Origin of the sequence: Dysgonomonas sp. UBA7710 (assembly GCF_002482385.1) — a bacterium.
In the GTDB taxonomy this organism is placed as follows: domain Bacteria; phylum Bacteroidota; class Bacteroidia; order Bacteroidales; family Dysgonomonadaceae; genus Dysgonomonas.
On sequence record NZ_DLFW01000049.1, the window covers coordinates 1 to 115,343 of the forward strand.

91 protein-coding genes (1 of these 91 running past the window's edge) are annotated in these 115,343 nt (G+C 40.3%); 42 read left to right on the forward strand and 49 right to left on the reverse strand.

What is annotated here, in order from left to right; all coding sequences use genetic code 11:
* The first annotated feature begins 160 nt into the window (after window positions 1–160).
* The gene (locus tag B3317_RS17450; RefSeq protein ID WP_291114202.1) at window positions 161–613 is read left to right on the forward strand and encodes an RpiB/LacA/LacB family sugar-phosphate isomerase; all 453 of its coding nucleotides are present in this window, start codon (window positions 161–163) and stop codon (window positions 611–613) included.
* A gap of 329 nt (window positions 614–942) precedes the next feature.
* Here the strand turns inward: B3317_RS17450 and B3317_RS17455 are convergent, their stop codons facing one another.
* Window positions 943–2,277, reverse strand: coding sequence for a deoxyguanosinetriphosphate triphosphohydrolase (locus B3317_RS17455; RefSeq protein WP_291114205.1), 1,335 nt, complete (start codon window positions 2,275–2,277; stop codon window positions 943–945).
* Window positions 2,278–3,292: 1,015 nt separating this feature from the next.
* Between B3317_RS17455 and B3317_RS17460 the strand changes: the two genes are divergently transcribed.
* Together B3317_RS17460 and B3317_RS17465 are read left to right on the forward strand one after the other, a co-directional pair.
* A complete protein-coding gene (locus B3317_RS17460) occupies window positions 3,293–3,766 on the forward strand; it encodes a hypothetical protein (RefSeq protein ID WP_291114208.1) in 474 nt (157 codons plus the stop codon).
* A gap of 63 nt (window positions 3,767–3,829) precedes the next feature.
* Complete coding sequence (locus tag B3317_RS17465) at window positions 3,830–5,245, forward strand: DHA2 family efflux MFS transporter permease subunit (protein WP_291114211.1); 1,416 nt, start codon at window positions 3,830–3,832, stop codon at window positions 5,243–5,245.
* Between the two features lie 30 nt (window positions 5,246–5,275).
* On the opposite strand, the gene B3317_RS17470 is transcribed toward B3317_RS17465, so the two are convergent.
* Window positions 5,276–6,436 carry a tetratricopeptide repeat protein gene (locus tag B3317_RS17470; RefSeq protein ID WP_291114214.1) on the reverse strand — a complete coding sequence of 387 codons (1,161 nt, stop codon included), beginning with the start codon at window positions 6,434–6,436 and terminating at the stop codon, window positions 5,276–5,278.
* Between the two features lie 81 nt (window positions 6,437–6,517).
* Window positions 6,518–7,594 carry a magnesium and cobalt transport protein CorA gene (locus tag B3317_RS17475; RefSeq protein WP_291114217.1) on the reverse strand — a complete coding sequence of 359 codons (1,077 nt, stop codon included), beginning with the start codon at window positions 7,592–7,594 and terminating at the stop codon, window positions 6,518–6,520.
* 225 nt (window positions 7,595–7,819) lie between these two features.
* On the opposite strand from B3317_RS17475, the gene B3317_RS17480 reads away from it, so the two are divergent.
* Window positions 7,820–9,466: a sulfatase-like hydrolase/transferase gene (locus tag B3317_RS17480; protein WP_291114220.1), complete on the forward strand. Its 1,647-nt coding sequence runs from the start codon at window positions 7,820–7,822 to the stop codon at window positions 9,464–9,466.
* Between the two features lie 59 nt (window positions 9,467–9,525).
* Here B3317_RS17480 and B3317_RS17485 read toward each other — a convergent pair whose 3' ends face one another.
* Entirely contained in the window at window positions 9,526–10,728 is a 1,203-nt protein-coding gene (locus B3317_RS17485) for an FprA family A-type flavoprotein (RefSeq protein ID WP_291114223.1), read from the reverse strand.
* Between the two features lie 99 nt (window positions 10,729–10,827).
* Complete coding sequence (gene lgt, locus B3317_RS17490; RefSeq protein WP_414647522.1) at window positions 10,828–11,892, reverse strand: prolipoprotein diacylglyceryl transferase; 1,065 nt, start codon at window positions 11,890–11,892, stop codon at window positions 10,828–10,830.
* Between the two features lie 456 nt (window positions 11,893–12,348).
* Here lgt and B3317_RS17495 point away from each other — a divergent pair, with 456 nt between their 5' ends.
* The 4 genes from B3317_RS17495 (at window position 12,349) to B3317_RS17510 (ending at window position 17,547) form a co-directional block, all read left to right on the forward strand.
* Complete coding sequence (locus B3317_RS17495; protein WP_291114229.1) at window positions 12,349–14,316, forward strand: glycogen debranching enzyme N-terminal domain-containing protein; 1,968 nt, start codon at window positions 12,349–12,351, stop codon at window positions 14,314–14,316.
* Between the two features lie 94 nt (window positions 14,317–14,410).
* Window positions 14,411–15,670: a glycosyltransferase family 4 protein gene (locus B3317_RS17500; protein WP_291114232.1), complete on the forward strand. Its 1,260-nt coding sequence runs from the start codon at window positions 14,411–14,413 to the stop codon at window positions 15,668–15,670.
* Between the two features lie 16 nt (window positions 15,671–15,686).
* Entirely contained in the window at window positions 15,687–17,252 is a 1,566-nt protein-coding gene (locus tag B3317_RS17505; RefSeq protein ID WP_291114236.1) for a polysaccharide deacetylase family protein, read from the forward strand.
* Window positions 17,253–17,346: 94 nt separating this feature from the next.
* Window positions 17,347–17,547, forward strand: a complete 201-nt coding sequence (locus tag B3317_RS17510) for a hypothetical protein (RefSeq protein ID WP_291114240.1) — start codon at window positions 17,347–17,349, stop codon at window positions 17,545–17,547.
* 67 nt (window positions 17,548–17,614) lie between these two features.
* Here the strand turns inward: B3317_RS17510 and B3317_RS17515 are convergent, their stop codons facing one another.
* Entirely contained in the window at window positions 17,615–18,364 is a 750-nt protein-coding gene (locus tag B3317_RS17515) for an RDD family protein (protein ID WP_291114243.1), read from the reverse strand.
* 213 nt (window positions 18,365–18,577) lie between these two features.
* On the opposite strand from B3317_RS17515, the gene B3317_RS17520 reads away from it, so the two are divergent.
* The 6 genes from B3317_RS17520 to B3317_RS17545 are packed head-to-tail and all read left to right on the forward strand — an operon-like array spanning window position 18,578 to window position 24,847.
* Window positions 18,578–19,540 (forward strand): stage II sporulation protein M, encoded by a 963-nt coding sequence (locus B3317_RS17520; protein WP_291114246.1) that lies wholly within the window; start codon window positions 18,578–18,580, stop codon window positions 19,538–19,540.
* Window positions 19,527–20,405 carry a hypothetical protein gene (locus B3317_RS17525; RefSeq protein ID WP_291114248.1) on the forward strand — a complete coding sequence of 293 codons (879 nt, stop codon included), beginning with the start codon at window positions 19,527–19,529 and terminating at the stop codon, window positions 20,403–20,405. The genes B3317_RS17520 and B3317_RS17525 overlap by 14 nt, the downstream gene beginning before the upstream one ends.
* 10 nt (window positions 20,406–20,415) lie before the next feature.
* The gene (locus B3317_RS17530) at window positions 20,416–21,162 is read left to right on the forward strand and encodes a hypothetical protein (RefSeq protein WP_291114250.1); all 747 of its coding nucleotides are present in this window, start codon (window positions 20,416–20,418) and stop codon (window positions 21,160–21,162) included.
* Window positions 21,152–22,531 carry a DUF4350 domain-containing protein gene (locus tag B3317_RS17535; protein ID WP_291114253.1) on the forward strand — a complete coding sequence of 460 codons (1,380 nt, stop codon included), beginning with the start codon at window positions 21,152–21,154 and terminating at the stop codon, window positions 22,529–22,531. Before B3317_RS17530 ends, B3317_RS17535 begins: the two co-directional genes overlap by 11 nt.
* 10 nt (window positions 22,532–22,541) lie before the next feature.
* Window positions 22,542–23,516, forward strand: a complete 975-nt coding sequence (locus B3317_RS17540) for an AAA family ATPase (protein ID WP_291114256.1) — start codon at window positions 22,542–22,544, stop codon at window positions 23,514–23,516.
* A complete protein-coding gene (locus tag B3317_RS17545) occupies window positions 23,480–24,847 on the forward strand; it encodes a DUF58 domain-containing protein (protein WP_291114259.1) in 1,368 nt (455 codons plus the stop codon). The genes B3317_RS17540 and B3317_RS17545 overlap by 37 nt, the downstream gene beginning before the upstream one ends.
* Window positions 24,848–24,910: 63 nt before the next feature.
* On the opposite strand, the gene B3317_RS17550 is transcribed toward B3317_RS17545, so the two are convergent.
* The 5 genes from B3317_RS17550 to rfbA form a co-directional block, all read right to left on the reverse strand.
* The gene (locus tag B3317_RS17550) at window positions 24,911–27,199 is read right to left on the reverse strand and encodes an NADP-dependent malic enzyme (RefSeq protein ID WP_291114262.1); all 2,289 of its coding nucleotides are present in this window, start codon (window positions 27,197–27,199) and stop codon (window positions 24,911–24,913) included.
* A gap of 967 nt (window positions 27,200–28,166) precedes the next feature.
* A complete protein-coding gene (locus B3317_RS17555; protein WP_291114264.1) occupies window positions 28,167–29,168 on the reverse strand; it encodes a S41 family peptidase in 1,002 nt (333 codons plus the stop codon).
* Between the two features lie 132 nt (window positions 29,169–29,300).
* On the reverse strand, window positions 29,301–30,092 hold the full coding sequence (locus B3317_RS17560) for a glycoside hydrolase family 25 protein (RefSeq protein WP_291114266.1): 792 nt from the start codon (window positions 30,090–30,092) through the stop codon (window positions 29,301–29,303).
* 9 nt (window positions 30,093–30,101) lie between these two features.
* Complete coding sequence (rfbC, locus tag B3317_RS17565) at window positions 30,102–30,650, reverse strand: dTDP-4-dehydrorhamnose 3,5-epimerase (RefSeq protein ID WP_291114268.1); 549 nt, start codon at window positions 30,648–30,650, stop codon at window positions 30,102–30,104.
* Window positions 30,651–30,837: 187 nt separating this feature from the next.
* Window positions 30,838–31,713 carry a glucose-1-phosphate thymidylyltransferase RfbA gene (gene rfbA / locus B3317_RS17570; RefSeq protein WP_291114270.1) on the reverse strand — a complete coding sequence of 292 codons (876 nt, stop codon included), beginning with the start codon at window positions 31,711–31,713 and terminating at the stop codon, window positions 30,838–30,840.
* Between the two features lie 388 nt (window positions 31,714–32,101).
* On the opposite strand from rfbA, the gene B3317_RS17575 reads away from it, so the two are divergent.
* The 9 genes from B3317_RS17575 (at window position 32,102) to B3317_RS17615 (ending at window position 40,814) form a co-directional block, all read left to right on the forward strand.
* On the forward strand, window positions 32,102–33,832 hold the full coding sequence (locus B3317_RS17575) for a S41 family peptidase (RefSeq protein ID WP_291114272.1): 1,731 nt from the start codon (window positions 32,102–32,104) through the stop codon (window positions 33,830–33,832).
* Window positions 33,833–34,176: 344 nt separating this feature from the next.
* The gene (locus B3317_RS17580; protein ID WP_291114274.1) at window positions 34,177–34,788 is read left to right on the forward strand and encodes a DUF4290 domain-containing protein; all 612 of its coding nucleotides are present in this window, start codon (window positions 34,177–34,179) and stop codon (window positions 34,786–34,788) included.
* A gap of 95 nt (window positions 34,789–34,883) precedes the next feature.
* Window positions 34,884–35,402, forward strand: coding sequence for a ribosome maturation factor RimM (gene rimM, locus B3317_RS17585; protein WP_291114276.1), 519 nt, complete (start codon window positions 34,884–34,886; stop codon window positions 35,400–35,402).
* 125 nt (window positions 35,403–35,527) lie between these two features.
* A complete protein-coding gene (gene proB / locus B3317_RS17590; protein WP_291114278.1) occupies window positions 35,528–36,604 on the forward strand; it encodes a glutamate 5-kinase in 1,077 nt (358 codons plus the stop codon).
* Between the two features lie 2 nt (window positions 36,605–36,606).
* Window positions 36,607–37,857 (forward strand): glutamate-5-semialdehyde dehydrogenase, encoded by a 1,251-nt coding sequence (locus B3317_RS17595; protein ID WP_291114280.1) that lies wholly within the window; start codon window positions 36,607–36,609, stop codon window positions 37,855–37,857.
* Window positions 37,857–38,042 carry a hypothetical protein gene (locus B3317_RS17600; protein ID WP_291114282.1) on the forward strand — a complete coding sequence of 62 codons (186 nt, stop codon included), beginning with the start codon at window positions 37,857–37,859 and terminating at the stop codon, window positions 38,040–38,042. The genes B3317_RS17595 and B3317_RS17600 overlap by 1 nt, the downstream gene beginning before the upstream one ends.
* On the forward strand, window positions 38,042–38,956 hold the full coding sequence (locus tag B3317_RS17605; protein WP_291114284.1) for an acyltransferase: 915 nt from the start codon (window positions 38,042–38,044) through the stop codon (window positions 38,954–38,956). The genes B3317_RS17600 and B3317_RS17605 overlap by 1 nt, the downstream gene beginning before the upstream one ends.
* A gap of 2 nt (window positions 38,957–38,958) precedes the next feature.
* Entirely contained in the window at window positions 38,959–39,861 is a 903-nt protein-coding gene (locus B3317_RS17610) for an acyltransferase (protein ID WP_291114286.1), read from the forward strand.
* Entirely contained in the window at window positions 39,861–40,814 is a 954-nt protein-coding gene (locus B3317_RS17615; protein ID WP_291114288.1) for an N-acetylornithine carbamoyltransferase, read from the forward strand. The genes B3317_RS17610 and B3317_RS17615 overlap by 1 nt, the downstream gene beginning before the upstream one ends.
* 74 nt (window positions 40,815–40,888) lie before the next feature.
* Here B3317_RS17615 and B3317_RS17620 read toward each other — a convergent pair whose 3' ends face one another.
* A complete protein-coding gene (locus B3317_RS17620) occupies window positions 40,889–42,481 on the reverse strand; it encodes an OmpP1/FadL family transporter (protein WP_291114290.1) in 1,593 nt (530 codons plus the stop codon).
* Between the two features lie 96 nt (window positions 42,482–42,577).
* Window positions 42,578–43,972, reverse strand: a complete 1,395-nt coding sequence (locus B3317_RS17625; protein WP_291114292.1) for a hypothetical protein — start codon at window positions 43,970–43,972, stop codon at window positions 42,578–42,580.
* 431 nt (window positions 43,973–44,403) lie between these two features.
* On the opposite strand from B3317_RS17625, the gene B3317_RS17630 reads away from it, so the two are divergent.
* Together B3317_RS17630 and B3317_RS17635 are read left to right on the forward strand one after the other, a co-directional pair.
* Window positions 44,404–44,847, forward strand: a complete 444-nt coding sequence (locus B3317_RS17630) for a GTP pyrophosphokinase (RefSeq protein ID WP_291114294.1) — start codon at window positions 44,404–44,406, stop codon at window positions 44,845–44,847.
* 4 nt (window positions 44,848–44,851) lie between these two features.
* On the forward strand, window positions 44,852–46,054 hold the full coding sequence (locus B3317_RS17635) for a DUF6348 family protein (RefSeq protein WP_291114296.1): 1,203 nt from the start codon (window positions 44,852–44,854) through the stop codon (window positions 46,052–46,054).
* A gap of 73 nt (window positions 46,055–46,127) precedes the next feature.
* Here B3317_RS17635 and B3317_RS17640 read toward each other — a convergent pair whose 3' ends face one another.
* Together B3317_RS17640 and B3317_RS17645 are read right to left on the reverse strand one after the other, a co-directional pair.
* A complete protein-coding gene (locus B3317_RS17640; protein ID WP_291114298.1) occupies window positions 46,128–48,485 on the reverse strand; it encodes an ATP-dependent helicase in 2,358 nt (785 codons plus the stop codon).
* 123 nt (window positions 48,486–48,608) lie between these two features.
* Window positions 48,609–49,307, reverse strand: coding sequence for a carbonic anhydrase (locus B3317_RS17645; RefSeq protein ID WP_291114300.1), 699 nt, complete (start codon window positions 49,305–49,307; stop codon window positions 48,609–48,611).
* 190 nt (window positions 49,308–49,497) lie between these two features.
* Between B3317_RS17645 and B3317_RS17650 the strand changes: the two genes are divergently transcribed.
* Window positions 49,498–50,451: an aldo/keto reductase gene (locus tag B3317_RS17650; RefSeq protein ID WP_291114302.1), complete on the forward strand. Its 954-nt coding sequence runs from the start codon at window positions 49,498–49,500 to the stop codon at window positions 50,449–50,451.
* Window positions 50,452–50,523: 72 nt separating this feature from the next.
* On the opposite strand, the gene B3317_RS17655 is transcribed toward B3317_RS17650, so the two are convergent.
* On the reverse strand, window positions 50,524–51,114 hold the full coding sequence (locus tag B3317_RS17655; protein WP_006800418.1) for a sigma-70 family RNA polymerase sigma factor: 591 nt from the start codon (window positions 51,112–51,114) through the stop codon (window positions 50,524–50,526).
* 421 nt (window positions 51,115–51,535) lie between these two features.
* Complete coding sequence (locus B3317_RS17660; RefSeq protein WP_291114306.1) at window positions 51,536–52,201, reverse strand: MIP family channel protein; 666 nt, start codon at window positions 52,199–52,201, stop codon at window positions 51,536–51,538.
* Window positions 52,202–52,394: 193 nt separating this feature from the next.
* Here B3317_RS17660 and B3317_RS17665 point away from each other — a divergent pair, with 193 nt between their 5' ends.
* From B3317_RS17665 to aspS, 4 genes are all read left to right on the forward strand, one after another.
* Window positions 52,395–52,907, forward strand: coding sequence for a hypothetical protein (locus tag B3317_RS17665; RefSeq protein ID WP_291114308.1), 513 nt, complete (start codon window positions 52,395–52,397; stop codon window positions 52,905–52,907).
* Between the two features lie 22 nt (window positions 52,908–52,929).
* Window positions 52,930–53,346, forward strand: a complete 417-nt coding sequence (locus tag B3317_RS17670; protein WP_291114310.1) for a putative quinol monooxygenase — start codon at window positions 52,930–52,932, stop codon at window positions 53,344–53,346.
* A gap of 148 nt (window positions 53,347–53,494) precedes the next feature.
* The gene (locus tag B3317_RS17675) at window positions 53,495–53,785 is read left to right on the forward strand and encodes a putative quinol monooxygenase (protein WP_291114312.1); all 291 of its coding nucleotides are present in this window, start codon (window positions 53,495–53,497) and stop codon (window positions 53,783–53,785) included.
* Between the two features lie 104 nt (window positions 53,786–53,889).
* On the forward strand, window positions 53,890–55,644 hold the full coding sequence (gene aspS / locus B3317_RS17680) for an aspartate--tRNA ligase (protein ID WP_291114314.1): 1,755 nt from the start codon (window positions 53,890–53,892) through the stop codon (window positions 55,642–55,644).
* Between the two features lie 119 nt (window positions 55,645–55,763).
* Here the strand turns inward: aspS and B3317_RS17685 are convergent, their stop codons facing one another.
* The 9 genes from B3317_RS17685 to crcB all read right to left on the reverse strand — a co-directional run bounded on the left by B3317_RS17685 (window position 55,764) and on the right by crcB (window position 70,562).
* A complete protein-coding gene (locus B3317_RS17685) occupies window positions 55,764–56,873 on the reverse strand; it encodes a TlpA disulfide reductase family protein (RefSeq protein WP_291114316.1) in 1,110 nt (369 codons plus the stop codon).
* A gap of 542 nt (window positions 56,874–57,415) precedes the next feature.
* Window positions 57,416–58,384 carry an alpha/beta hydrolase family protein gene (locus B3317_RS17690; protein ID WP_291114318.1) on the reverse strand — a complete coding sequence of 323 codons (969 nt, stop codon included), beginning with the start codon at window positions 58,382–58,384 and terminating at the stop codon, window positions 57,416–57,418.
* A 151-nt stretch (window positions 58,385–58,535) separates the two neighbouring features.
* Complete coding sequence (carB, locus tag B3317_RS17695) at window positions 58,536–61,760, reverse strand: carbamoyl-phosphate synthase (glutamine-hydrolyzing) large subunit (RefSeq protein ID WP_414647523.1); 3,225 nt, start codon at window positions 61,758–61,760, stop codon at window positions 58,536–58,538.
* 79 nt (window positions 61,761–61,839) lie between these two features.
* Window positions 61,840–62,604: an endonuclease/exonuclease/phosphatase family protein gene (locus B3317_RS17700; RefSeq protein ID WP_291114320.1), complete on the reverse strand. Its 765-nt coding sequence runs from the start codon at window positions 62,602–62,604 to the stop codon at window positions 61,840–61,842.
* A gap of 79 nt (window positions 62,605–62,683) precedes the next feature.
* The gene (locus B3317_RS17705; protein ID WP_291114322.1) at window positions 62,684–62,818 is read right to left on the reverse strand and encodes a hypothetical protein; all 135 of its coding nucleotides are present in this window, start codon (window positions 62,816–62,818) and stop codon (window positions 62,684–62,686) included.
* 74 nt (window positions 62,819–62,892) lie between these two features.
* Entirely contained in the window at window positions 62,893–63,285 is a 393-nt protein-coding gene (locus tag B3317_RS17710) for a DUF1573 domain-containing protein (RefSeq protein ID WP_291114324.1), read from the reverse strand.
* A gap of 134 nt (window positions 63,286–63,419) precedes the next feature.
* Window positions 63,420–64,073, reverse strand: coding sequence for a murein L,D-transpeptidase catalytic domain-containing protein (locus B3317_RS17715; protein WP_291114326.1), 654 nt, complete (start codon window positions 64,071–64,073; stop codon window positions 63,420–63,422).
* 44 nt (window positions 64,074–64,117) lie between these two features.
* Window positions 64,118–70,084, reverse strand: coding sequence for an alpha-2-macroglobulin family protein (locus B3317_RS17720; protein ID WP_291114328.1), 5,967 nt, complete (start codon window positions 70,082–70,084; stop codon window positions 64,118–64,120).
* Between the two features lie 121 nt (window positions 70,085–70,205).
* Window positions 70,206–70,562 (reverse strand): fluoride efflux transporter CrcB, encoded by a 357-nt coding sequence (gene crcB / locus B3317_RS17725; protein ID WP_291114330.1) that lies wholly within the window; start codon window positions 70,560–70,562, stop codon window positions 70,206–70,208.
* A gap of 267 nt (window positions 70,563–70,829) precedes the next feature.
* Here crcB and B3317_RS17730 point away from each other — a divergent pair, with 267 nt between their 5' ends.
* The 7 genes from B3317_RS17730 to B3317_RS17760 all read left to right on the forward strand — a co-directional run bounded on the left by B3317_RS17730 (window position 70,830) and on the right by B3317_RS17760 (window position 80,284).
* On the forward strand, window positions 70,830–71,384 hold the full coding sequence (locus B3317_RS17730) for a TetR/AcrR family transcriptional regulator (protein ID WP_291114332.1): 555 nt from the start codon (window positions 70,830–70,832) through the stop codon (window positions 71,382–71,384).
* Window positions 71,385–71,417: 33 nt separating this feature from the next.
* Window positions 71,418–72,398: a ketoacyl-ACP synthase III gene (locus tag B3317_RS17735; protein WP_291114334.1), complete on the forward strand. Its 981-nt coding sequence runs from the start codon at window positions 71,418–71,420 to the stop codon at window positions 72,396–72,398.
* Window positions 72,399–72,546: 148 nt separating this feature from the next.
* Window positions 72,547–73,437, forward strand: coding sequence for a GLPGLI family protein (locus B3317_RS17740; protein WP_291114336.1), 891 nt, complete (start codon window positions 72,547–72,549; stop codon window positions 73,435–73,437).
* A 21-nt stretch (window positions 73,438–73,458) separates the two neighbouring features.
* On the forward strand, window positions 73,459–76,101 hold the full coding sequence (locus B3317_RS17745) for a hypothetical protein (protein ID WP_291114338.1): 2,643 nt from the start codon (window positions 73,459–73,461) through the stop codon (window positions 76,099–76,101).
* A gap of 1,221 nt (window positions 76,102–77,322) precedes the next feature.
* Entirely contained in the window at window positions 77,323–78,804 is a 1,482-nt protein-coding gene (locus B3317_RS17750) for a DUF3943 domain-containing protein (protein ID WP_291114340.1), read from the forward strand.
* A 4-nt stretch (window positions 78,805–78,808) separates the two neighbouring features.
* A complete protein-coding gene (locus B3317_RS17755; protein WP_291114342.1) occupies window positions 78,809–79,225 on the forward strand; it encodes a GNAT family N-acetyltransferase in 417 nt (138 codons plus the stop codon).
* 117 nt (window positions 79,226–79,342) lie between these two features.
* Entirely contained in the window at window positions 79,343–80,284 is a 942-nt protein-coding gene (locus B3317_RS17760; protein ID WP_291114344.1) for an aldo/keto reductase, read from the forward strand.
* Between the two features lie 84 nt (window positions 80,285–80,368).
* Here B3317_RS17760 and B3317_RS17765 read toward each other — a convergent pair whose 3' ends face one another.
* The 3 genes from B3317_RS17765 to B3317_RS17775 all read right to left on the reverse strand — a co-directional run bounded on the left by B3317_RS17765 (window position 80,369) and on the right by B3317_RS17775 (window position 83,270).
* Window positions 80,369–80,992 (reverse strand): FKBP-type peptidyl-prolyl cis-trans isomerase, encoded by a 624-nt coding sequence (locus B3317_RS17765; RefSeq protein WP_291114346.1) that lies wholly within the window; start codon window positions 80,990–80,992, stop codon window positions 80,369–80,371.
* A gap of 105 nt (window positions 80,993–81,097) precedes the next feature.
* Window positions 81,098–82,279, reverse strand: a complete 1,182-nt coding sequence (locus tag B3317_RS17770) for a MalY/PatB family protein (protein WP_291114348.1) — start codon at window positions 82,277–82,279, stop codon at window positions 81,098–81,100.
* A 355-nt stretch (window positions 82,280–82,634) separates the two neighbouring features.
* On the reverse strand, window positions 82,635–83,270 hold the full coding sequence (locus B3317_RS17775) for a peroxiredoxin (protein ID WP_291114349.1): 636 nt from the start codon (window positions 83,268–83,270) through the stop codon (window positions 82,635–82,637).
* 412 nt (window positions 83,271–83,682) lie between these two features.
* Between B3317_RS17775 and B3317_RS17780 the strand changes: the two genes are divergently transcribed.
* Entirely contained in the window at window positions 83,683–84,882 is a 1,200-nt protein-coding gene (locus tag B3317_RS17780; protein WP_291114351.1) for a hypothetical protein, read from the forward strand.
* Window positions 84,883–84,889: 7 nt separating this feature from the next.
* On the opposite strand, the gene B3317_RS17785 is transcribed toward B3317_RS17780, so the two are convergent.
* A complete protein-coding gene (locus B3317_RS17785; protein ID WP_291114353.1) occupies window positions 84,890–85,711 on the reverse strand; it encodes a tetratricopeptide repeat protein in 822 nt (273 codons plus the stop codon).
* A 135-nt stretch (window positions 85,712–85,846) separates the two neighbouring features.
* Entirely contained in the window at window positions 85,847–88,255 is a 2,409-nt protein-coding gene (locus tag B3317_RS17790; protein ID WP_291114355.1) for a BamA/TamA family outer membrane protein, read from the reverse strand.
* Between the two features lie 305 nt (window positions 88,256–88,560).
* Here B3317_RS17790 and B3317_RS17795 point away from each other — a divergent pair, with 305 nt between their 5' ends.
* Complete coding sequence (locus B3317_RS17795) at window positions 88,561–89,313, forward strand: RNA methyltransferase (RefSeq protein ID WP_291114357.1); 753 nt, start codon at window positions 88,561–88,563, stop codon at window positions 89,311–89,313.
* Window positions 89,314–89,334: 21 nt separating this feature from the next.
* Here B3317_RS17795 and B3317_RS17800 read toward each other — a convergent pair whose 3' ends face one another.
* From B3317_RS17800 to B3317_RS17840, 9 genes are all read right to left on the reverse strand, one after another.
* Window positions 89,335–90,234, reverse strand: a complete 900-nt coding sequence (locus B3317_RS17800) for a DUF4835 family protein (RefSeq protein ID WP_291114360.1) — start codon at window positions 90,232–90,234, stop codon at window positions 89,335–89,337.
* Window positions 90,235–92,220 (reverse strand): OmpA family protein, encoded by a 1,986-nt coding sequence (locus tag B3317_RS17805; protein ID WP_291114363.1) that lies wholly within the window; start codon window positions 92,218–92,220, stop codon window positions 90,235–90,237.
* A 166-nt stretch (window positions 92,221–92,386) separates the two neighbouring features.
* Window positions 92,387–93,022, reverse strand: coding sequence for a trimeric intracellular cation channel family protein (locus B3317_RS17810; protein WP_291114366.1), 636 nt, complete (start codon window positions 93,020–93,022; stop codon window positions 92,387–92,389).
* 125 nt (window positions 93,023–93,147) lie between these two features.
* On the reverse strand, window positions 93,148–94,224 hold the full coding sequence (gene mnmA / locus B3317_RS17815) for a tRNA 2-thiouridine(34) synthase MnmA (protein ID WP_291114369.1): 1,077 nt from the start codon (window positions 94,222–94,224) through the stop codon (window positions 93,148–93,150).
* Window positions 94,225–94,259: 35 nt separating this feature from the next.
* Complete coding sequence (locus B3317_RS17820) at window positions 94,260–94,769, reverse strand: hypothetical protein (protein ID WP_291114372.1); 510 nt, start codon at window positions 94,767–94,769, stop codon at window positions 94,260–94,262.
* Window positions 94,770–94,919: 150 nt separating this feature from the next.
* A complete protein-coding gene (locus tag B3317_RS17825) occupies window positions 94,920–95,858 on the reverse strand; it encodes a DMT family transporter (RefSeq protein WP_291114375.1) in 939 nt (312 codons plus the stop codon).
* 30 nt (window positions 95,859–95,888) lie between these two features.
* Window positions 95,889–96,509 carry a DUF2238 domain-containing protein gene (locus B3317_RS17830; RefSeq protein WP_291114378.1) on the reverse strand — a complete coding sequence of 207 codons (621 nt, stop codon included), beginning with the start codon at window positions 96,507–96,509 and terminating at the stop codon, window positions 95,889–95,891.
* Between the two features lie 17 nt (window positions 96,510–96,526).
* Entirely contained in the window at window positions 96,527–97,081 is a 555-nt protein-coding gene (locus B3317_RS17835; RefSeq protein WP_291114381.1) for a nitroreductase family protein, read from the reverse strand.
* A 1-nt stretch (window position 97,082) separates the two neighbouring features.
* A complete protein-coding gene (locus tag B3317_RS17840; RefSeq protein ID WP_291114384.1) occupies window positions 97,083–97,682 on the reverse strand; it encodes a riboflavin synthase in 600 nt (199 codons plus the stop codon).
* An 821-nt stretch (window positions 97,683–98,503) separates the two neighbouring features.
* On the opposite strand from B3317_RS17840, the gene B3317_RS17845 reads away from it, so the two are divergent.
* From B3317_RS17845 to B3317_RS17855, 3 genes are all read left to right on the forward strand, one after another.
* The gene (locus tag B3317_RS17845; RefSeq protein WP_291114387.1) at window positions 98,504–99,214 is read left to right on the forward strand and encodes a phBC6A51 family helix-turn-helix protein; all 711 of its coding nucleotides are present in this window, start codon (window positions 98,504–98,506) and stop codon (window positions 99,212–99,214) included.
* A 269-nt stretch (window positions 99,215–99,483) separates the two neighbouring features.
* Complete coding sequence (locus tag B3317_RS17850) at window positions 99,484–100,920, forward strand: PDZ domain-containing protein (protein ID WP_291114389.1); 1,437 nt, start codon at window positions 99,484–99,486, stop codon at window positions 100,918–100,920.
* Window positions 100,921–101,207: 287 nt separating this feature from the next.
* Complete coding sequence (locus B3317_RS17855; RefSeq protein WP_194222830.1) at window positions 101,208–102,821, forward strand: ABC-F family ATP-binding cassette domain-containing protein; 1,614 nt, start codon at window positions 101,208–101,210, stop codon at window positions 102,819–102,821.
* Window positions 102,822–102,897: 76 nt separating this feature from the next.
* On the opposite strand, the gene serB is transcribed toward B3317_RS17855, so the two are convergent.
* The 9 genes from serB to feoB form a co-directional block, all read right to left on the reverse strand.
* A complete protein-coding gene (serB, locus tag B3317_RS17860) occupies window positions 102,898–104,118 on the reverse strand; it encodes a phosphoserine phosphatase SerB (protein ID WP_291114394.1) in 1,221 nt (406 codons plus the stop codon).
* 32 nt (window positions 104,119–104,150) lie between these two features.
* Window positions 104,151–105,491 carry an argininosuccinate lyase gene (gene argH / locus B3317_RS17865; protein ID WP_291114397.1) on the reverse strand — a complete coding sequence of 447 codons (1,341 nt, stop codon included), beginning with the start codon at window positions 105,489–105,491 and terminating at the stop codon, window positions 104,151–104,153.
* Window positions 105,492–105,494: 3 nt separating this feature from the next.
* Complete coding sequence (locus B3317_RS17870) at window positions 105,495–105,935, reverse strand: SRPBCC family protein (RefSeq protein WP_291114399.1); 441 nt, start codon at window positions 105,933–105,935, stop codon at window positions 105,495–105,497.
* A 14-nt stretch (window positions 105,936–105,949) separates the two neighbouring features.
* The gene (pyrE, locus tag B3317_RS17875; protein WP_291114402.1) at window positions 105,950–106,579 is read right to left on the reverse strand and encodes an orotate phosphoribosyltransferase; all 630 of its coding nucleotides are present in this window, start codon (window positions 106,577–106,579) and stop codon (window positions 105,950–105,952) included.
* An 831-nt stretch (window positions 106,580–107,410) separates the two neighbouring features.
* Window positions 107,411–108,118 (reverse strand): lipid-binding protein, encoded by a 708-nt coding sequence (locus B3317_RS17880; RefSeq protein WP_291114405.1) that lies wholly within the window; start codon window positions 108,116–108,118, stop codon window positions 107,411–107,413.
* A 14-nt stretch (window positions 108,119–108,132) separates the two neighbouring features.
* Window positions 108,133–108,846 carry a BT_2262 family domain-containing protein gene (locus B3317_RS17885; RefSeq protein WP_291114408.1) on the reverse strand — a complete coding sequence of 238 codons (714 nt, stop codon included), beginning with the start codon at window positions 108,844–108,846 and terminating at the stop codon, window positions 108,133–108,135.
* An 18-nt stretch (window positions 108,847–108,864) separates the two neighbouring features.
* Entirely contained in the window at window positions 108,865–110,370 is a 1,506-nt protein-coding gene (locus B3317_RS17890) for a SusD/RagB family nutrient-binding outer membrane lipoprotein (RefSeq protein ID WP_291114411.1), read from the reverse strand.
* Between the two features lie 22 nt (window positions 110,371–110,392).
* Entirely contained in the window at window positions 110,393–113,590 is a 3,198-nt protein-coding gene (locus B3317_RS17895) for a SusC/RagA family TonB-linked outer membrane protein (RefSeq protein WP_291114414.1), read from the reverse strand.
* Between the two features lie 487 nt (window positions 113,591–114,077).
* Window positions 114,078–115,343, reverse strand: partial view of a ferrous iron transport protein B gene (feoB, locus tag B3317_RS17900; protein WP_291114417.1) — the 3' portion only. Its footprint extends 1,224 nt past the window's final position; the window shows 1,266 of its 2,490 coding nt (coding positions 1,225–2,490); the start codon falls outside the window, past its right edge; its stop codon occupies window positions 114,078–114,080.

Below are 115,343 nucleotides of genomic sequence, written 5' to 3' on the forward strand. Positions count from 1 at the left end.
GAGAATGTATATAACCAGGTGAAACAGTTAACAGTTAACAGTTAACAGTTAACAGTAAACAGTAAACAGTCAAGAATAAACAAAGAACAAACGGTTGCAGGTTGTGGAGTGAAAGCAGCCTGCAACTTATCAATTATAACTCATAACTCATAACTATCACATGAGCTTATTTCCCATCCCCTCAAAACCCATCGGACTGGCCAGTGACCATGCCGGCTACCCGGTGAAAGAATATATCATCAGCCTGTTCAGGGAACAGGGCATTCCTTATACCGACTTTGGTACCTATGGTACACAGAGTGTCGATTACCCCGACTTCGGCCATAGGCTGGGAGAGGCCATCGACAGCGGCGAGTGTGACAAGGGCATCGCCATCTGCGGGACGGGCAACGGTATCAACATGGCTTTGAACCATCATAAGCATGTAAGAAGCGCCCTTTGCTGGAATACGGAGATCGCAAGGCTGGTCAGGATGCATAACGATGCCAATGTGCTGACTCTGCCCGGCAGGTTTGTATCTCAGAAAGAGGCCTATGATATGATCGAAGTATTCTTCAATACCGACTTCGAAGGTGGAAGGCATCAGGGCAGGATTGATAAGATTAATGGCTGAATAAAGAAATGGGGCTGTCTCAAAAGTAATATTGCGTCAGCAAAGTATTACTTCCTATTGTCATATTGAACGGAGTGAAACATCTCGTTTCTTAGGATCGGGATTCTTCACTCCGTTCAACATGACAAAATGATATAAAAAAAATACTTTTTGGACAGCCTCATTCCTACAATCCTATTATCAGAAGTTGATTTTCCTCCTATTTATCAATTATATCGAAGAACACTGTAGTTTTTATTTGCATATTCAAAGCAATTCGGTAATCCTGCATATTCATAGATAATTGAGTTTAGAAGAAAGCGGATTTATAATATTTCCTTAAAAATAAGTTATACTGTAGGTAGACTCATCCCCGTCAGCTTGCGATAGAGATCGAGCGCGTATATATCGGTCATTCCTGAAATAAAATCCAGTATAGCCAGAATACGTCCATAGAGAGTAGGGGCATCCGTTTCGAACTGTTCCGACACACGGCTCAATACTAATTCTGAATACTTACCTTTGGGAGCATCATCAGTAGCAGCCGTAATGAACGTATCGAGCAGAAACCCGATGATACGGTGTCCGGCAAGTTCTATATCCACTACATCCTTAGCTTTATATATCTTTCTGTAACTAATTTCGTTAGCCTCTTTATTCGCTTTATTTGGCAAGGCAGATATATGATCGATCAAAGCCCCTTCGAATTTTCCTTCAAGGATTAAGTCTTCATTATTCAAAAACACAGTTGTACACTCATCAACCAGTAATCCTATCAGGCTTGAGCGTAAATAGGCGATCTGCTCGTTAGTATCGCTTACCCGCTGCATTGTATAGAGCATCTTTTTCTGTCTTTCTTCAGAAAAGAAGTCCATGAAAAGACTCTTTGTCTGTTCGGTAGAAAGCAGACCCAACTTGTGAGCATCCTCAATATCCATAGTCCTGTAGCAGATGTCATCGGCAGCTTCGACAAGATATACAAGCGGATGCCGCGCATACTTCAACGGAGATTCCTGCAAGCGGAGCATTCCCAATCCGTCGGCAATCTTCCTAAAATCTTCTTCCTCGGCCTGAAAAAAGCCGAATTTACCCTTTTTCCCGGCTGCCAGCGCAGAATAGGGATACTTGGCAATGGATGCCAATGTAGAATATGTCATTACAAACCCGCCGGGACGACGTCCTTTGAACTGATGTATCAGCATTCTAATTGAATTGGCATTCCCTTCAAAGTTGGTGAAATCCTCCCATCGTCCGTTTTCCTCGCGCACTTTCTGTTCGAGATGCCTGCCGTTCCCTTCTCTGAAATAGCTGGTAATAGCCCTTTCTCCGGAATGTCCGAACGGGGGGTTCCCCAAATCGTGCGCCAGACACGCAGCAGCCACGATGGAACTTATCTCTTCGAAATGAGCCGGAGAATCAGGATATTTTTTTCTCAGTTCCCTGCCTATTATTTCTCCTAACGAACGCCCCACACACGATACCTCGATACTATGTGTCAGGCGGTTGTGTACGAAAACGCTGCCCGGAAGGGGAAAAACCTGCGTCTTATTTTGTAAGCGGCGAAACGGTGACGAGAATATAAGCCTATCGTAATCACGCTGAAAATCAGTACGGTCATGATGCTTCTCATCATGATATTTTTCCATTCCAAAACGTTTTGCGGAAAGAAGTTGTTGCCAGTTCATAGAGTTTCCTTTTTTATCGTAGTCAAAGATAACGAATTTAGGCTGGATAACATATTCGGGTTATGTCAATTATGCATATTATCTGCCAGGCTGCTCTCCTGTTTTTTATTTATTAACCTTATATTGTTAAAATGTAAGGAAAACCGGAAGTTAGTTAAGAATGCGAATCAGTAGTTGGAACTATTAATTCACATTATCAAAAACCGAATCATTTATCTATATATTTAGCTGATAGCCTTTAGCTGTTAGCTGATAGCTCTTTGAAATGATGAACGAGCCCCCTCAATCCGCCAGAGAGGACTTACACAGAGAAAAAATAGTGGAAAATGTGTCAAGTTTGTCAAGTTTTGTACATAAGCTATTGGTTAGCAGCTATCAGCTAATAGCTAAAAAGGTGTTACTTTTGTTACTTTTTTGCTCCTTAGCGTCTTTGCAGAGTTTTTTAACCACGAAGTAAAAGAAGTAACAAGGAGTTTTTTTTGTTAACGGGATGCTTCGCTCAGCATAACAACGTACAGCACTGCTAACTGATGACTGCTAACTGTTCACTGATTTCTTGTTACCTTTGTTACCTTTTACCCCCCGCTGGCGCGGACTTCCAGTCCGTGTCTTGTTGACAGGGCAAAATGTTTGCTACGCAACACACAGACGCGACGTCTGCGCGAGCGAGGGGCACCCTATTTTGTTTCACGTAAAGACACAAAGGTGCAAAGTTTTTACATCTTACGAGTTGTTGACTGCTAACTGATGACTGATGACTGTTTACTGATACACCTGTTACCTTTTAACTATACATAGTTAATATATGTAAATAACATATTATATAAACAGTAAAAAATGTGTCAGATGTGTCAGATTTTAACACCGTATAGTTAATAAAAACAAAAAAAGGTTTCCCATTGATTAGAACTGATAATTTCCATGCATTTATCCTGTCCTTTAAGCCTCCGTATAGAAAAAGAAACTATCTTTAATAAGTCATTTGTATTTTATCCAAACTAAAAACCCAGGAATAATGAAATCACTAAAGACTCTCTTTTTCATAAGCTTACTGCTTATAATCTGCACATCCTGCAACAAATATGCATCTATAGAAGGATTGATTTATTACCCCAGCGACTACGTGCCTGCAATGAATGTCTGCCTGAAAAACATCGAAACAGGTAGTACAATAACCTTATTGACAGGCGAATCAGAAGAGGGAGAAACGGTAAAATACAAGTTTGACAATGTACTTCCCGGCAAATATATTGTATATGCTATACCGCAAGACGATATTGACGGTGAATCGGCAGGAGGTTATACATATGCTGTTCCCTGCGGGCTGGATATTACATGTACCGACCATAGTTTCATACAATTAGATATAAAAGGTGGCGCGGCACTTACAGGAATAGACATAGCCGACTGGTATGATGAAGATATCAGGTACAATGCCGAAAATTTAGGAAAATATAACAACAGGAACTTGTTTAATGTTGAGGTTTAACCAAGGCTTTCTGCCTGAAAAGTAGTACCTTTGCACCCGAATTTTAAGGTTCGGTATTCACAAATGAAGATTTTAAACAAGTCCTACACAGTTTCCCTGATTGTTGCTATCGCTTTCTTTATGCAAGGGCTTGACACCACGGCTGTGAATACGGCTGTGCCTGCCATGGCCAAGTCGTTTGGGACGGATGTTGTGCATCTGAGTGCCGGAGTAACATCTTACCTGATCGCATTGGCCATATTCATCCCTGTCAGCGGATGGATTGCCGACCGTTTCGGAACACGCAAGGTATTCTGCTTGTCTATTATTCTTTTTATACTGGCCTCTACCCTTTGCGGTACATCGCAAAATCTGACCCAGTTCGTTATCTTTCGCATATTTCAGGGAATGGCAGGTGCTATGATGACGCCCGTAGGCCGTTTGGCTGTACTGAAAACAACACCCAAGGAGAATCTGGTGACCGCTATGGCTTATATCACATGGCCTGCACTGGTTGCTCCTATACTTGGACCATTGGTGGGCGGTTACCTCACTACATACTGGCACTGGCACTGGATATTCTATCTGAATATACCGATCAGCATTGTCTGTGTCGTCCTTGCATGGCATCATATACCCGAAGAGAAAGACGACACTCCGGTAAAACGGCATTTCGACTTTGTGGGGTTCATTCTCAGCGGCCTTGCTCTTGCCGGATTTATGTATGGAGTGGAATTGCTCAGCCGTACCGAAGTACCATACTATGTTTCAGGGATAGTCGTTTTGTTCAGTATTGGTCTACTGGCTTTTAATATCCGGTATTCGCGGCATATATCCAACCCATTGATAGACTATTCGGTAATCAGGATACCAACATACAGGGTTACGATATTCACGGGATCAATATCACGCATGGTAATCGGAGTAGCACCTTACCTTGTTCCTCTGATGTTTCAGGAAGGTTTCGGCTTAAGCCCTTTCGAATCGGGAACACTGTTTCTTGCCACCATGGCCGGAAACCTTGTTATGAAACCTGCTACGATATGGATCATGCGCCATTATAATTTCCGCACAGTACTTATCAGCAACGGATTTATGGTTGCCGTATTTACATTCTTCACGGCACTCCTGCTACCGGCTACGCCAGTCGTATTAATCGTGGTGGTTATGTTCTTGTCGGGCATGTTCCGTTCCATGCAGTTCAGCGCCATTACCACACTTGCTTTCGCAGACATACCACAACCACGGATGACAGCCGCCAATACGCTATACAGTACCGTGCAGCAGATGTCGACCGGTATGGGTATAGCTATGGGCGCAGTATTCCTCCGGTTCTCAAATATGATAAACGGCAGTACCGACCATTATTCGGTTGCGGATTTCCGTCTGGCATTTATCTTTGTTGCCATATTAGGCATAGTCTCCCTATATGGATATACAAAACTGACCCCTGACGCGGGAGATGTGGTAAGAGTAAAGAAAAGGGACAGGAATCAGTAAACAGTCAGTTGTATCTGGTCTATTCGTAATTTACTTCACATAAGGTTTCGGATCAACTTTACCATCTATAATATCCTTTACAACCGATTGCAGTGTAGTATAAGCCAGATTGCCGTCATATACGACATTAAAGCCGTATTTATCCGTTCCTTTCTGCATCACAGGATCGAAACGGCCGGCCTTACCTTCCTCTTCGGCAGGAGTGAATTCCAGAGTGATAGTGGAATCGATACGGCCGTCTTTATCCGCCACATAGAATATATATTTGGTAATCGTACGGCATGGCGATACTTCGAAACGCTCATATGCGGAAACGTCTTTATTCCCTACTGCAAAATGGTCGATGCAAAACATGTCCGCAATGCTGGTATTCCAAAGTTCTCCCTGCCGGTATGCAGTATATAGTTTCGCCTTCGATACATCTGCGCGGCTGTAATAACCTAAAACGTTGTAACACTCGACCAGTTTTTCGATAGAATAATAATCATCGGGAAAATATTCGGTCAGTTCCCGGTATGCTTCAGATGCATTCTTGTAATTTTTATTGTCAAACTCAATCTTTCCGATATTATTCAACACGGTAACGTATAATTCTTTGTCTTTCTCTATTTTCGACTTAGCCACATAGAAAGTATCCAATGCCTGTTTTATATTGTCCTGATTAGCATACACAGCACCTATCATATAAAAGGCTTTCTCCGACGGATTGGGCAGGCTTACCGCCTTTCTGTAATTAGCCAAGGCTTTTGTATAATCATCTTGTGCAAAATAAATATCGCCAAGGCCGGTATAATATTCGGCCTGTTTCGGAGCCAGATTTATAGCCTTTTGTATATCGGCAATACCTTGTGTATGATTTCCATTTGCACTACTGATAGAGCCTTTTACGTAGAGTGCCCGTGCAGATCTTGCATCTTTTTGTATAGCCATATCAGCGTATCTGGAAGCATTCGCGAAATCATTCAGTCGTATATATGATTCTGCGACGTACGACAATTCCTCAGCCGATGATGTACGCGGTGTATTTCCATATTCTTCTATAATTTCGGTATAAAGTCCTTTCTCAAACATTTTCTTAATATCGTCTTTTGGTTTTACAACCTGATTTTCGTGCGAAGATAAAGTACTACCGGAAGGGCAAAAAGGAAGGATAAATACTAAAGTTAATAATATACAAGCTGTTTTTTTCATCGTTATTTATATATTAGTTACGAGTTTTTAGTTTACGAATATTTTACTGCTAACTGCTTACTGATCATTGTTAACTGGCTCTTAAAACCATTTTTGTTTCCTCATCCACAGATAAGTAAACAACGCAACTAAAGCCAAAATTATCCAGGAAAAGAAATAACCGTATTCCCACTCTATCTCGGGCATGAACTTAAAATTCATCCCCCATACGCCGACCATAAAGGTGAGAGGAATAAAGATTGTGGATACAACCGTCAGACGTTTTATTATTTCATTCATCTTCAGATTATTATTGTTATAATATAAATCCAGCAACGAGGTCAGGGATTCATGGAATGAAGCCAGATCGCCCAATGTCGTACGCATACGGTCGTCAAAGTCATTGAAGTAGACGATATTCTCTTCTTTTATCAACTTATTGGTATTATGCAGCAGATTGCTATATTCTTCCCTGAGTGCTATCACCGTACGCTTGATATGCATATAATTGACCCTACACCGGTGCATAAACTGGAGGATATCGACAGAATCTTTCCTCATTATCAGCTGGTCTTCAATATCGGCCAACTTATCTTCTACAGTCATCAGTGTGTTGATATTGGACAAGTTTACGGCATTCAGAAGGATATAAAGCAAAAAGTCTGTACTCTTCTGCCGTATCATACCATTATTTTCTTCAATATCTTGTTTTACCTCTTCGAAGATAGGGACAAGAGCCTCCTGAAAACTAATGATAAAATTTTCACCAAAAATAAATGCGATCTGCATATCATCTATATTGGAGGTATCGCTTTCGAGATAAAAGGACGACATCAGTATAAAGGTTACCTTATCATAAGCGACGATTTTTACAACCCTCTGGTCGGCCAGTAAATCTTTCACATCGAATCCATGGAGGTCAAATTCGCGGCAAATACGGTTTACTTCTGTCGCATCCGAAATACCCTGAACTCTGAACCAGTTCACTTTCGAGTTATCGACACTGCTTTTCAGAGAAGTTTGCAGGGGTATATTCTTTACTTCCATCCGCATAGTATCGTATTGCATCAGCTCTACCGACATAGGAATATCTTTATCTCCCAGGTATGCAGGTTTTGTTAACAGGTAGTTATTCCGGGGTAGTTTATTTTTGAGTCTTTTTGGTGTTCGTTTACTCATATTTATATATATGATATTACCAATTTTTAGCTGTATCAAAAGTAAGAATAAAATACTATATTTGTACTCTTTGAAGAAGTATTTAAGGTCGTAAGCATACTTATTGTATATACAAGTATAACAACGACTGAATGTTATAACTTCCAAATACACATAAATGCCTTTTTCATTTATGGAACTATAACTAACTATTAAAAGATTTAAACCTAATAAACTATACAATTAATGAGAGAGGTATTTAATATACTGATAAAAAAGAAGATACAATTCTTTTTCTTGTTCTACATCTTGCTTCTGGTGCCAATATTATGCCCTCTTGCTCAAAATTTCACCTTCATAGACAAAGTTGCTGTATTCGTGGTTTGCGGACTGCTATTTGCCGCTATATGGGTATTATCTCTCTTTTTAAGCTCCAAATCCGAAAAGATTATATATTCGGTAATGCTGGCTATATCGGTCATTCCGGGTTCTATCTTTCTAGCCTATCTGCTTTTTGCCCGGGTGATGCTGGAGCAAAACAGCGTAACCAGCCTGTTCGAAACAAATCCCGAAGAAAGCAAAGAATTCGTCGCTCATTATTTAAGTATATGGGTCATTGTTGGAGTATTGATTTATGCTGCCATCCCGATTATAATGATATGCACGATGAAATCGTTCAAAAAGTTAAAAATAGGAGATAATAAACTGCTTTTCTCTTTAAGCATTGTCATTATCTTATGCATTGTCGGAATCAACAGGGTTTCCCGTTCGGTCTACTTTGTCAACTTCTATAAAACATTTGTCAGCTACAAACTAAGGACCAGCTATGAAATAAAAACAATAAAAGAAAGGCAGAAAGAGGATTATATAGTAGAAACCATACGGCAGGATACAGTACCGCTTACAATTGTGGTTGTCATAGGCGAGTCACTGAACAAACATCATATGTCGTTATATGGCTATCCACGCGAGACTAATCCGTTGCTATCCCAACTTGGTGACAGTCTCATCGTATATCAGGACGTTGTTGCGCCACAAGTACACACTATCCCGGTCATGCGTTCCGTTCTGTCTATGTCGGAGCTGAAGCATCCGGAATACTTTACGGAAAAGCCATCTCTTTACGAGTTGTTTAACCGCGGCGGATACGATACCTATCTGGTAAGCAATCAGGAATTCAGCGAAGACTGTAAATCCAGCTACGATATTCTGCTAACTCTGGCGAAAAAGAAATACAATGTAGCTGTATATAAGCAACATGACGACATTGTTTTGCCTGTATTGGACAAAATATTCGAAGAAAGTGTTAACAACAAGAATAACAAGCTGATAATCATACATCTGATAGGAAACCATATGGCCTACGAATTCAGATATCCGAAAGAGTATATTGTTTATAATAACAGGAAGGATAATCTGGTTGCGGATGCTCCTTTCAGAGACGACAAAGCGAAAAAGACAATTGACAAGTTCGACAATTCCGTTCTATATAACGATTATATAATAAGCAGCATCATAAATACACTGAAAGGCTGCCAGAAAGAAGATGCCGTTATGGTATACTTCTCCGACCACGGAGAAGAACTATACGACTATCGCGAATTTGCCGGGCACGCATATGAGAAAGTATCACCCACAATGAGTGAAATACCTTTTATGATATGGATGTCACCTTCGTACAGAAAGAAACATACCGATCTTGTCTTCGACAATAAACGCCCTTATTCTACCGAAGACTTTATATATTCCCTTTCAGATCTGGCCGGCTTAAACTATAAGGACTATAACGATTCCAAAAGTTTATTCTCCAAAGAATTTAAAGCCAAAGAACGCTTTGTCGGTGAAAAGAGATATGAAGAGATAAAGGAGAAATTTAAAGAGTATAAAGAATAAAAAATGAGTTACGAGTCCGAGACTCATAACTCATCATTTATAACTTTTAATCTAAAGACTTATCTGTCTTGTTTCAGCCTGTCGGCCATTGCTTTCCCTAACGAAATACAGGCATCATATGTATCGTGGCGCATAGCCTGACGCATTTCCACCGGTTCGCCAATTACTTCAAACTTAGTATCCAAAGCAAATTGTGCAAGACGCTTTACTGCAGCCCCGGCCCATGTGAATGAACCGAAATATCCGAAATAACGGTGCTTCATATCACGTCCTTCTATTTTCGACAACAGGTATTCCACTTCAGGAAACAGCTTGTTGTTATATGTAGGTGAACCTACAATCAGCCCCTTATACTTAAAGATATCACGGATAATATAAGAATGTGAACGTTTGGATACATTGTGCAGGATAATTTCCTTTATCCCTTGCTGAGCCAGTTCATAAGCGACTGTTTCAGCCATTTGTTCGGTGTTTCCGTACATACTACCATAAGCTATCACGACTCCTTCATCTCCATCGTAGCGGCTGAGCTTATCATAAATAGAGATTACTTTTTTGATCTGCTCATCGATAGTCCATACAGGCCCGTGAGTAGAACAAATCATTTTTATATCCAGTGATCCCAGTTTTTCCAATGCTTTTTGTACCGGAGAACCAAACTTACCTACCACATTGGAATAATAACGTATCATTTCGTCATAGTAGCGCTCAGGGTGCAATTGTGTATCGGTGATACCGCCATCCAGCGTACCAAATGTCCCGAATGCATCTCCTGAGAAGATAATCTTGTCGGTAGTATCGTATGTCATCATTGTTTCCGGCCAATGCACCATCGGGGTGAGATTAAACACCAGGTTATGTTTACCCAAAGACAGCTGGTCCCCATCGTCAATCACCATCACGCCGTCAGTTATACCGTAAAAGCCCTGCACCATGTCGGCCGTACGCTTATTACCTACAACCTTTACATTGGGATATCTGTTTCTCAGCAAACCGAGAGAGCCGGAGTGGTCCGGTTCCATATGATTGATAATCACATAGTCGAGTGGCTTTCCGTTCAAAGCTATTTCCAGTTTATGAAAGAAAATATCGGAATAGCAAATATCAACAGTATCGAACAATGCTGTTTTTTCATCCGAAATAAGGTAAGAGTTGTAAGATACTCCTTTAGGCAGTGGCCACAGATTTTCAAAAAGATGCTTTGTCCGGTCATTTACACCGATATAGAATAAGTCATCTTTTATTGGAATTGGTTTTAACATACTATCTTGATTAAGTAGTGTAGTGTATTATAATTAAACTATTTTTCTAGTAAATATCTGTTGTTTCGGAACATCAAAAAATTCCGGGGTCCCTGCATACTATTTCTTCTTTACATTACTGTTTTTGTGTATAGCGTCTACCTCCTGTTCTTTCTTTGTCAGAGCATTATACAATAGCCATATCCCCCAGATTACAAACGGAATACTGAGCAACTGCCCCATATTAATACCGAATGTATTTATCATTTCTATCTCGAATGGTTCCTGTACATTTTTAATAAATTCTATGCAAAACCTTGAAAAGAAAATACCAATAAGCGATATTCCCAGAATTAGTCCGGTCTTGTTCCGGGCACTGGTCTTATAATACAGATACAAGCCTAAACCAAATAAAAATAAATAGAAAAGAGCTTCGTATATTTGTGTAGGATGACAAGGCAACTCACCCGACCCTCCCATATTGAGAGGCTGATGCCATTTAGTATCCCTGATAAAATTGAACCCCCATGGCAAAGTCGTAGGGCCTCCGTATATTTCAGAATTCATCAGATTACCCAGACGTATCGATGTCGCCCCTATAGCTACCCCAACCACAAGACGGTCCAGCGTTTTCACGGTCATTTCTCTTGTTGTATACACCATAGAAACACAAATTCCGATAAGGAAGCCCATAAAAGCGGACTCACCAAAACCAAGGGATGGAGAAGAACTGACAGTCAGTCCATAAATATATTGGCATAGACCACCTAAAACCAGACCGATGAGAGCAAATATACCCAGATGTTTCCAGTTCATCTTTTGTCCGGTTATCTTGAGTGAATACAGGCATACACCAATAGTCATACCTATCGCCCCGCCATGACTTGCCAGTCCGCCTTCCCACACCATCAATATCTTAAGGGGATTGGACAGGTAATACACTGGGTCATAGAACAGGCAATGTCCCAGACGCGCACCTATAACAAGGCCTGTAAGCACATACAAGAACAGTGAATCGAACCATTTCTCGGGAAGTTTTTCCGCCTTATACATCCTCTGCACAACTATCGTAGTGCAAAGAACCCCCGCTGCCCATAAAATGCCATACCAACGAATTTCCCTTCCAAAGAGAGAAAAAGCTTCAGGGTTTACATCCCACGTTATAAATGAAAGCATGTCCAGCATAAAAATTATATTAGGATTCTATATAAATACAAGAGAATATACTTAATGATACATTATTTCAATTCAGCGACCTGTTATATACGAACTTAGCAAAGCAACAATCAGTTCCGCAACTTCAAGCCGCTTTGTTTTTCGGATTACAAAGATATAAAAATACTATTCATTTAAAACCTGTTTAAATAATAAGTTGCACTAAACACCTTCATTCTGCTATATTAAAAAACTGAAACTTAATATCTTTTGTTATAAATAAAAATACGCATCTAATATAAAATAATTCTAAATAAGTACAATTATATAACGCACATTTTCCTATTTGTTTTTATGTTAATAAACATTATGCGCAATTTGGAATATTTATTAACATTTTTGCTATCTTTAAAATCAGAAATAGGTTCTGGATAAAGTATCCTGACTTATTCAATTATGTATAAACAGTATAACTGTTAAGAAACTATGGACTATAATAAGACAAATACTTATCTCAAATTTGACAAGTCCCGGATGGTCAACCTTGAATACTCTCTGCGCAGGGAAATACTCAGGACAAACCGTCGTGGAGCTTATCATTGTACTACCCTGGTAGAATGCAACACACGCAAACAACACGGATTACTCGTTATGCCTGTGCCCAAACTGGACAATTCGAATCATGTACTGCTCTCCTCTTTTGATGAAACAGTTATACAACATGGAGCTGACTTCAATCTGGGAATACATAAATACGATGGAGACAACTACAGTCCGATGGGACACAAATATATCCGTGAATTTAGTTGCGACTCATTGCCGCGCACTATATACAGGGTCGGAGGAGTAATTCTGTCGAAAGAGAAAATGTTTTCGCTCGAAGACAATACTATTTTTATCCGGTACACACTCCTGGATGCACATTCTCCGACAACCATCCGCTTCAAACCGTTCCTTGCATTCCGCGAAATCAATACGCTGACCATAGAAAATACGGTGGCTGAGCATGGTTACAAAGAAGTAGAAAACGGAATCAGTATGTGTATGTATAGCGGTTATCCCGAATTGTACATGCAATTTAACAAAGAAGTAAACTTTGTTTTCGATCCCAACTGGTATAAAGGTATAGAATACGACAGGGACAAGGAGGAAGGCCTGCCGTATAAAGAAGATTTATACGTTCCGGGCTATTTCGAGCTACCTATAACAAAAGGTGAATCCATCATTTTTTCAGCGAGTGACGTCCATGCCGATACCAGCAAATTATCAGCATTATTCGAAGAGGGTGTAAAAAAGCGTACTCCACGTTCTTCTTTCTACAATTGCCTCAAGAATTCCGGCCACCAGTTCTATTTCCGTCCGTCTAAAGACGAATTATATCTGCTGAATGGCTATCCTTGGGGTAATGTTACTGCACGAGAGCAGTTTATGGCTCTACCTGGTCTTACTCTAGGCCTAGGCAAGCCCGACGCCTTCGAAGAAGTAATGGATACTGCCATACCTACCATAGAGGCTTTTATGCAAGGGAAACCCCTAACAGGTTTTCTCAAAGGTATAGATAATGCAGATGTACTGCTTTGGGTGCTTTGGGGATTGAAACGGTTTTCTGATACGGAAAAAGAGCGTTTTTATACCAAATACGCATCTTTAGTCAGTAAAATCGTAGCTTTTATACAAGAAGGAAAACATCCTAATCTCACCCCGTTGACAAACGGATTACTGAGCGTAGACAATCGCGTAGGATTCCCCAGCTGGATGAACAATGCTGCTGGTGCAGGCAACTATGCCCTACCCCGCACCGGATGCCTGGTAGAAATCAATGCTTTCTGGTATAATGCTTTAATGTTTAATCAAGATATTGCCCGTCATCTGGAAGACGCCAAACTGGAAAAGAGAATGGGCTTATTAGCCGAAATAGCGAAAACTTCATTTGTGGAAGTCTTTTATAACGATGGCGGCTATCTGTACGACTATGTAGTAGGTAATTACGTAGACTGGAGTGTAAGGCCGAATATGCTTCTGGCTATATCACAGGACTATCCTCTTCTGGATAAACGGCAAAGCAAGTCCGTCATAGACATTATTACCAAAGAGTTACTCACAGCCAAAGGAATACGCTCCCTTAGCCCTAAAAGCATCGGATTCCGCCCACGCTGTGAAGGCTCTATCACCGATAAAATTCATAGCGCATATAACGGAGCCTCTTGGCCGTGGTTGCTAGGCCCGTATATGGAAGCATACCTGAAAATATTTCAACGGAGTGGCTATTCATTCCTCGACCGCCTGCTCATAGGAATAGAGGACGAGATGTCGAACGACTGTATCGCCTCACTCTCGGCTCTCTACGATGGTAGTATTCCGTATTTCGGACATGGACCTATATCGTATTCCATCAGCGTGGCAGGAGTTATCAGGGCACTAAACCTACAAAAAGCGTTTGCAGATGAATATTAAGAAAAGTATTAACCGTATAAAAAATATTAATGAGAGACGGAAAATTGACACTTGCTATTTTCTCTGTTTCATTAATGCTTAATTTTGAAACGATATGAAAGCATTAATGTTTGGATGGGAGTTTCCTCCTCATATATTAGGAGGGCTCGGAACTGCGAGCTATGGCCTGACTAAAGGCATGGCTATGCAGCCTGATATGGATATTACATTCGTAATACCTAAACCAAGGGGAGATGAAGACCAGAGTTTTCTGAAAATCATCGGGGCATGCAATACCCCTGTTGTATGGAGAGATGTTTATTGGGATTATGTAAGCGAAAGGCTTTCAAAATATATGGACCCTCAGGAATATTATAATATGCGGGATCATATTTATGCTGATTTTAGTTACATGCATACCAATGATCTGGGTTGTATCGAATTCTCGGGACGTTATCCTGACAATCTCCTCGAAGAGATAAATAACTATTCGATAATGGCCGGAGTAATAGCCCGGACCCACGATTACGACATTATCCATTCACACGACTGGTTAACATACCCTGCAGGCATACATGCCAAAAATATATTGGGCAAGCCTCTTGTAATACATGTACACGCTACCGACTTCGACCGTAGTCGGGGGAATGTAAATCCACAGGTATATCAGATGGAGAAAAACGGCATGGACCATGCCGACCATATCATTTGTGTAAGTAATCTTACCCGTCAGACGGTAATCGAGAAATACTATCAGGACCCGGCCAAAGTAACTACAGTACACAATGCCGTAGAACCATTGAGCCCTGAAATACTTGCAATCAATACAGAGAAAGGAATAAAGGACAAAGTGGTCACTTTCCTCGGGCGCATAACCATGCAGAAAGGCCCGGAGTACTTTGTGGAAGCAGCAGCCCGTGTACTGGAAAGAGCCAAGCATATACAGTTTGTTATGGCAGGCAGTGGCGACATGATGGAACGCATGCTGTATCTGGCTGCTGAAAAGGGTATATCGGACCGGTTCCATTTTACAGGATTTCTAAAAGGAAAACAAGTATATGAAATGCTGAAGCGCAGCGATGTATATGTAATGCCATCGGTATCCGAGCCTTTCGGCATTTCTCCACTGGAAGCCATGCAGTGTAGCATTCCTACCATAATATCCAAGCAATCGGGATGTGCTGAAATTCTGGATAAAGCTGTAAAAGTAGACTACTGGGATGTAGACGCCATGGCTGATGCCATATATTCTATTTGTACATACGACGCTATGGCCGATTTCCTCAGCAAAGAGGGGAAGGCCGAAGTAGATAATATCAAATGGGAATATGCGGGACAGAAAGTAAGGGATATATATAATAACTTGTGTAAATAAAACAACTATATAAATTATGAAAAATATTTGTTTCTACTTCCAGATACATCAGCCGCACCGCTTGAAAAGGTACAGGTTTTTCAATATCGGAGGCGACCACTATTATTATGATGACTTCGCAAATGAAGATTTCATTCAACGGGTCGCTGAAGTTTCCTTTGTTCCGGCCAACAGATTGATGTTGGAAATGATAAAGGAATATAACGGTAAGTTTAAGGCTGCATTCTCGATTTCGGGAGTGGCACTAGACCAAATGGAAATATATGCGCCGGAAGTAATCGACGGATTCAAAGAACTGGCCGATACAGGATGTGTCGAATTCTTATCCGAAACACAAGGACATTCACTGGCTTCCCTTATCGACCCCGAAGGCTTTAAAAAGCAGGTAAAAGAACACGATGATAAAATTGAAAGCCTGTTCGGCCAACGTCCAAGAATATTCCGCAATACGGAACTGATTTACTCGGACGATATCGCTGAACTTGTTTATGATATGGGATTCGCAGGTATGATTACTCCCGGAGCAAAAAGGACATTGGGTTGGAAAAGTCCTAATTATGTATATAAATCGGCAGTACAACCGAAACTGAAACTGTTGATGCGCAATCCACGATTCAGCGACGATATCGCAACCCGCTTCTCTAACTACAGTTGGAGCGAATACCCGCTTACAGCCGATAAATTTATCAACTGGATAGCCGCCACCCCTAAGGAAGAACAGGTGATTAACCTGTTTATGAATTACGAGGCACTGGGTAACTTCCAGAAGAAAAGCTCGGGAATATTCGATTTCATGAGAGCATTGCCTCGATTCGCAGCAGAAAAGAATATCGGATTTGCCACCCCTTCAGAAGTTCTGAATATGCTGAAACCGGTAGACAGCATCTCATCTATGCACCCGATATCATGGGTGGGTGAAGAAAGGGATATATCAGCATGGTTGGGTAATACATTGCAACAGGAAGCTTTTCACAAGCTATACGAAGTAGCTGAACGTGTGGGCATGAGCCAATCCAGAAGGCTTCTACAAGACTGGAATTACTTGCAATCGAGCGATCACTTCTATTATATGGGAACAAAACATGATTTGCCGTTCAGCCCTTATAGCTCTCCATACGAAGCATTTAACACCTATATGAATGTACTGAGTGACTTCAAGGAAAGGGTCGATGCTGAATTCCCTAGTTCGATCGAAAACGAAGAATTGAACGCCCTGCTGACAACTATCCACAATCAGGCAGATGAAATAGACCGCTTGGAAGATAAAATAAAGAAACTGGAAGCAAAGACAAAAGTTTCCGCACCCAAGGCTACAGATGAGCATGCTATAACCCCTGCAACTATAAAAGAGAAGAAGTCTGCACCTGCAAAAAAAGAATCGAAAGCAAAAGATGTTGCAACAGTCAAAGCAGAAGATAAAGTAGAGCCGGTAACTAAGGTGAAGACTGAACCTGATAAAGCTATACCTATGGCTAAAAAAGCAACGGCAAAACCAGCAATAAAGGCAAAAACGGAATCTAAGCCAAAAGCTACAGAAAAAAAACCTGCTCCTGCGACTAAAGTGAAAACGAAAAATAAATAAATAATATTTTATACCCTTGCAACTTTTGGGAATCAGAATGCATCTTTATAAATAGGAACGTATTAGTAGTAATAATAACAAACTATTTCAGCCTATGAAAACAAAGATGCATTCTGTTTATTCAATGGTACGCTTTTCGGTACTATCTCTAGCCGACGAATTTTCAGGCTCAACCATCAACTCGGAAGAAAAAGGTTGGATGAAAAGGGTTGTTTCAGGATTAAAGCCTGAAGAACATATAGTAAAGAATATCAATGTGATAATAACAAAGATCCCAAAGATAGACGCTTTATAAACAAATAAACCGAGAAATGTAGTATAGGCAACTTACCCCCCTCTTATACCACGAATAGCCTTATCATTTACATTTCCTGCACTGCCAGATAATTGTAATCACTTACCACTTTACGAAGAAACACCCTGTCGGGACCATTATAAGTATATCCGGTAATGGACTTTATGCGTTCGGCCAACCGTTGGTTGAAGTAATCGCTGTCGCGCATGCGCTGATCTTCTATTATAGAGCTGATAGTCTGAATATCCTTATCCGATAATCTATCCAGAACATCTATATAAGTCACTTTATAATCTTCATGGAAATCAAGATCCGTAATAGATAATTCTCTGTTACGGCTATTCAATTTGAGATCTATAACCGTAGTTCCGGCCAGGAGATCGCCCAATCGTTGCGATTTTTTGGTCACAGCCACCATGATTACCGCCAGAAAACCTTCTGTCATGGAAAAGTCTATTAAACGAAAAAGCCATCTTATGAGGAACGAACTCGAAGTAGGAGCTGTACCGTCAACATTGACAACCCTTATTTTCATGACCATTTTACCGGGGCTCTGCCCGTTATTTAAAGTTTCGAAAAGTAAATGATAGAAGATTACAGGAAAAAAAATGATAATAACGAGAAAGATTGCAAAGATATCCCCGCTGAAAGCCTGATTTATTCCAAAAGACGCCACCGTCCCCAAAATCCAAAACCAGCCGATAACCCACACAATAATAGCAATAAGATCGAGTAGATATGCAAGTATACGCTGTCCTACGCCTGCAGTTTCGTAATCTATAGTTACATTTTGTGTTGTTTGAACTTCAATAATCATCTCGAGAAATAAAATAAAGCGTCAAGCTCTTTTGGTACCTGTATCTATTTTGTGTTCTATTTATAACAGCCAGAAATCACAACTCTGGATATTCTATATTACTTATAATTGGCAAATTTAATTTTTTTGTATGATTATTACCACATTTCTTTCTTTCTTTTTAGGCAAAGGATTATATTTGTGATAATAATTCAATATACGAACTACAAACGAATGAGAGAAGCGGCCTTTATTAAGGAAAATAGGAATAAGTGGCAGCAGATAGACAGTCAGACCAAAGATAAAGATATTCCGGCTGAAACACTCGCTGACAACTTCATAGAACTTACAGACGATCTCTCGTATGCACGTACATTTTACCCCAAATCCCAAACCGTAAGATATCTTAATCAGCTCGCCGGCAGGTATTTCATTAATATATACCAATACCGTAAAAAAGAGAACGGCCGTTTTCTTCGTTTCTGGAAAACCGAATTGCCGCTTATCATGTACCGGTATAGAAGAAATATGCTCCATGCATTCCTGTTCATGTTTGCAGGCGTACTGTTAGGTATATTTTCCCTGCAACAGGAGTCTAACTTTGCAGGCGTAGTACTCGGGCAGGAATACGTGAACATGACTCTTGAAAACATAGAAAACGGTGATCCGATGGCGGTATATAAAGATGATGCTAAAGGGTGGATGTTTTTTGGCATAGGAACCAATAACATCAGGGTAGCATTCTATGCTTTCATTTTCGGCATACTCTGCTCGGTTGGAACAGTTTATATACTCTTTTCTAATGGAGTAATGCTGGGTGTATTCCAATATTTTTTCTACCAATACGGGTTACTCGGTGAATCGGCGTCCATCATATGGCTGCATGGCACGCTGGAAATATCGGCTATTATCATCGCCGGAGGTGCAGGTATGGTTTTGGGAAACAGTATTCTGTTCCCCGGAACTTACAAACGGATAGATGCCGTGCAGAAAGCCGTAAAAGATGCTGTAAAAATAGTTGTAGGTTTAGTTCCTGTCTTTGTAGTAGCGGCCTTTATAGAAAGTTATATTACCCGCCTGACAGATATGCCTGTATATCTTAAACTGACAATAATAGGCCTGTCGGCTTTATTTATTATATGGTATTTTATTTATTATCCTTACCTCGTAAACAAAAAAGTGAATGGAGACACGTGAAAAAATCAGATTGAACGGAAACCGCGATTTTAGCGGCAATTTCGATATGGCGATAAAATTTATCAAACAGAATTTTGCTCCTGTTGCGCGGGGTGTTTCTTATCTGATACCTCTATTGCTGATAGCTGCATTCTTTATGCCGAACCTGTTTAAACTATACTATCAGATAGGCTCGGGGCATAATAATCCGGATACAATCTTCGATGATTTCTCATATCTAAGTATTATTGGAGGGATAGCAGCTTATTTATTACTGATACTTACCTTGTTTTTAATGGCATTATTTACCATCTCATACATGGCATTATATGTAAAGTCGAAAGATGGTATAGTAGATAATTCGGAGGTATGGAAAAAAGTACCTAAAATCGCATTACCTGCCCTTGGCGGAGGGATTCTCTTCGGATTGGCAGTTATGATAGGTAGTCTTTTGTGTTATATACCGGGCATTGTTGCAGCTGTCTATCTGGGCTTTTATTTATATGCTTATGTTAATGAGGACCTGGGTGTCATCGACAGCTTCCAATATAGTATAAAACTTGTTCAGAATAATTTCTGGGTGACTTTAGGTTATGCAATAACCTTTTCTTTCATAATAGGGATGGTCAGTATGGTATTTATCGTTCCGTTCTATGTGGGGCTGATAGCGAGTATGCTTCAGGTCGAGTTTTTCACCAGTGAAATATTCTTTATTTTGTCCACTATGATTCTTTTTGTTGGATATATTTTTACCTATACAGCCATGTATATGGCTATGGGTGTGATGTATTACAGCCATCGCAACAAGATAGAAGGCAACGACCTGGAATCTGAGATAGACAGTATAGGAAACCAGAACGATACTCCTCCAAGCATCCCATATTAATCCGGTTTCTGTGTTGAATAATAAGATAGATATAACATTTATAAAGAGTATATTATTTATATTCTTCATATGTTTATTCTCATATCTTCCGGCACAGACAGACTCTGTACAAGCCATTACAACACCCACTGTACCGGAGACTGTAGACTTCAGAATCCCCGATGAAGCGAAAATAAAAGAATACCAGAACGATAATCGCTTCCAGTACAAAAGAGTAGAAAAAGCCCCATCATGGTGGGATAAAGTTAAAAATTGGTTCTTCAATCTCTTTGCTGATATATTCTCTGCTGTAACAAGATCAGGCTTTCCGGGAGTTATAGTCCTGATAGCGCTTATTGTTATTATATGTCTGATTGTACTGAAATTTGCCGGGGTAGACCTCAGGACTGTGTTCGGCAAAAAAAAGATGGATACACCCGAAATCGATATTTATACCGAGAATGTACACAACATGGATTTTGATTCACTGATAGCGAATGCGTTGAAAAATAAAGATTACCGCCTTGTTATACGCTTCCTTTATCTAAAAAACCTGAAACTTTTAACGGATAAGGAATTTATAGAGTGGAAGCCAAATAAGACCAACTACAGTTACCAGTACGAGATAGAAAATCAGACCGTACGTTCCAAATTTATGGAAACGACGCATATTTTTGATTATATATGGTATGGTGAATTCATGCCCGATGAAACTAACTTCCCTGTTATATATAACCGGATGGAGTCTTTCTCTAAAATGATAGCCAATGAAAGATAAGAAGATGATAGCACTCATAGTGGTGATAGTCCTCTTATTGTTCGGACTCTCATTCGCAAGATCTAAGGCGCCAAAACCTGTGGACTGGTCACCTACTTTTATTAATTCTAAAACCGGACCTTACGGAACCTATATTACATACCAGTTACTGAGTGATATCTTCGATAAAAAGAATATACGCATCACCCGTATGCCTGTCTATAATAACCTGAAGAAAAATGTGGGAGAATATCTTACTTATGATGATTCATACTCATACGAAGACAAGGATTATTACGATACATATGAGGAATCTACAGTCACTGATTATCCGGATTATGAAACCGACTCGGCAACAGGTTATATAGAAAAACAAATAGAAATCAGCAGTATCCCTGCGGAAGAATATGATCCCACTTCATGGTATGCCGATCTGGATAATATATCAGATACTACCTCATATATATTTATAAACACAAGTTTTACGCTCGATAAGCTTGATATGGAGTATATGCTGGACTTTGTAGGATTGGGTAATAATGTCTTTATTTCTGCCGAAACGATAGACAGAAAGCTTTTGGATACATTAAATATAAAGACGGATACAAAATTTTTCCAGACAGATACAGTTTATAACCTTACTGACCACCCTGCAAGAAAATACAGTTTCGGTAGTATTCAGGGACAAGTAAAATTTAATACGGATAGTTGTAAACTCTCTGTCAGATCTTTGGCCTTTAACAATAAGAAAGATACCGTATTTATCGATGTTAAGTATGGCAAAGGCCATATTTACCTGCATTCCGTACCATCAGCTTTTGCAAATGTGAACATGCTTCAAACCGGGAAATACGATTTCGGATTCCGGTGTTTATCATACCTGCCCAAAAACAGCAAGATAATTTGGGACGAATATCAGAAGCAGGGTCCATTGGGCGAAGGAAGCGATTTTAAGGTAATGTTGAATAATCCGCCCTTACGTGTAGCATTATATGCTATCCTCATCGGGTTTCTGCTGTTCATGCTATTCCGTTCGAAGCGTATCCAACGGGCTATTCCAATCATCAAGCCTCCGGTGAATTCATCATTAGAATTTTTGGGAACGATAAGTAACCTTTATTACCGTAAGAACGATTTCATGACCATATTAATAAAACGGCATGCATATTTCCTCGATTACATCAGGAAGCATTATTATATGTCCACCGAAAACATCGACAATGAATTTGTAAATGTATTGAGTGCGAAATCGGGAATGGATAAAGACCGGCTCAGTGAACTGTTCCATATCTATAAAGACTTATCCACATTGGCCTTTATAGAAACCCAACCATTCCTGAGATACAATAACTTGTTGGAAGAGTTTTACAGAACCGTAAAGAACAAATAAACAGAGATATATGTCAGATTTAGAATTCCAGTCGAGAATAGATTTCTCCGAATTGAGCCAAAGTGTTCAAAACATAAAAACCGAAATCGGGCGGGTTGTTGTCGGCCAGCATCAGTTGATAGAACAAATGATTGTTGCTATTCTGGCAAATGGTCATGTGCTGGTAGAAGGCGTGCCCGGCGTTGCAAAAACGTTATCGGCAAAGCTTTTAGCTAAAACAATCGATGTCGGATTCAGCCGTATCCAGTTTACCCCCGATCTGATGCCGTCAGATGTATTAGGCACAAGTATTTTCCTGCCGGGAGCTGCTAAGTTCGAATTCAAGAAAGGGCCTATATTCTCCAATATAGTCCTGATAGACGAGATTAACCGTTCTCCAGCCAAAACTCAGGCAGCCTTGTTCGAAGTGATGGAAGAACGTCAGGTTACAAATGACGGTACCACATATAAGATGGATTATCCATTCCTCGTAATAGCCACACAAAACCCTATCGAACAGGAAGGTACTTATCGCCTGCCGGAAGCACAACTGGACCGCTTCCTCTTCAAGATAGTAGTGGATTATCCGAATATCGTCGATGAAATCGCTATTCTCGATCGCCAGAACAAAGGCGAACTCACCATAGATACAGATATAAACCCTGTATTGGATGCCGGAAAACTCAACCGTTTGCGTCAGTCTGTAGAAAAAGTGCTGGTTGAACATCATTTACTCGAATACATTGCGCAAATAGTATCTGCCACCCGCCAGAGTCCATGGATAACATTAGGCGCCTCGCCTCGTGCTTCCCTGGCCATCCTGAATGCATCGAAAGCGCTGGCAGCCATCAGAGGCCGAGATTTTATCACGCCTGACGATATAAAAGAAATGGCTGTGCCTGTGCTTCGCCACAGAGTATTATTAACACCCGAAAAAGAAATGGACGGTACATCCACCGATACAATTATATGGCAATTGATAGACAAAGCGGAAGTTCCCCGATAATACGGTTTACTAAGAGTCTCTATCTTACAAACCTCCTTTTTATTACACTGGCATTATGTGTGATAGGACTTTTTGCATGCTTTATTTTCGATGAATATTTCTATCTGATGCAGCTCGCATTGGGGGTATTCTGCGTATTCATCCTGCTGGATATATTCACGGTCTTTCGTCAGAAGAAAGGAATAACAGGAACACGTAATTGCCCCGACAGACTATCCAATGGCGATCAGAATACAATATCTATCTCTATCACAAATAAATACCCCTTCAAAGTCAGGATAAAAATAGTAGAAGAAGTTCCTTTCCAATTTCAGAAAAGGGATCTGATATTTAAAACCTCTCTGGAAGCCGGCAAATCGGAAGTCTTTTATTACGACTTGCGCCCCACCCAACGGGGAGTATATCAATTTGGCGCTTTAAATGTTTATGTGGCAGGTTTGTTCGGTTTCGTCAGCAGGCGATATATCTTCGACAACCATAAGGATGTGGCGGTATATCCATCATTTATAGAAATGCATAAATATGAATTACTGGCGGCATCGCACCGTCTGACCGATTACGGGGTAAAAAGAATCAGGCGGATAGGACATGCAACGGAATTCGATCATATAAAACATTATATATCCGGCGACGATCCCCGTACAATTAACTACAAGGCAACAGCCCGTATGAACCAACTTATGGTAAATACATACCAGGAAGAAAAGTCGCAACCTATATATTGCCTTATAGACAAAGGGCGCACAATGAAAATGCCGTTCAATGGACTGACATTGCTCGATTATGCGATCAACTCAACATTAATGGTATGCAGTACAGCACTTAACAAAGGCGATAAAGCCGGATTGATTACCTTTTCGAAAGGGATAGACGAAATACTGCCTGCCGACAAGCATCGTCGCCAACGGAACAAGATACTGGAAACTCTGTACGCTCAGCAAACCGATTTCAAGGAGGCCGACTATGAACGCCTATATGTCACTGTACGCCGTAAACTGACACAGCGAAGCCTGATAATTCTATATACCAACTTCGAAACAGTAAATGGTATGCGCCGCCAATTGAAATACCTGAGCAGTATGGCCAAAGATCACCTGATTCTGGTAGCCTTCTTCCTCAACTCGGAATTTAACGAAGTTTTGGATACCTCACCCACCAATCTGGAAGAAACTTTCCGTAAAGGGATGGCTGAAAAACTGTCGTATGACAAACTACTTATTGTGAAAGAACTGAACAGGTACGGAATTTACACAATATTGTCGAAACCCGAGAATCTGACAATCGACTCCATCAATAAATATCTGGAATTCAAATCGAGAGGCCTGATATGAGTACTAAGTATATTGAGTAATAACTTATTATTTATTACTCAATATACTTAGACCTAATACTTACTACTCTTCCAATTGTCCGCTCTGAGATGCAATCGCATCCACGACAGCAACAGTCGTAAGATTTATAATATCCCTTACAGAACTCTCAATATCAGTGAAATGAACCGGCTTGCGTAGTCCCATCTGAATAGGCCCGATACTTTCGCCGGCGATACCCAGTTCCATAAGCAGCTTACTGGATATATTCGCAGAGCTCAGATTCGGGAATATCAATGTATTCACATCCTTACCTCTTAGTGCATTGAAAGGGAAAGTCCTGTCTCTTAGCTCCTTGTTCATTGCAAAGTTCAGTTGCATTTCGCCGTCGATCTTGAATTCAGGATAATTCTCGTGGAAGTACCGTACAGCATTAGCGATACTCTTCGGACTACCGTTATCATCCGCGCCATAATTGGAAAACGACAACATTGCCATTACAGGCTCTGTTGCAAAATATTTGACCGCATCGTGTGTCAGCTTCACTATTTCTATCAGCACATCTTCCTCCGGCCAGCGGTTGATAAGCGTATCTGCCAGGAAGAAAGGCCCTTTCTTGGTATGCACAATATGCATTGCTGCAAAATGCTTGTAATTCGGCCGCAATCCGATAACTTCCAGCGCAGTACGGGCGAACTCACGATAATGGCTGTAAATTCCGGTTATCACAGCATCGGCATCCCCTGTTTCCACCATCATCATACCAAAGTAATTACGGTCGCTCATTTTCTCGAAGGCTTCCTGATAACGGATACCTTCTCTCGATTTCTTTTCACTTAATATCTTTGCGTAACGGCTACGCCTCACATCTTCCGATATATTACGATGATCTATAATCTGTATTCCATTCAGTTCAAGCCCGTTTTCACCGGCAATATTCCTGATGCGATCTTCACTTCCCAACAGGATAGGATGGCACAAACCATCTTTATGTGCAAATATCGCAGCCTTTATCATATTGATATGGTTACCCTCGCAATATACAACCCGCTTAGGATCGCTCTTTGCCAAATGTGTAAGACGGTGTATAAGCTTATTGCTGTAACCCAGCATCTCCGATAGCTTGTTCGCATATGTATCCCAATCGGTAATCTGCTTACGGGCAACGCCACTTTCAATAGCCGCTTTCGCTACTGCAACAGAAACTGTCGTCAGCAAGCGCGGATCGAGAGGTTTAGGTATAATGTATTCTTTACCGAATGACAGACGCTTCAACTCATAGGCTGTATTGATAACATCCGGAACAGGTTCCTTTGCCAGATCGGCAATAGCACGTGCCGCAGCCAGTTTCATTTCTTCATTGATACCTGTAGCCCTGACATCAAGCGCACCGCGGAATATATAGGGAAATCCCAGCACATTATTGACCTGATTAGGATAGTCTGAACGGCCTGTGGCAAAAATAATATCATCGCGGGAAGCCATTGCTTCTTCGTATGAAATCTCGGGATTAGGATTCGCCAAAGCAAATACAATAGGGTCCGGAGCCATTTTGCGAACCATCTCCTTTGTCAGTACATCAGCTTTGGACAGGCCTAAAAATACATCGGCGTCTTCTAAGGCTTCAGCCAGCGTTGTTATATCCCTATCGGTTGCAAAACATTTCTTAATATCACTCAAATCATTACGTCTCGTAGTAAGTACCCCCTTACTATCACACATAATTATATTTTCTTTCCTGACTCCGAATTTCATATACAGGTTAGTACAGGCAACAGCCGAAGCCCCTGCCCCGTTCACAACCAGTTTTATCTTCGAAATATCCTTATTTGATACATCCAGCGCGTTAAGCAATGCCGCCGCCGATATGATAGCCGTGCCATGCTGATCGTCATGCATCACCGGAATATCGAGTTCTTCCCGCAGACGTCGCTCTATTTCGAAACATTCAGGAGCTTTTATGTCTTCCAGATTGATTCCTCCGAATGTAGGGGAAATCGCTTTTACTGTCTGTATAAATTTCTCCGGATCTTTCTCATCCACCTCGATATCAAAGACGTCGATTCCTCCGTATATCTTAAAAAGTAATCCCTTACCTTCCATTACCGGCTTACCTGCCAAGGCTCCGATATCTCCCAGTCCCAAAACGGCGGTACCATTAGATATAACTGCCACCAGATTCCCCTTAGCCGTGTAATCATATGCCGTCTGAGGATATTTCTCTATTTCCAGACACGGCTCGGCTACACCGGGCGAATATGCCAAAGCTAAATCGGTTTGAGTACTGTGGGGTTTTGAGGGAACAACTTCAATTTTTCCCGGTCTGCCTGATGAGTGATACTTTAAAGCAGCTTCTCTTGTAACTTTAGGCATAATCTTAAGATTTTTATAAGTTTTACTAATTATATCAACTAGCATGAATTAGAAACAAAGTTACAAAAAAGGAATCTGATACAGGCAAAATTTAGGTTAATCGTTATGACAATAAAAACTGTTTTTCAACATAAAAATGATAGAAAACAAAGGTTATATACAATCCTTTTCAACTTCGTTAACATCATAAAGTCAAAATACAATATAATAAGATTAGATATTTAGCTTTAATACAACAATTTGACGCGGGATGATGAAAATAGTATAATAATAGGTAACATCTTAATTTCTCTACATTTTGCATTTTAACTATAAAACCATCATAAACCGAGTTCAACTTTTACAGTTAGCAGTCATCAGTTAACAGAAATACAGGTCTTTCAGCTTATTATTTAAAACTCATAATTCATTACTATATTTACGTTTATTAACTACATTTGGTTAAAACCTGACACATCTGACAGTTTTTTCATTATTTCCACTCTATTTAATTTACATCCGTTAACTATATATAGTTAAAAAGTAACAAAGGTAACACTTATAACAGTTAACAATATACTCTCGCAAAGACGCAAAGGCGCAAAAGCGCAAAAGGTAACACATGTTTCAGTTAACAGTAAACAGTTAGCAGTTAGCAGTCAGTAAGATGTAAAACCTTTGCGTCTTTGCGTCTTTGTGTGAGACAAAACAGGGCGCCAGCCAACCCGTAACTAGCCGCAGCGCGCAGAAATAACATTCGCCGAAGCGAAGGCGAGGCAAACCCGTAACTCTTAAAAAGTAACAAAGGTTACAACTTTTACTCATTTTCAATTTCTAAATCATTAAACCTTGAATCTTTAAATCCTCATATCAATATTTCAAAGAAATACTATCAGCTAACAGCTAAAGGCTATCGGCTAACTACATAGATAAAGTATTTTGCAAAAAGTGATTTTTGATTCAAGATTATTTAAATCATTGATTCACGTTATTTATTAGCCTTCAATATCTCTCTGGCTCTTTCGATTATCGAATCTAATCCCTTAGCCATATCTTCATCTGTCATGTCCTGATGTATATCGGGGTCGATGCCAAATTCTATCTGCTTTTTCTCTGCATCCAGAACGGGTGATGCAGAAAAACGTACCGACCAGCCATTCGGTAATTCGGAAGAGAAAGGCAAACCGGAGCCTCCGCCCGTCTTGTCTCCCATAATAATGGCGTTAGGCGCATAACGCATTGCGTTTACAAAGTCATTAGCTGCACTATAACACCTGCGGTTGGTAAGTACCGCCACTTTTTTCTGGAATCTCAGCCCGCTTGCAGGTTCGATATACATTTCATAAGGTTCGGAGAAATCATTGTGCCCCTTCCCTGTTTTGTGAAGGATATGAGCTACCAGGGTTTTCTCATTAAAGAAATAAGACGCGAGTTTTTCACTGTTAGTCATCAGCCCCCCGCCGTTATTCCTTACATCGAGGATTACTCCGTCACATACGGCCAGACGGTCGAATACCTGCGACAGATTACCATCGCCGATCCCACTCGAAAAACTACTATAGTACACATAACCAATATTATCATCCAGTATTTTGTATTTCAATCCGCTGGCAATACTGTAATCTGTCCCAAGATAATTATCCTGTATTTTGGTGTCGAAATTATATGGATAATCTTCGTACCATTTCCAGTAACGGGCTACATCATGGGTCGCCACCAGATTCACATGCCCGTCCTTTACCTCAGCCAGCATTTCTCCCAATACCGTAAACAAGGCATCGTTGCTCATACTCTCACTTATACGTGCTGCATAACGGGTATGGACTTCGTTCCAGTCCACATCCTTATAACTGAAAAAACAGTAATGCTCATCCATTATTTTCCACAAAGCCTCAAAGTTTCCTTTTCTGGTATTATCGAATTTATCTTCATCAAAACATGATGAAAAGCAGAAAACAAATGCAAGAGATATGAAAAGTATATATTTCATACTATAATTTTGTTTTTAATGGATGTATGGAAACTCGCATGACAAAATTATCATGCACTTAGATGAATGGTGATTGGCTCCGCCGATTTTGCAATTCATGCTTATTTTCATACAGTATTTATATTTAGAGCCTCAAGGTAATAATAATTCTTTAAACTCCTGAAATGAATAACGATAGTAGTTCAAATCAATATCGCCATCCACCCCGGGCAATTCCCCTTTATGCGAAAACTGCCATATACGCCAGTTCTTCACATCACCGGACGGCTCATTATGCAGGTCACACATCCAGATCAGGTTATCAGGAAAATTATCTTTGATATATAATTTATAGCAATCTTTATTTGTGTAAATGACCGGATGGATGCCAAAATGCTCATACAACTCCTTTTCCAGCACTTTCAATTCACTTACGACAACTTCAATATAGTCTTTATCCTTACTATACGGATTGGCCGGTGAATGTTCCACATCGATAGCCGGCAGCATATCTCCGGCGTTAAACCGCGCTATTTTCAGAAAGTGCCGGGCCTGCTCTTTTCCGGATAGGCCGAATGTATAGAAATGGTAAGAACCCACCTTTATATTGGTTTCCCTCGCCAAATCATAATTGTAGGGATAATTCCTGTCTTCATGGGAAGTTCCTTCTGTCGCTTTAATATAAGCGAAAGTGATGTTCTGCTCCAATACACTCTCCCAGTTAAGAATCGGGTTGTGATGGGATACATCCACCCCCTTTACAAAATACTTGCTGGAATCGAAAGACTCGGATTCTCCAAAATAATCTTTTATAATGAAGAACGCCACAACACACAGGCACGCAGCTATGACAAATGGCAGAATAAGCCTTTTCGGTTCAAATTTCGTCGCTTTCTTTCTGCCTGTTTTTTTCAGGGTTCGCTTTCTTACTATTTTCTTAGCCATTGGCTTACCTTAATCGAAAACAACAGTCTCAGTAAAAAGCTTACCTGTTTTATCTTTTGCCGACAGAATCAGTTCCTCCTCTTTTATCCCCCAATCAATACCCACTGTTGGATCGTTCCACAAAAGCGAGGCCTCATATCCCGGGGCATATACATTGTCCACTTTGTAAGAAAAAATGGCTTCGGGGCTAAGCACCAGAAATCCATGGGCAAAACCTCTGGGTATGAATAATTGCTTTTTATTATCTTCGGTAAGTTCCACAGCTAAAGATTTGCCGAAGGTGGGTGACGATTTACGCAAATCCACAACCACATCAAGCACGCTGCCTTTAAGCGCTCTGACTAACTTAGCCTGTGCATATTTACCCGTCTGATAATGCAATCCGCGCAACACGCCACGGGTCGACTTCGATTCATTATCCTGAATAAACTCAACTCTGCCGATATGCTCCTCAAAAGCATCTTTCCGGTACGATTCCATAAAATAGCCCCTTTCATCGGTAAATACACGGGGCTCTATAATCCAGACTCCTTTTATATTCTGCTCTGTAAATTTCATATTTTAGAAACTGTTTAAATTTTATTGTTTTATTTTTTATAGCTATTTATGGATGAATTTTCACTATTTTATTTGCAGATTTGGCGGGCCAAATCAAAAATAAAATAGAGGAAATACGCCAAAAAGAGCATAAAAAAGAAACAAAGAATAATCCAAGATATCTCATAAGAAAATGTTTCGATAAAATTTAAACAGTTTCTGGGTCCAGTAAACTAAGTATATATTGTCCATATGCTGTTTTATCAAGGCGTTTGCCTAAAACCCGCAGTTGTTCATTATCGATCCACTTGTTGCGCCATGCAATTTCCTCTATACAAGATATATAAAAGCCTTGCCTGTTCTGTATTGTTTCAACATAGTTCCCGGCTTCGAGCAAACTATCGCAATTCCCGGTATCGAGCCATGCAAAGCCACGTCCGAATAATTGAACCTTCAAAGTCCCTTCGTTCAGATAGCACTTGTTCAGATCGGTGATTTCAAATTCTCCTCTGGCCGATGGCTCCAACGCTTTCGCTTTTGCGGAGACAGTCTTGTCGTAAAAATAAAGCCCGGGTACCGCATAGTTGGATTTAGGCTTTTCCGGCTTTTCCTCCAGCGACATCACCTTGCCATCTTCGTCAAACTCAACAACTCCATATGCCCGGGGATCTTTCACATAATAGCCGAAAATGCATGCTCCTTCTTCTATTGTAGCAGCTTCTTTCAGCATTTTGGAAAAGCCCTGTCCGTAAAACATATTATCTCCGAGAATGAGGCATCCGGCTTCTCCATCCAGAAATTTTTCGCCCAGTACAAAGGCTTGAGCCAAACCGTTAGGAACATCCTGTATTACATATTCAAACTTCATCCCGAGCTCTTCGCCCGTACCCAGCAACGCCTCAAACATCGGTAAATCGCGAGGTGTGGAAATGACCAATACTTCACGGATACCTGCCAGCATCAATGTAGATAAAGGATAGTAAATCATAGGTTTATCATATACCGGCATTATCTGCTTCGATATTGCTTTGGATAAAGGGTAAAGTCGTGTGGCACTCCCGCCTGCGAGGATAATTCCTTTCATGCTTGCTCTGTTTATTTATTCAAATGCAAATATAAGATAATAGTTACGAGTTACAAGTTACGGGTTACGAGTTTTTCGCCACTCTGCTCCGTTTATACGTCAGCCAATTTGCAACCCGTCTACTTGTTTTCTCGTAACTGCCCGCAGGGCGAAGTAACTCGTAACTTTTCATTACCTGATTATCCTTTTATGTTTTTTTGTTAAAAATAAGATATATATAACCCTGTCAAATTTCGCTATTTATAAAAAAAAGTATTCCTTTGTGGTGTTTTTTAGAACAATGAGTAAGAGATAGGATTTAGCAATGCATTATCGAATCATAATTCACACTTGTTGTTTCACTTATTAAATGTAATAAATAGGTCTGCGACATAAACAGATAGAATTAATGAAATATAGATTCATCACATTTTTGACAATCCCGGTTCTTACCGGAGCTTCTTTTATTCAGGCGCAGAACGTTCCTGATAAAAATCAACAACAACGTTATTTCGACATAAATAAGAATATTGAAATATTCAATTCCATTGTGCGGGAAGTAGATATGTTTTATGTAGACACTCTGGATCTGAACAAAACTATCCGCAGCGGGATTGACAATATGCTCAACACCCTCGATCCTTATACGACTTATTTCAACAAGGACGACATGAAGGAGTTCAGCACCCAGATTTCCGGCGAATATGCCGGCATAGGGTCCAGCATTGCCTTCAAGGACGGAAAAGTAGCTATAACAGAGCCCTTTGAAGGTAAGCCGGCCGATAAAGCAGGTTTAAAAGCCGGTGACTACATACTCGAAATAGACGGCAAAGACATGACTACCTGCGATAAGGTAGAAGGAGAAGCTTTCGGCCGTACACTGAGCAACTTTGTTAGTTCTAACCTGAAAGGACAACCGGGGACATCGATACAAATAAAGATAGAGCGTCCGGGCGAGAAAAAGCCCTTTATTGTAAAGGTGGTACGTGAGAAAATCACTATCGATCCTATACCGTATTATGGCCAGATAACTCCCTCTACAGGATATATCAATTTCAGCCCTACTTTTACCGATAAAAGTGCAATGGATGTGAAAAAGGCATTCCTCGATCTGAAAAAACAGGGAGTAACATCCTTAATTTTCGACCTTCGCCAGAATGGAGGCGGAATACTTGAAGAAGCCGTCCAGATTGTAAACCTTTTTGTACCGAAAGGAAAAGTCGTCTTATCTACCAAAGGAAAGCTGAAACAACTGGACAGGACGTACCGTACTACACTCGAACCTATCGATACTGAAATACCTATTGTCGTACTTATAGACAGAGGCTCGGCTTCAGCGGCAGAGATCGTTGCAGGATCGTTACAAGATATGGACAGAGCGGTACTCATAGGTGAACGCACATATGGTAAAGGATTGGTACAGTCAACAAGAGAAATCCCATACGGAGGTGGTGTGAAGGTTACCAATTCCAAATATTATATTCCGAGCGGAAGATGTATTCAAGCCATAGATTACACACACCGCAATGCGGATGGCAGTGTAGGGCGTATCCCTGACAGTCTGACAACGGTATTTAAAACTGAAATCGGCCGTCCGGTAAGAGACGGAGGCGGTGTTTCGCCTGATATCGCATTCGAAGAAGAGAAAACTCCTACCATAACATACTATCTTTCCAATCAGTTTATCGTATTCGACTGGGTTACAGACTGGGCCGCAAAGCATAAATCAATTACTTCCCCCGAAATATTCTCTATTTCGGATGAAGACTATGAAAGTTTCAAATCATTTGTTAAGTCAAAAGATTTTCAATACGACCGTATGAGTGAAAAATCAATGGCTTCGCTCAAAGAAGTAATGGAATTTGAAGGATACATGAAGTATGCGGATGCAGAGTTTAAAGCTCTGGAAGCAATGCTTGTGCCGAATCTCGACCGGGATCTGGAAACATTTAAAGATGACATTACACGTCAGATAAACACAGAAATTATCAGACGTTACCATTATCAGAAAGGAGAATATATCTACACCCTGAAAAATGATAAGGAACTGGCCAAAGCCGTAGAAGTATTAAACGATCCAGAATTATACAAAAAAACATTATCTGCTCCGGTTGAAGCAAGCGAAGTAGCTATGAACTAATATAAAATAATAACAAAGCATCCGTCTGATAACGGATGCTTTGTTATTTTAAGACGGTTGTACAATGAGATATAACCAGCTTAAAATTACATTCTTATTCAATATTTTAAGGACATTATCAAAGAGTTCAACTAAAAAAGATTATCTTTGCAGTCCTGTAAAGGCTGAAACCGACAAACCGAAATAAAGACGAAAGTCGCGGACCTGTTTATTGTTTATCCTAGTACAACAATTATTGATAGTTATAGCTTTAAAACACGGCACTAGATACTTATTTTAATTATAAGGCCTACAAACTGATTTCAGCACATTATCAAATTAAGAATAATAACCCGATACTAAAAATGGAATATAATACTCAACTGAAAAAACTAGCCCTTCCGGAGTATGGAAGGAATATACAGAATATGGTCGACTACTGCCTTACAGTACCTGACCGAAATGAACGCAAACGCTGTGCCAATACTATTATCAATATAATGGGAAATATGTTCCCGCACCTGCGCGATGTAAATGATTTTAAACACATCTTGTGGGATCATCTCGCTATTATGGCCGATTTCAAACTGGATATCGACTACCCCTATGAAATCGTAAAGAAGGAAGACCTTTATTCCAAACCCGGAAAAATAGAATATAGCCGCCCCGATATGGAGTACCGCCATTATGGTAAAACTCTGGAAAAAATGGTGAAGCTAGCTACCGAACTGGAAGACCCAAAAGAGAAAGAGCAATTTATATTACTTGTTGCCACTCATATGAAAAAATCATATATACAGTGGAATAAGGAAGTGGACGATATGAAAATATTTATCGACCTATATGATTTGTCGAATCATAAAATAGACATACGAAGCTCCAATATAAAACTTCCCGAAATGAAAGACCTCGGACAAAGGAACAATAACAGCAACAATAGCGGAGGGAAGAAAAACCAGCAGCAAAAGAAGAAGTGATTTTTAAGTGAAGAACGAAAAGTAAAAAGTGAAAAAATTATAGATCGTTATTATTCACTGCTAATTGTTCATTGTTTACTGCTAACTGATAAGATATGATAAAAGAAAACGAAGTTTTCAAAATAGGGAAATTTATCAAACCTCACGGGATAAAGGGGGAGATAAATTTTTCTTTCGAGAATGATGTATTCGACCGTGTAGACTGTCCGTATCTTATTTGCCGTATCGACAATATTCTCGTACCTTTCTTTATAGAAGAATATAGGTTCAAAGGTAAAGAAACCGCTCTGATAAAATTTGAGGATATCGACGATGAGGAAAAAGCCAGGCGAATGTCGGGCCTGGAGGTTTATTTTCCACGCAAATATTATGAAGAAGAGAGTAATGAAGAGATAGAATACTCCTGGAATTTCTTTATAGGCTTTTCCGTTATAGATAAAACGGCCGGCAAGCTGGGTATAATTGAAGATATAGACGACAAAACTATCAATACTCTCTTTCTGGTAAAAGATGGAGAGAATGAACTTATAATTCCTGCCACAGAAGACTTCATAGAAAAAATAGATGCAAAGAAAAAGGTTTTGTATCTTGTCCTTCCGGAAGGATTGATTTAAAGTCTGATACCTCATAGATATATATTATTCCGGCCTAAGAATCCATTTTTCCATCCATTTTCACTATTAACGAACATTTTACTTTAAAATAAAATTATAACTTTGCTTTTTTAGGTATATTTTCGATGAAAGAGCGCATAGTTGTAAAAATAGGCAGCCAAATATTGAGCCGTAAAGACGGGACACTGGATCTCACCCGCATGTCGGCATTGGTAGATCAGATAGCAGAATTACATAAAAATAATATAGAGGTTATTCTGGTTTCATCGGGCGCCGTAGCTTCCGGAAAATCTGAAATTAAGGCAAAAGCGAAATTGGACACCATTTCGGCACGCCAGTTATACTCTTCTATTGGCCAGGTGAAGCTTATCAACCGTTATTATGACCTGTTTCATCAGCAGGGTATTATATGCGGGCAGATACTCGTTACCAAGGAAGACTTTGCCACACGCCGCCATTACCTCAATCAGAGGAATTGCATGTCGGTAATGCTCGAGAATAAGGTCATCCCCATTGTAAACGAGAATGATGCCATTTCAGTTAATGAACTAATGTTTACGGACAATGATGAATTATCGGGACTCGTAGCTGCAATGATGGGAGCAAAAAAGCTAATAATACTTAGCAACATAGACGGAATTTACAGTGACAACCCCAACAATCCCGGGGCATACATATTCCGGGAAATAGACGCTAAGAAAGACGATATAGAAAACTGTATCCAGTCGTCCAAATCGGCCACAGGACGCGGAGGAATGACCACAAAATACAATGTGGCCCGCAGAGCCGCCGAAGAAGGAATTGAAGTAATTATTGCCAATGGCCGCAGGGATAATATACTGGTAGACCTCATAAAAGGAAAAGATGTTGTATCTACCCGTTTCAAACCATCGGGTAAAGGAACAAACAGTATAAAAAAATGGATAGCTCACTCCGAAGGTTTTACCAAAGGGGAGATACACATCAATAGATGTGCGGCGGAAGTTCTATTGAGCGATAAAGCTGTGAGCCTGCTACCTGTTGGCGTAACAAAAATCTCCGGCAATTTCGAAGCTGATGACATTGTCCGCATTATCGACGAGAAAGGTAAGCAGGTAGGCATTGGCCGCACTTCGTACAGCAGCGAAAAAGCGAAAGAAACGATAGGGAAAAATAATAAGAAAGCAATTGTGCATTACGACTATTTATATATTGAAAAATAAAAATGGACGACTATCACCAGAACATGTTCCGGTTAGTTATGGAAGCAGGTAAAAGCCTGAACTTACTGGAAGAAAAGGAAATCAACGCAATACTGGAAGCTATTGCCAAAGAAACCGAGTCGAAAATGTATTACATCCTTGCCGAAAATCAGAAAGATTTGCAACGGATGGATACAAGTAATCCAAAATATGACCGTCTGTTATTAAATGAGCAGCGAATAATGGATATTGTGAAAGATATCCGCAATGTAGCCTCCCTACCTTCCCCCGTTGGAAAAACGCTCATGCAAAAGACATTACCGAATGGTCTGAATCTGTCTAAAATAACCGTGCCATTCGGTGTTATCGGCATTATATACGAAGCCCGCCCGAATGTGAGTTTCGATGTATTTTCCCTATGCCTGAAATCCGGCAATGCCTGTATTCTGAAAGGCGGCTCGGACGCGCGTTTTTCGAACGAAGCTATTATAGACATCATTCGTAATGTATTGGATGAAAACGGGGTGAATCCCAATGTATGTACACTATTGCCTAATGACCGGGGAGCCACGGAGGAGCTACTTAACGCCCGTAATTATGTAGACCTTATCATTCCGCGCGGAGGACAGGAATTAATTAATCATGTGCGTGAAAACTCCCGTATACCGGTCATTGAAACAGGTGCAGGTGTATGTCATACTTATTTCCATAAAGAAGGAGATGTGAAGAAAGGTAAGGATATCGTTACCAATGCCAAAACACGCAAAGTGAGTGTGTGTAATTCGCTGGACTGTCTGGTAATAGACAAAGACCGGTTGGACGATTTACATTATCTCTGCGAAGATCTGGAGAAAAAGGATGTTATAATATATGCGGATAAGCATGCCTATGAGGCTTTGTTCCAATACTATTCGTATGATCTGTTGAAAAAAGCGGATGAAGACAGCTTCGGAACAGAATTTCTCGATTATAAAATGGCAGTCAAAACCGTTTCCGGTATTGGTCAAGCTATCCAGCATATAGCCGCTTACAGTTCCAAACACAGTGAAGCCATCATAAGCGAAGATCGTGAAGCCATCAGATTATTCGAAAAGATGGTCGATGCTGCCTGCGTTTATGCCAATGCATCCACTGCATTTACTGATGGAGCCCAGTTTGGACTTGGAGCAGAGATAGGCATCAGCACGCAAAAAATGCATGCCCGCGGTCCTATGGCATTGGATGAACTATGCACCTATAAGTGGATAATAGAAGGTGACGGACAAATCAGGTAATGAAAAAAAAGAAGAAAAAGGCAACAGGGAAAATAACTGTCGATGATTATATAAAAGCGGTAAAAAAGGCAGGCAGGGATGAAGAACTCTCCCGGTCGGCAGGTTGGAAACGTATTACATCCGTACACAAAAGTAAAAAAGCATATAACCGCAAGACGCAAAGAAAGAATTTTACAGAAGAATAATGGAACGTAATATCCTACTCGATTATGTCAAAATAATCCTTAGCATATTGGTGATTACCATACACATGCAGCCGTTGTTCGATTACGGAGAATTCCGGGGCTGGATTATTACACATGGTATTGCCCGTGTTGCCGTTCCAATATTCTTCATAACAGGCGGTTATTATATAGCTGGAAAACTGGATGATGTAAAAAGCCTGAAAAAGTACCTGAAACATTTGGTTATTATCCACATTGTATGGAACCTTATATATCTACCGACTATTATAGATATGATTTATAATATAAAGAGTGTCATTCTGATACTTACATTCGGTTTTTTCCATCTGTGGTATATACCCGCTCTGATAGTGGGAACAATAGCCCTTTTCCTGTCTAAAAAATACATTAAGGACTATAGATATATTTTAGTGCTTGCTTTTATTCTGTTTATGATCGGGTTTTATTGTGGTTTAGACAACCTCAGAATATACCATTACCGAAATGGTATCACAATGGCTTTCCCTTTCATTGCTCTGGGATATTGTATAAAATCGAGGGGCTGGGTGGCGAAAATAAAAAATAATTATCTCATTTGGGTTATGTGCATTGGCCTCGCTGCGTTGATAGGAGAATCTTACATAAGATATGTCAATTCAAACGGATTCAGCCCTTTCAATGATTTCCTTCTGTCTCTATTGATACTCTGCCCGGCTATATTCATTTATTTACAGAAACATCCGGTAATGTCGTCAGGAAAAGGATTCGTTGCTATTTTATTTTCCGGTATCTATTTTCTACATCCACTTGTAATGAATATCCTCGGAATGCCACAGACATATATGATATACAAATTACCTCTGGTAGTCATACTTTCTATCGTATTATCCTACATTGTATATTTAATAAATAAACGGGTAAAAATATTCTTTTAACCATGGAACGTAATATAATGCTCGATTATTTCAGGATTATACTCTGCCTGCTGGTTATTACGGTACACACACAGTTCCTTTTTAGCAGTGAATCATTAAGCGGGTGGCTCATTTCGAACGGAATAGCCCGGATAGGAGTGCCGTGCTTTTTTGTTATCAGTGGATACTACCTTCATCCCAAATTGAGTGATAATAAGGCATTAAAAAGGTATCTGTCACACATTTTCATTGTGTATATTGTATGGTCGTTTATCTATTTACCCACCTATTATAATACGGTAGAAGCCCGTTCTCTGGTTACATTCGCCATTATGGGATATTATCACCTGTGGTTTCTGCCTGCACTCCTATTGGGTACACTCATGCTGGCAGTAATAAAGAAGTTTATAAAGAATAACAACCTGATACTGCTTTCCGGTATTATTTTCTACATTACCGGATATATACTGGAAAACTCCGGATTACCATACAGATCGTTCTGCAATGGTATTTTCTTTGGTTTTCCGTTTATCGTGTCAGGATATTATATCCGGGAAAAAGATTTTACAAATATTGCTAAGGCCTCATATTTGTACGCTCTTTTACCGGTAAGCCTGATCGCATTATTAACCGAATCATACCAAGGTTATAAAACGAATATTTACCATAACTTATTTCTGTCGCTATATATCCTTTGTCCCGTATTAATTATCTGCATACAGAAAGGGGCAAAATATACAGTTGAAAAATACGATATATCAAAACTGGCGGCAGGAATTTATCTTGTCCATATCCTAGTTGCAGGACAGATAATTCCGATAGCGGAAACAAATAATATTTACAGGCTACCGTTCATAATGATAGTCTCCGTACTATTAGCTATCTTTATAGTCTTAATCAATAAACGCATTAAAATACTTTTGTAATGAAAACATATACCAATGTCAAAGATCTCGGCGATCTTAAAGCCGCAGTAAAAGAAGCTCTCGAAGTAAAAAAGAACCGCTTCGGGTATAAAAGTCTCGGGGAGAACAAAACACTGTTGATGGTATTTTTTAATTCCAGTCTGCGCACCCGCCTGAGCACACAAAAAGCCGGGATGAATCTGGGTATGAATACAATGGTACTTGACATCAACCAGGGAGCATGGAAACTGGAAACCGAACGGGGGGTAATAATGGACGGTGACAAATCGGAACATATACTCGAAGCCATTCCCGTGATGGGCAGCTATTGTGACATTATCGGAGTACGTGCGTTTGCTCAATTCGAAAATAAAGAAGATGATTATCAGGAGAAGATACTGAACCAGTTCATTAAATATTCGGGACGTCCTGTATTCAGCATGGAGGCGGCAACAGGACATCCTTTACAGGCTTTTGCCGACCTCATCACGATAGAGGAGTATAAGAAAACGGCTCGCCCAAAAGTTGTCCTTACATGGGCGCCACATCCGAAAGCCTTGCCACAGGCAGTTCCTAATTCATTCGCCGACTTTATGAACGAGGCTGATGTAGATTTTATTATCACACATCCCGAAGGTTATGACCTCGATCCTAAATTCGTACGTGGAGCTAAAGTTGAGTACGATCAGGATAAGGCCCTTGCGGGAGCAGACTTTGTTTATGCAAAAAACTGGGCAGCATATACCGACCCTAATTATGGAAAAATACTAAGCAAAGATATGTCGTGGACAGTAACAACTCAAAAGATGGCGCTGACAAATAACGCTTACTTTATGCATTGCCTGCCTGTACGCCGTAATATGATTGTGAGCGATGATGTAATAGAAAGTCCACAATCGATTGTTATACAGGAAGCAGCCAATCGTGAGATATCAGCCCAGACAGTTATAAAAAGAATGCTGGAAAGTCTATAAAATATAATCCGTTTATAACCAAAAGCAGCGCATCCCGAAAGAGATGCGCTGCTTTTTATTTTATAACTAACTTATTAGAATCTATATCCCAACGTTAACAAACCCTGGAAATTATTTGTCTTGAAAGTAGATTTATCCGCTCCGGTAAAGGCATATAAGTCATCTTTCTGAGATTTCATTACAAACGCGATATCTGTATAGAAGTGGCGTGAAAATCTGTATCCCATACCGTAAGTGAAATAGTTTGTAGTTCCATCCAACACATATTGCGTAGCTGCACGGCTATCGGTTACGACTTCATGGTCGCCCGGAAAATCTTTTACTTCATTCTTGAATGGACTTTGCATCCATGAATAACCTACACGAGCCGAGAACTGGTCTGTAATACGATATTCAGCCCCAACGCGAACAGTAGACGCATTTCTGAAATCATTCTTTATATAAGCGTTAGGATCACCTGTACCCGTAGCAAGAGCATTCCCCCGGTCATCGAACAATTTCATATTATTGGCATAGTTAGTCAATTCATAATCGGCGCTGATAATAGCTCTACCTCCGATAACGCCTGCAAGGCTCAATGTCCACTTGTCAGGAGTGCGCATCTTGTAATCATATATGGCATCTTCACTCCGGTCTGAATTGGGATCACTGAAGCTACCTATATTAAATTTTGCTCCATCGGCAAAATTGGAAGACAGATCTGCAGCAAAATAATCGGTCATATTATACCATGTAGGAGAATGATATGAAACTCCAATTCGTAATTCCTGAATAGGTTTTACTATCACTCCGGCAGTAACCTGCCACCCTGTACCATCTGTTCTCATCCAATTTTGCAATTCCTGGCTACTCCAAAAAGAGCCATTATCCTGATATTCCTCAATATAACTGGAATATATACGATAGTTTATATCGGTCAGGGACAATGTTGCCCCAACACTAACAATATCTGAAAACGTCGTTCCTATATTAAAATCATATGTACTAATAGAACCCTTTTCTTCTACAAATAAGTCACTATAGGCCGCATACTCGGGAGAAGCCGGGACATATTGCCCTGAGCCCGCAGGAGTTTTCTCATCTATTATGTGTCCATTAAAAGCTAATACACTCAGCCAGTCCTGATTACGCCAGATATCTCTCCAGTCATTCCCCTCATCGCCCAATGCAATTGCCGAAGCAGGGCGCCCGTTATTTGTTGCTCTATCAGCCATATAAGCCGCGAGATCATACGACAGGTTATTGCCAATCGCATTGTATTTTCTGTCAAAATTTTTCAACCTATTGTACGAGAACCCGATATTGATACTACGAACCACATCATTATCAAATATAGGGAATACACTCACAAATGCCAGATTATCAAAGTTCACTTTAAACTTACTTTCATCAACTTTTCCGGCATTCATTTCTGTCTGAACCTTAGAATTCTGAAAATTAAGTGTAGTAACTATTTCTGATGATTGATAAACTCCTATACCTGCCGGATTAATGGATATACCGGATATATCGCCACCAAGCGCACCAAAAGCTCCTCCCATAGATACGGAACGGGCTGTACCTGTCAGGTCGTTTTTCGAATATCTGTATGCATCCATTTCATTTTGGGCCTGTACAGCCCCAAACGTCAGTGCAGTTGTTAACAGTAGTAATGATACATGTTTCATAATGCAATTTTTAATATTTCTATATCTTTTCAAAAAAGCTGTCTCATAAATTAATATTGAAACAGCTTTTATTTTAGTTGTCCTTATCTTGCTTTTTTATCTGCGTCCGCCTCCGCTTCTCCCGCTACTGCTTCCTCCACCTCCGGATGAACGGCTGCTGGAAGATGATGAGCCTGAGCTATATGAACCTCTGGAAGAAGAACTATTGGTTGATCCACTACTATAACTTGGACGTGAGCTCGAACTGCTGCTAGATGACCCGCTGTAACTAGGACGGGAACTTGAACTACTGGATGACCCGCTGTAACTAGGACGCGAGCTGCTCGAAGAGCCACTGTTATAGCTAGGACGGGAACTTGAACTGCTACCTGCTGAAGTATTGTAACTTGGACGGGTTGTCGGCCTTGTTGTTACTCCGCTGGAAGAACCTCTGCCTGTGGATGTTCCATAACTTGGACGAGTTGCTGGCCTTGTACTTACATCACCTGATGAAGACCCCCTGCCTGTGGATGTACCGTAACTAGGACGAGTTGATGGTCTTGTACTAACACCACTCGAAGAAGACCCACGACCTGTAGATGTTCCGTAACTTGGACGCGTAGATGGTCTGCTACTAACACTTCCTGAAGACGAACCTCTGCCTCCATAGCTAGGACGGGAACTGTCGATGCTTGATCCACGGCCGGCATAACCGTATGAACCACGCCCCGAACCATAACTTGTCCGACCGGATCCGTAACTTGCCCGAGGGCGTCCAGAATAGTTGTAACGTGAACTACTACCGTAGTATCCGTGATGATGTCCGCCATACCAGCCTCCACCATACCAGCCTCCGGCATACCAACCGCCGCCGTACCAGCCACCCCAGCCATAGCCATACCAAGGTCTGCTCCAACCCCAGCCCCAGCTACTGCCATAATACCAAGGATCGTACCAGCCTCCCCAGTAACCACCATAATACCAAGGATCATACCAAGGATAGAAACTACTGTAATATCCACCCCAGCCCCAGCCAAGATTTACGTTAAAGTTCCAGCCACGGTTACGATAATAATTGCTGTACAGATCATTTGTAACATATACATTTATCTCGTTATCACTGGATATCTTAACACTGTTTTCGGGCTCATGGAATTTCACAATACGATCTGTATACTCGTAATCCTGATATTCATCAGTATAAACTACCGAATCTTCAGGGTACTGTTCTTTTTGATATACAGTCACATCTCCACCCCTGCGGTTATAGGCATCCACATCGATGTTTACGTTACCTTCTGTTTCCAGTGTAACTTCTCCGTTGTCGCGGACTACCAATACCTGTGTTGGTTTCTGTTGTTGCTGAGAAACTGTATTTTTGACTTTTACTTCTTTCTTCTTATTATCCTTTGATTTAGAAGTAGCATAAATGTCATCCCAGTCATCTTGCGCAAAAGCGATAAATGGCAATACAGACATCAGAAACATCAGTACTAATTTTTTTACTTTCATAATCTGCTCTCCTATTGTTTATTGTTTATAATTGCCAATGTTTTGTATTTAATTGACAGCATTTTACTTACCTTTTATAAATCTTAGACTGCCTAACCTGCAAAAGGTTTAATGCAAACATTGATAAAATATTAATAGAGAATAAACAAATATACGATATTTATCTTTTCGATTCAATATTTTATATATGAAAGATGCAGTGAAAGGCGTTTTTGCTGCGCTCTATTATGTTAAAAAAACAATAAAAACAAGTTAACCCTAAACCTTTAATTTAAATCGAAGTATAAGAATTGTAATTATTTCAGTTTAATTATGTTCCGGTCCATGTTAAAATGGGCCGGAACAGTTCTCGTTTTCCTATTTTTATTTAGATTTGTAAAGCCCATACAATTAAGTAGTAACCAAAGACTAGCACAATTCATTCATAGATAATGGATGGCATATTAGAAAAAGCAATCCGGATTGCAGTAAATGCGCATTACGGGCAAACAGACAAGGGTGGTAAACCATATATATTCCATCCCCTGAGAGTGATGAATAGTGTAAATACGATGGAGGAAAAAATTGTAGCTGTTCTACACGATATTCTGGAAGATACTGATATTACTGTTGATGATTTGAAGACTGAAGCTATTCCCGAAGAATTGATAAATCAACTGCTTATACTGGCCCATTCTCCCGATATTGAATATAATACATACATTGAACGTATAGCCAGATCTCCGATAGCCACAACAGTTAAACTCGCCGACTTGAAAGATAATATGGATATATCCAGATTACCGGAAATCACGGATAAGGATATACAACGACTAAAGAAATATCGAGCAAGTCATCTATTTTTGACCAAAAAACTTAACGGCAATAAATATTAATCCAATGGACGATAACAAACTGATACAACACAAATCGCAACTCAATAATTTTCTGGCTGAAACTTTTCGCAGCCACAATATTGAATGCAATATAGAGAAAGACCTGATTATATTTCCTCTTCAGCATATGACAGCTTATGTGCGCATATTCAATCGCTCATCTTCCGCTATGGCCGTGATCTTACAATTAGACATACATCTGGAAATAGGTCTGGGTAAGACTATTATCGAATCATGTGCAGGGATGGGGGTGGATGAAGATACTGCGATAAAAGACGCATGGAAAAACTTCCTTACAAATTCTTTTCACACATTGCTTTCCGCATTTTTCAGTAAAGAGTTTGGCAATCAGATCAATAATCAGCAATGGATAATTGACGAACGCGCGTATGATGTTACCATAAGCAATGTAACGACCAGAGGAAGTCATCCTGATCCACTTCCTTTACGTTGGCTCGGACAACTTGAAGAGACTATAAAAATCCAATCCCTGACAGAAGGTACTCATTGGGTGAGGTTTTACTATGCACAATCGGAAAGCGAATTGATCTCAGGCGAAATACTTCTCGATAACGAAGTTTGGACCGGTATAGAGAAATTCGTCCGTACATTTGATTTCCCCACCTACAAAGATTTCTTCTCGATGCGGGTCTTCATGGTACTGAAAGATCATTCCGACATAAGCCGTATGGCTGCCACAATGGCCTGGATGGTAGGTGAAGATGACGATGCGATAGAACAGCAAATGATGGCAGACGGCCTGTCATTATCCGATGCCGAAAAGGCAAATACATTTATTCCTTTAGCCTTCGGACGTGTATTTCTGAAAGGAATCACAACGGCAGAATTTTCAGATGAAGCCATTATTACAGATGAAACTGAAAAAGAAACAACCATAAAACTTAGCGACGAACCCATCTATACATCTGCATATCAGCTGGCTGAAAAAATAATGAAAGAGGGATGCGTGAATCAAGAGCACTTTCAAAATTTATTTATACAAAGTGCAGAGTTCAATGCTTACAACAATGCGCTGAAAGACGGGGCTAAAGCCGAAGATATGAACAATGCCAGATTCGGAGAACCGGTGATATACATGCCACACTATCAGCCTGCCGAAAAAAAGGAAAAAGCTACAGAGAATATTATTTCTGAAAAGACCGGTAAGAAAAAGAAAAAGCCATCATGGAAATTCTGGAAAAAATAACTTTTCTCCAAGTGGAATAAAAAACAAATATTCATATTCTATTTTCATCATCACAACAGCTGAGTTTCACATCCTATCCCATAACTTCAAACCGGGCAAACTTCAGCAACAATTGCTTCACTCCCGAATTTTCAAATTCTACGGTAGCTTTTCGGCTATCCGGATCACCTGTTACGGCAGTTACCTTACCTACACCGAAGCGTTCATGCTTTATTATTGCTCCCACCTGTACTTCTCCTGAATTTACTCCTGCCGAAGCTTTCGGTGTAGCATTGCGCGCATTCACAAAATTGGAACGTGGAGATGCCGGCGGAAGGCTTACCTCCTGACGCGGGACTGTTGGTTGCCGCTGAGTTACCAGGCGTTCAGGATATGATGCTCGGGGTGTATTGGTGTAATCATACAAATCGTTTGTATATGTTTCAGGCCGGTTGAGCACTCCGAATCCGCCACCACCGAGTACTCCTCCGTTTACGTTCAGATAGCAGGTGTCTATATCACGGAGAAAACGGCTTGGATTGGAAGCGTTTATCTGCCCGTTCCGGAAACGGCTTTTAGCATATGTAATCATGCAGTATTCCTTTGCGCGGGTAATAGCGACATAGAACAAACGGCGTTCCTCTTCCAACCCCCGGAATTCATTCTTTGCCATTGCCGAAGGAAAGAGGTCTTCTTCCAACCCTACAACGAATACATTTTTGAATTCCAATCCCTTAGAAGCATGCACTGTCATCATTGTCACTTTCTCCTGATCGGCTTCCTTATCTGTATCCTGGTCGCTGAGCAACGATACTTCGGATAGGAAATCCATCAATCCTATCCCCCCCAGGCCTTCTTCCTTACGGCTTTCGCAAAACTCATGGATACCGCCTAATAATTCCTGTAAATTTTCCTGACGGCTCATACCTTCGGGTGTCTGATCCTGATAGGCTTCTGTGGCGATACCACTTTGTTTTACAATCCGGGATGCCAGTTCGTAGGCTGACAATTCCTGCAACTGGGAGATGAAACTTTCGATAAGTTCTCTAAATACGCTTAGCTTTTTAGCTGTGCCTGCGTTCACATTCAGATTATAGCCTAATGAATCGCCGATTATCTCCCACAGGCTCACATTATGCAAACGGGCCGCATCGGCTATTTTGTTTAATGTGGTGTCTCCTATCCCCCGTGTAGGGAAATTTATAATACGCCGGAAAGCCTCCTCGTCATAGGGATTGACCACCATACGGAAATAAGCGATCACATCTTTGATTTCCTTACGCTGGTAGAACGACAAACCTCCATAAATACGGTACGGAATATTCTTTTTTCGCAATGCCTCTTCGAAGATACGCGACTGGGCATTGGTGCGGTACAGGATTACAAAATCACTATACGATGCTTTCTTATCGCGGCGGATGTCCCATATCTTATTCGATACGATGACCCCTTCTTCAAAATCGGAGAAAGCACTTGATATTTCGATACGTTCCCCTTCGTCATTCTCTGAATAGATTGTTTTCTTTATCTGTTCACGGTTTTGCTGAATAAGGCTGTTAGCCGCATTAACAATATTTTGTGTGGAGCGGTAATTCTGCTCCAGTTTAAACAACTTCGATTCTGAATAAACTTCCTTAAATTTAAGTATATTATCTATATTCGCCCCCCGAAATGAATAGATACTCTGCGCATCGTCACCCACCACACATACCCGGTGATGCGCATCTGCAAGCTGCTTCACAACAAGGTATTGCGCAAAGTTCGTATCCTGATACTCGTCTACCAATATAAACTGATAGCGCTCCTGATAACTTTTCAACACATCGGGATGGTCGCGAAACAGGACATTGGTATAAAAAAGCAGGTCATCGAAATCCATTGTATTGGATGCCTTCAATCTGTTGTTATAATCCCTGTAAATATCTTTCAACACAGGCATTTTTGACCTCTGGTCGTATTCCAGCAACTCCTTGTTTTGGGCATACATCTGCGGAGAAATCAGCGCATTCTTGGCATTGGATATTATAGCCTGCACTTTAGCGGGTTTGTACACTTTATCATCCAGCTGATACTGTTTGATAATAGTCTTTATCATATTTCGGGAGTCGGCCGAGTCGAAAATGGTAAAATTGGAAGTAAACCCGATTTTTTCGGCCTCGGTACGCAAGATACGGGAAAACACCGAGTGAAAAGTCCCCATCCATAAATAGCGTGCATATTTCCACCCGATTATCTCGGCAATACGCTCTTTCATTTCACGCGCTGCCTTGTTCGTAAAGGTAAGCGAAAGTATGCTGTGTGGCATATAACCTTGTTGGAGAAGGTATGCTATTTTATAAGTAAGTACACGTGTCTTACCCGAACCTGCCCCTGCAATAATCAGGGAAGGCCCGCTTATGTATTCAACAGCTTCACGCTGCTGTTTATTGAGATGATCCAGCAAATTATCCATAAAAATCAGTGATAGGGTAACAAAGATAAGTCTTTTTTAGGAATGTGAGGTTATAACTTCGGGCAAACAAAATGCCGACAGAAAGAGTCCCTGCCGGCATTACTTATTTTATGTCTGTGAGAATCAGATATTGAGAAATTCGACTTCTCCCGACTCGATATGATAAATGGCTCCGACAATCTGTATGCCACCGTCCTCATGCATCTCTTTCAGGAATGGTTCGGATTTTCTTAGTTGCTTTACTCCATGTATTACATTAGCTATAATGGCCCGGTTGTAGACATCGCCTTCGGTCTTGAATACTTCGTTTTCTTCCTCTTCGCTATCCAATTTTTGGATAATGGATTCGATATGTCCGAGTTTCTCAGTATGGTGGGCATCCCGGTTCTCATGGCTGTGCTTTATATCCATGAATGCTTTTACAGCCCCGCAGCTCGTATGTCCCATCACAATAATCAGCTTTGTACCGAGATGTTCGGCTGCATATTCGATGCTACCTTCCTCATAATCGGCCATTACATTCCCGGCAGTACGGATAGAGAATATATCTCCCAACCCTTGATCGAAAACGATTTCGGGTGTCACTCGCGAGTCGGAACAACTGACTACGATCGCAAAAGGTTTCTGTCCCGTTTTGAGTTCGTCGATTCTGCTTAAATCCTGATGAGTATGCAATAACTGACCTGAGCAAAAACGTTTATTTCCCTCTTTGAGAGCATTCAGGGCTTCGTCAGAGTTTTGATCCTGAGCATAAGAAATAGCTGCAGATAAGCTAAAAATGGCTATCAGCCAAAAGTGTTTAAATAGGTAGCTTGGTTTCATTATAGTTGTTATTAAAAAATCGGACAAAAATAGAGAAAGATTCAGTTCCAGATTCTTTCTTGCACATATTTTATAGGAGGGTGATGTTAAATAATGTAAATGACATATTGCTTCACATAATAATATGATTTCGTATTTATGTTAAACAAAAATTCTATTAACTTTATCAGCAACAAATTAACGATTTATCATGAAATACAATTTTTGTGGAAACAGCGGGTTACAATTACCCGAAATTTCATTAGGCTTGTGGCATAACTTCGGGGATGTGGATAGCTTCGAAATGGCTACATCCATGATTTTACACGCTTTCGAGAGTGGCATTACACATTTCGACTTGGCCAACAACTACGGGCCACCTCCGGGAAGCGCCGAAACTAATTTCGGTAAAATACTGGCTAAAGAATTGAAAGGTCATCGCGACGAACTCATCATTTCATCCAAAGCTGGTCATCTGATGTGGGACGGACCTTATGGAGACGGAGGTTCACGCAAATATATAATGGCCAGTATAGATCAAAGCCTCAGACGTACAGGATTGGAATATTTCGATATATTCTATTCGCACCGCTACGATCCGCAAACCCCTGTGGAAGAGACTATGCAGGCATTAGTAGACATTGTACGCCAGGGGAAAGCCTTATATGTAGGCATATCGAAATATCCTCCCGAAAAACTGATCCAGGCATATAATATACTGAAATCGCAACATGTGCCCTGCCTTATCTATCAGGATAAATACAGCATGCTTGTGCGCGAACCCGAAAACGAGCATATGAACATCAACGAGAAATATGGTGTGGGATTTATTGCTTTTTCCCCTCTGGCTCAGGGTCTACTCACGAATAAATACCTGAATGGTATACCTGAAACTTCACGTGCTCACAAAAGTCACGGCTTCCTGCAAGAAAGCGAAATTACACCTGAGGTGATAAAGAAAGTGAAAGCGCTGAACAACCTTGCCGGTCAACGCGGGCAAACTCTTGCCGAAATGGCTTTGGCATGGCTGCTGCATAACAAGCATGTAACATCTGTTATTGTAGGTACAAGTTCATTGAATCAGCTGAAAGACAATCTGAAAGCAACGGATAATTCGTATTTCACAGGTGAAGAACTGGCCTTGATAGAGATGATTCTGGCATAAAACAAAAATAAGCATCCCAACCACAGGGATGCTTATAGATTTCCAAACATTATAACTTAAAAACTACAATACCTACATCGTCAGTACGATGTTATTCTCATCTGCCATGCGGCGTATATTAAGTATAGCATAACGCATACGTCCCAGGGCAGTATTAATACTGACGCCTGTATGGTCTGCTATTTCTTTAAAACTCAAGTCCTGATAATACCGCATTTCCAATACTTCGCGCTGGCTATCGGGCAGGTACGAAATCAGCTTACGGATATCCGATGTTATCTGCATACGGATTATCTCATCTTCTATCGTACCATCGCATAACAGCGGATTGTTCAGTAAATCGACCGGAGCCTCGTCATTAGAAATCGTATTCTCATTCTTTTCCTGACGAAAATGGTCTATAATAAGATTGTGGGCGATACGGGATATCCAGGCACGGAACTTCCCTGTCTCTGTATAACGGCCTTGTTTGATGGTTACGATAGCCTTGATGAAAGTTTCCTGAAATATATCTTCTGCCAGTTCCCTGTTTCGCACAGTGAAATAGATATAGTTGAAGACACTGATTTTGTGTCGTGACAGTAGGATATCAAATGCCTGATTGTTACCATTAGAATAATCGGTGACCAACTGTTCGTCGGTCATGGTTATTAATGTATCCATTATCTCTTATATTTTAAAGTTAAAAAGAGTAATGTTTATTCTATAGGCAAAAAGTTTTTAGAAGGTTTTTAAATATCTTGCGTTAATGATGCAAATAAAAGACAAATTTATGAAATTGACAATATCTAAAAGATTATTTAACAGTGTAATGCGATTTTGCTTAATTTTATATATAGACCGATTGATTTACTAAAAGATATATAATATAAAAAAACAATGAGGGTGTGTCAAAAGGGGAACAGTACTATCAATGTACTACCCTCTTTGTCATCCTGAGTGTAACGAAGGATCTCGACCCTGAGAAACGAGATGTTTCACTCCGTTCAGCATGACAACCATCGGTCACAGGAGCGTAGCGTATGTAAATAGAAAGTGAAAAATACTTTTGACACACCCTCATAACTATATATCAGCATAATGCTTATTCTTGTTCTGTATCGATAACTTTCCATACCACAGCCGAAATAGCAGCACCTAAGAACGGAGCCACAATGAACAGCCACAATTGAGACAGAGCTTCTGCTCCCTGAAAAATAGCAGGACCAATACTACGTGCCGGGTTTACCGATGTACCAGTAATAGGGATACATACAATATGCACCAGAACCAGGGTAAGACCGATCGCAACACCGGCAAACTGATTATTGGCACCTTTGGATGTCACACCTAAAACAACCAATACAAATATGAAGGTAAAGACCGTTTCGGCAACAAATGCCGGTAACAGATCGGTATAGCCGTTAGCCCCTGTAAAAGTTGTTGTTGAGCCGGAATCTTTTGCCAATACATATAATATTGCTGAACCGATAATAGCGCCTATCACCTGAAAGATCATATACAAACCTGCATCCTTAGCCGATATCTTTTTAGATAACAACAAGCCCAGAGTGATTGCCGGATTGATATGACAGCCCGAAATCTTACCGATGGTATAAACCATAGCCAATACTGCCAATCCGAATGCAAATGCTACACCTAGTGTACCGACCGAAGCAAACGGCTGCCCGGCTCCTGCAAATACTGCAGCACCACAACCCATAAGTACCAGAACCATAGTCCCGATCATTTCTGCTAAATACTTTTTCATTGAATTTCTATTTTAATTAAACATTTGTGCTACTTGTGTAATTTTGTGTTAACTATATAGGATATGGCGAAGTTAAATATAAAATCGAATAAAAGATAAAAAAGCTACACTTTTTTTAGTTCTTCCATTTCCATTATTGCTACCATTCCCTATATTTGTAATGCTCAATTAATAAATATTAAATCTAACGCATATGAAGAAGTTATTGTTTTCGCTTTTCGCCTTTTTTATCTGTATATATGTATTCGGACAGGACTATAATGTTCCAAAGAATTATAAATTTGAGAATAAGGAGTCTTATAAGACTTATGAGCCACAGATAAAAGAGACGATAGACTGGCTCCTGCAAACGCCTTTGGGTAAAGATGCAAATAAACGGCAGGAAGCCAATGCGTTTCTTATGGCCTGGTTGAGCGGAACACCGGATGTACATTTAAAAATGGATGCCGGTTTTATGATGAACTTCATCAAAATCAATCCTGAGCTGGTAATGCCTTTCACTGCCGGATGGGCTAAATATTCGCTGGACAACGGATATTCGGAAGATGCATTGCAAGGAACAAAGGCGGGAGTGGAAACAGTTATCGCCTTTTACAGAAAAAACAGAGGATACCTCAAGAAAGACAGTAACATAGAAAAGTATGAAAAACTGATGGAAAAAGGAAAGCTGGAAACAGAAATAGAAAAAAAGCTAAAGACGAAATAATATTAAAAAATAAAAAACGACTATGAGAAAAATTGTATTCACCGTATTATTCGGATTACTATGTATCGTTAGTTGCAGCAAAAAAGCTGAAACAGCTCAGGATGATACCATCATTATAAAAACAGGCATGGATACTGAAGAAAGAACCGGTGATGAACTAAAAATAGCGGCTATCATGACCGTTAAGCCGGAAGCGATAAAAGATATGCTCCCTATATTCCAGGCAGTGGTACAGGGTAGCCAGGAAGAAGACGGCTGCATATTTTACAATGTACATCAGGATATTAACGACTCCACAAGGTTTATTATTCTGGAAGAATGGGAATCACAGGCCGCGATCGATCTTCACGGTAAGACCGACCACTTCAAAACATATCAGGAAGCATCCAAAAATTTGATAGAGAAAAAAGAAGTAATAAAAATGAAACTGGTATATTAGAATATAGATTCTATAAAAAGAGTAAAAGTTCCTGCATTATTTTCAGGGACTTTTATCTTTAAAGAAAGATGATTTTATATCCGTGTAATCTGTAAAACACAAATAAAATACATACTTTTGTAACCTCAAACAATATATAAAAAAGGTTATGATGGAACTGAAAATTGTTGCCGTTATCGTAGTAAAAGCTGCATATAAGGAAGAGTTGGAGAAGGTATTCCATACCGTAGTAGATGAAACCCGCAAAGAAACAGGAAATGTATCTTACGATTTACATCAGGATTGTAAAGACCCTTTAAAGTACACTATACTCGAGGTATGGAAATCACAGGCAGCTATCGACGAACATAACACAAGTGCTCATTTTAAAGCCTTTGTGGCTGCAATAGAAGGTAAAATAGAAAACCTGACAGTGGATATAATAAAGAAAATATATTAAAATACCAATGAGCTAATAATTCAATATGCCGATATGCCAATGAGTAATATCGTTCGAATTGGCAGATTGACTAATTGGCATATTAGCACATTAAATTTATAATTATGTACAGAAATCATACTTGCGGAGAACTGACTCTTGCTGATGTAAATAAAGAAGTAACCCTTGCGGGATGGGTACAAAAAGTGCGTAAACTTGGTGGCGGAATGACCTTTGTCGATCTACGCGACCGTTATGGGATTACCCAACTGGCATTCAGCAAAGATGTAAACGCAGATTTGTATGAACAATCGAATAAGTTCGGGCGCGAATATGTATTGCAGGTAACAGGTACAGTACAGGAGCGTTCGAGCAAGAATATGAATATACCGACCGGCGAGATAGAAATCATCGTCAACAGGCTGGTTATTCTGAATACATCAGAAGTTCCGCCTTTCACTATCGAAGACGAAACCGACGGTGGCGACGACTTGCGCATGAAATACCGTTATCTGGATTTACGCCGTACTTCCGTACGCAAAAATCTGGAATTGCGTCATAAAATAGCCTTTGAAACGCGCCGTTTTCTGGACGAACGCCAGTTCATAGAAGTGGAGACTCCTGTATTGATCGGCTCTACCCCCGAAGGAGCGCGCGACTTTGTTGTGCCATCACGTATGAATCCGGGTGAGTTTTATGCTCTGCCGCAATCGCCCCAGCTATTCAAGCAATTGCTGATGGTATCGGGATTCGACCGTTATTTCCAGATTGTAAAATGTTTCCGCGATGAAGATCTTCGCGCCGACCGTCAGCCGGAATTCACCCAGATAGACTGTGAAATGTCGTATGTCAATCAGGAGGATGTGCTGAATATGTTTGAAGGACTGACCAAGCACCTGTTCAAAAAGGTAAAAGGTATAGACATCCCGGATTTCCCGCGCATGACGTATGCTCATGCGATGAAACATTACGGTTCGGATAAGCCGGATACTCGTTTTGGGATGGAATTCGTGGAAATTAAAGACCTGACCACAGGTAAGGATTTCGTCGTATTCGATTCTTCCGAATATGTAGGAGCTATCTGTGCCAAAGGCGCGGCATCATATACCCGTAAACAACTCGATGCACTTACCGACTATGTAAAACGCCCGCAGATCGGGGCCAAAGGGCTTGTATATGTACGCTATGAAGCTGATGGCTCTCTGAAATCGTCCGTAGATAAATTCTATACAGCCGAAGACCTGAAAAAATGGGCGGAACGTTGTCAGGCAGAGCCGGGCGACCTTATCCTTATCATATGCGGCGAAACTGAAAAGGCACAGAAACAGCTATGTGAACTTCGTCTCGAAGTAGGAGATCAACTGGGACTCCGCGATAAGAATAAATTTAATTGCTTGTGGGTTATCGACTTCCCTCTGCTGGAAAAAGACGAAGAATTGGGACGCTTTTTTGCAAAGCACCATCCGTTTACCAGCCCGAAGGAAGAAGATATTCCATTACTGGATTCCGATCCGGGAGCTGTACGTGCCAATGCCTATGACATGGTAATCAACGGTGTTGAAGTTGGTGGGGGTTCGGTTCGTATCCACAACAGCCAGTTGCAGAATAAGATGTTCCATGTACTCGGGTTTACCGAAGAAAAGGCTCAGGCTCAATTCGGCTTCCTGATGAATGCATTCAAATACGGAGCGCCTCCGCATGCAGGTCTGGCATTTGGCCTCGACCGTCTCGTATCTCTTTTCGCAGGGCTGGATAGTATCCGCGACTGTATTGCGTTCCCTAAAAACAATTCGGGACGTGACGTAATGATCGACGCGCCGGCTGTCCTTGAACAGGAACAATTGGATGAATTGAATCTGAAAGTGGTGATAAAGGAATAATTCTGAATAGTAAATTCAGAAATAAATTTAATCGAAATACTTACTGAAAAGGGGCTGTCTTAAAAGTAATACTTTGCTAACGTAATATTACTTTTAAGACAGCCTCTTTTTATATTCGATCAATTTTTCTTGTCCAGTTCACGGGCTACCCTGCTTTTCATATTATCGCCCCGCAGGTCACGGGCCAATATTGTTCCGTCGGGACCGATAAGTATTATATGAGGTATACCTCTTACACCATACATTTTGGTAGGTATCTCCTGCGCATTTATTATCTGCGGCCATTCTACTTTATCTTCTGTAATAGCCCTTTCCGTATCTTCCGGCTTATCCCATACGGCAACACCAACAATCTCGAATTTATCCCCTTTATATTTTTTGTATATTTCTTTCATATTCGGAGTTTCTCCCCTACAAGGGCCGCACCAGCTTGCCCAGAAGTCTACTAATATATATTTGCCTTTTCCGGCATAATCCGACAGTGATACTTTTGTGCCATCAGGCTGCTCTATTGTAAAGTCACTAAATAACTGACCTTCAGCAGTCTTTTTCAGGGCATCATTTGTTTCCACAACTTTTTTCACCATTTCCAAGGAAGCAATATCTTTACTTAATTTGGCCACAGCAGTATCTATCTGACCTGTACGCATCCACATCGACATCTCGTACAATACAACAGACCCGATAACATTATTTGTGTTAGCATCGAATGTATTTTCCATCAGGTCCATATATTTAGGAGTCCAGACTTTAATAAATATACTATCGAACTCTGCCTTGAACTTATCTTTATCCTTAATTTTATTTTTTAACTCCGTATAGATATTTTCTCTTTCCTTATACAGTTCACCCGTTTTCTTATTATAATCTGTCAATGCATCATTCAATGGAGTATTTGACGCTATGCCATCTTTTAAATTAACAATTATTCGTCCTGTATCCAGTATTAAAGGTACATATGCACCATCTTCAATGAATACTCCGGCATACCGGATAGTATCTGCGATTCCTTTAAATACAAATTTGTTGCTATCTATCAAAACGCTGTCGATCTTATTATTTCCCAACCTATTATGATCGACAAGATAAATTTTCTGCCCATTATAGGTCGAATCAGCTATACCCTCAACCATATACCCGGGTATTACAGGCTGTTTTTTTTCACAGGAAACAATAATGGCCATACTTGTTACCATTATTAATAAAGCATGGATTGTTCTTATTTTCATATTATTAAGTATTAGAATCGATAAATGTAAAATTTTTAAAATATCTTTCCCCAATAATACTGTTAAATAAACAAAAGAGGCTATTCTTCCAAACTTGCCGTACACAGACTTTGTAAAACGTGATTTGTGCCTGAAATAAAAGATTCCGGTCGTAATGGATAAAGATTTTCAAAGAAAATTATCTATATAGGCAGAAAGCTGATAGCATATAATATCAGTTCATCGTTCTTTGAAAATTTGAAATTACAAAAACAGGAAGAAACAGACAAAAGAGAAAAATGGGACAAAACTGTCAAGTTTGTCAGGTTTTTACAAAATAGTTACTGGTTACAAGTTTTGTCGCTTCGTATTTCTAAAGGCTAAAAGCGATTGGCTAATATCCAGAAAAAATTGACAGATAATAAAAAGTGAAAAAAGTGTCAGATTTGTCAGGTTTGTCAGGTTTTTACTCCTACCCTATCAGATACAGATACTTATCTGGGAATTCAAAAAACAGGGTTGCTCAAAGAACAACCCTGTGGTATTTAAGCCTTGACTATGATCTAGGGATATTGACAGCCAGAATGCTTTCGATCTTTAATCCAATGAACAGCAATGTCAACAGGTTCCGTAGAGTCCGAAAACGCCGTGTTATGACCTAATGTTGAAAATAGACAGTAGTCGTAATATCTCCCCTGCGCTTTGAGTGAGTTTAGACTATCCATCGATAACCTTACGGGGACTTGTACATCCTTGTCGCCAAAAAGCCAAAGGCCCGGAATTGAAAGTTTACTAAGGACATCGCAAGGATCAGTACTTACAAATTGATCCAATTGATAACGATCCGGCTCATTACTTATACGTTCGCGTGCCTCCGGGATGTATTTACGCACATCTGCGTCGGTGTGACTATCCCAAAAATCGGGTTTTCCTTCTGTATAATGCTGAAAAATAAGCTGATCGAGAGTTGGAATAACAGCACCGCTAAACAATACCATAAAATCCACAATAGGATTGTTATTTGCGGCAATAGGAATTATCCACCCTGCCTGACTGATACCTACCAAACCAATGGGAATATTTTTATCTAACTGATGAAGTACATTTAGAGCGGTGCTTGCATCTTTAGCTAATAGAGTGAGATTAGCCGAATCAACGTTGTTAGTTCCTACTTCCGGACCGGCATAAATCCCTTCCGATTCGCCTACTCCGCGCTTGTCATAGGTTAACACCGAGATACCTTTTTCGGCCAAAAGCGATGCAAATTCTCTCATCCGGGGTGCCTGACCAGAACCATGTACAAGGACTACCGCTGCATGCGAATGCCGTGGCGTGTAAATTGTGCCGGCCAAAGTGACTCCTGCACTCTCAAATCTGATATCCTCAGCGGTCACGTCCGGCGATTGGGCTTTTACTTGATTCAAGGATACTAAGAGTAAGAGTGCAAAAAGACATCCCCTATAAAAAACAGCGATATTTATTAATCTATCAACGCTTTTAATATAACTTATAATACAATCTTTTTTTGTCATATTTCCAGATTTAAATTAGTTTGATTCACTTTATAATAAGACATAACAGGCAAAAAAAGGTTACACATTTCTTAATAAAACACAAACATTCTTTTCAAAAAAGAAAGCATCTCACTTTTGAGATGCCTTCTAACATTATATAAACAAGTGATTACAGTTTATATTCTTGCCAGTTCTTGATCGGGATATCCGTTTCCTTCATTTCGCAAAAGGCCTGAATAAATGCACTTGCCAAACGGGCGTTCGTGATTAGCGGGATATTGTGGTCGATAGCTCCTCGGCGGATTTTATAGCCGTTGGTAAGCTCGCGGCGTGTATGATTCTTGGGGATATTGACAATCAATTCGAACGTGTGATTCGACATCATATCCATCACATTGTGTTCCTTTTCTTCATCCGGCCAACTGACTACCATTGCCTTAACACCATTATCAGCCAAGAACTGAGCTGTTCCGGCTGTTGCGTAGATATCGTAATTGCTTTCCTGCAACATGACACAGGCATCCAGTAGGTCTACTTTCGATTTACTGTCGCCTGACGAAACCATAACACTCTTCTTCGGAATATTATATCCGACCGAGATCATCGATACCAGCAATGCCTCACTGAAATCATCTCCCAGACAACCGACTTCGCCGGTCGAGGACATATCCACACCCAGAACGGGATCAGTGTTATGCAGACGGGAGAATGAGAACTGGGAAGCTTTTACGCCGATCCAGTCGATATCGAAATTTGAGTTATCCGGTTTTTCATAAGATGCATCCAGCATAATGCGGGTCGCTGTCTCGATGAAGTTACGTTTCAACACTTTAGATACAAAAGGAAAGCTGCGTGAAGCACGAAGATTACATTCGATTACTTTCACATCGTTATTTTTAGCCAGAAACTGAATATTGAAAGGTCCGCTTATATTTAGCTCTTTCGCTATCTTACGGCTTATCCGTTTGATACGGCGGGCAGTCTCGAAATATATCTTCTGAGCCGGGAAAACAAGTGTTGCATCACCGGAGTGTACTCCGGCAAACTCCACATGTTCCGAAATAGCATATTCCACGACCTCGCCATTTTTAGCTACGGCGTCGAATTCTATTTCCTTTGCGTTTTGCAAAAACTGGGAAACTACTACCGGATATTCTTTCGAAACCTTTGCGGCCAGCGTCAGGAATGTCTCCAGCTCCTCGGCATCGTGACATACATTCATCGCCGCGCCTGAGAGGACGTAAGACGGACGCACCAGTACGGGATAGCCCACCTTCTCTACAAATCCCTGAATCTCGCTCAGACTGGTCAATTCCTTCCATGCAGGCTGGTCTACACCAAGCTGATCGAGCATACTGGAAAATTTATGACGGTTTTCAGCCCTGTCGATAGACAATGGAGATGTTCCCAAAATCGGAATATCCTGACGATGTAACCTTATGGCAAGGTTGTTCGGTATCTGTCCTCCCATCGATACAATTACACCCTTAGGCATTTCCAGATCGAGGACATCGAGTACCCGTTCGAATGATAATTCGTCGAAATAAAGACGGTCACACATGTCATAATCCGTAGATACGGTTTCAGGATTATAATTAATCATGATAGATTTATACCCCAGTTTGCGGGCAGTCTGCACGGCATTTACCGAACACCAGTCGAATTCTACCGAGCTACCTATACGGTACGCCCCCGAACCAAGTACCACGACCGATTTATCATTTTTGAAATACGGCACATCGTGTTCGCGCCTGTCGTATGTCATATACAGGTAGTTCGTCAGATCAGGGTTTTCCGAAGCAACTGTATTGATACGTTTTACAGACGGCAGTACATTCATCTTCTTACGAAGAGCGCGTACACGAAGGGATTCTTTTTCTACGTTGCCATCAGGATCTTCTACAAAGCGCGCAATCTGGAAATCGGAAAATCCGAGATGTTTTGCTTTTAGCAGTACTTGTTCCGGGACATCTTCTATACTCTTATAATCTTTCAGGATAAGAGAATAGTCATATATATTTTTCAGCTTCTCGAGGAACCACGGGTCAATCTTAGTCAGGTCGTGTATTCTTTCTACGGTATATCCTTCTTCAAATGCTTTGGCAATAGCGAATATACGCAGGTCGGTCGGGTTCGAAAGTTCTTCATCGAGATTATTGAATTCCAGCTCGCGGTTACCTACAAAACCGTGCATTCCCTGCCCAATCATGCGAAGCCCTTTCTGGATAATCTCTTCGAAGGTTTTTCCAATAGACATTATTTCACCTACCGATTTCATACTGGAACCGATAAGGCGTGAAACTCCGACAAATTTACTTAAATCCCAACGCGGAATCTTACAGATCAGGTAGTCGAGCGAAGGGGCTACATAAGCTGAATTAGGCGTACCCATCTCTCCTATCTGGTCGAGAGTATAACCTAATGCGAGTTTTGCCGCAACAAAGGCCAATGGATAACCTGTCGCTTTCGATGCCAATGCCGAAGAACGGCTCAGGCGGGCGTTCACCTCAATAACACGGTAGTCGTCAGTTTCGGAATTGAAAGCATACTGGATATTACACTCCCCTACAATACCGATATGGCGGATGGCTTTTTTCGAAAGCTCCTGCAGCATGGTCAGTTCTTTCTCATCCAGGGAACATGTAGGCGCAACAACGATACTCTCCCCTGTATGAATACCTAGAGGGTCGAAGTTCTCCATACTGGCAACGGTGAAACAGTGGTCGTTCTTATCTCTTATCACCTCAAATTCTATTTCTTTCCAGCCTTTGAGAGATTCTTCTACCAGTATCTGTCTGGAATAGGCAAACGAACTTTCACACAAGGTCTTGAACTCTTCCAGATTGTTACTGATGCCGCTACCCAAACCGCCTAAGGCATAGGCAGAACGTACCATCACAGGGAAACCGATACGCCTGGCAGCAGCAATAGCATCTTCCATTGTTTCCACAGCCTTACTGACAGGTGTTTTCACATCTATCTCATTCAGTTTCTCTACAAACAGATGGCGGTCTTCGGTAGCCATGATCGCTTCTACGGAAGTACCCATAACTTCTACTCCATACTTTTGGAGGGTACCGTTCAGATATAATTCCGTACCACAGTTAAGAGCTGTTTGTCCTCCAAAAGCGAGCAAGATACCATCTACGTTCTCTTTCTTTATTATTTCCTCAACGAAATAAGGAGTTACAGGTAGAAAGTAAACCTTATCGGCAATACCTTCCGAAGTCTGGATAGTTGCAATATTGGGATTAATCAATACAGTATAAATCCCTTCTTCTTTTAAAGCTTTTAAAGCTTGTGAACCGGAGTAGTCGAATTCTCCGGCTTGCCCGATTTTGAGTGCGCCCGAGCCCAGCACGATGGCTTTCGTGATCTTTTTGTTAATTGACATAGAATTATGGCTAATTGTAATAGATTATTTAGTAATTGCGTAAAGATAAAGCATTTTTATGAATAAGCCCTAAAATATATTATGGTGCTATATCGATAAATAATGGTCTGTGGTCTGATGCAATGCTGTCGTCCAACACTTTAGCATGATATACAGGATATATGCTTCCTGTTGCCGTATATCCCATAATGTAGTCAATAACCCTATCGGGATTGACGGACGGAAAAGTCATGTCTTCTACATTATTAAGGATTTTCCATCCGGCCGATAAGAGTTTTATCTCTTCCGAATCAGGCTCTGCATTCAAATCTCCGATCAGAAAAACAGGCTTGCCATATGCTTTCGCTTGCTGGTTTATAATTTCAATTGAAGACTTGCGGTCTTCTTTGGTTAAGGAGAGATGTGTGGCAAAGATAATGTGATCTTCAAACTCGGCTATAAGGAGTGTACGTTGTTCTTCCTTTCCCGGCAGCGGTATATTTCTTGACGATAAGGGACTTCTTTTAGATAATATTCCTACGCCATATTTCCCTCCCTGAAATGAAATGGCAGCTCCATAAACGGCATGCATCCCGGTGAGATTACTTAATTTACCGAGAACATCAATACCATTGCTGCGTCGGGTTACACTGTCGATCTCCTGAATAGCCAGTACATCGGGAGATACGGATTCTATTATATCTGCTATCCGTTGGTAGTTGGTTATATTATCCATACCACGGGCATTGCGGACATTGTAGCTCATAACCCTGAATGCATCCCTCTCGTGAGGATACTGCTCTTTCTGAGCAAATAAGGAGGACGTAAAAGCCACAAAAAAACAGGCTAGAAATAGTTTCTTCATTGTGTTGATATATAATTGTGTTAAAGGTACCAATATTTAGTATAGCGTCAGGCTCATTTATATAAAAATCAGTCTTCAATCAGCAATTCCAGTCTGTGGAAGGATAAGCATTTATCAATTTCCTTACTCCGACAGGGTATAATGTCATATCCTGCGCTCCCGAATGGGATATAACAAACAGGAGTGATAAGGGTAAAATGATAAGTTTTTTCATATATTCCTTGTAAAATAAAAAGGATATACCCCTTTTATTCAGGATATATCCTTTTCTTATATTCTAAAGGTTAATTATTTACGGATAACTTCCCCTTTAATATTCAATCTGTAAATTGAGTCCGGCACATTAGAGAACACTGTTACATCCTTGTTGAATGTCCCCGGACGGCCAGTCGTAGAATAAGTTACTTTAATCTTACCCTCTTTGCCGGGCAATACCGGCTCGTTTGTATAATCCGGCGTGGTGCAGCCACAACTTGCCTGTACCCTTTGTATAAGGAAAGGCGCAGTACCTGTATTTTTGAAAATAAACTCGCAACTTACCGAACCGGCACTTTCTGCAACTTTTCCAAAATCGTGTACTGATTTTTGAAAAGTAACTTTAGGCGCTTTCTTACCGTCCTGAGCTGCGATAAAGCCTGTCGATAGCACTAATGCAAACAGGATAAGTCCAATCTTTTTCATTTTTCTAATTCTAAATTTACTAATTAATCGAATGTAGTTTCTAAGTTCTTTTGCTCTAAAGAGTTTACAAATGTAACAATAAAATTAACTACATGTTTAACTTTTTACATTATTTTGCATAGCATAGAGTTATATCAGTTCATATATATCCATAAGAACACCGGTTTCTTTGATATTTTGAGTATCTCATCTACCTTACGCATCATCTCATCACTAATGACGGGGCATCCCTGACTCCAGCCCAGTGGCAGATGTTTGGGATAAATATCATGGTCGGCAACAGGAGTATGAGAATGTAATACGACCCAGCGTTTGAAGGCATTATTATTCGTCTTATCCAGTCCGTGCATCTTATAGTGGACATTGATACCCCAGCTGCTGTATGCACGGGCACCTATCTTATATTTTCCCAGCGAAGAGCAATAACTGCCTTCCACATTACTGAACACAGGCTTCGATTGAGTACTTTCCATCCCATAGCCATGGCAGCAAAGGCTTGAATACCGTAGGGTATCTCTTATAAAGTCCCAGACAAAGAAGCGTTTCTTCCCCGAATGGATACTAAAATCGATAAGGATACAGTATTCTGTATTGTAACCTTTCGATTTGCAATAAGCCAGAGCTGAATCGGCTTTAGCCTTAAGGCGGATAAAAGCTCGCTGCTTTTCATCTTCTGTATTTCTATGCTCCGTCTGATCTGCCCTACTGTTGCAGGACTTGTATCTGATGAAAGATACAAGCCCAACCAGTAAGAGTGTGGCTAATATGACAGAGCCGAATGTTTTCATGTACCTGTAGTTTTAGCTGTAAAAGGTCTTTTGTATCATATTTACTATTCTTTCACTGTCACCTTTATTCCCTGCGTATGCGATACAAATTCCGGTGCATACATACATTGAATAGTCGTGATTCCATTTGCATATTCCCCTGTACGGTTTACATACACAGGATATTCCAACACATAAGTGCCTTTAGGCAGATGATCGAAGTAAAAATTAGTGGATGCGTCTTTCGCCATCTGATAGTATATCAGACCACCGGCCCACCTTGTACCAGAAATAGTCTGCTGCGGTTCGAAACATGGCGCACGCATATCTTTCAACTGCACAAAATCCATATCCCTGTCGGTGCGTACTGTCAGACGGATTATAACTTTATCGCCGACTGTCAGCGGGTTCGACTCAGTTATCAGGGTCAAACCTTTTCCTGCTGCCGATACATTTTCTTTAAATAGCTCCTTGCTTACATTGAGATTGCCTTTTTGTGCAGTTATCTTGTCCGGATTTTCGTAATATTGCCAGTACATAGCACCATAAGCAGGCTGGGAAGAGGAGGTGGTTACTTCCACTCTTCCCATATCATTCGCTATTTCCGACTTATTCCATGTTTGTTTGAAATAGCCTGTTCCCAGTTCTTTATTTTCAGGTTGTACAGTCTGGCTTCCTACCTTGATTGCCGTCGGAGCGGGTTCTGTTGCAAACCAGTCCGTACCTGAGCTTAACAAGGCACTGATAGCATCAACAGACGCATGAGTGGATTCCCATACTTGTGTACGCTTCTGATTCAGCAACCAGCGTTTCATCATATCCATATCCTCTTTAGATGCGCCGTTTTGTTCCAAAGCATCCATCAGGAATGTATGTACACTGATAGCAGATAATGACATAAATACATTGCTGCGGTTATTTGGCCAGTACATGCCCATTCCGGCATTCTTAACGGCATGTTCCCTGATTGATTTTACAATCTTGTTTGCCTGCTCTTTTTCTCCGTTTTGTTTCAGTACAACCGAAAGGATAGAACGTTCATACAGGTTCAACTTAGTCCAGTTCCTGGTTGCCACATCTGTATAGAAACGCTCGGCAGCACGTGCTTCCTGACTAATCGGTATATCACGATAGAATGAGCGTACATAAGCAAATTCGAGCTGATTGGTAGAAATAGTTGTAATCTTTTCCCAGTCTTTATTATACTTTTTAAGGTTTTTGAAATCTTCCGCAATCTGATTATCAATATATTTCAATGCTTTCATTTGCATTTCTTTTATCTCCTGCGGATACTCCACCTGTCCTGTTTTTTGCAAATTAGCATATCCGTAAAGTATATACTGAGTTACCGAACGGCTCGGATAAAGTCCCTTGTACCACGACCAGCCTCCGTCACTTGTTATTAGTTCCGCTAATTTCCTTGTAGCTGCGTCTGTTTGTTGTTTTGTATTATTCAGATCGAATAATAATGATAAACGCTGCATTTGTTCTGTTTCGTCTTTGGCATCGAGTACCCAAGGCGTTTCTTCCAGTAAGACAGCTTTCAGTTCTTCATCTTTTTGAAGTTTGGAAACGAGCGTTTGCTTATCTGCTCCCTGCTTTTGCCAAGCCTGTATCATAGAAGCTACTTTCGGATACTGGCGGACAATCGAAGATCCCAATGTATTCACATAATAACTCGCAAACCAGTTCACGGCGTTTTCATTCGACGGATTGCTCATAGTAGGCAATGCCTGTACCGCATACCATGCCGGATTGGATGCATATTCCAATGTCAGGCGATAGTTGCTCGCTGTGTTTGACGTATTGTTATATAGTTTATCGAATGTGAATGTGCTTGTGCCCTGCTTCGTTATATCTATCGGCATGCTTTCCGTTACCAGCATGCGGTTCGATAATACGGCCAACACGTGCTGCTCACCGTCACTGAACGATTCGTTTTGTGCTACAATGCGGCAACCTATTAATTCTATATCAGCAGGAATATCAAATATCCAGCTAACTGATGTAGAGGCATCTTTTTCAAGGGAGAATGTTTGTTTTTGGTTTGCCAGACCTAAATCTATTACTTTCTCTGTTGTAGGATCGAAGAATTCGATATGTACATCACCGGATAAAGACTTATCCGAGAGATTTGATATTTTAGTGGAAATACTTGTCTTATCTCCCTGACGGACAAAACGAGGCATATTAGGCGTCACCATCAGTTCTTTACGGGTAACCACCATCTGCTCTAATGTACCTACACGCGCATCTTTATCGTGAGCCAATGCTCTGAAACGCCACGTAGTATTGCTTTCGGGTACAGTGAAAGATATAAGGGTCTCGCCTTTTTCGTTAGTCCTCAACTGAGGGAAGAAGAATGCTGTCTCGTTGAAGTTCTGACGGATTTGAGGGGCAGAAGCAACCGGATTTGAAGGATCAAGTTTATCCAATAAGCCTTCTACACCTCCTGCCGAATCGGCGAAGGTAACAGATTCGTTAAGCATTCCCTGTGGTGCAGCAACAGGTGCTGCGCCTCTAATCATTATTCCATTTTCAGCCCTCACTTTTGAAACAGCTCCTGTCACCACTTTTTCTTTTAGAACATGTTTAGTAATGAAAATTCCATTATCGGAATAGTTTAAATATTGTTGAGGAATATCTCCCAAAGCATTATTCCTTCCATATGAATATATATAATCAAACCAGTTGATGACATCTTTCGTCCTTTCAGGAATCGATATATCATATTGAGCCTTATAATAAAAATTAAACCATTGGGTATAATCATTACTATACCATGGGAAATTGTAATTTATTGGCATTACATATTCCCTGCTTGTGTACGGACGGTTAAACGACCATGCCGTATACGGATACAGCTTATCCAGAGAAGTGTCATACATAGAAGTCAGCAGTTCTGCCAAAGCGGGTTGATTTGTTGTATCCTTTACGCTTATAGTCCATGTTTCGGCCTGTCCCGGACGAAGCTTATCACGGAATACTTCCAGTTTAATATTCAATTGAGTATCCGGCAAATCTGTTTTCTTATACAATGAAGCCCCTTTATTATAAAGTTTACCATCCCTTACCGATGTGAATGTCATTTTCAATTCATCGCCGTACTCGTCTTTGTAAGGCACGGTGAATGTCTGGTTCGCATCACTGAGTTTTACGAAACGTTTTTCAAATACCTTCTTATTATTATACAACTGATAAAGGACATATGAATCTTTTTCAGACGAACCGAATATAACTTCACCCGGCTTGTTTTTCTCAAATAACAGATTCTTCGTTACCAGCCATTCGTTTGTCTTTACAGGCGGCTTCTTATCGGCATACGAATAGAGTACGAAATTCTGCTTTTCGCCCACTTCATTCCCTCTACTATCCAATGCTTTCACCTGCAACTGATATTTACCCGACGCTAATGTTTTCAATCTGGCTTTCAACTCGGTTTGTTCTCCTGTTTTGAATGAGCCGGACAATGCTTTGCTTTTTATAGAATCGTTATCATCCAACGCATATATTTCATAAGTTCCCGAAGTTTCAATATCCTGTGCCTGCAAGTTACGGGCAGCGATTTTGAGTTCGTAGTCGCTTGCTTTCTCCATCTGTTGCGGTATATCGATATTGATAACCATCGACACATTCCCTACGGTTAGGGTATAAGTGTTCGACTGTGTTTCGCCATTCACATCCGTAACCGTAGCTGTAATGTTGAATGTATATATCTGCTTGTCATTGATGGAACGCAGAAGCGCCCTGTTGCCATCTCCGGCTTCGGGAGTGAATGTAATTTCGAACGAACCATCATCGTTTGTCTTCACAATACCATCCGTAAAAGGCGTGGTGTTACCTGAACGCCAATACCAGAAGCTAAACTGCTCACGGGTTATATTGTATTTCACATCGGCACCCTGTAAACTGATGCCCGAAAAGTTCTTGGCATAGCCTTTCAGCGTCACCTCTTCCCCGAATGTATAAGTTTTATCTACTTTATCGAAGGTTATTTCAAAGGTAGGACGTTTGTATTCTTCTACATTAAAATAGGCTGAAGCGTCGTCTATCTCAATATGATATCCTCCCAAAAGACTTGTTTGCGGCAAGATAAATTCGCCGGATATAGAGCCGAATTCATTTGTTATGATTTCCTTTTCAGCAATAGATTCACCATTTGCATTGTATAATTCAACAGTATATTCTTTATTCGCCAGCAATTTAGAACCATTATCTATGGCTATTGCTTTGAAATAAACGGTCTGGCCCGGACGGTAAATACTCCTGTCCGTAAATATACTGATGGCCTCTTCATCTCCGTCTTGCTTATTCTGATTCCATCTGTAATTCTGAGCCGATAAGGTTTCTGCCCGCAAGCAGGAATCAGCTCCTAATTCAACCTTATATGTAGCTATGTTATAACGATACTCATCAGTACTAATCGTTTTATCATTATAAACAGCAAGTCCCGAAGCATCTGTTTTAAGCGTTGTAACCAATAGCTGACTTGTTCTTCTGCCAGGGGATTCGATGGCATATATTTTAACTGTGGCATCTTTCACCGGTTTGCCTGTCATACGGTCTACTACAAGTATTTCGTATTCATCTTTGGCGCTGTTGCGGGATAATGCTATTAAAGAAGATACGGTAAAATCGAATGTATTATTGATTTGTAAATTTAAATTATCCTTCGCATTATCATTTTCCAAACTATCTTTCGAACGACAACTAAAAGAATATTTTCCGACAGGTAAGACACCTAAATCTACAGACAATGTGTCCTGCTGATAGGCAGCTTTAGAAATCAGGTTCAACTGAATATCTTTCACCTGATTGTACTTTCCGTTTTCTACTTTATATAATTTGAAGTCCGGCTTTTCCGTCAAAGCTTGTAAATTCTTATGTATCAATGTCAGCTGAAACGGTTGTTTCGGATACTGTAACTGATTCCCTTTTATTGTGAGAGACGGATATTCCATTTCATTCAATCTGGCTTGAAGCACTTTTGCCCCGTATGATGCCGGATATTTATCTATACCTTTCTTTATCCATGTGTAAATCTTTTCTCTTACATCGGCTGATTGAGTTCCGGTATATGAATCTACTATTTTATTTATAATCTCAGTAGACGCTTCATTGTTCTCATATTTTTTTTCCAGAGCGATGAAAATGTCTAATACTTTATCACCAGACAATGTACGGGAATTCCGACTAAGATAGTTTGCCTTATCAATCTCCGTGAAAACAAGTGTCGGTATCATATTACGGCTCAGTAAATCCTTCATATATTGCTGGTAATACAGATAGATTATTTGCCGCTTATCCGCTCCGGCGCCAATATTGAGTTTGATATATTCATCTGCCGGGGCTGCCAGTTGCTCCAGACTTGCCCCCGTAAGCGTTGCATCATATTCCCGATACCCCATACCCTCTATTCTTTTTACAATCTGAATAGTGCGTTCCATCAGGAAGTCGTATAAAGTAGGATAGTATTTCTGACCGTCAGTACCTAAGAGTATTATATCGTCATAAGCCTTGGTTGTGGATTGTTTAAGCGCCATGATATCTTTTACCGATAAATCCAAGTTCCCGATAATCTTATTCATAAAGATATTACTGCTCCACTCTTTCATATCTTCAGGAACAATATCCTGTAAATCGGTTCGCTGGTTTATCTGCCACTGGTTGCTGTTATAATAGTCGGAATATAGCTCAGCTAACATTGAATGCAACAAAGCTTTTTCTTCCGTATTGGTCGTCTGAGATAATAAATCCTGCAAATCTATGAAGATGGCCTCGCTATCGCTTCTGTCGATTTGTTTCTTATATTTATTTTTATAGATCAGAGCTTTGATGACTTGAGTGGTATTCTTATCGGAAATAGCCTTTTGCAGAATTTCATCTACAGATTTAGCGGCCGATTGCGGAAGACTTTGTTGCTCATAATCTTCTACCTGTTTCCACTCATTTTCATATTTCTTATTTGATGTTTGTGCTATCATACTGATGCTCAATAAAAAGAACAGACTAATCAATAATTGCTTCTTCATATTATTATGTTTTGTATTTTCTCTCAATATATTATAGACGGATTTTAGGTGTATTATTCATAAGGAAAAGAGTTAAAATTAGTTATGAGTTATATACTTTCAACTCATCACTTACAACTTATCATTTACTAACATACATTCCCAACCATACGGCACCAATGCCTAATACGCAGCTGGCTAATGTATAAACAAAGGCCATTGTCATCTGGTTGTTGTTGGCCAATGTTAAAGTTTCGCTGGCGAATGTGGAAAAAGTTGTAAAGCCTCCGCAAAATCCCGTTATAAGCAGAAACCGGAGATTATTGGATGGTAAAAGGTTTGCAAATAAACCGATACAAAAGCAGCCCAGAATATTGACTGCAAATGTCCCGACAGGAAACGGGAAGGGTTCTGATCGCGTTACCAGCACTGAGGCGAGAAAACGCATAACGCTGCCCACTGCACCTCCTATACTGACTAAAAGAATCTGCTTTAACATGACTCAAATTTACATGTTTATTTTTAAACAATAGATAAGTTGTCAAAAATAGACTTCCTCAATTCGCTATTTATGTAATAATAACATTAATGATATGCTTTTTGAGTGTGATGTAAAACTTGTATCGTTTGCCTCCGCCCAATTGCTGATGACATTCGTATATTCCAGGCTGGCTAATTTCATTAAGGGAGATTCGGTAATTCGGTTCAAAGTAAAAATCGGGGCTTTTATTTAACGATCGTTAAACAAAAATACATATATTTGCATATGCCAAAAGTTCAAACAAATAAAGAAGAGTTGATAAAAAAATCGATGCAGGTATTCATCAAAACCGGATACTTCCACACAACATTAGCCTGCCTGGCAAAAGCCTGTAATATAGAGAAACCTCATTTTTACTATTATTTTAAGGATAAGAAAGATTTAATGAATCAGGTACTGATTTATGCAAGTGCCCAAATAGAAAAGCTAGTATTCGATATAGCATATAAAGAAGATATAAAACCTTCTGTACGCTTACATGTAATACTAGATAATGTACTGAAAATTCATACAAAAAATAAATACGGGTGTCTGATGGGAAATACACTCCTCGAAACAGTTGGGAGGGAGCCATATTTCAAGCCTGTGCTATGTGCATATTTCAACAAATGGAGGGAAGCCCTGACACATCTGTATCTGGCCGCTTATGAAGAAGAACAGGCAAAGGATATGGCAAATGAGGATGTTGCCAAATTGCAGGGAGGCATCATGTTGATGAGGCTCTACGAAGATAAAGATATTCTTGGGAAAGTAACTGATAATATCAAAACCAGACTATAAATTTTGTAAACTATTAGAATTAACGTATAAGAAATGAATGCAATCATTAATTCAATAGGGATTTATATCCCTGAAAAACGAATAGACAACCATTATTTTGAAAGTATAGTAGACACAAGTGACGAATGGATAACCACCCGTACAGGTATCAGCCAGCGGTTTTATGCCGCGGAGAACGAATATACCAGTGACCTGTGTGTAAAAGCAGTGCAAAACCTTGCGTCCAAATACAATAAGGATTTATCGGATATTGATTTTATCATTGTAGCTACCACCAGTGGTGAACAGGTTATGCCCAACATGGCAAGTCAGGTACAAACCCGGCTGAATATTCCGAATGCGGGATGTATAGATGTTTATGCTGCCTGCGCAGGATTCGTGTATGGAATTATCCTCGCCAAAGGACTGATCGCCGCCAGCACACATAAAAAAGTACTGGTAATAGGAGCGGAAACACTTTCGAAAATTGCAGATTTTACCGACCGGACTTCCTGTATATTGTTCGGAGACGGCGCAGGAGCCGTTATAGTGGAAGCCAGTGACGAAAACCATATATTTGATGCACTGACCGAGACGGATGGTTCGCATGGGAAAGACCTGTATCTGGCACACCAGAATGTACCGATAAACGGAGAACCTGTTATTCCGGACCGCAATTTACACCAAAATGGAAAAGCAGTTTTCAAATGGGCGGTAAGCACTCTGGTTGGAAAAATACAGGAACTGACTTCCAAGAACCACCTGAAACTGGACGATATAGACTGGTTCATACCACACAGTGCAAATATACGGATACTCGAATCGGTATGTTCAGGGCTGAATGTCCCGATGGACAAGTGCTTGGAGAGCATCAGAAACTATGGTAATACTTCCGCTGCATCCATTCCTATAGCCTGGTATAACGGCATAGAATCGGGTAAAGTAAAGCCGGATGACAACTTATTGTTGATCGGCTTTGGTGGAGGATTGACCTGTGCCGGAATATGCCTGCAAAATAAGATTGAGAAAAAGTAAAAATATCTACCTGATTCACAGGAGGAAATGAATTTTATTTCATTTCCTCCTTTTTTATTCTATTTCTTTTGTCTAAAAAAATAGACTAATTATTTCGTTGTCTAATTTTTTAGACTAAATTTGCGGTATAACTAATGAATATCGCAATATGAAAAAGACAATCTTACTATTAGCATCATCAGTCCTTTCAGCAACTGTATGTTCCCAACAGGTGGTATCTGTCCGGAAAATAGAAAAAGGAGATATCAAACAGGAAAAACTCGATGCCGCAACAATCCGCTGTTATTATAAATTCACACAACCTGTAACAGCAGATAAAGAGACTCGTCAGCAATCAGATACGATGACTCTGGATATCGGGCAGAAAGTTTCCCGGTATTATGATGCTGCACGTATGAAGCGGGATTCTCTATTTGGCGACTTTATGAGCAATAAGTTAAATCCGTCTACAATACAAAGCATATCGATAATGAAAGACGGGGATATGTCGACGTTGGATAACAAGGGTGGAACAACTTTCGATTCTACAACAAAAGGGGAAACAGCTCAATTATTCAAAAAACGCCGGACAGGAGAAATAATAACAATTGACAGGGCCGATAATGCCCCACAAAAATATAAATGCGCAGAAACTATCCCTGCACAGCAATGGAATATCTCGACCGATACACTGACCGTGCTGGGCTATATATGCCAGAAAGCTACTACGGAATTTCGCGGACGGAACTATGAAGCATGGTTCTCTCCTGATATTCCGGTAAATGATGGTCCCTGGAAGTTCTATGGATTACCGGGATTGATAATGAAAGTATCAGATTCTGAAAATCTGTTTTCTTTTGAGCTTATAGGGTTGGAAAATCTTAACAATCCGGTTGATATTACTATGGCTCAGGAAGATTATATGAAAGCGAGCATAAAAGACCTCGAAAAATTAAAGAAAAAACAATCGGGAGGTACTGCCGTAAATGTTAACGGAGGGAATGTAATAATGATACAGAAAAAGAATAATAAAGAGTACCTGTCTTTAGAAATTGATTAAACTCCAAATCAATAAATATAAATGATGAAGAAATATCTCCTGACTCTCTTTATCCTTATATCCGGTTTCACACATGCGCAGACCGTCATTAAAGGGATAGTACTCAATGAGGACAATAAGCCTGTACCGGATATCAATGTCACTTTACAGGAAAAGGGGCGCACCTTGATGCTCGGTTATGTATTGACTGATGAGACCGGAAAATATAAGATAGAATATAAGGGTAAGAGTGACAGTATTGTTATCATTGTTTCGGGCTTTAATATCGGCAAACAATCGAAAACAGTTAGTAACCGGAGTCAGGATGTGGACTTTTCCATTATACAGGAGTCTATCGTGTTGAACGAAGTGAAGATAAAGCCGCCGAAAATAAGGCAGGCGGGAGATACGCTGAACTATATCGTGGAAAGTTTCAGCGATGCCAATGACCGTACAATAGGCGATGTGTTGAAAAAAATGCCCGGCATACAGGTTAAAGACGACGGAGCAATACTTTATCAGGACAGGCCTATAAATAAATTTTATATCGAAAATGCAGACTTATTACAGGGCCGTTATGGCATAGCTACAAATAATATAGAAGCCAAAGATGTATCCACTGTGCAGGTAATGGAAAACCACCAACCTGTGAAGGCTCTGAAAGACCGCGAATTTTCGGAAGACGCCGCTATAAATCTCAAATTGAAAGATTCGGCTAAAGGCACTCTTATCGCAAATGCACAAGCAGGTATGGGTGCTGCGCCTTTGCTTTGGAACAATGAACTGACAGGAATGTATATTGCAAAAAAGTTGCAAAATATAACCACCTATAAAAGTAATAACTCCGGCGATGATGCCGGGCGGGAGCTAAATTCGTTCTATTCGGGCGACGCTTCACGAATGAAAAGTAACAGCCTGCTGAATGTACAGGCCCCGTCTTCCCCGTCGATCAGTGAAAAGCGGTATCTGGACAATCAGGCGAATATGGTTTCATTTAATAATCTATGGAGTCTCAAAACGGATTACCAACTGACTGCAAACATCAACTATCTGAACGACTACCAGCAAAAGAGCAGTTATGCATATACAGAAAACTATCTGCCGAACGACGAAACAATAAAGATAGAAGAGTTGCTAAATTCGAGATTGAGGAAAGAAAGACTAGGCGCCGATATACAATTGAACGCCAACAAAGAAAAATATTATTTCAACAACCTGCTGAAACTCGAAGGAGTCTGGGACCGGGAACGGGGTGATGCCATTTCCACGGATAGTGTTTTTCAGCATCTAAAAAAGCCGAACTATAGCATCAGTAATACATTCAACTTGGTAAAAACGAATGAAAAACATACATGGACTTTCTATTCATTCAACGGGTCCAACACCTCATCCCAGACACTACGCGTACAGCCCGTATTGTATGAACAATTGTTCAATCCTGCGCCTGCGCCGGAAGCCATGGTGCAAGACGCCGAACGAAACGACTTTGCTTCATACAGCAGAATTACATGGGGACTTGGCAAGGGTACAATAAAACAGAATTACACATTCGGATTTAACGCGGACTTACAGCAACTCAAGTCGGCATTGCAGACCGATACAAAAAGCGGGATGGGTAATTTGGCCGACTCTATGAGAAATAATATGAGACAGAATAAGTTCGAGTGGAAATTCTCACCGAATTATACATATGCAAAAGGCTATAAGTTAAATATATCGTTGTCGTTACCTCTCAGTTATACAATATTGAATACAGACAACAATGTACCGGATAAAAAAGAAAATAAGGGGTATTTGTTTTTTAATCCCTCTCTCTTTGGCAGTTACAAATTATCCGCATACTGGAGCAGTTACCTGAATGCCGGCTACACCAACTCGACCGGAAGCCTTAATAATATGTACACTGGATATATTATGTCTTCGTATCGGAACTTATCGCGCAACGACGGGAAATTATTCAGACAGCAATCCCGGAATTACAGCCTTGTGCTAAATTACAGGAATCCGATAACAACCCTGTTTGGGATGGCAAACATATCATATTACCGGAATAAGGTTAATTTGCTTTACGACTATTATTACAGCGGTATATTAAAATTGCAATCGACCATAGATATGCCAAATACAGCAAGCGGGATAAATGCAAGTGTACACGGCAGCAAAGAAATTGAATCCATAAACACAACCGTTTTTATAGGCGGCAGCTACAATAACAGCCAGTCTTCACAAATAAATCAGGGAGAACTTATCGATTATTCCAGCCAGAACTTTTCGGTTTCACCACGCTTTCTGACGAAGTTTGGTTCAAGTGTAAGTTTTGAATATTCAATACGATACACACAAAGCCAGAGTAAAATAAAAGATAGTGGCAGAAACTTCGACCCTATACGCATAACATCACAAAATGCACAACTGAATATTTTCCCACTGAAAGGGTTGGTAATAAACCTGAGATATGAAAACTTCTATAATAATACAATTGCTTCGGGCGGCAGATCTATGTCATTCGGTGATATCGGGGTAAAATATAAATGGAAAAAAGCAGAAATAATCCTCGATTACACCAATATCTTCAATTCCGGACAATATATATCCACATCATACAGCGATGTGAGCAGATATTATTATTCTTACGATTTACGCCCGGCGGAAGTATTGCTGAAGGTGCGGTTTAAACTGAAATAAGTCCTGTAAACAGTTATTCACACATATCACTAAAGGATAAACTCTATTTTACCATTTCTTATACCCGGAAGTTTTTTGACCCTTGGCGCCTTTGCAAGAAATAATACATTATTTTCAATCCCACTTATATACTTTAATTTTGGTACATTAAAGTACATAAGTGGGATCGTAATTATTCTTTTAGCTAACAAATATCCGGAATCAATCAACCCTCAAAAAAGCTGCACCTAAATATCAGGACATTTCACAAAACCAATCTCTGAAATATATAAACAGATTAAATAATAATTATCTATATAGCAGAACTTATAATTATAAATATTATCGGTTCTGCGCTCCTTGAAATGATCCTTTAGTATATTGCCCCTGAAAAAATTGATAAATAAAAAATGAGTAAAAGTTGTCATAGTACATGGCAAAAATTTCTTATACTCCTTGTGCTCTTTGTGTAATACTTTGTGCCCTTTGTGGTTAAATTATTTTATTAACTTTTTGCTTGACCAAAAAGTTACAAAAACTCAAGGCTGCATTTCACGGCGACCCAAAACCGGTTTGCCGGCTGAGCAAAAAAACTCGCTCATAAAACGGTTATATTTTCCAGCAGCAGATAAGTTCAAACACGTTTTTGCTCTACGCCGACTTCACCGGATTGGGTGCCCCGCCCCGCCTTTGAAATAAAGGCCGTTTTCGCAAGGCGACGATTTAATTACGAAATCTTTTGTCATGTACTTAATACATGTGTTACTTTTAGCAAGTAGTAAGTTTTAAGTATTAAGTTGAAAGTTATATGAGAGTGGACAAGATACCAGTTGTTGACTGATGACTGCTAACTGTTGACTGTAAAAGTGTTACCTTTGTTACCTTTTAACCATATATAGTTAACGGATGTAAAAAAACAAGATAAAAACAATGAAAAAACTGTCAGATATGTCAGGTTTTAACCAAATACAGTTAATAAACGTAAATATGGTGATGGGTTAGACTTGCGCCTTAGCGTCTCTGCGAGAGAATATTATTGATTATTGATAACTGGCAAGATGCTTCGCTCCACTCATCATGACAAACAAATTATTAATTGTTCTCGCTGTCATTTTTTGTCAGAGAAAGAGAAGTTTCTTACTTTACACTCTATTTACTAAACTTTTTAACATTATTATTGTTGAATCTTTAGTTATTTTATCTTTACACTCTTAAAATGATTTAAATATCAGGCATACATCTATGTATAAAAGACTTCTCACTACCTCCGTCATATTCATTACAACTGCAATATCGTTATATTCCCAGTTTGCCATACACAAAACAGTAGTTCCTTCGCAACCTGCCGATTCTATAGATATCGCTTTCTATTCCAAAAAGAAAGGACTTGGAGCTGCAACCCAGATATTTTCATTCAATATGGGTTTATGGGCATTTAACAGATATGTAGCCAAACAGGACTATGCATATATCGATATCCACACCATCAGAAAAAACATTAAGCATAAGTGGGTATGGGATAATGATGATATGGGCAATAATATGTTCCTGCATCCCTATCATGGCAATCTTTATTTCAATTCAGCCCGTTCGCGGGGATACAACTTTTGGGAATCAGGAGCCTTCGCCCTTGGAGGGAGTGCCATGTGGGAATTGTTTATGGAAAACGAATATCCTTCGTTCAATGACATCATAGCTACCCCTGTAGGCGGGCTCGCTTTGGGAGAGGTTTTTTACCGCACATCCGACCTGGTTCTTGACGACCGGAAGATTGGAATGAACCGTTTCGGACGCGAATTAGCCGCTTTTGTTATTGCTCCTACCCGGGGCCTTACCCGTGTACTGAACGGTGATGCATGGCGTAAACGCGCCACGACGGGTAAACAATTCGGAGTACCGGATGTATCTGTGGAAATAGGTACGGGCGTACGGGCGCTGGAACTGAAAGGGCAGATACTGGATAAGGGGGTCGGCGCTGCCGTGGATATCAATATCGAATATGGGGACCGCTTTGCCACGGAAAATGAAAAACCTTACGATTACTTTTCGTTCCGCAGCAATCTGAATGTTCAGGGCTCACAACCATTACTTAGCCAATTAAATATACTGGGGCGTCTTTATGTAACAGAAGTAATTGATAATGAGAAGGATTTCCTTAGCTTCGGATTCTATCAGCATTTCGATTATTACGACTCTGATACGATATCCGATGTGTCGGGCCAAATTCCATACAAATTCTGTACTCCGGCTTCTGCAGGTTCGGGATTCATATACGAGAACAAGCGATGGAAGAATTTAAGATTCACAGCCTTTATGCACGGCACACTTGTCCTGTTAGGAGGTACGCTCAGCGACCATTATGTAGTGGACAAGCGAAATTATAATCTGGCAAGCGGATTCAGCTCCAAGATAGGAGGAAGCCTTACCTACAAAAACAAAATAAGCGTGTCTACCTCTTACGAGATGTATCGCATGTTTACGTGGAAAGGCTATCCGGAAAATGTAGACTGGGAAAATATAAATGTCCATGAGTTCGATTATCAGGGCGATAGGTCACAAGCCATACTCCATGCTTTTAGCGTAAGAGCGGATCTGAAAATGACCGAGCATCTTTACCTGACAGGAATATACAGTAATTATACCCGGGATACCAATTACAGGTATTTCGATAATGTATTCTCCAAGACATCGGAAGGCCGTTTACTACTAAGCTATAAATTTTAAGATTATGATAATAACCGAAACTCCATATCAAGATGTACTCAACATGCGTCGGCAAGTAATGTATCCCGGCAAGGATACTGAATTTGTAAAGTTACCAGATGATGAACAAGGCTTACATATCGGAGCATATGAGAATGGCGAACTGGTATCTGTCATGTCTATCTTTCTTCACGGACGAGATGTACAGTTCCGCAAACTGGCAACCCGCAACGATATGCAGGGAAAAGGCTTTGCTTCGGCTCTTATGCAGTGGCTTATCGATTATGCCAACGACATGAAGCTGAACAGGCTATGGTGCAACGCCCGTACGAATGCAACCGATTTTTATAAGAAATTCGGATATAAGGAAACGGATGAGCATTTCTCACAGAATGGGTATGAATATATTGTAATGGAACGTAAATTCCAATTTCAAAATTAGCTTATTTTTAAATTAGCAGATATGTGAATTAAATTATTCTTAACACTTAATTCTAATACTAAACTTTTCCTACACCCCATTTGTTTTAACATCATTATTAACTAGTTATACTCTAAAATGGAAAAAAGAAAAATAGGAAAATCAAATCTGGAGGTATATCCTTTCTGCCTGGGAGGAAATGTTTTCGGCTGGACAGCCGATGAGAAAGTATCATTTGAAATTCTTGATGCATACACCGATGCAGGATTTAATTTCATAGATACTGCAAATGTATATTCAGCATGGGTACCCGGTAATAAAGGAGGAGAATCGGAATCTATTATTGGTAATTGGCTGAAGAAATCAGGAAAAAGAAAAGACCTTATTATTGCGACTAAAGTAGGAGCCGCATTTTCTCCGGATAATAAAGGTTTGAAAAAAGATTATATATTAAAACAGGTAGAAGATTCACTCCAACGCCTGCAAACAGATTATATAGACCTCTACTTTTCTCATTACGACGATCTTGTTACTCCACAGGAGGAAACACTGGAAACTTATTCCCAACTAATAAAAGAAGGCAAAGTCCGGTATATAGGAGCTTCGAATATGAGTGCTGAAAGACTTGTAGAATCTATTCATAAAAGTAAGGATAACGGATATGCTGAATATATCTGCCTCCAACCTGAGTATAACCTCTATGACAGGTATAAGTATGAAACAGAATACGAACGTGTAGTCGAGAGATACGGACTGGGTGTAGTCAGTTATTATTCATTGGCAAGTGGCTTTCTTACAGGAAAGTACAAATTTGATGAAGAAGTTAAAGGTAATAGATCCGATGCCGTAAATGAATATATGAATGATAGAGGAAGACGGATTCTGGATGCATTGACTCAGGTCTCGGAACGGCTGAACGCGACTCCTGCCCAGGTAGCTCTTGCCTGGCTTATAGCGCATCCATCTATTACGGCACCTATAGCCAGCGTTTCCAAAGCTACCCAGCTAGATATACTGAAAGCTGTTGATCTGAAATTAGGCAAAGAAGATATTGAAAAGCTGAACAATGCCAGCGAATAAGTAAAAACATCCAAAGATCATAGATATAAACAAAAAGGACAGGTTAAAGCCCTGTCCTCTTGCATTATATAATCAAAATCTTATTTAGTGTCCGCCGCAACCACAGCCTGAACCGCAGCCACCTGCTCCGGCCATCTCTTTTTCTTCGTGGCTGCCACAACCGCAAGAGTCGCCTTCGCTATCTCCGCAGCCGCAACCAGAACCACAGCCGCAACCTCCCTGAGGAGCAAATAAAGCAGCTATTTCTTCCGCTGTAGATTCTCTGACATTAAGAACCTTACCTGAGAAGTTCAATGTTTCACCTGCTAACGGGTGGTTAAAGTCCATTTTGATAACATCGTCCTTAACTTCTACCACAGAACCATTCAGGCGGTTACCATTCGAGTCCATCATCGGTACCATATTCCCTTCGAAGATCACTTCCTCATTAAGTTTGCCGTCTTGTTCAAATATATGGCGGGGTAAGTCGACCAATGCATCATCGTCGTATTCACCGTATGCCTCGTCCGGAGTAAGTACGAAATCGAAAGAATCGCCTTCTGCCAATCCGTCCAGATTCTTTTCAAAAGCCTCAAGCATCGAGTTTGTTCCGTAGATAAATTCAAGTGGAGTCTCAGCTGTAGCTCTTTCCATTAGTTCACGTTCTTCACCTTCACCTACATTAAGATCATAAGATAAAGAAACAAACTTATTTGTTGAAATTTTCATTTTTAAGTATTTGTTTGTTTAATTAATAACCAAAGTCTGTTGAGACTCTTTTGTTTATTCTTTGAAGACAACAATCGTGCCTGATTTCGCTTTAAAACAACTATCTTAACCAATTTGTTTGGAATCTACCGCCTTTTTAAGATTATCCAACGCTTTCCGGATATTAGACAGAGGCGTACCTACATTCAAACGCATATATCCTTCCCCTCCTTGCCCAAACATGGTTCCATCGTTAAGTGCCAATTTGGCATCCTTTACAAATAGCGAAACCAGTTCTTTTTGCTGAAGCGCGAGTTCTTTACAATCGAGCCAAACAAGGAAAGATGCCTGCGGCAGCATAACCTTTATTTGAGGTATATTCTCTTTCAGGTATTCATCTACAAAAGTAATGTTTTTCCAGATATACTCCTTTGCCTCGGTAAGCCACTCATCACCATGTTCATAAACAGCTTGTGCGGCAAGATAGGCAAAGATATGCCCTTCTTCCAATTCACTACTCGAAAGATAAGCATTGAATCGATCCCTCAAATCCTTATTAGGTATAATTGAATAGGAACTTACAATACCTGCGATATTAAACGTCTTGCTCGGTGCCATAAATGTTATGCTGTTTTGAGCAGCTTTCTCTGACACACTGGCAAAAGGAATATGCTTATGCGGTGTAAATGCCAGGTCGGAATGAATCTCATCCGAGATGACAAGTATCTTATTATCATAACAGATTTCAGCTATATCAACCAATTCCTGCCGTGTCCATACCCGTCCGCCGGGGTTGTGAGGATTGCAAAGGATAAGTATCTTACATGACGAATCTATTATATTTTTCAATCCGCCCAGATCCATCCTGTATTGTCCGGTTTCTAATATCAATGGATTATCTGCTACCGGCCGGTGATGTAATGTAGGTATAATACGAAAAGGATGATAAACCGGCGGCTGTATAATTACTTTATCATCTTTGGTTGTAAAGCAGTCGATTACAAAAGCAATTCCTTTGACAATACCGGGAATGAATGTTAACCATTCCTGTGCTATTTTCCAGTCATGTTTTTTGTTCACCCAGTTGATTATAGCATCGTAATATGCCTGAGACGGACATGTATATCCAAATATACCATGTTTTGCCCGCTCTATAATAGCCTCCGTAACTGCCGGAGGTGACAAAAAGTCCATATCGGCCACCCATAGGGGTATCAGATCGGGATTTCCATAGCGCGGCTCCAGTGCGTCAGTTTTAAGGGCATTTGTTCCTTTGCGGTCGATTATCTGATCGAAATTATATTTCACAATTCGGTTAAATTAAATTAGCAACCGCAAAGGTACAGAATAGTTAGCAGAATAAAGTCTTAATAAAAGATAGAAATTATTTATTTGTGGATCGTCGGACAATCTCTATTCACTTTAAGTACTTTGTGATAACAGGAATAATAAATTATGAGATATGTATTCTTTTCCAATTAGTAACCATTAATAAAACAAAAAGCCGTAATCTCCCGATTACGGCTTTTTGAACTAAATTAACCTAAAATATTCCACTAAGGTCTCAGACCTATTTATTAGTTTTGTATCTGCAACAACAATAGTCAGTTATGCTTGAAGTGTGTTGCATTAATACGTTCTATCGCTTATATAAGATTGATCCTCAATGTTTGTGTGATAAATAATCCGATATCCCCTCTTGCGTTGCCTTAAGGGCTTTATCTCCTTTTTTCCAGTTAGCAGGGCAAACCTCACCATATTCTTCAGTAAACTGAAGGGCATCGATTACGCGAAGAATTTCATCCACACTACGACCCAGTGGCATATCGTTTACCACCTGATGACGTACTACACCATCTTTATCGATAAGGAAAAGACCGCGATAGGCCTGAGGTGCACCATTAAATACATCTTCACCCTCATCGTTATAATCGAATGCGCCGGCCAATACATCATATGCCGAAGATATCATTAAGCTCTGGTCTGCTACCAATGGATATTTAACCCCTTTGATACCGCCATCGTTCTGTTCTGTCTGCAGCCACTTCCAGTGTGAGAAAGCTGAATCAGTTGAAGCACCGACCACTGCTACATTACGGGATTCGAATTCTGCTATTTTTTCCTGGAAAGCAATGATCTCAGTTGGACAAACAAATGTAAAATCGGCAGGATAGAAAAAGAATACAACATATTTCTTTCCTTTGAATTGTTCCAATGAAAAGCCTTCTACTATTTCGTTACCGTTTACCACTGCATTAGCCTTGAACACAGGCGCTTTTTTTCCTACTAATACTGACATAATCTATTATTTTTTGAGTTAGTTATTTTCAATTCCGACACAAATATAAACCCTTATTTCCAATAAGTCAAATAGATAATTATTATGTTAATATTGACATCGTTTATACCGTTTTTATAAATCGGAGATTTCAAAGATATTCACTATTTTTGCAATCGTTAAGTATTCCATAAATATTAATGATATACTTTTCTTTCTCTTGTCATGCTGACGAAGGAAGCATCCCGACCCATTTGTCAGGAAAAGAAGGAAAGAGATCCTTCGTTCCTCAGGATGACAAGAATATATTAATAAATTCTTTTTATTACTTAAGTTTAAATAGAATTTAATGATTTGATCTGAAATGATAACCGATTCCCGTCGTTTCGCTTACTTGAATAATAAATAGGCCTGTGACCTTAAATTAATTGCAATGCTTCTCTTCTTCAATCCCGGACACGAAACTGCTGTAAAAAACAGTTCTCCATATTATACAGCACCGTCAAATATTGTATCGATGCAAAAGGAACTGTCTTTTCTTCCGGCATGGTATGGTGCAGCCTGCGATTTAGTCCTGACCGATGAAAAAAACGATAGTGAATTTTATCGATTCTTGTTAGAATATTTTCCGTCACTACCTAAGCATATAACTGCCGAAAATTTACATCATTACCCGGAAATGGAGGTATCGTTATGGGGAATATCACCACAAGCCATATATTACTTCTGCGAACTGAATAAAAAATATGACACAAGCCTGAAAATACCGGAATGGAATGAGGCATACATTTACCTCAATAGCAGGCAGGCTGCAAACGATTGTTTAAAAGATATTATTGCAAACATGCCCGAAATATCAGAAAGCATCGCCACCCATTTTTATGACAAACTCGAAGATATTGAAGAAGCAGTGAATAGTTCTCCTCAACAATTATTGGCGAAAGCGCCTTATTCTTCATCAGGCCGGGGTTTGCTATGGCTTCCCGCGACAGGGCTGACACGTACAGAGCGGCAAATATTACATGGTATCCTAAAGAAGCAAGGTAGTGTTTCTATCGAAAAGGTTTTAGATAAACAGGTTGATTTTGCAATGGAATTTATATGTGATGGACAAGGAAGTATCGACTTTGCGGGATATTCTTTATTCTATACAACTAATAAAGGCGCATATCAGGGAAATTATCTGGGTTCGCAGGAGAATATCATAAACGAGCTTACTAAGAATATCCCCCTACCCCTTCTGGATAAAATCAAGTTGGAACTGATTGCTATTTTAAGAGAGAGATATGCGTCTCTTTACAAAGGCTGTATAGGCGTGGATATGCTTATATATAAAGAAGAGGGTGAATATAAAATACACCCTTGCCTGGAAATAAATATGCGTTATAATATGGGATACCTGACAATCCGTCTGTTCGAGAATTATATATCCCCCTTGTCGGATGGTGAATATTTCCTCGAGTTCAGTTCCAAAGAAGGAGAAATTTTTAACCGTCACAAACTGATGGAAGAACAGTATCCTGCTGTATTTAAAGATAACAGGCTACTCGAAGGTTATCTTCCACTTTGCCCGGTAAAGCATAATAGCAGATATTGGGCTTATATAATTGTTAAGTCATTATCACAGAAATAAGGCGGACTTATTTGCAAAGCCGTAAAAAATCCTCTACAATACTCTCATCCGCACCCAGTTCTTTTGCTTTTAGAAAATCTTCCCGGGCTAAGCGTTTTTCATATTGAGCCAGCCTTAATTGCCCCCTCAGAATATAGATAGGCGCACCATTATAGCCGAGTTCCAATGCTTTCTTTACGTCGTTTTCTGTACTTGCCAGTTTATTGAGCCTCAAATAACATTCGGCACGATTGTAATACAGATCAGCATTCGATTTATGCTTATATATCAGATCCGCGTACATTTCTTCAGCTTCTTTCCATTCCGACCTGCGTTTTTTTATAGCAGCTATCCCCATTTTCCCATTCAGATTTTCGGGATACAACTCTATAATTTTCTCAAAATCTTCTTCTGCCGCGAAAAGATTCTTATTACTAATATAAATCAATCCCCTTCGGTATAATGCTTCCAAGTCTTTCGGGTCCGTTCCAAGTATTGTATTATAGTCTTTCAGGGCATCGTCGAACCTGTTCATCTCGCAATAAAGTGCAGCCCTGTTATGCCGGATAAAAGGTACATCAGGATATTTCTCTATGGCGACATTATATGAGATCAACGCCGCATCGAGTTCTCCCAGATTACGTTGTATAGTTCCCAGATTCACCATCAACATGGGGTTATTGGGATTGGCTGGCTCTTTTCGCAAAGCGGCCTTCATCGCCTGCTCCGCAGCTGCATAATCATTCTGCTCTACATAATCCATGGCACGACTCACCATATCTTCGTATGTCTGGGCTGTCAGATTGAGAGTAAAACCAATAATAAACAAGGACAGGAGTATCTTTTTCATCAACAGATATTCATTTAGTTATTTATCAACAAATGTACGCCTTATAAACTAACTTTGTTAAAACATATTGTCTAAAAAGAATTAAAAGAGGCGGTGAAGTTGTTATACTTTCCTTCACCTATTTGCAAGATAACATCAGAATGGATATCCCACCGCAATATGCCATGCAGTATTCTTCTTAATTTTAAAAGGTTCCGAAATTGGCCATCTCCTTGTATTAGGATCACCTGACGGGTCATATGCTTTCCAACCACAATCGAGACGGATAAGGACATAATCGAAGTCGAAACGGAGCCCAAGTCCCCATGCAACTGCTATTTCCTTATAGAACTTATCCACTTTAAAACTGCCTCCTTCCTGTTTTTCATATTCCTTTACAGTCCATATATTTCCGGCATCGATAAAAGCTCCTAATTCCAATACCCAGAACAATTTGCTGCGGTATTCAAGACTGGCATCGAAACGAATATCTCCTGAATGGTAATAGAAGTTGTCTTTGTCGTTGACATTACCTGTTTCTGACGGCTTAAAATAGTATGATCCCGGCCCCAGTTCCCTGATCGACCAACCTCTTACACTATTTGCGCCTCCGGAGAAGAACCGTTTCTGTATAGGTATTTGTTCGTTATTTCCGTATGGATAGGCAATACCACCTCCAACATGCCATGCAAAAGAATTCTTCTCATCCACCTGATATGTCTTACTATAATCAACTGTCCCCTTCACATATTGCGCAAAATTAGTCCCGAATATCTGCTTAGAGCCCATCTCATTAGGCTTTGCTTTAGCAATAGCCGCAGCCAGGGCCAACACATTACCTGCCGTTTCTATAGATGCACGTATAGAATAAACAGGTTGGTTCCGTCTGGTAGGGCTGGCAATATTTGACCGGGAAAATGTATATCCCATACTCATAATAAAGTGGTCATTGAAACTATATTGCTGGGCAGCAGCCGACAGGTTATTGTAAAATGTAGAATCTAACGAACTTTGAGGCAAATGTACATAACTGATATCTATCAGATCGAATATATGCCGGTTTAAAGACAGCCTGCGATCCTGCCATATATATTTTACCCCACCTGCTAAAACAGTACGGGTGAAGAAGCCCGGTCTTCGCTGAAAGGTATAACTCGTATTAAATTGTGTAGAAGCATGTATACTACGCCGGAAATCACGCTTGAGAAACGGAAACATAAACCGGGGAAACGTAAGGGAAGTTTCTCCTCCGATCTCAAAATAATTCTTATAAAAGCTGGAAAAATTTGGTGTGATAGCTTCATAAGCACCACGTAAGCGGGCACTAAATTGTTCCGAACCTTTAAATGCATTCCGGTGCAGATAGCCCACTCCCGCACCCAAGCCAAAGAAGCCTCCCGAATTGGTACCTTCCACTTCTGCCGAGATTCCTTGTTTTTTGTCCGGCACACACGTGATTATACAGCGCAGATCGGTAGAATCATTCTCCCATGCAATATTTACATTTTTGAGAATCTTCAGTTGCGATAAGGCGCTATATGTCATGGCTGTCAGGGTTTCATTATACAGGCTTCCCGGGGTAATATAGCAATTATTGAGTATTACATTCGGTTTTATATATTCCCCTCTGGGACCATATTTTATTTTATAACCGCCTCTTTCGTAAACTGTTGTCTCCTGATACTGGCTCAAATTGCCGTCCTCCAGAGGATTATAGTCAACATACAGCTCCACCGCTTTTACTCTGTATTGACGATGAGGCACAGAAGTAGTCTGCCCGCCGGCAGTACCCTGCATAAAAGGAAATATAGTAAGATCCAATTCCACATTATTTTTACCTAATGTCGTATCTGCCTCAAATCCAATATATTCTTTATTAAACGCAAAATAACCCGCTCTTCTGAAAATGGAAGAAATCCGGTCTCTTTCCTGATCGAGCATATCAAGGTCGAATATCGAATTTTTCCTCACCAGGCTGTTTCTTTTAAGTATGGTATCTATACTCAGCGGAGGCTGTATCATCCCGTCCTTATTTTCGTTTCTACGTGATGGAGGCACTATCAGTATCGGATTGGATATGACACTGTCGTTTACATCTATTCTGTAATTGCTGATCCGGTAAGGTTCTCCTGCTTTTATATCGTATGTTATCTTCGCTGTCTTTTTATTCAAATCGATAATAGGAGTTATTTCCGCATTCAAATACCCTTTGTTTGTCATTATCCTTTCCAGATTATTTACAGTCAGATGTACCATCGAACTATCGTAGAGCACAGGCGGGTCTCCCGCATGTATCAAAGTACGGCTTATCCATTTGGTCGTATCCGTCCCGGCAAGATTGTAAATAAAAAGGGGTAATTTAAAGATGGAAAAAGTCTTATAGTTTGGCTTCTGCTTTATATAAGTCTCCATTTCATAGGTTGGTATAACTTTCTTATCGCTCTTTACAGTAGCGCTCTCCAGCAAATATTCTCCATCAGGAACAAATTTGGTGGAACTACAAGATTGAATAAAAATGGCGCAAAAACTAATTACAAGCGCAAAAACTATTATTTTATACCTCATTGGCAACCTTACAAATATAAGTAAAAGATAGTATTTAAAGCAACGTTATCTAGTCGTAATCAACTATTGCTGTTGTAAATACAAAAGTAATAAACAGGTCTGTGACCTTCATATTTATCAAATGAACGACAAATTTAGGGTTTTAATTGTTTCTTTTTGTAGTTTTGTTCCAAGAAACTGTTTAAATTAAGAAAAAGAATCGGATATGAGGCCGTATCATCCAACCATTTGGGTGACTGATAATAAAAAACAAGCATGGTGTATCAATCGTTTCTGTTGGCAGTCTACGAATTATATGTGAACAAATGAGTCTAAGCAAAAATAAATTAAAATATATCCGCTCGCTGAAAGAGAAAAAATTCAGGTCTGAATATCGAACTTTCGTCGCCGAGGGTAACAAACTGGTGAGCGATTTACTCCCTTATATGAAATGCCAGTTACTGGTAGCACTACCCGGCTTTTTATCCGAATTGGATGTTACGGACATTGACGAAGTAATAGAAGTGAACGAAAGCCAGTTGGCACAAGCCAGTTTTCTCCAAAATCCGCAACAGGTGCTAGCCGTTTTCTACCAACCGAAACATCTGGAAGCTATTGATATTAATAATCAACTTGTACTGGCTCTCGATGGAATACAAGACCCCGGGAATCTGGGAACAATAGTACGTCTGGCCGACTGGTACGGGATAAAACACATATTTTGCTCGCATGACACAGCCGATATTTACAACCCGAAAGTAGTGCAGGCCACAATGGGTGCACTGGCGCGGGTTACGATCCATTATGTAGATTTAGCCGGTTTTCTCGATAGCTGTAAACACATCCCGGTGTACGGGACATTACTGGATGGCAAGAATATGTATGAGCAGGATATCACTGCGCATGGCATTATTGTGATGGGTAATGAAGGCAATGGTATCCGTCCCGAGATAGAAAAACGGATTACAAAGAAACTTTACATCCCGAATTATCCCGAAGGGGATGCTACATCCGAGTCACTGAATGTGGCGATAGCGACAGCAATAGTATGCGCGGAGTTCAGACGAAGGAGTAAATAAGATAAATAAGGTACAGAGCCTTTATTTCAGCATATTTATATTATAACTCTTTGTAGGGAACATCTGGCTCAGTGTTTTCTTAATGCTTTGCTTTTCCTCCGTTGTTGCCTGAGAACATACGCGGACAATCTCATCAATCTTCGTTTCAGCTATAATACTAAGCAATACCGAAGACGGACGGGCATCATATAACTTCCGTACATCACCGATCGACTCTATAATTCGTATTCTTCCACGCGACGCATTTGCAGCCATCTCATCCAGCCCCATGCGATGATAGTTATACCAGAAATTATGGAAGGGTGAAGAGCTTTCCTCTGTAAGTGCCAGCACTAAATCATACCTGTTATTATTCTTCCCGGAGAACGGTTCCCAACCTTTCGCACTTAAAGATTGCGACATATTGGCTATCTCCATGGCCTTACTAAAATAAGGCTTGCCGCCATTCAGGGAAAAGGAATCGAAATCGAGACCGATAATGATGTAGGCATAAAACGAGATTACAGCAACGAGGTTGTTATCGACCGCCGTGTTATTAAAATCCAGCGATAGACCGGATGTGTAGTTAAAATCGAATTGTGTATCCCGGTAATTTATCAGTGAAGTTACATAGGACGAATTGTAAACCGGACGCTGGGATGTGATCTGTATTTCAGCGGTATAATTATTCTCCGCGGGAGAAAAACTAGTTACGTTTATACTTACATTGCAATTTATACGCTCATCCCTGCTAAAATTGGTATCCGTCCACTTCTGTTCATTTAATAACTTATTAAGTTCAGACTCCAGCGAAGAGAACAGCTGTTTATCGACAGAAGGAACCTGCTGCGTATTTATAGTCAGTTTCGCATTCAGCTCTTGTGCTTGCGAAACGGAAAAATATACGGCAACCAGTAAAAAAGACAGGATAAACCTTTTCATTTATTCCAAATTATAAGTTATACTCAATACCCTGAACTCTGTACGGCGGTTTACCTGATCGGCCATATCCTGCTGGTCGGCAGGAAGTTGTTCTATAAACTGTTCTGTGAGTACTTCCCCTTCTTTCAGAAAGTCGTATTTCTTGACAACAGCTTTGGTTACGGTCTTGGGCTGGGTTTTCCCTTTACCGGCAGCAGTCAGGCGGTCTTTTGCAATCCCATGGGCTATCAGATATTCAATAACCGATTCTGCACGGCGCTGGGACAGTCTGTTATTATATTCATCCGAACCTTTACGGTCGGTGTGCGCCGATAATTCAATGGTCACATTCGGATTCAGGTTCAGTAAATCTATCAACCCATCCAGTTCCTCTTTCGATTCGGGACGTAAAGTAGCTTTATCAAAATCATAGAATATATTCTCCAGCACCACAGGCTTGTTTATCGGAGTCAGAATAAAATCGACAAGATAAGTGGAGTCCTTTTCCATCTCCACAGTCTTCAATGCCATGCGGGTATTCAGATAATTTGCGCCACTGGCAAGGAATACATAATCAACACCCTGACGGACATCGAGAGTATAAGTCCCGTCATTCTTACCCGGAAACTTTTTATTCGTGCCGTCACGGCCTACGACGCGGATAGTGGAATTGGTGACAAACTCGTCATCCGTATCTACTATATAACCCTCTACAAGCGTCTTGATTACAGGATATTCGAATGAATAGATGTGGTCGAAGCCCTTTCCGTCGCCGCGGTTGGAACTAAAGAACCCGCTTTCCTTTTCTCCCTCGAAGGTTATGCCGAAATCGTCAGCCTGCGAATTGACCGGAGACTGCATATTTTCCGAAGTCCATCGTCCGGTTACAGAATTATATGATGCCTTAAATATATCCAGACCTCCCATCCCCGGATGTCCGTCCGATGAAAAGTAAAGGGTGGAATCATTACGCAGATAAGGAAACATCTCGTCTCCTGCCGTATTTATATCCGGCCCGAGATTTTGGACAGATTCCACAAGATCGCCAACTAAAGTTGCTTTCCATATATCTTTTCCTCCATATCCGCCTGCCCTGTCGGATACAAAATAGAGCACATCTCCGGTCGAATTTATTGTAGGGTGTGCATATACACTGAGTGTATCCCTTCTGCTTATATCCAGTTTAGTACCGGCACTCCACGAGCCGCCCGAACGTTGCGACACATAGATACCCGGGAAGAATATTCCTACCGAATCGGGAACCGGAGTATGCGTATAATACATTGTTGTCCCTGCTGTGGTAAACGATGGCGTTCCTTCATCCGACTCGGTATTAATAGCCGATTCTACATGTTCTACTTTCATCCAGTTACCATTTTCGTTTTTACGGGACATGAAAATATCATTCAGTTTCGCACCTGTTATCCCGCTGATAGTATCGCCCGTGGCTTCTTTACGGTTGGATGAAAAATAAACCTGATCGTAATCAGGAGGCAGGAGCATCGGGCTGAATTCACCTCTGTTAGAGTTAAATAAATCCATACGTTTGACGGGATACAATGTGGACTTGGCTTTCCATAACGGAGCCAGCCTTGTTCCTTCCAGCCCATTCAGGGCAAATTGATTTCCCGGATATAACTGAAGGAATTCCTGATAGTATTTTGCGGCCTGTTTATAGTCGCCTGCTTTGTGAAGGGAACGGGCATACTGAAGAGTGACCGTACTGTCATTCACTTTGTAGCGTATAGCATTGGCGTATGCTGCATTTGCCCTCATCGGATAATTTATGAGACGGTAGCTTTCAGCCATGCGGAGAGCTACTTCACCACGCAGTTCGCGTTTTTTTGCCGGTGTTTTACGGTATATCTTACGGTACATATCGGCAGCAACAAAGTACTCTCCCTGTGCAAATTTTTTATCGGCATCTTCCAGTTTCACCGATTTGCACGAAGCTAAGTATGAGAGTAATATTATTGAGCCTAATGTATAGTAAATATATCTTTTCAAAATATTTTTATTAATTTCAAGATTTCAAGATTTCATGTTTCAAAATTGATAAAACCCGTATTTTGAAATCTTGAAACATGAAATCTTGAAATTATATGATACACAAATATAACTCATTTATCCTTTTAATATTGCTTATGACAGTGAGAATCATCATGTTTATTAACTAATCCTCCCCTTTTAATATAGGTAGTTTCAGACGGTATTTTGTAGCCAGTACTCTTATCACAACCACAAACACAGCCGTAGAGATTTCTATTACAGCCAGATCCACATTCAGATAATGAAGGATGCTAAACAAAATTCCGCCCAGGATACAGGCGACAGCATAAAGTTCCTGTGTGAAAATAATAGGAACTTCATTTATCAGAATATCGCGTATCATACCTCCTACAATACCTGTGATAGTGGCCATAGACACACATACCCATACCGGATAGCCGAGAGCGAAAGCCTTTTCGTAACCTACTACTACAAATAGTCCCAGCCCGATACAGTCGAACCAGAAAATCGTATTGTTAAGATGTACCAGAAATTTACGAAAACACAGTACAATCAGAAAGGCAAACAATGTACACCATATATAGCGGCTGGCCTGTGTCCAGAATATAGGCACATCCAGCAACAAGTCACGCAAAGTACCGCCTCCGGTAGCGGTGACGAAACCGATAACTATTGCTCCGAACCAGTCGAACCGTTTAGCCGAAGCCAGACGGATACCACTGATAGCAAACGCAATTGTTCCCAGAAATTCGATTATATCGACAAGCTGTATTTTCGCAAGGTCATCAAAGAGAAACATGGTTTTTAAGTGAAAAGTGAATAATTTAATTAGCAAATTAGCAGATTCGGAAATTTGAAAATTTGAAAATAGCGCAAAGCGACAACATCATTTGCTAATATGCTAATATCCGAATTTGCTAATTCTCAAATTTCCTCATTAGCTATCATCCCGCTACCAATACAGAGTTTTGAATCCGCATCATAGACTACACCAAACTGTCCGGCAGCAATACCCTGTATCCTTTCATCGGAGTGGATACGGTAAAGATCTCCTATTTTTTCTATATAGCCATGGGTAAATTCAGGTGTATGGCGTATCTTGAACGTGATATCTTTCCGTCCTTCAAAATCTCCCCAGATATCTTCTGTGATAAAAGAAAAACCTGCAAGATTCACCACTTTGCCATATTGTGTTTCAGGATCGTAGCCATTAGAAACATAAACGATATTGCGCTTTGTATCTTTCTTTATCACAAACCACGGGCCACCACTTAGTCCCAACCCTTTACGCTGGCCGATAGTATGGAACCAATATCCGTCATGCTTTCCGAGAACATTACCTGTTTCCAGTTCCACGATCTTACCTTTGCGTTCACCCAGATAGCGGCGAATAAAGTCATTGTAATTTATTTTACCTAGAAAACAAATACCCTGACTATCTTTTCGCTGAGCCGAAGGCAACCCCTGTTGCGCAGCAATGGCACGCACCTCGCTTTTCAGCAGATCACCTATCGGGAACATCAATTTAGACACCTGTAAATAATCTATCTGTCCGAGAAAGTAGGTTTGGTCTTTCACCTGATCTTTCGCAGTAGAGAGCCATGTCTTGCCGTTCAGTTCGGTAGTTGTTGCATAATGCCCTGTCGCAATCTTATCAAATTCATGCCCCCATTTTTGCTCGAAACACCCAAACTTAATCATTTTGTTGCACATCATATCCGGATTGGGAGTCAGTCCTCGCTTTACTGCGTCTACTGTATAGCTCACCACATTTTCCCAGTATTCCTCATGCAGGGATACAACTTCCATCTTACAACCATATTTCTTTGCTATATAGGTTGTAATTTCAATATCTTCTTCAGCAGGGCAATCAATATAACCCTGCTCGTCTTCCATTCCTATGCGTATATAAAATATGGTAGGATCGTATCCTTGTTCCTTTAGCTGATGTACAACTACGGAACTGTCTACCCCACCCGATACCAATGCTGCTATTTTCATTATTATTCACCTAAGGCCGCAGACCTATCTTTTACTTACCAAATTTCTGTCTTCACAAAATTTTTAAATGTTCCCATACCAAAGCAAAATCCCGCTCTGACAAAGAATTGTTGCTCGTTTCCCGTCACATTAAAATCATAACCCGCCTTTACAAAGAAGAATTTGTAATCGACATATACATTCGGCGTAATCACAATCCCGTCCTTTCCATGTCTGAAATTGAACAGATAACCGGCATCGCAACCCACAAGGATTGTCGCATTGTTATTATTAAATAAGGATTCGCTCAGGAAAGATGTCAATTGTATCGGTTTCAGGTTCAACCCGGCAACAGGAGAACTTCCCCCTGTATAATCTATCCCGCTGGATACAAATGAATTGAGCGGATTTTTCTTATGCCATACAGGAAAAGATGCATTGGCTGCAAACTGGAAATCATTTCCTTTCCCCTTAGCATCTGCATACTGCGCCCCGATACCTATAAATTGGGCTGAACAGGCAAAAGGCAATAGCAGGAACAAGCATATAATGTGTATCTTTTTCATTTTTATCAACAATGGTCACAGACCTATTTATTAACCATCCATGTATAACAACGACTAGCTGCTATAAGTTTGAACTATGATATTTTACTTCTACATTTTCAATCAAGGTACAAAAATACGCTTTATTTTTCAGAAAGTCAGTGTACAGGCCTACGATTGTTCTGTTTTGGACTCCCGCTCCACATCGGCTCTCGATTTACTGGCCGTCACCAGATATACTCCTCCAAAGATTAATATGGCTGCCAGCAGTTTTTCGAATGTAAATCGGTCCATTCCCATATATATGGCTACGCCGGAAGCAATGAGCGGTTGCATATTATTGTACATGGAGATAGTAGTAGGCCTTATACGCCTTTGAGCCAAAGGAATCATCATATAGGTGAAAAATGTAGCTCCCAGTAATGTAAACGACAGCATCAGATACGGTATTACATCCGGCTGATGGAACAGTGGCGCCACTAATACAGCATCATAGCTGACAGGCAGATTGATCAGAGCGGCGAAGAGAAACATCCATTTCATCATCGTAATGGGAGAGTACTTAGTCGATAACGGGCGTGTAATCACCAGATAAAATGCATAAAACAATTGCGCGCCAAGCACGGCGATATCCCCCGCCAAAGCTGATCCCTGTCCGGGTGTAACCACCTGATTGGAAGTATAGACCAAAAAAATGGCACCCAGACCACCGAGCAAGACGCCGCCTGCTTTTTTGAAGGTAATGGGTTCTTTGAGTAACACTGCTGCTAGTATCATGGCAAACAAAGGGCCGCTGGTAGTTATTATGGATGCATCCACTGATGAGGTTTGCCCTAGCCCATATGCAAAAAGGCTCTGATTGATAAGCATACCCGAAATACCTCCTATACACAGTATGAGCAAATCCCGCCTGTCTACTTTTTCTTTTTTCGTGAATAACGATACTATCCAGAAGGCAATGGCAGCAAAACCCATACGCAGCATCGTCATAGCTATAGGCGTAAGAAGCCCGGTACTGTACAGATACTTATTGATGGGAATATTCAGTCCGAAAACTGTCATCACAACAAACATGATAATGTGCCCCTGTTGTTTCTGTGAAAGAGTCATTGTGTTAATTAAGAATTAAGAATGATGAATTCATTTGCTAATTTGCCTATCTGCTAATTTACGAATTTGCTTATCCTGTAATTTCGAAAAGAATATCAACATACAGATAGCCCCAAGCATGGCGCAAAACATATCTGACTGCGTATCCCAGACATATCCCTGAGTACCGAGAAAATCGTCGGCACCATCGGCCGACAATGCACCTACCCACCATTCTATCAGTTCATAAAAGGCACTGATGGCAAGGCAGATACTGACAACTATAAATGGAAGCCAGGAACGCTTTTTAAGTACATCGAGGCGGATAAGTAATTCACGGGCAATCATAGCCGGGATAAAGCCTTGTGCAAAATGGCCTACTTTATCATAATTATTGCGGCTTTGGTCAAACGTTTCTTTTATCCAGTCGAATAACGGAACCTTCGCATAGGAATAATGTGCACCTACAAAAAGAATAATAAGATGGATAAGGATAAAAACGTAGGTCATATCCGTAAACCGGAACCGCTTAAAGGTAAAGGCTAGTATAGCCACACCGACGATACACAGACCTGCTTCGAGAAACCACAAACCCGTTTCATAAGGATTGATACCCGACCAGATGCCTGCTATCAAGAATATGGCAAGGAATATCCAATGTTTTTTTTCCATTGAGTATATGTAGTTTTTTATTTGTAAGTATTATAGGAAATAACTTCTTCTACAGGCTTGCGTCTCTTTTCCCTCAACGGCTGTGCGGGATAGCCGATAACTATATCAAGTACCACACGTCTGTTATCAGGGATATTCAGCAGGTTCTTCATTTTTGATTCGGTGAACCAACCGAGTATGCAACTACCCAGCCCTTCGGCTTCAGCCGCAAGGCAAATATGAGAGGCTGCAATACCTATATCAAGAAAGGCAAAATGCTTATCTTTCACAATACCACCGATGCCTGAACTTATATTCACTTTCTCCTCTACCACTATGATATGTACAGGCGCCTGTTTGGTGAAATGGTTCATGCCCAGCAACCTCGCCGATGCCGCATCTGCCACCTTATTTTTCAGTTCGGGTTCATCCACTACAATAAAATGCCATGGCTGCGCATTACAGGCCGAAGGGGCCAGACGGGCAGCTTCCAGTATGCGGGCTATGATCTCACGGTCGACTGTGCGTGTAGTATCATAAGCACGGGTGCTCTGGCGTTGTTTTACAAGATTGTAAAAAAAATCTTTATCCATATTACAATTGTGTAATACGACTGATATATTTACCTATAATATCAAATTCCAGATTTACCACACTACCTACTTTAAATTGATGAAAATTAGTATGTTCGTATGTGTATGGAATTATAGCTACTTCGAATGTATTATTGGTAGGGTCTACTACAGTCAGGCTGACACCGTTTACGGTTACAGAGCCTTTATCTACCGTCAGATAACCTTTCTTAGCCATTTCACGGTCGAACTCGTATTCAAATTTGAAGTACCAGCTACCATCGGCCTCCCTTATTTCGAGACACTTGGCTGTCTGGTCCACATGTCCCTGAACGATATGTCCGTCCAGGCGGCCGTTCATCAGCATACTGCGTTCGAGGTTAACCTTATCTCCTACCTGCAACAAACCGAGATTAGAACATTCCAGTGTTTCTTTGATAGCAGTAACCGTATATTTGTTATCATCGATATTCACGACTGTAAGACATACCCCGTTATGTGAAACACTTTGGTCAATCTTCAACTCATGGGTAAATGAACACTCCATTGTTATATGCAGATTCTCCGCCTCTTTACGCAACGAAACCACTGTTGCCGCTTCTTCTACTATACCTGAAAACATGATATCTTTATTTTAGTTAGTTCTATTATTTTTAGCAATACAAAGGTACGGAAAAAGTTATAAGTTTCGCGAATCGGTAGTTGAGTTTTAATGTTCAATTACATTAGTCGTTTTTCGTGACTCGGCATAATCAAAATAAATTTTGCTTCTATTCTCGCTACTTAAAACGTTCGTTTTTTCTAACGCGCCTGCCGTCTTGTATTTGGCTAACGCCGATTTGGCTCCGCCGATTTTCAATTCCGCTTCGCTCCAATTCATTTTGCCTTGATGCAAAACGAAACAAAAAATCAAGGCTGCATCCCCCGGCGACCCAAAGCCGCAGCTTCGGTGGGGCAAAATAATACGGAATCATCTTTAGCCGGATTATCAGCAGAGTATAGCAGCTACCGTATTTTGCCCTACACCTCCGCTTTACGGATTGGGTGCCCCGCCTGCGGGACGAGGCCGGAATCGCGATGCGACGACAAGATAGAGGCTCTTCAGGCTTTAGCCGCACGTGCGTCAGCAGCGCCGTTAGCTTTAAGTACGGGGCACCCATAGGGCGAAAAAGGCGTTAAAAACAAAAACGTGTTTGAGCTTATCCGCTGATGCGTATTATATACATCCCGGAGCGAGTTTTTTTGTTTAGCCTTTGAGCCCGTTATGGGTCGGACGTTGAAGCGGGGCGCTAAAGCGTTTTTGGTTCCTTTTGGGGCTTAGGCCAAAAGGAACGCAAGCAATTTTAATTGCGCGCAGTAGAAAAATCGACTAATGTAATTGAACGTTTTATATTTCAAATCATCATTAAATCCAAAATCATTTATCTATACCATAAAAACCTTATGGCAAAGTATTGTGAAGAATCAGTAGAAAAAATCGTATCCCTGATAGAAGATGATTTTTGTTCGGTGGCTGAAATATGCAGGGTGATGGGCATCAGCCGTAAAACATTTTATAGTTGGAAAGACACCAAGCCCGAACTGGCACGGGAAATAACCAACGCCGAGAATCGGCGGGAGGAAAGAACACGTCAGATGTTGTATTCGTCCCTCAAAAAACGGCTCGACGGCTATATCATGGTTGAAGAGAAAGAAATTTACCTGCCTGATGCAAATAATCCTGAAGGGGTATCCTTACAATCGAAAACGATAAAACGGAAGAATTGCCTGCCCGATCTGCGTACCATAAAACTACTGCTAGACAGGCAGGATAGAAGCCCCAACCGCCTTCCCCAAGAGATGGAGAAAGCCGGTTCATGGAAAGGAGTGGAAAACAGTAGAATTGAAATATCCGAAAAAAATGAGGAGCCGGAGAGTGATCCTGTGTGTATTACTGCCAAGGCGTTGTATGTGGAAGATGATATGGAACAGGCCATAACAGAGAATGACGATGAAGATAGCAGTGAGATCGATGAAGCAGAAATGAATGAATATTTTGAACGAATGGATAAGGCGTTTGCCGTCCGGCAGGAAATAAAGCGGAAACTAACCGCTAATAATAACCGAAAGACTGTGAATCAACAGAATAAAAGGAAAAAGAGACGCTGGAAATGAAATATGTAACAGGCGAAAAAAAGTGGAAAAAGTGTTACTTTTGTTACCTTTTAATAAGTAGTAAGTATTGAGTAATAAGTTGAGAGTTATATGAGACACGAGTAGACAAGACACGAGATACAAGTTGTTAACTGTTGACTGATGACTGCTATTTGAAACGTCATCAATTTTCGTACGTTTGCCTTAACCTTATAAAGTTATAAATGAGAATATTCACAAAAAAATCATATATTTGCGTCTTAAAAAAATTTTCAATTCTTGTACCCAAAATGAAAAAAATACTTTTTACGCTGTTACTTTTTACAATATTCACTCATTATACAAAATCGCAAGTATACGATAAAAACTGTTACTTCGGGTTTACTTTCGATGTAAGCGAAAACAAAAACTGGGGATACGGCGAGTTGATTATCACAGAAGTAGAACCTAACTCTCCGGCTGAGAGAGCAGGCATAAAGGTAGGTGACATCATAATGGAAATAAACGGAAAGGCTACTTATCTCCGCGACAATCAGACTATAGCCAACTGGTTGTTTGAAGATATGTATGCCCCAACTGTCACTTTCACTATACGGAACATGAATGCATACTTCAAAGAGTACACCCTCTCACGTAAATGTATAGCGACGAATTCTGTAAGTGAAATGGAATTATCTAAAATCTTTTCATTTTACAGCCTCGAAAACACTAGCGAAAGGATATTCACCCTCCCATTGTATGTGCAACCTGATAAGGATGTCGATTTCTACGACTATCATACCTATGATTTCTATAAGGACGGCAAGCCCGTGCCCGCCATCGATAGCCAGATAACTATTCTGTTAGCAAAAGACCTGGAAGCCAAAGGACTTGTCCGGGATACATCCGACCCTGATATCGTAGTACAGGCTTATTATAACTATGAGCCGAATACAAAGTTCACAGGATTGAATAACCCGAATTATGCACCGGGCACATGGCGGTTCGATGTAGACAAGCAGCAAATGGTATTATTGCCTATCTTCGATGCTGATGAACCTAATATAGACAAAGTAGCCCAATATATAGTGGAATATGGATTCAGCTTCTACGACCGGAAGTATATTAATCCATCGAAATTGACTCAGATATGGGATTGTAACATAAAAGATTATCTATCTTCGAAATACACTCTGGAAGAATATGTCAGGCTACATACTCCGCTTATGCTAAAGCAATTTCCATACTCGGCACCGAAAACAGAGGCGCGATACAAAGTGGATTTCAACAGGTATAATTATACAGGGATGTACTTCGATGCGGATGATCTGGTTACAGTAAAAGACGTGGATATGGATTCTCCTGCTTACCGGGCCGGTATACGTCCCGGATATGTCATAAAAAAGATTAACAACAGGAAATTTGAGCATACGAAAGAAAGCCTGTCGGAAGCTTATAAACGCTTTATTGCCGAAACAATGGTATTCCGCGATCAGGCTACCCGGTTTACCAATGCAGGAGGATATACAGAATGTATGTTCTGGAATGTAGGATATTATCCCGAAATAGCTAAGGAACTGAACAAACCGCAATACCTTGCGCAATTTTCTTATCTATACGATTTCGAGAAGTATGTGAACAGCAAATCGGACAGCAGGATTACCGTAGAGGCTTGGGATGGTATACAAAACAGGGTATTCAGTGTAACTCCTGAGATCAGGAAGTCTGTCGTTATAAAAGCATTGTAGATACAGATTCCGGTACCTACCCCAACTATCAATACTAAAACAGGAAGTTTTATATAGACTTTATTTTTAGTATAAGATGTGATTTAACCCACTATTAACACCTGTCTATTATAAAATCAGGCTAAAAATTCGTACCTTTGCGCCCGATTTACAGTTATGATTTCATAACTGATTTATCTATAAGGTAAGGTCACAGACCTGTTTATTACTTTCATGTGTATAGCAACAATTAGTTATATAATTTATTATCGTTGCATTAAATACTTTTATTATTTATATAAATAAAGATGATAACAGTTTCAAATTTAGGTATCCAGTTTGGTAAACGTGTATTATTTCAAGATGTGAATCTGAAGTTTACAAGTGGTAATTGCTATGGCATAATAGGAGCCAATGGCGCAGGGAAATCCACTTTCCTGAAAATTCTGAGTGGAGAAAAAGACGCAACCAGCGGAACTTTTGCCCTGGGACCAGGCGAACGGCTTTCTGTATTGGCACAGGATCACTTTGCATTCGATAGCCAGTCGGTGATGGATACCGTATTGCAAGGTCATACAGTACTTTGGGATATAATGAAGGAAAAAGATGCATTGTATGCCAAAGAAGATTTTACAGATGCTGATGGTATCAAAGCCTCTGAACTGGAGGAAAAATTCGCGGAACTGGAAGGCTGGAATGCAGAAAGTGATGCTGCAATGCTCCTTAGTGGGCTTGGAATTCCGGAGGAACTACATTATCAGATAATGGGAGATATAAGCGGTAAGCAAAAAGTGAGAATCCTTCTTGCCCGCGCGCTTTTCGGTAATCCGGACAATCTGTTGCTCGACGAGCCTACCAACGACCTCGATATAGAAACAGTAATGTGGCTGGAAAACTATCTTGCGAATGCAGAAAATACAATCCTGATCGTATCGCACGACCGCCACTTCCTAGACTCTGTATGTACCCATACAGTGGATATCGACTTCGGTAAAGTAACCATGTTTGCAGGTAACTACAGTTTCTGGTACGAATCGAGCCAACTGGCGCTACGCCAACAACAACAGCAAAATAAAAAGGCCGAAGAAAAGAAAAAGGAGCTCGAAGAATTTATCCGTCGTTTCAGTGCCAATGTAGCGAAGTCTAAGCAAACTACCAGCCGTAAGAAAATGATTGAGAAACTGAATATCGAAGAAATAAAACCATCGTCCCGTAAATATCCGGGTATTATTTTTAGCCCCGACCGTGAACCAGGAAATAAGATACTTGAAGTAAACGGGCTAAGTAAATCTATCGAGGGTAAAAAACTATTCGACAATGTAAGTTTCAATATAGAGAAAGAAGATAAGGTCATTTTCCTGTCGAAAGACCCACGTGCAATGACTGCTTTCTTCGAAATCATAAACGAGTATGTACAACCCGATACCGGGACTTTCAGCTGGGGACAGACTATAACACCTGCTTACCTGCCTCTGGATAACAGCGATTATTTCAAAGATGATCTGAACCTGATCGACTGGCTTGCCCAGTTCTCGGACGATACCAGTGAAATCTATATAAAGGGCTTCTTAGGCAGAATGTTATTCTCGGGCGAAGAGGTACTGAAGAATACCAAAGTGTTGTCGGGAGGAGAAAAGATGCGTTGTATGATTGCCCGTATGATGATGAAGAGCGCAAACTGCCTTGTATTGGATTCACCAACCAATCATCTGGATTTGGAATCGATACAGGCTTTTAATAATACGCTGATACAATTCAAAGGTAATGTACTGATGTCGTCACATGACCACGAATTCATACAAACAGTTTGTAACAGGGTGATAGAACTTACTCCGAACGGTACTATCGATAAAATCATGGACTATGACGATTACATCACATCTGATGAAATAAAGGCTCTGAGAGAGAAAATGTATAAATAAATCTGATTAATGAAAAAGAACGGGAGTGCTTAATATCCCGTTCTTTGAAAGTATAATGAAGATCTCGCTTATATATTCACTCTTCGCCCACAAGCATAGAATCTCTGTATCCTAGGAAGTAAAGGATACCATCCAATCCTACTGTAGATAATGATTGCTTCGCATTTGCCTTTACTTTAGGCTTTGCGTGAAAAGCAATACCCAACCCGGCGATACCCAGCATAGGTAAATCATTGGCTCCGTCACCGACTGCTACGGTCTGGCGCATATCTACTTTCTCTACCTGAGCCAGCAAACGCAGCAACTCTGCTTTACGTTTACCATCAACAATATCGCCCACATAGTTTCCGGTAAGTTTACCATCTTCTATCTCAAGCTCATTGGCATATACATAATCGAACCCGTATTTCTCTTTCAGATAGTTGCCAAAATAGGTAAACCCTCCTGAAAGGATAGCCAGTTTACAGCCACTCTTTTTCAAGATGCGGATAAGGCGGGTCATCCCTTCTGTTATAGGTAGATTCTCGGCAATATCTTTCATCACGGACTCATCCAGCCCTTTGAGAAGGCTCACTCTTTTCTTGAAACTTTCGGAAAAGTCGATCTCGCCACGCATAGCCGATTCGGTGATAGCCTTCACCTCCTCACCTACTCCGGCACGTTCTGCCAGTTCGTCTATCACTTCCGTCTGAATAAGGGTAGAGTCCATATCGAAGCAGACCAGACGGCGCATACGGCGATACATACTTTCTACCTGAAATGCGATATCGATACCTTGCTCGTCAGCCAGTTTCATAAAGTCATGCTTCAACTGCTGCACATCCTCTACCGTGCCCCGTATTGCCAGTTCTATGCATGAGCGACTGGGACGTTCCTCCGTTTCCAGCGGAACACGGCCTGTTAATCTTATTATCTTTTCGATATTGAGCTTGTACTTCTGGCTTATTTGCGCGACAGCGGATATCTGGCTGGGACTTAGTGTCCGTCCCAGCATGGTTACAATATAGCGATTCTTCGTACCTTGCAGACATACCCAGCGCATATATTCTTCTTTGCTGATAGGAGAAAAGCGGATAATAACACCCACTTCGGTTGCCTTAAACAGGAGATCTTTGATTACCTCTCCTGCATTTTTGGCTTCAAACATAATTGCCAATGACAGCGAATGATGTATGTTGGCCTGACCTATATCAAGAATATTAGCGTTATGTTTTGCCAATACGGCAGTTAAAGCCGCTGTTACACCGGGTTTATCCTCTCCGGACAGACTAGCTAGTATTATTTCTGAATCTTCCATATCAAGAGAACTTCTTTCTTATAATATCGGGGTTAATTAATGGAGTCGAGTAATGCCAGCTCGGCTGACATCACTTTCTTGAAATTGAACTGACCGATGACCTGTTGTTTTAATAAGTCTATATGGTCGTTGTATAAATTACCTATACTGCCTTCGTGAGTATGGTTCACTTTCTTATTATGGCTGAAGTTTCCTTTTTCGATATCCAAACCAACCTGCTTATACGCATCACGGAAAGGAACACCCTCCAACACCAATCTATTGACTTCTTCTACACTGAATATGAGAAGATATTTAGGGTCATCAAGTATATCTTCATTTATCTTCACTTCATTCATCATACGTGCTACCATATGCAGACAATCATTCATCTCCTCGAATGAAGGAATAAACAATTCCTTTATAATCTGCAAATCACGGAAATACCCTGATGGAAGGTTGTTTATAATCAGTGTTATATCATTAGGTAATGCCTGTAGCTTGTTGCATTTAGCACGTGTTAGCTCAAACACATCCGGATTCTTCTTATGAGGCATAATACTCGATCCTGTTGTGTACTCATCAGCCAACTTGATAAATCCGAAGTTCTGGCTGTTATACAAACATGCATCATATGAGAGCTTTGATAATGTGCCCGCTATACTTGCTATGGCAAATGAAACTACACGCTCCATTTTGCCTCGCCCCATTTGGGCATAAATCACATTATAATCCATAGAATCAAAGCCCAACAGATCTGTGGTCATTTGCCTGTTTAGTGGGAATGACGAACCATATCCGGCGGCTGAGCCTAAAGGATTACGGTTACAGACTTTATAGGCCGCCAGAAGCAATTGCAGGTCATCTACCAAACTTTCGGCATAGGCAGCAAACCATAATCCGAATGATGATGGCATTGCAATCTGCAAATGAGTATATCCCGGCATCAGGATATCTTTATATTTTTCGCTTTGGGTAAGGAGAACATCAATCAAGGCAGTAACTGAATCAACAAGCGTATGAATCCGATCTCTTGTAAAAAGTTTCAAGTCTACAAGTACCTGATCGTTACGGGAACGCCCGCTATGTATCTTTTTGCCTATATCTCCTAATTTACGGGTAAGCATCAGTTCTACTTGCGAATGTACGTCCTCAATACCATCCTCTATCTGAAAGTTGCCGGCAACCGCAATGTCATAAATTTCTTTCAGTTCTTTAAGAAGAACTGATAATTCATCTTTGGTAAGTAACCCGATAGACTCAAGCATTGTAATATGGGCCATAGAACCAAGTACATCATATGGAGCAAGATATATATCCAGTTCCCTGTCATGCCCTACCGTATAAGACTCTACATCTTTATTTACCTGAACACTTTTTTCCCAAAGTTTCATTCTTTATTCTATTGTTCCTTTATTCAAAATATGGTTGTAAGGCAATCCCGCCAAACCTTCGGCTACTTTGTCCAATCCTGCCTGCAATGGTTTACTAACCATCGGTTTCAAAAATGGATTCAAATCTGCTTTTATGGTTAGCTTCATTTTAGTTTCAGCGCCATTAGTTGGAACTAATTGTATCCACATAGTCACTCCAAAAGGCAATTGCTCGGCCTGAAACTTAATTGTCTTATTAGGCTCGCGTTCTACCACTACAAATCTGATTTTACCTACAGGATCGACAGACACAGTACACGAATCGGTATCGAAAGTAAAATCTTTGACTTTATCCTGAGGTATTATATTTTTAGCTAGTTCCAGATTGTTCAAATCGGAAAGTACAGTATAGACATCCACATCTGAATGTGGAATCGTCTTTATCTCACTAACAAACTCTGTCATCAATTCTTACCTATTTATTTCCAATCGGCAGGAGCTTTTCTCCATTCCTGCAAAGTCTCAAGATCGGATTCGGCAATATAGTCTATCCTCAAAGCTTCGGTTAAAACCGCATCATAATTGGTCAATGTCAATAACTTAACTCCTGCAGCATTAAACTTCTCCGTAGCAATAGGGAAACCATAAGTAAAGTTGGCAACCATACCTATCACATCCGAACTGTCGCGGCGAATAGCTTCAACCGCTTTCAAACTACTGGAACCTGTAGACACCAAATCCTCTACGACAACTACTTTACTTCCGGGCTTCAATTCGCCTTCGATCAGATTTTCCAAACCGTGATCTTTCGGTGTTGAACGGATATATACAAATGGCAATCCTAACGCATCAGCAACCAATGCTCCCGGAGCAATAGCGCCTGTGGCTACTCCGGCAATTGCATCTACCTCCGGAAAGTTTTCTATAATCAAACGGCTAAGTTCGATCTTTATAAATGTGCGTATTCTGGGATACGATATCAATTTTCGATTATCACAATAGATAGGTGATTTCCAGCCCGAGGCCCATGTAAATGGATTGGAAGGCTGTAGTTTGATGGCTCTGATACTAAGAAGCTTCTCAGCTGTCAGTTTTTCTAAGGTGTTCATATTTATCTTTTCTAAATAACAACAATCAACATTATCTGGCTACAAATATACAATTAATAGGTAGAATAAAAGAAAATATAGCATAAAGAAAATGTGAATAAAGTCATAGATATCCTCATTCCTTTGATAAATACAGCATATAATATTGAATATATAATTGAAAATATAACACTAAATATGCCCTGTTATTTAAGAAGGAATTAATAATAAAATCAAAGGGAATTATCCTTATCGGATAACTCCCTTTGTATATAAAAGTCGTATTGGTGGATATAGCCGAAACTCCGTAAAACAGGATTTGAGCGCTTCGATCCCTTTGTAATCCACCGTGCTAAGCAACCCGGAGGTGTGGCCCGCCATTAGAATCAAAAGCTTGTCTCGGATATTTTATTAATTGATGAGCTTCCCAATCGACCAACACGACTTAGACTAAGCTTTGTTTCGTTTTCTATACCAAATATAGATAGAATAATCCGGATACACAAATAATATATCAATATTTAACTGACTTCTGCTTTGTACTGCATCCACAATTTGAACATCCGCAACTTCCTTTTTGTTCATTCTTCGAGAAGAAAAAGCCATATACCTTATAGATGATCAATACAGCTACACAAAGTCCAATTATACCAACTATTATTTCTTGAAACATATCTTATATATCCTCCTTTTCTGTGTTCAAAGGTATATAAGAAATCTGGATATTGGCGTTAATAGAGGGTTAAAAGAAATAAAAACATATAAATATTAAAACAGTAGCAAGGTTAACCCTGCTACTGTTTTAATATTTATAGTTTTGCAATAAATTACAATAACGTCAAGAACAATGGCTTAATTAGTAGCGTCTTCAGGATATCCAGTGTAACGATAACCCTCGAGCGTCCATGTTTCATCCCAACCATCACTATCGGCTGGTGTATTGCTTCCCTCTTTTAATTCCCATGCAAATTCGGGCACATCTGCATCTTCCCAATCTTCTTCAGATGTCTGATAGCTAACGAACTGCACATAATCATGATGCATTATAGTCTTAATATAAACACCATCTGACACATTACCTCCAATAGTTGTAGCACCTTTAGGTGTAACTTTTCCCTCTACCAGCGTTATGCGAGTATATAATTGTATGCCACCAACTAATTGACCTGCTGCCGTAGGTTTTTCATATGTTGCCGGATTATATACTTTTCCATCTACATATATGTAAGATGTCAGAGCCTTTATGTTTTTAGATTCTGCATCTGCTCCTTTAAAGCCCGAAGCATCTCCTGTTATTTTAAATTTACCTTTGACTGCAGTACCTGCAACATGTGTATCAATCCAAATTTCGTCTTTTACATTAGCTGCAGAATTATAGATCATAACCTCTTCACCATCTTCGATAGCAGTGTCATCAGAAGAATATTCTGCACATTTTGTTGCTACCACATAGCGTCCATCCAACGCTGCAGTTTCTGTATACCAGTTATCCTTTTCTTCCATGCACGATGTTAAAGCCATGCAAATGAAAGCGCTTATTATATATCCTAAATTTCTCATATTCTTATACGTTGTTATTGATTTTCTACAATGTTCAGGTGAAACGTGAAGGTTGCATAGTCAACCTGAAGCTTCAATGTCTTTGTTTCTGCATTGTAAGTTCCTTTTACGGCTGAGTGCTTATCTCCCCAAGGTGTTGCATTACTGCTCACTAAAGAAAAATTAGTACCATCAAATGAAACTATACCGGATATATCATATCTCACACCATATCCGCGACCAATACTATAGTACCCCCCGAACAAGTCAGATATATAAAATTTACCAGGCGCTGTCTGATAAATCGTTATAGGCGGCTCTGTTGCAAATTCTGTAGCAGGCGTTCCTGCTGCTGCTCCCAATGCGCTACGACTACTTGAAGCATCTACATGATAGAAACCTGTTGCTATAACAGAAGGTGTTGTATCATAAACGATTACCTTACGTTCTACAGATGTTGGATATCCATCTGAGTTATTCACCGAATAAACCAAAGGATAAATACCGGCTACTTGTGCATTTACCGTACCTGTAACAGTCACTTTATCCGCAACATCCTCATTATTTTCAGTTGCAACCCAACCCTGCTCGGTGTATGTACCTCCCAACGAGACAAATTCAACAGCGCCACCTTTGAGATCCAACTCACAGTAATAGGTGATTCTTGAAATATCTTCTGTCTCTTTATCGCAGGAGAAAAGAAAAAATACAGAAGCGATTATTAGACTATATTTATATAATAATTTCATACTCTTCAATTTTTACAATTACTTACCTTGTTTTTGATTCCACCACACTTTTTCTCCTACATTTGGCTTCTGTGAAGGGGCATTATTATTTCTGTCCCTATAAGATGAAGGATACAAAGGAGAAGCCGGTAAATTACCATTCAGCAAAGCTCTTCCTCTCACCGAGATTGTCAGATTACCTGTAGGAAAATTAATCCATGCACCTTGCCTGTCAGCAGCAATATCGATTTCGCTTACAGAAGGATATTTAGTACGGTTACGTTCCAGGAACGATTCCAGATGCTGATAGTTACAATTAGCTACCCATTTTTGCATGGCTATTTGTTTTATCTGGGCTTCTGTATTACCACCGGTCCATTTAGCATAGCCTGTTTCCACTATCTTGAAATCAGTAATGCCATGTTGAGTCAGCGAAGCCTTTACTCCGGCTTCATAAAAGTCCTTGGCTTGGGCAGAGCCGGCACGGGCATAAACTTCGGCCATATAAAAATATACTTCCCAGTCAGACATCAACATCAGATCCATATTGGCACTGAATACAACGGTTGCATATGTTTCCTTATCATCTGTAGTCCCATTCCCGTCAGAGTCCTGTTTGGAGTCAAAATCACCGAAGAATGCAGCTTTAGTTCCTGAAAACAATTTACTTAAACGAGGATCCTCATTTGTACTTAAATAATCAAAAAATGTCTTACAAGCAATTACATTTGTGGAAAAGTAGCTAGCACCACCTTGCTCAAATTCGCGCATCGGATGGCGTTTGCCTTCCATGGTATCATCCCATATAGTTCCCGGAATCTTCGCGCTTGATGTTAGCAGATCTGCACTTTGAATAAAGCTCAAGGTCTTTACATTGTCGTATTGCGATGTTTCAGACAGGCGTATCATTAACTTCAATTTTAATGCACTGGCAAATTGATACCATTTATCCAAATCACCTTTATATATATAATCGTAAGTTCCGTCAATGGAAGACCCGCTTAAATCAACTGTCAGCAGATTATCTACTCTCTTTAATAAATCAGCATATATATCTTCTTGCTTGTCCTGCTTAGGATGCAAAAGGCCTTCCGCCCCTTTTAAAGCTTCGGAATAAGGCATATCACCCCATACATCGGTAATAACTTGCCATGTAAAGATTGATAAAGCTTCAGCAACGAAATAATATCCTCTGTTGCTACCCACTCTGGTATCCGCCTTAATATATTCCAAATCGGGCAGTGGCTGACTAGCCAAAGACTGATAAGATGTATTGAACTCTTGTGGTAAATATTCGCACAATGATTTGAATTGAGACGCCGTGTAGGCCTGTGTCCAGTATTCTACCCAAAAACCTCCGCCAAAACCGAAATCCCAACCCATCAGGTTATTAGCGATCCCCATTTGCGCGGCCGGCAGCAATACTTTCACCTCCGGAACTTCCGCTAACGCGTTCGGGTCGTGATTGATATCTAAATAATTGCTACATCCGTTTGTGAACAATAAGAAGATAACGGATAATATAATTAATAATTTTCTTTTCATATTCTTTACTGTTTAATCGCTTTTAAAATGAAAGTTGTAGTCCGAACACATACGATTGGTATGGAGGCGTAGATGCGAATTCTCCGACTTTCGAACTAATATCGCTACCCCAGGTAGTTATTTCCGGATCAATATACATATTTTCTTTCGGAGTCCATAACAGGATATTAGATGCTGTTGCAGAAAGGCGTAAAGAAGAAACTCTAAGCATTTCACAGATCTTTTTTGGTAATTGATAAGCCAGGCTTACATTACGAAGTTTCAGGTACGAACGGTCAATTACTGCATGATCGGTATACTGGAATCCGCCGTTGCTGTAGAATGTATGGAAAGCTGTCGGATTGACAGGAGTCGTATTCTCTACATAAACAGGGTTTCCGTTAGCATCTGTTCCGCTTTGCACTACCGAGTTTGGCACAATAAATGGATTTCTGTCGTTATAAACTGTTTCAGGACCACTACCTACCCAATGCATGTAATCTTTGGTATAGGAGAAAATATATCCCCCGTAACGGTAATCCAATGTAGCTGACAATGTAAAGTCTTTCCATGTAAAGGTATTTGTCAATCCCATACGGAATTTTTCGTTAATATCCTTATCCAAATAAACATCATCAGCAGTTGGCTGAGGATTTCCGGCTCCATCGACGACTGTACTTTCTACACCATTATAATTTACAGTCATAGCCTTTTGGCTTTTGAACTGCCCAAGCGACTTGCCTTCTACAGCATAAATACCCAGTCCGCCGAATCCTCCTAAGTTAACTTCCGGAACATCCAGACTTTCTACCTTATTATTGTTTTTGGTAAAGTTGTACATGATATCCCACCGAAAATCTCTCGTTTTTACAGGAACCAATGAAAGGGATAATTCGATACCGCTATTGCGGACATCTCCCAGGTTGGCCCTTTGAGCTGTGTAACCGGTTAACGGGTCCATCGGCAATGTAGCGATCAATCCTTTTGTTAATTTATTGTAATATGAAAAGTCGAGGCTTATACGTTGGTTGAAGAAAGAACTTTCAAATCCGACCTCAAATTCATCTGTCAACTCAGGTTTCAAATTTGGATTTCCTGCTGTATTGGAAATCGTATAAGCATTGACTCCTCCAAGAGGGAATTTCAGATCATCAACACTTGGGTAGCCCGGATTAATTACTGTTCCGGAAACAAACCGGCTATAAACCCAATAAGCATCTGTGTCCTTACCAGTCCGACCATAAGACAATCTGGTTTTAACAAAATCAAGCGGACCAGTATTGATGTCTTTCTGCTTCATAAAATCGGTAACGATAAAACTCAACATAGCCGCCGGATAAAAGAATGAATTATTCTTCTTAGGTAAGGCTGAAGACCAGTCGTTACGAGCAGTAAGCGTCAGATAAAGATAATCCTGATATCCGAAATCCGCATTAACGTATGCACCCAATATCCGGTAACGATCGCTGCGTTGTTCTGCAACCGCCGGAGTAAGTGTATTGGATAAATGATAAAAACCAGGAATATCGATAGAAGAAATTGAACCATAAAGACGAGTCATTTTTTGTTCGTTCGCATTTCCTCCGGCAATTACATTCATTGAAAAATCACCAAATCTATCATTAAATGTAGCAAAATAATCGTGATTCACCTGAAGGTAATCTCTTTTATCTTGTGAGTAGCTTCCCGGATCTGACGGTCCTTTCCTTACGGCATTAGTAGAGCCCGGAGTGAAAGCAACCGCATCGGAATGCATCTCGGCTGTAGCTGTTTCATAATCGCCACCAAACCTGTAAGTCAGTTTGAGGTTACTTAATAAATTATAATCCAGTTGTACTTTTCCGAAAAATTTATACTTTCTCTGTAATGCTTCCTTAGCACTTAATACAAAATACGGATTCAAACCGTATGGAGTAAAATAGTTATCCAGATTATTAAATTTATCATTATAATCTTTCAGATCAACAATGGAAATATCGGTAGCAATTTCATTCAATGAACGATATATTGAATTATTTTGTCCGGTTGCTGACACCCGATTCTTTTCTACGCTGGCATTAAACGAAGAACTAATCAGCAACTTGTTCGCTTTGTGGGATGCATTCGAAGCAACTGTAAAGCGATTGTATGAGTCGGTATTGGTTGGAATCGGACCGTCCAGATAGTTCTGTGATACTGATAGATGGTAGAGGGTCTGTGCTGTACCTCCACTCAATGAAAGTGAGTTTTCATAACCGAAACCCAGATCATAGAAATCACGGATACGATCTTTCAGATAGTTATAAGGTTTTAATTTCTGGCTATTGTCTACGACATTACCCCAGACTCTGTCTTTTCCATCGAAGCGCGCACCCCAGTTTCCGTTTTCATCCAATGCACGGTCACCGCTCCAACCTTGTCCAAACATTGTTTGTTCATCTGGCAGACGTCCGATTTGCTGAATGGTTATCCCGCCGTTATATTCTACTTTTAGTTTCCCATTGGTATCCTTACCCGATTTAGTCGTAATCATGATAACCCCCTGGGCTGCACGTGAACCATACAAAGCTGATGCTGCAGAACCTTTCAATACGGTTATACTCTCAATGTCATTTGGATTCAGTGCATTAATACCGGAACCAAAATCGGCCTGGCTATTCAGTGTATTTACACCTCCGGAAATACTTCCTGACTGATTCTGCTTATTCGTCAGAGGAATACCATCCACGACATACAAAGGCTGGTTATTTCCAAAAGAGTTGAATCCACGGATAGTTACATTTTGTGTTCCCCCCGGGGTCCCAGATGAAGAAACCTCTACTCCTGAAACTTTACCTTGAAGGGCAGACATCGGATTAAGCACTTTCGAATTGGCAATATCATCACCCTTGATTGAGGATACCGAATATCCAAGCGTTTTTTTATCTCTTGCAACTCCTAAAGCCGTAACAACAACATCCTGCAACAGATGCTCATCATTCTCCATTACAACTCTCATATCCTGAGACATCCTCAATTCGGCTGTTTTCATTCCCACCAATGTAAACACCAAAGTATTCCTTCCTTCAGGTACATTTATGGAAAACTTACCGTCTACGTCTGTAACGGTACCAACAGTTGTCCCCTTCACTACTACCGAAGCACTAATAACAGGTTCTCCATTACTGTCGACAACAGTACCGGAGATTTTTGTCGTTTGTGCTACGATAAATCCTAAGCTTAGAAATAAGCAGGATAGAATTAACATCACTCTTTTCTTCATACAAACACTACTTTATTAAAAATTAAAACAACATACAAACCCAATCACATACAAACACTTGTTATTCAAAATAAAAGCAACTCTTCTAATCTTATATCAATTTAACAATTTAATACCATATTGGGCTTTTTAGCATCAGTTTGCTTTTTGATATGCAAATTTAGACAATTTTCACGAAAAAAAAAATTCTGGATTAATTTATATAAAATATAACAATATGAAAGCATTCAAAGTCAAACAAATATAAAAACTGAGGACAATTGCTACATTTTAGTTAAATATATGTTATTTTGAAAGAAATAAAAAGGCACAACGGCAAATACACTCTGAAAATGTGGTTCTTCACGGCTAACGAAAAATGCATTTTAACACTTTTCACTCCTATTTCTGAATAAATATGAAAGAGAAACTTATATTCATACTTTCTTAATACTATATTAGTAAAATACAGATATTAAGCATCAAATTAGAATCAAAAAAATGAAATTTACAACATATTTCCAATCTGATAGACTAAAAATGAGATTACCCAAGCTAACAAAGTAGTATAAATGATACTAAAAATACCCCACTTCCATGATCCGGATTCTTCCTTTATCGCAGCGATAGTTGCGACACATGGAAAGTAAATCAACACAAAAAGTAACAAACTGACAATTACCAATGGTGTAAAGGTCGGAGCTCCGTCGGCCTGAGTATCGCTGACAAGGCGGGCCTCCAGAGATTCCTGATTTTCAGAGTCACCTGTATATAAAACACCCAGAGTACTCACAACCACCTCTTTGGCAGCCATACCGGAAAGCAAGCTCACACTTATCTTCCAATCAAAGCCTAAAGGGCGCATCAACGGCTCTATGGTCTTTCCAATACGGCCAATATAAGATTCTTCCTGATGTGCAATATTACGCTGATCTTCAACCGCTTCTATTAGTTCCGTCTTCTTATCATCATTTATTTCATTGCTGTCGAATTGGGCCTCTACCTTGGATATCTGATTATCAAACAGTACTTCACGTTCTTTATCGCGGGGAAAATACCCCAAAAACCAGATAATAATGGATGCAACTAAAATAACACCTCCCATTTTTCTCAGATACTGCCGTGATTTATCCCACATATGAATAGATACAGCACGCAATGTCGGCATCCGATATGGTGGCAATTCCATTACAAACGGCGTATCTTCTTTCGGAAACAGGAATTTCTTAAACAGCCGGGCCGATACCACAGCTATCAATATACCTATAAAATAAAGTCCGAAAAGAACAAAACTTGCATAAGGCTTGAAAAACACCCCGACAAAAAGCAGATAAACAGGTAATCGGGCGCTACAAGACATAAATGGATTGATAAGCATCGTTATCATACGGCTATTACGGCTTTCAATCGTACGTGTAGCCAGAATAGCCGGCACATTACAACCGAAACCCATAACTAAAGGGATAAAGGATTTTCCGTGTAATCCCATCTTGTGCATCACCTTATCCATTATGAAAGCAGCTCTGGCCATATAGCCCGAATCTTCCATAAAAGAAATAAAAGCATACAATATTAATATATTAGGAAGAAAGACGATTACGCCCCCTACCCCTCCTATAATACCATCTACAATCAAATCTTTGAGCATGCCCTCAGGCATCGTTCCCCGGATAAAATCGCCCAACACCGCAACCCCGTTCTCAATCCACTCCATAGGATATCCGCCCAAACGGAAAGTACATTCAAACATAACCCACATGAAGAAGAAAAATAT

Coding starts and splice junctions, on each gene's coding strand:
- B3317_RS17450 (WP_291114202.1), top strand. CDS start 161: ATGAGCTTATTTCCCATCCCCTCAAAACCCATCGGACTGGCCAGTGAC.
- B3317_RS17455 (WP_291114205.1), bottom strand. CDS start 2,277: ATGAACTGGCAACAACTTCTTTCCGCAAAACGTTTTGGAATGGAAAAA.
- B3317_RS17460 (WP_291114208.1), top strand. CDS start 3,293: ATGAAATCACTAAAGACTCTCTTTTTCATAAGCTTACTGCTTATAATC.
- B3317_RS17465 (WP_291114211.1), top strand. CDS start 3,830: ATGAAGATTTTAAACAAGTCCTACACAGTTTCCCTGATTGTTGCTATC.
- B3317_RS17470 (WP_291114214.1), bottom strand. CDS start 6,436: ATGAAAAAAACAGCTTGTATATTATTAACTTTAGTATTTATCCTTCCT.
- B3317_RS17475 (WP_291114217.1), bottom strand. CDS start 7,594: ATGAGTAAACGAACACCAAAAAGACTCAAAAATAAACTACCCCGGAAT.
- B3317_RS17480 (WP_291114220.1), top strand. CDS start 7,820: ATGAGAGAGGTATTTAATATACTGATAAAAAAGAAGATACAATTCTTT.
- B3317_RS17485 (WP_291114223.1), bottom strand. CDS start 10,728: ATGTTAAAACCAATTCCAATAAAAGATGACTTATTCTATATCGGTGTA.
- lgt (WP_414647522.1), bottom strand. CDS start 11,892: ATGCTGGACATGCTTTCATTTATAACGTGGGATGTAAACCCTGAAGCT.
- B3317_RS17495 (WP_291114229.1), top strand. CDS start 12,349: ATGGACTATAATAAGACAAATACTTATCTCAAATTTGACAAGTCCCGG.
- B3317_RS17500 (WP_291114232.1), top strand. CDS start 14,411: ATGAAAGCATTAATGTTTGGATGGGAGTTTCCTCCTCATATATTAGGA.
- B3317_RS17505 (WP_291114236.1), top strand. CDS start 15,687: ATGAAAAATATTTGTTTCTACTTCCAGATACATCAGCCGCACCGCTTG.
- B3317_RS17510 (WP_291114240.1), top strand. CDS start 17,347: ATGAAAACAAAGATGCATTCTGTTTATTCAATGGTACGCTTTTCGGTA.
- B3317_RS17515 (WP_291114243.1), bottom strand. CDS start 18,364: ATGATTATTGAAGTTCAAACAACACAAAATGTAACTATAGATTACGAA.
- B3317_RS17520 (WP_291114246.1), top strand. CDS start 18,578: ATGAGAGAAGCGGCCTTTATTAAGGAAAATAGGAATAAGTGGCAGCAG.
- B3317_RS17525 (WP_291114248.1), top strand. CDS start 19,527: ATGGAGACACGTGAAAAAATCAGATTGAACGGAAACCGCGATTTTAGC.
- B3317_RS17535 (WP_291114253.1), top strand. CDS start 21,152: ATGAAAGATAAGAAGATGATAGCACTCATAGTGGTGATAGTCCTCTTA.
- B3317_RS17540 (WP_291114256.1), top strand. CDS start 22,542: ATGTCAGATTTAGAATTCCAGTCGAGAATAGATTTCTCCGAATTGAGC.
- B3317_RS17545 (WP_291114259.1), top strand. CDS start 23,480: ATGGCAATTGATAGACAAAGCGGAAGTTCCCCGATAATACGGTTTACT.
- B3317_RS17550 (WP_291114262.1), bottom strand. CDS start 27,199: ATGCCTAAAGTTACAAGAGAAGCTGCTTTAAAGTATCACTCATCAGGC.
- B3317_RS17555 (WP_291114264.1), bottom strand. CDS start 29,168: ATGAAATATATACTTTTCATATCTCTTGCATTTGTTTTCTGCTTTTCA.
- B3317_RS17560 (WP_291114266.1), bottom strand. CDS start 30,092: ATGGCTAAGAAAATAGTAAGAAAGCGAACCCTGAAAAAAACAGGCAGA.
- rfbC (WP_291114268.1), bottom strand. CDS start 30,650: ATGAAATTTACAGAGCAGAATATAAAAGGAGTCTGGATTATAGAGCCC.
- rfbA (WP_291114270.1), bottom strand. CDS start 31,713: ATGAAAGGAATTATCCTCGCAGGCGGGAGTGCCACACGACTTTACCCT.
- B3317_RS17575 (WP_291114272.1), top strand. CDS start 32,102: ATGAAATATAGATTCATCACATTTTTGACAATCCCGGTTCTTACCGGA.
- B3317_RS17580 (WP_291114274.1), top strand. CDS start 34,177: ATGGAATATAATACTCAACTGAAAAAACTAGCCCTTCCGGAGTATGGA.
- rimM (WP_291114276.1), top strand. CDS start 34,884: ATGATAAAAGAAAACGAAGTTTTCAAAATAGGGAAATTTATCAAACCT.
- proB (WP_291114278.1), top strand. CDS start 35,528: ATGAAAGAGCGCATAGTTGTAAAAATAGGCAGCCAAATATTGAGCCGT.
- B3317_RS17595 (WP_291114280.1), top strand. CDS start 36,607: ATGGACGACTATCACCAGAACATGTTCCGGTTAGTTATGGAAGCAGGT.
- B3317_RS17600 (WP_291114282.1), top strand. CDS start 37,857: ATGAAAAAAAAGAAGAAAAAGGCAACAGGGAAAATAACTGTCGATGAT.
- B3317_RS17605 (WP_291114284.1), top strand. CDS start 38,042: ATGGAACGTAATATCCTACTCGATTATGTCAAAATAATCCTTAGCATA.
- B3317_RS17610 (WP_291114286.1), top strand. CDS start 38,959: ATGGAACGTAATATAATGCTCGATTATTTCAGGATTATACTCTGCCTG.
- B3317_RS17615 (WP_291114288.1), top strand. CDS start 39,861: ATGAAAACATATACCAATGTCAAAGATCTCGGCGATCTTAAAGCCGCA.
- B3317_RS17620 (WP_291114290.1), bottom strand. CDS start 42,481: ATGAAACATGTATCATTACTACTGTTAACAACTGCACTGACGTTTGGG.
- B3317_RS17625 (WP_291114292.1), bottom strand. CDS start 43,972: ATGAAAGTAAAAAAATTAGTACTGATGTTTCTGATGTCTGTATTGCCA.
- B3317_RS17630 (WP_291114294.1), top strand. CDS start 44,404: ATGGATGGCATATTAGAAAAAGCAATCCGGATTGCAGTAAATGCGCAT.
- B3317_RS17635 (WP_291114296.1), top strand. CDS start 44,852: ATGGACGATAACAAACTGATACAACACAAATCGCAACTCAATAATTTT.
- B3317_RS17640 (WP_291114298.1), bottom strand. CDS start 48,485: ATGGATAATTTGCTGGATCATCTCAATAAACAGCAGCGTGAAGCTGTT.
- B3317_RS17645 (WP_291114300.1), bottom strand. CDS start 49,307: ATGAAACCAAGCTACCTATTTAAACACTTTTGGCTGATAGCCATTTTT.
- B3317_RS17650 (WP_291114302.1), top strand. CDS start 49,498: ATGAAATACAATTTTTGTGGAAACAGCGGGTTACAATTACCCGAAATT.
- B3317_RS17655 (WP_006800418.1), bottom strand. CDS start 51,114: ATGGATACATTAATAACCATGACCGACGAACAGTTGGTCACCGATTAT.
- B3317_RS17660 (WP_291114306.1), bottom strand. CDS start 52,201: ATGAAAAAGTATTTAGCAGAAATGATCGGGACTATGGTTCTGGTACTT.
- B3317_RS17665 (WP_291114308.1), top strand. CDS start 52,395: ATGAAGAAGTTATTGTTTTCGCTTTTCGCCTTTTTTATCTGTATATAT.
- B3317_RS17670 (WP_291114310.1), top strand. CDS start 52,930: ATGAGAAAAATTGTATTCACCGTATTATTCGGATTACTATGTATCGTT.
- B3317_RS17675 (WP_291114312.1), top strand. CDS start 53,495: ATGATGGAACTGAAAATTGTTGCCGTTATCGTAGTAAAAGCTGCATAT.
- aspS (WP_291114314.1), top strand. CDS start 53,890: ATGTACAGAAATCATACTTGCGGAGAACTGACTCTTGCTGATGTAAAT.
- B3317_RS17685 (WP_291114316.1), bottom strand. CDS start 56,873: ATGAAAATAAGAACAATCCATGCTTTATTAATAATGGTAACAAGTATG.
- B3317_RS17690 (WP_291114318.1), bottom strand. CDS start 58,384: ATGACAAAAAAAGATTGTATTATAAGTTATATTAAAAGCGTTGATAGA.
- carB (WP_414647523.1), bottom strand. CDS start 61,760: ATGTCAATTAACAAAAAGATCACGAAAGCCATCGTGCTGGGCTCGGGC.
- B3317_RS17700 (WP_291114320.1), bottom strand. CDS start 62,604: ATGAAGAAACTATTTCTAGCCTGTTTTTTTGTGGCTTTTACGTCCTCC.
- B3317_RS17705 (WP_291114322.1), bottom strand. CDS start 62,818: ATGAAAAAACTTATCATTTTACCCTTATCACTCCTGTTTGTTATATCC.
- B3317_RS17710 (WP_291114324.1), bottom strand. CDS start 63,285: ATGAAAAAGATTGGACTTATCCTGTTTGCATTAGTGCTATCGACAGGC.
- B3317_RS17715 (WP_291114326.1), bottom strand. CDS start 64,073: ATGAAAACATTCGGCTCTGTCATATTAGCCACACTCTTACTGGTTGGG.
- B3317_RS17720 (WP_291114328.1), bottom strand. CDS start 70,084: ATGAAGAAGCAATTATTGATTAGTCTGTTCTTTTTATTGAGCATCAGT.
- crcB (WP_291114330.1), bottom strand. CDS start 70,562: ATGTTAAAGCAGATTCTTTTAGTCAGTATAGGAGGTGCAGTGGGCAGC.
- B3317_RS17730 (WP_291114332.1), top strand. CDS start 70,830: ATGCCAAAAGTTCAAACAAATAAAGAAGAGTTGATAAAAAAATCGATG.
- B3317_RS17735 (WP_291114334.1), top strand. CDS start 71,418: ATGAATGCAATCATTAATTCAATAGGGATTTATATCCCTGAAAAACGA.
- B3317_RS17740 (WP_291114336.1), top strand. CDS start 72,547: ATGAAAAAGACAATCTTACTATTAGCATCATCAGTCCTTTCAGCAACT.
- B3317_RS17745 (WP_291114338.1), top strand. CDS start 73,459: ATGATGAAGAAATATCTCCTGACTCTCTTTATCCTTATATCCGGTTTC.
- B3317_RS17750 (WP_291114340.1), top strand. CDS start 77,323: ATGTATAAAAGACTTCTCACTACCTCCGTCATATTCATTACAACTGCA.
- B3317_RS17755 (WP_291114342.1), top strand. CDS start 78,809: ATGATAATAACCGAAACTCCATATCAAGATGTACTCAACATGCGTCGG.
- B3317_RS17760 (WP_291114344.1), top strand. CDS start 79,343: ATGGAAAAAAGAAAAATAGGAAAATCAAATCTGGAGGTATATCCTTTC.
- B3317_RS17765 (WP_291114346.1), bottom strand. CDS start 80,992: ATGAAAATTTCAACAAATAAGTTTGTTTCTTTATCTTATGATCTTAAT.
- B3317_RS17775 (WP_291114349.1), bottom strand. CDS start 83,270: ATGTCAGTATTAGTAGGAAAAAAAGCGCCTGTGTTCAAGGCTAATGCA.
- B3317_RS17780 (WP_291114351.1), top strand. CDS start 83,683: ATGCTTCTCTTCTTCAATCCCGGACACGAAACTGCTGTAAAAAACAGT.
- B3317_RS17785 (WP_291114353.1), bottom strand. CDS start 85,711: ATGAAAAAGATACTCCTGTCCTTGTTTATTATTGGTTTTACTCTCAAT.
- B3317_RS17790 (WP_291114355.1), bottom strand. CDS start 88,255: ATGAGGTATAAAATAATAGTTTTTGCGCTTGTAATTAGTTTTTGCGCC.
- B3317_RS17795 (WP_291114357.1), top strand. CDS start 88,561: ATGAGTCTAAGCAAAAATAAATTAAAATATATCCGCTCGCTGAAAGAG.
- B3317_RS17800 (WP_291114360.1), bottom strand. CDS start 90,234: ATGAAAAGGTTTATCCTGTCTTTTTTACTGGTTGCCGTATATTTTTCC.
- B3317_RS17810 (WP_291114366.1), bottom strand. CDS start 93,022: ATGTTTCTCTTTGATGACCTTGCGAAAATACAGCTTGTCGATATAATC.
- mnmA (WP_291114369.1), bottom strand. CDS start 94,224: ATGAAAATAGCAGCATTGGTATCGGGTGGGGTAGACAGTTCCGTAGTT.
- B3317_RS17820 (WP_291114372.1), bottom strand. CDS start 94,769: ATGAAAAAGATACACATTATATGCTTGTTCCTGCTATTGCCTTTTGCC.
- B3317_RS17825 (WP_291114375.1), bottom strand. CDS start 95,858: ATGACTCTTTCACAGAAACAACAGGGGCACATTATCATGTTTGTTGTG.
- B3317_RS17830 (WP_291114378.1), bottom strand. CDS start 96,509: ATGGAAAAAAAACATTGGATATTCCTTGCCATATTCTTGATAGCAGGC.
- B3317_RS17835 (WP_291114381.1), bottom strand. CDS start 97,081: ATGGATAAAGATTTTTTTTACAATCTTGTAAAACAACGCCAGAGCACC.
- B3317_RS17840 (WP_291114384.1), bottom strand. CDS start 97,682: ATGTTTTCAGGTATAGTAGAAGAAGCGGCAACAGTGGTTTCGTTGCGT.
- B3317_RS17845 (WP_291114387.1), top strand. CDS start 98,504: ATGGCAAAGTATTGTGAAGAATCAGTAGAAAAAATCGTATCCCTGATA.
- B3317_RS17850 (WP_291114389.1), top strand. CDS start 99,484: ATGAAAAAAATACTTTTTACGCTGTTACTTTTTACAATATTCACTCAT.
- B3317_RS17855 (WP_194222830.1), top strand. CDS start 101,208: ATGATAACAGTTTCAAATTTAGGTATCCAGTTTGGTAAACGTGTATTA.
- serB (WP_291114394.1), bottom strand. CDS start 104,118: ATGGAAGATTCAGAAATAATACTAGCTAGTCTGTCCGGAGAGGATAAA.
- argH (WP_291114397.1), bottom strand. CDS start 105,491: ATGAAACTTTGGGAAAAAAGTGTTCAGGTAAATAAAGATGTAGAGTCT.
- B3317_RS17870 (WP_291114399.1), bottom strand. CDS start 105,935: ATGACAGAGTTTGTTAGTGAGATAAAGACGATTCCACATTCAGATGTG.
- pyrE (WP_291114402.1), bottom strand. CDS start 106,579: ATGAACACCTTAGAAAAACTGACAGCTGAGAAGCTTCTTAGTATCAGA.
- B3317_RS17880 (WP_291114405.1), bottom strand. CDS start 108,118: ATGAGAAATTTAGGATATATAATAAGCGCTTTCATTTGCATGGCTTTA.
- B3317_RS17885 (WP_291114408.1), bottom strand. CDS start 108,846: ATGAAATTATTATATAAATATAGTCTAATAATCGCTTCTGTATTTTTT.
- B3317_RS17890 (WP_291114411.1), bottom strand. CDS start 110,370: ATGAAAAGAAAATTATTAATTATATTATCCGTTATCTTCTTATTGTTC.
- B3317_RS17895 (WP_291114414.1), bottom strand. CDS start 113,590: ATGAAGAAAAGAGTGATGTTAATTCTATCCTGCTTATTTCTAAGCTTA.